This is a genomic window from Nonomuraea sp. NPDC003214, assembly GCF_053590035.1.
This window is the reverse complement of the sequence record NZ_JBSFSX010000004.1, coordinates 506588-620958: the sequence shown is the minus strand read 5'-3', so window position 1 is coordinate 620958 and position 114371 is coordinate 506588. Positions and strand designations below refer to the sequence as shown.

At 74.7% G+C, this 114371-nt stretch carries 93 protein-coding genes and 1 pseudogene (2 of these 94 running past the window's edge); 51 read left to right on the top strand and 43 right to left on the bottom strand.

Annotated elements, in window-relative coordinates; translation table 11 throughout:
- The 7 genes from ACWDXC_RS15140 to ACWDXC_RS15110 form a co-directional block, all read right to left on the bottom strand.
- On the bottom strand, positions 1-163 hold the beginning of the coding sequence (locus ACWDXC_RS15140) for an alpha/beta fold hydrolase (RefSeq protein ID WP_449981792.1). The gene continues 1757 nt to the left of window position 1, outside the view; 163 of the gene's 1920 nt are visible here — the first part of the coding sequence; the start codon lies at positions 161-163; the stop codon falls past the left edge of the window.
- Positions 160-1935, bottom strand: a complete 1776-nt coding sequence (locus tag ACWDXC_RS15135) for an N-acetylglutaminylglutamine amidotransferase (protein WP_449981790.1) — start codon at positions 1933-1935, stop codon at positions 160-162. The genes ACWDXC_RS15140 and ACWDXC_RS15135 overlap by 4 nt, the downstream gene beginning before the upstream one ends.
- Before the next feature lies 1 nt (position 1936).
- Positions 1937-3103, bottom strand: a complete 1167-nt coding sequence (locus tag ACWDXC_RS15130) for a carboxylate-amine ligase (protein ID WP_449981788.1) — start codon at positions 3101-3103, stop codon at positions 1937-1939.
- 26 nt (positions 3104-3129) lie between these two features.
- Positions 3130-4032 (bottom strand): FRG domain-containing protein, encoded by a 903-nt coding sequence (locus ACWDXC_RS15125; protein WP_449981786.1) that lies wholly within the window; start codon positions 4030-4032, stop codon positions 3130-3132.
- A gap of 11 nt (positions 4033-4043) precedes the next feature.
- A complete protein-coding gene (locus ACWDXC_RS15120; RefSeq protein WP_449981784.1) occupies positions 4044-5291 on the bottom strand; it encodes a PP2C family protein-serine/threonine phosphatase in 1248 nt (415 codons plus the stop codon).
- A 74-nt stretch (positions 5292-5365) separates the two neighbouring features.
- Complete coding sequence (secD, locus tag ACWDXC_RS15115; RefSeq protein WP_449981782.1) at positions 5366-7609, bottom strand: protein translocase subunit SecD; 2244 nt, start codon at positions 7607-7609, stop codon at positions 5366-5368.
- A 42-nt stretch (positions 7610-7651) separates the two neighbouring features.
- Positions 7652-8041, bottom strand: coding sequence for a hypothetical protein (locus tag ACWDXC_RS15110; RefSeq protein ID WP_449981780.1), 390 nt, complete (start codon positions 8039-8041; stop codon positions 7652-7654).
- A gap of 117 nt (positions 8042-8158) precedes the next feature.
- Here ACWDXC_RS15110 and ACWDXC_RS15105 point away from each other — a divergent pair, with 117 nt between their 5' ends.
- From ACWDXC_RS15105 to ACWDXC_RS15090, 4 genes are all read left to right on the top strand, one after another.
- On the top strand, positions 8159-8512 hold the full coding sequence (locus ACWDXC_RS15105) for a hypothetical protein (protein WP_219510505.1): 354 nt from the start codon (positions 8159-8161) through the stop codon (positions 8510-8512).
- Between the two features lie 85 nt (positions 8513-8597).
- Positions 8598-8888, top strand: coding sequence for a hypothetical protein (locus ACWDXC_RS15100; RefSeq protein ID WP_219510504.1), 291 nt, complete (start codon positions 8598-8600; stop codon positions 8886-8888).
- Positions 8885-9217, top strand: a complete 333-nt coding sequence (locus ACWDXC_RS15095; RefSeq protein ID WP_219510503.1) for a TraR/DksA family transcriptional regulator — start codon at positions 8885-8887, stop codon at positions 9215-9217. Before ACWDXC_RS15100 ends, ACWDXC_RS15095 begins: the two co-directional genes overlap by 4 nt.
- Positions 9218-9384: 167 nt before the next feature.
- Positions 9385-10443 carry a PP2C family protein-serine/threonine phosphatase gene (locus ACWDXC_RS15090; protein ID WP_308126023.1) on the top strand — a complete coding sequence of 353 codons (1059 nt, stop codon included), beginning with the start codon at positions 9385-9387 and terminating at the stop codon, positions 10441-10443.
- 31 nt (positions 10444-10474) lie between these two features.
- Here ACWDXC_RS15090 and ACWDXC_RS15085 read toward each other — a convergent pair whose 3' ends face one another.
- Together ACWDXC_RS15085 and ACWDXC_RS15080 are read right to left on the bottom strand one after the other, a co-directional pair.
- Positions 10475-13366 carry an endo-1,4-beta-xylanase gene (locus ACWDXC_RS15085; protein WP_449981777.1) on the bottom strand — a complete coding sequence of 964 codons (2892 nt, stop codon included), beginning with the start codon at positions 13364-13366 and terminating at the stop codon, positions 10475-10477.
- Positions 13367-13467: 101 nt separating this feature from the next.
- Complete coding sequence (locus ACWDXC_RS15080) at positions 13468-14961, bottom strand: IclR family transcriptional regulator domain-containing protein (protein WP_449981775.1); 1494 nt, start codon at positions 14959-14961, stop codon at positions 13468-13470.
- A 110-nt stretch (positions 14962-15071) separates the two neighbouring features.
- On the opposite strand from ACWDXC_RS15080, the gene ACWDXC_RS15075 reads away from it, so the two are divergent.
- Genes ACWDXC_RS15075 through pcaDC form a run of 7 tightly spaced genes read left to right on the top strand, consistent with a single transcriptional unit; the run spans position 15072 to position 21181 of the window.
- Complete coding sequence (locus ACWDXC_RS15075; protein ID WP_449981773.1) at positions 15072-15824, top strand: CoA transferase subunit A; 753 nt, start codon at positions 15072-15074, stop codon at positions 15822-15824.
- Complete coding sequence (locus ACWDXC_RS15070; protein ID WP_357589866.1) at positions 15821-16450, top strand: CoA transferase subunit B; 630 nt, start codon at positions 15821-15823, stop codon at positions 16448-16450. The genes ACWDXC_RS15075 and ACWDXC_RS15070 overlap by 4 nt, the downstream gene beginning before the upstream one ends.
- A complete protein-coding gene (locus tag ACWDXC_RS15065; protein WP_449981771.1) occupies positions 16447-17592 on the top strand; it encodes a thiolase family protein in 1146 nt (381 codons plus the stop codon). The genes ACWDXC_RS15070 and ACWDXC_RS15065 overlap by 4 nt, the downstream gene beginning before the upstream one ends.
- 5 nt (positions 17593-17597) lie before the next feature.
- Positions 17598-18341, top strand: a complete 744-nt coding sequence (pcaH, locus tag ACWDXC_RS15060; RefSeq protein ID WP_449981769.1) for a protocatechuate 3,4-dioxygenase subunit beta — start codon at positions 17598-17600, stop codon at positions 18339-18341.
- Positions 18338-18874, top strand: a complete 537-nt coding sequence (gene pcaG / locus ACWDXC_RS15055) for a protocatechuate 3,4-dioxygenase subunit alpha (RefSeq protein WP_449981767.1) — start codon at positions 18338-18340, stop codon at positions 18872-18874. Before pcaH ends, pcaG begins: the two co-directional genes overlap by 4 nt.
- Positions 18861-20057: a 3-carboxy-cis,cis-muconate cycloisomerase gene (gene pcaB / locus ACWDXC_RS15050; protein WP_449981766.1), complete on the top strand. Its 1197-nt coding sequence runs from the start codon at positions 18861-18863 to the stop codon at positions 20055-20057. The genes pcaG and pcaB overlap by 14 nt, the downstream gene beginning before the upstream one ends.
- Positions 20058-20059: 2 nt before the next feature.
- Positions 20060-21181, top strand: coding sequence for a bifunctional 3-oxoadipate enol-lactonase/4-carboxymuconolactone decarboxylase PcaDC (gene pcaDC, locus ACWDXC_RS15045; RefSeq protein ID WP_449981764.1), 1122 nt, complete (start codon positions 20060-20062; stop codon positions 21179-21181).
- Between the two features lie 216 nt (positions 21182-21397).
- Here the strand turns inward: pcaDC and manA are convergent, their stop codons facing one another.
- Together manA and ACWDXC_RS15035 are read right to left on the bottom strand one after the other, a co-directional pair.
- A complete protein-coding gene (gene manA, locus ACWDXC_RS15040) occupies positions 21398-22474 on the bottom strand; it encodes a mannose-6-phosphate isomerase, class I (RefSeq protein ID WP_449981762.1) in 1077 nt (358 codons plus the stop codon).
- 436 nt (positions 22475-22910) lie between these two features.
- A pseudogene (locus ACWDXC_RS15035) lies at positions 22911-24015 on the bottom strand (serine hydrolase domain-containing protein).
- Between the two features lie 279 nt (positions 24016-24294).
- On the opposite strand from ACWDXC_RS15035, the gene ACWDXC_RS15030 reads away from it, so the two are divergent.
- The 3 genes from ACWDXC_RS15030 to ACWDXC_RS15020 all read left to right on the top strand — a co-directional run bounded on the left by ACWDXC_RS15030 (position 24295) and on the right by ACWDXC_RS15020 (position 27543).
- Positions 24295-25221 carry an alpha/beta hydrolase gene (locus tag ACWDXC_RS15030; RefSeq protein WP_449981760.1) on the top strand — a complete coding sequence of 309 codons (927 nt, stop codon included), beginning with the start codon at positions 24295-24297 and terminating at the stop codon, positions 25219-25221.
- 262 nt (positions 25222-25483) lie between these two features.
- Complete coding sequence (locus tag ACWDXC_RS15025) at positions 25484-26626, top strand: acyltransferase family protein (RefSeq protein WP_449981758.1); 1143 nt, start codon at positions 25484-25486, stop codon at positions 26624-26626.
- 407 nt (positions 26627-27033) lie between these two features.
- Positions 27034-27543: a hypothetical protein gene (locus ACWDXC_RS15020; RefSeq protein WP_449981756.1), complete on the top strand. Its 510-nt coding sequence runs from the start codon at positions 27034-27036 to the stop codon at positions 27541-27543.
- A gap of 276 nt (positions 27544-27819) precedes the next feature.
- Here the strand turns inward: ACWDXC_RS15020 and ACWDXC_RS15015 are convergent, their stop codons facing one another.
- A complete protein-coding gene (locus ACWDXC_RS15015) occupies positions 27820-27987 on the bottom strand; it encodes a hypothetical protein (protein ID WP_219507301.1) in 168 nt (55 codons plus the stop codon).
- Between the two features lie 308 nt (positions 27988-28295).
- Between ACWDXC_RS15015 and ACWDXC_RS15010 the strand changes: the two genes are divergently transcribed.
- The gene (locus ACWDXC_RS15010; RefSeq protein WP_449981754.1) at positions 28296-32480 is read left to right on the top strand and encodes an nSTAND1 domain-containing NTPase; all 4185 of its coding nucleotides are present in this window, start codon (positions 28296-28298) and stop codon (positions 32478-32480) included.
- Between the two features lie 5 nt (positions 32481-32485).
- On the opposite strand, the gene ACWDXC_RS15005 is transcribed toward ACWDXC_RS15010, so the two are convergent.
- The gene (locus ACWDXC_RS15005) at positions 32486-34879 is read right to left on the bottom strand and encodes a glycoside hydrolase family 3 N-terminal domain-containing protein (protein ID WP_449981752.1); all 2394 of its coding nucleotides are present in this window, start codon (positions 34877-34879) and stop codon (positions 32486-32488) included.
- 239 nt (positions 34880-35118) lie between these two features.
- Between ACWDXC_RS15005 and ACWDXC_RS15000 the strand changes: the two genes are divergently transcribed.
- From ACWDXC_RS15000 to ACWDXC_RS14990, 3 genes are all read left to right on the top strand, one after another.
- Positions 35119-35487, top strand: a complete 369-nt coding sequence (locus ACWDXC_RS15000) for a peptidase inhibitor family I36 protein (protein ID WP_357589840.1) — start codon at positions 35119-35121, stop codon at positions 35485-35487.
- 249 nt (positions 35488-35736) lie between these two features.
- A complete protein-coding gene (locus ACWDXC_RS14995) occupies positions 35737-36396 on the top strand; it encodes a lytic polysaccharide monooxygenase auxiliary activity family 9 protein (RefSeq protein ID WP_219507306.1) in 660 nt (219 codons plus the stop codon).
- An 86-nt stretch (positions 36397-36482) separates the two neighbouring features.
- On the top strand, positions 36483-37067 hold the full coding sequence (locus ACWDXC_RS14990) for a hypothetical protein (protein ID WP_449981749.1): 585 nt from the start codon (positions 36483-36485) through the stop codon (positions 37065-37067).
- A gap of 13 nt (positions 37068-37080) precedes the next feature.
- On the opposite strand, the gene ACWDXC_RS14985 is transcribed toward ACWDXC_RS14990, so the two are convergent.
- The 7 genes from ACWDXC_RS14985 to ACWDXC_RS14955 form a co-directional block, all read right to left on the bottom strand.
- On the bottom strand, positions 37081-37515 hold the full coding sequence (locus ACWDXC_RS14985; RefSeq protein ID WP_364170867.1) for a DUF2267 domain-containing protein: 435 nt from the start codon (positions 37513-37515) through the stop codon (positions 37081-37083).
- Positions 37516-37588: 73 nt separating this feature from the next.
- The gene (locus tag ACWDXC_RS14980; protein ID WP_449981747.1) at positions 37589-38710 is read right to left on the bottom strand and encodes a glycosyltransferase family 4 protein; all 1122 of its coding nucleotides are present in this window, start codon (positions 38708-38710) and stop codon (positions 37589-37591) included.
- A 44-nt stretch (positions 38711-38754) separates the two neighbouring features.
- Positions 38755-40896, bottom strand: a complete 2142-nt coding sequence (locus tag ACWDXC_RS14975) for an amylo-alpha-1,6-glucosidase (protein WP_449981745.1) — start codon at positions 40894-40896, stop codon at positions 38755-38757.
- 132 nt (positions 40897-41028) lie between these two features.
- Entirely contained in the window at positions 41029-41445 is a 417-nt protein-coding gene (locus ACWDXC_RS14970; RefSeq protein WP_449981743.1) for a VOC family protein, read from the bottom strand.
- Positions 41446-41455: 10 nt separating this feature from the next.
- Positions 41456-41830, bottom strand: coding sequence for a helix-turn-helix transcriptional regulator (locus ACWDXC_RS14965; protein WP_246645267.1), 375 nt, complete (start codon positions 41828-41830; stop codon positions 41456-41458).
- Positions 41831-41895: 65 nt separating this feature from the next.
- Positions 41896-42972 carry an ornithine cyclodeaminase family protein gene (locus ACWDXC_RS14960; RefSeq protein WP_449981741.1) on the bottom strand — a complete coding sequence of 359 codons (1077 nt, stop codon included), beginning with the start codon at positions 42970-42972 and terminating at the stop codon, positions 41896-41898.
- A 13-nt stretch (positions 42973-42985) separates the two neighbouring features.
- Complete coding sequence (locus ACWDXC_RS14955; RefSeq protein ID WP_219507316.1) at positions 42986-43879, bottom strand: LysR family transcriptional regulator; 894 nt, start codon at positions 43877-43879, stop codon at positions 42986-42988.
- A gap of 80 nt (positions 43880-43959) precedes the next feature.
- Between ACWDXC_RS14955 and ACWDXC_RS14950 the strand changes: the two genes are divergently transcribed.
- Genes ACWDXC_RS14950 through ACWDXC_RS14930 form a run of 5 tightly spaced genes read left to right on the top strand, consistent with a single transcriptional unit; the run spans position 43960 to position 47352 of the window.
- Positions 43960-45189 (top strand): MFS transporter, encoded by a 1230-nt coding sequence (locus ACWDXC_RS14950; protein ID WP_449981739.1) that lies wholly within the window; start codon positions 43960-43962, stop codon positions 45187-45189.
- A complete protein-coding gene (locus tag ACWDXC_RS14945) occupies positions 45186-46400 on the top strand; it encodes an MFS transporter (RefSeq protein ID WP_449981737.1) in 1215 nt (404 codons plus the stop codon). Before ACWDXC_RS14950 ends, ACWDXC_RS14945 begins: the two co-directional genes overlap by 4 nt.
- A gap of 26 nt (positions 46401-46426) precedes the next feature.
- On the top strand, positions 46427-46813 hold the full coding sequence (locus ACWDXC_RS14940; protein ID WP_219507318.1) for a VOC family protein: 387 nt from the start codon (positions 46427-46429) through the stop codon (positions 46811-46813).
- A gap of 42 nt (positions 46814-46855) precedes the next feature.
- Positions 46856-47188 carry a cupin domain-containing protein gene (locus ACWDXC_RS14935; RefSeq protein WP_449981734.1) on the top strand — a complete coding sequence of 111 codons (333 nt, stop codon included), beginning with the start codon at positions 46856-46858 and terminating at the stop codon, positions 47186-47188.
- 26 nt (positions 47189-47214) lie between these two features.
- Positions 47215-47352 (top strand): hypothetical protein, encoded by a 138-nt coding sequence (locus tag ACWDXC_RS14930; protein WP_219507320.1) that lies wholly within the window; start codon positions 47215-47217, stop codon positions 47350-47352.
- Between the two features lie 78 nt (positions 47353-47430).
- On the opposite strand, the gene ACWDXC_RS14925 is transcribed toward ACWDXC_RS14930, so the two are convergent.
- Entirely contained in the window at positions 47431-47640 is a 210-nt protein-coding gene (locus ACWDXC_RS14925) for a heavy-metal-associated domain-containing protein (RefSeq protein WP_219507321.1), read from the bottom strand.
- 132 nt (positions 47641-47772) lie between these two features.
- Here ACWDXC_RS14925 and ACWDXC_RS14920 point away from each other — a divergent pair, with 132 nt between their 5' ends.
- Genes ACWDXC_RS14920 through ACWDXC_RS14910 form a run of 3 tightly spaced genes read left to right on the top strand, consistent with a single transcriptional unit; the run spans position 47773 to position 50287 of the window.
- Positions 47773-48966 carry an NAD(P)/FAD-dependent oxidoreductase gene (locus tag ACWDXC_RS14920; protein WP_449981732.1) on the top strand — a complete coding sequence of 398 codons (1194 nt, stop codon included), beginning with the start codon at positions 47773-47775 and terminating at the stop codon, positions 48964-48966.
- Positions 48966-49340 (top strand): BlaI/MecI/CopY family transcriptional regulator, encoded by a 375-nt coding sequence (locus tag ACWDXC_RS14915; RefSeq protein ID WP_449981730.1) that lies wholly within the window; start codon positions 48966-48968, stop codon positions 49338-49340. The genes ACWDXC_RS14920 and ACWDXC_RS14915 overlap by 1 nt, the downstream gene beginning before the upstream one ends.
- Entirely contained in the window at positions 49337-50287 is a 951-nt protein-coding gene (locus ACWDXC_RS14910; RefSeq protein WP_449981728.1) for a M56 family metallopeptidase, read from the top strand. Before ACWDXC_RS14915 ends, ACWDXC_RS14910 begins: the two co-directional genes overlap by 4 nt.
- A gap of 6 nt (positions 50288-50293) precedes the next feature.
- Here ACWDXC_RS14910 and ACWDXC_RS14905 read toward each other — a convergent pair whose 3' ends face one another.
- Together ACWDXC_RS14905 and ACWDXC_RS14900 are read right to left on the bottom strand one after the other, a co-directional pair.
- Positions 50294-50896, bottom strand: coding sequence for a DUF305 domain-containing protein (locus ACWDXC_RS14905; RefSeq protein ID WP_449981726.1), 603 nt, complete (start codon positions 50894-50896; stop codon positions 50294-50296).
- 57 nt (positions 50897-50953) lie between these two features.
- Positions 50954-51286: a hypothetical protein gene (locus ACWDXC_RS14900; protein ID WP_449981724.1), complete on the bottom strand. Its 333-nt coding sequence runs from the start codon at positions 51284-51286 to the stop codon at positions 50954-50956.
- Between the two features lie 168 nt (positions 51287-51454).
- On the opposite strand from ACWDXC_RS14900, the gene ACWDXC_RS14895 reads away from it, so the two are divergent.
- Both ACWDXC_RS14895 and ACWDXC_RS14890 read left to right on the top strand, forming a co-directional pair.
- Positions 51455-52075, top strand: coding sequence for a TetR/AcrR family transcriptional regulator (locus tag ACWDXC_RS14895; protein WP_449981722.1), 621 nt, complete (start codon positions 51455-51457; stop codon positions 52073-52075).
- Between the two features lie 46 nt (positions 52076-52121).
- Entirely contained in the window at positions 52122-53345 is a 1224-nt protein-coding gene (locus tag ACWDXC_RS14890; protein WP_449981720.1) for a cytochrome P450 family protein, read from the top strand.
- 7 nt (positions 53346-53352) lie between these two features.
- Here ACWDXC_RS14890 and ACWDXC_RS14885 read toward each other — a convergent pair whose 3' ends face one another.
- Positions 53353-53730, bottom strand: coding sequence for a nitroreductase family deazaflavin-dependent oxidoreductase (locus tag ACWDXC_RS14885; RefSeq protein WP_449981718.1), 378 nt, complete (start codon positions 53728-53730; stop codon positions 53353-53355).
- 87 nt (positions 53731-53817) lie between these two features.
- Here ACWDXC_RS14885 and ACWDXC_RS14880 point away from each other — a divergent pair, with 87 nt between their 5' ends.
- Entirely contained in the window at positions 53818-54465 is a 648-nt protein-coding gene (locus tag ACWDXC_RS14880; protein ID WP_449981716.1) for a TetR/AcrR family transcriptional regulator, read from the top strand.
- An 18-nt stretch (positions 54466-54483) separates the two neighbouring features.
- On the opposite strand, the gene ACWDXC_RS14875 is transcribed toward ACWDXC_RS14880, so the two are convergent.
- On the bottom strand, positions 54484-55842 hold the full coding sequence (locus ACWDXC_RS14875; RefSeq protein WP_449981714.1) for a CoA transferase: 1359 nt from the start codon (positions 55840-55842) through the stop codon (positions 54484-54486).
- A 79-nt stretch (positions 55843-55921) separates the two neighbouring features.
- Here ACWDXC_RS14875 and ACWDXC_RS14870 point away from each other — a divergent pair, with 79 nt between their 5' ends.
- Complete coding sequence (locus ACWDXC_RS14870; RefSeq protein ID WP_357589621.1) at positions 55922-56512, top strand: TetR/AcrR family transcriptional regulator; 591 nt, start codon at positions 55922-55924, stop codon at positions 56510-56512.
- Positions 56509-57405: an alpha/beta fold hydrolase gene (locus ACWDXC_RS14865; RefSeq protein WP_449981712.1), complete on the top strand. Its 897-nt coding sequence runs from the start codon at positions 56509-56511 to the stop codon at positions 57403-57405. Before ACWDXC_RS14870 ends, ACWDXC_RS14865 begins: the two co-directional genes overlap by 4 nt.
- Here the strand turns inward: ACWDXC_RS14865 and ACWDXC_RS14860 are convergent.
- Complete coding sequence (locus ACWDXC_RS14860; RefSeq protein ID WP_449982043.1) at positions 57402-57956, bottom strand: TetR/AcrR family transcriptional regulator; 555 nt, start codon at positions 57954-57956, stop codon at positions 57402-57404. The two genes, ACWDXC_RS14865 and ACWDXC_RS14860, sit on opposite strands and share 4 nt — an antisense overlap.
- Before the next feature lie 94 nt (positions 57957-58050).
- Here ACWDXC_RS14860 and ACWDXC_RS14855 point away from each other — a divergent pair, with 94 nt between their 5' ends.
- On the top strand, positions 58051-59430 hold the full coding sequence (locus ACWDXC_RS14855) for an MFS transporter (RefSeq protein WP_449981710.1): 1380 nt from the start codon (positions 58051-58053) through the stop codon (positions 59428-59430).
- A gap of 6 nt (positions 59431-59436) precedes the next feature.
- Here ACWDXC_RS14855 and ACWDXC_RS14850 read toward each other — a convergent pair whose 3' ends face one another.
- Positions 59437-60291 carry an SDR family oxidoreductase gene (locus tag ACWDXC_RS14850; RefSeq protein ID WP_449981708.1) on the bottom strand — a complete coding sequence of 285 codons (855 nt, stop codon included), beginning with the start codon at positions 60289-60291 and terminating at the stop codon, positions 59437-59439.
- 168 nt (positions 60292-60459) lie between these two features.
- Here ACWDXC_RS14850 and ACWDXC_RS14845 point away from each other — a divergent pair, with 168 nt between their 5' ends.
- A complete protein-coding gene (locus ACWDXC_RS14845) occupies positions 60460-60798 on the top strand; it encodes a transposase (RefSeq protein ID WP_449981706.1) in 339 nt (112 codons plus the stop codon).
- A gap of 26 nt (positions 60799-60824) precedes the next feature.
- Here the strand turns inward: ACWDXC_RS14845 and ACWDXC_RS14840 are convergent, their stop codons facing one another.
- Positions 60825-62009: an SGNH/GDSL hydrolase family protein gene (locus tag ACWDXC_RS14840; RefSeq protein WP_449981704.1), complete on the bottom strand. Its 1185-nt coding sequence runs from the start codon at positions 62007-62009 to the stop codon at positions 60825-60827.
- A gap of 229 nt (positions 62010-62238) precedes the next feature.
- On the opposite strand from ACWDXC_RS14840, the gene ACWDXC_RS14835 reads away from it, so the two are divergent.
- The 10 genes from ACWDXC_RS14835 (at position 62239) to ACWDXC_RS14790 (ending at position 74146) form a co-directional block, all read left to right on the top strand.
- Positions 62239-64449, top strand: coding sequence for an Ig-like domain-containing protein (locus tag ACWDXC_RS14835; protein WP_449981702.1), 2211 nt, complete (start codon positions 62239-62241; stop codon positions 64447-64449).
- 127 nt (positions 64450-64576) lie between these two features.
- Entirely contained in the window at positions 64577-65698 is a 1122-nt protein-coding gene (locus ACWDXC_RS14830; RefSeq protein ID WP_219507346.1) for a GntR family transcriptional regulator, read from the top strand.
- A 123-nt stretch (positions 65699-65821) separates the two neighbouring features.
- Positions 65822-67117 carry an ABC transporter substrate-binding protein gene (locus tag ACWDXC_RS14825; protein WP_449981700.1) on the top strand — a complete coding sequence of 432 codons (1296 nt, stop codon included), beginning with the start codon at positions 65822-65824 and terminating at the stop codon, positions 67115-67117.
- The gene (locus ACWDXC_RS14820; protein WP_219507349.1) at positions 67114-68046 is read left to right on the top strand and encodes a carbohydrate ABC transporter permease; all 933 of its coding nucleotides are present in this window, start codon (positions 67114-67116) and stop codon (positions 68044-68046) included. Before ACWDXC_RS14825 ends, ACWDXC_RS14820 begins: the two co-directional genes overlap by 4 nt.
- On the top strand, positions 68039-68851 hold the full coding sequence (locus ACWDXC_RS14815; protein ID WP_219507350.1) for a carbohydrate ABC transporter permease: 813 nt from the start codon (positions 68039-68041) through the stop codon (positions 68849-68851). The genes ACWDXC_RS14820 and ACWDXC_RS14815 overlap by 8 nt, the downstream gene beginning before the upstream one ends.
- A 36-nt stretch (positions 68852-68887) precedes the next feature.
- Complete coding sequence (locus ACWDXC_RS14810; RefSeq protein ID WP_449981697.1) at positions 68888-69895, top strand: Gfo/Idh/MocA family protein; 1008 nt, start codon at positions 68888-68890, stop codon at positions 69893-69895.
- Positions 69892-70662 carry a sugar phosphate isomerase/epimerase family protein gene (locus ACWDXC_RS14805; protein ID WP_449981695.1) on the top strand — a complete coding sequence of 257 codons (771 nt, stop codon included), beginning with the start codon at positions 69892-69894 and terminating at the stop codon, positions 70660-70662. Before ACWDXC_RS14810 ends, ACWDXC_RS14805 begins: the two co-directional genes overlap by 4 nt.
- Positions 70659-72125: a beta-N-acetylhexosaminidase gene (locus tag ACWDXC_RS14800; protein ID WP_449981693.1), complete on the top strand. Its 1467-nt coding sequence runs from the start codon at positions 70659-70661 to the stop codon at positions 72123-72125. Before ACWDXC_RS14805 ends, ACWDXC_RS14800 begins: the two co-directional genes overlap by 4 nt.
- Positions 72112-73137 carry an NAD-dependent epimerase/dehydratase family protein gene (locus ACWDXC_RS14795; RefSeq protein WP_449981691.1) on the top strand — a complete coding sequence of 342 codons (1026 nt, stop codon included), beginning with the start codon at positions 72112-72114 and terminating at the stop codon, positions 73135-73137. Before ACWDXC_RS14800 ends, ACWDXC_RS14795 begins: the two co-directional genes overlap by 14 nt.
- 1 nt (position 73138) lies before the next feature.
- Entirely contained in the window at positions 73139-74146 is a 1008-nt protein-coding gene (locus ACWDXC_RS14790; RefSeq protein WP_449981689.1) for a dihydrodipicolinate synthase family protein, read from the top strand.
- A gap of 66 nt (positions 74147-74212) precedes the next feature.
- Here the strand turns inward: ACWDXC_RS14790 and ACWDXC_RS14785 are convergent, their stop codons facing one another.
- The 3 genes from ACWDXC_RS14785 to ACWDXC_RS14775 form a co-directional block, all read right to left on the bottom strand.
- Positions 74213-75358, bottom strand: a complete 1146-nt coding sequence (locus ACWDXC_RS14785; protein WP_449981687.1) for a mandelate racemase/muconate lactonizing enzyme family protein — start codon at positions 75356-75358, stop codon at positions 74213-74215.
- Between the two features lie 156 nt (positions 75359-75514).
- A complete protein-coding gene (locus ACWDXC_RS14780) occupies positions 75515-76681 on the bottom strand; it encodes an FAD-dependent monooxygenase (protein ID WP_449981685.1) in 1167 nt (388 codons plus the stop codon).
- 101 nt (positions 76682-76782) lie between these two features.
- The gene (locus ACWDXC_RS14775) at positions 76783-77838 is read right to left on the bottom strand and encodes a serine hydrolase domain-containing protein (protein WP_449981683.1); all 1056 of its coding nucleotides are present in this window, start codon (positions 77836-77838) and stop codon (positions 76783-76785) included.
- A 257-nt stretch (positions 77839-78095) separates the two neighbouring features.
- On the opposite strand from ACWDXC_RS14775, the gene ACWDXC_RS14770 reads away from it, so the two are divergent.
- The 3 genes from ACWDXC_RS14770 (at position 78096) to ACWDXC_RS14760 (ending at position 79594) form a co-directional block, all read left to right on the top strand.
- Complete coding sequence (locus tag ACWDXC_RS14770) at positions 78096-78296, top strand: hypothetical protein (protein ID WP_449981681.1); 201 nt, start codon at positions 78096-78098, stop codon at positions 78294-78296.
- A gap of 92 nt (positions 78297-78388) precedes the next feature.
- On the top strand, positions 78389-78784 hold the full coding sequence (locus ACWDXC_RS14765) for a DUF4279 domain-containing protein (protein WP_449981679.1): 396 nt from the start codon (positions 78389-78391) through the stop codon (positions 78782-78784).
- Positions 78785-78862: 78 nt separating this feature from the next.
- Positions 78863-79594 (top strand): alpha/beta fold hydrolase, encoded by a 732-nt coding sequence (locus ACWDXC_RS14760; protein WP_449981677.1) that lies wholly within the window; start codon positions 78863-78865, stop codon positions 79592-79594.
- Between the two features lies 1 nt (position 79595).
- On the opposite strand, the gene ACWDXC_RS14755 is transcribed toward ACWDXC_RS14760, so the two are convergent.
- The 3 genes from ACWDXC_RS14755 to ACWDXC_RS14745 are packed head-to-tail and all read right to left on the bottom strand — an operon-like array spanning position 79596 to position 81960.
- Positions 79596-80810 (bottom strand): acyltransferase family protein, encoded by a 1215-nt coding sequence (locus ACWDXC_RS14755; protein ID WP_449981675.1) that lies wholly within the window; start codon positions 80808-80810, stop codon positions 79596-79598.
- Positions 80807-81244 (bottom strand): DUF1707 SHOCT-like domain-containing protein, encoded by a 438-nt coding sequence (locus tag ACWDXC_RS14750; protein WP_364170787.1) that lies wholly within the window; start codon positions 81242-81244, stop codon positions 80807-80809. Before ACWDXC_RS14750 ends, ACWDXC_RS14755 begins: the two co-directional genes overlap by 4 nt.
- A 47-nt stretch (positions 81245-81291) precedes the next feature.
- Positions 81292-81960: a phosphotransferase gene (locus ACWDXC_RS14745; protein ID WP_449981672.1), complete on the bottom strand. Its 669-nt coding sequence runs from the start codon at positions 81958-81960 to the stop codon at positions 81292-81294.
- Between the two features lie 176 nt (positions 81961-82136).
- Here ACWDXC_RS14745 and ACWDXC_RS14740 point away from each other — a divergent pair, with 176 nt between their 5' ends.
- From ACWDXC_RS14740 to ACWDXC_RS14720, 5 genes are read left to right on the top strand one after another with little or no spacing between them, the layout of a single operon-like run.
- Positions 82137-82967 (top strand): ABC transporter ATP-binding protein, encoded by an 831-nt coding sequence (locus ACWDXC_RS14740; RefSeq protein ID WP_308125846.1) that lies wholly within the window; start codon positions 82137-82139, stop codon positions 82965-82967.
- Positions 82957-83754, top strand: a complete 798-nt coding sequence (locus ACWDXC_RS14735; protein WP_219507370.1) for an ABC transporter permease — start codon at positions 82957-82959, stop codon at positions 83752-83754. Before ACWDXC_RS14740 ends, ACWDXC_RS14735 begins: the two co-directional genes overlap by 11 nt.
- A 32-nt stretch (positions 83755-83786) precedes the next feature.
- Positions 83787-88475 (top strand): SDR family NAD(P)-dependent oxidoreductase, encoded by a 4689-nt coding sequence (locus ACWDXC_RS14730; RefSeq protein WP_449981670.1) that lies wholly within the window; start codon positions 83787-83789, stop codon positions 88473-88475.
- Positions 88472-92284 carry an SDR family NAD(P)-dependent oxidoreductase gene (locus tag ACWDXC_RS14725; RefSeq protein WP_449981668.1) on the top strand — a complete coding sequence of 1271 codons (3813 nt, stop codon included), beginning with the start codon at positions 88472-88474 and terminating at the stop codon, positions 92282-92284. Before ACWDXC_RS14730 ends, ACWDXC_RS14725 begins: the two co-directional genes overlap by 4 nt.
- A gap of 7 nt (positions 92285-92291) precedes the next feature.
- The gene (locus ACWDXC_RS14720) at positions 92292-93452 is read left to right on the top strand and encodes an acyl-CoA dehydrogenase family protein (RefSeq protein ID WP_219507376.1); all 1161 of its coding nucleotides are present in this window, start codon (positions 92292-92294) and stop codon (positions 93450-93452) included.
- Here ACWDXC_RS14720 and ACWDXC_RS14715 read toward each other — a convergent pair.
- The 9 genes from ACWDXC_RS14715 to ACWDXC_RS14675 form a co-directional block, all read right to left on the bottom strand.
- Positions 93415-94086 (bottom strand): 4'-phosphopantetheinyl transferase family protein, encoded by a 672-nt coding sequence (locus tag ACWDXC_RS14715; protein ID WP_449981665.1) that lies wholly within the window; start codon positions 94084-94086, stop codon positions 93415-93417. The genes ACWDXC_RS14720 and ACWDXC_RS14715 overlap by 38 nt on opposite strands.
- A 287-nt stretch (positions 94087-94373) precedes the next feature.
- Positions 94374-95168 (bottom strand): thioesterase II family protein, encoded by a 795-nt coding sequence (locus tag ACWDXC_RS14710; protein ID WP_449981663.1) that lies wholly within the window; start codon positions 95166-95168, stop codon positions 94374-94376.
- 10 nt (positions 95169-95178) lie between these two features.
- Entirely contained in the window at positions 95179-96252 is a 1074-nt protein-coding gene (locus ACWDXC_RS14705) for an HAD-IIIC family phosphatase (protein WP_219507379.1), read from the bottom strand.
- The gene (locus ACWDXC_RS14700; protein WP_449981661.1) at positions 96249-97382 is read right to left on the bottom strand and encodes an acyl-CoA dehydrogenase family protein; all 1134 of its coding nucleotides are present in this window, start codon (positions 97380-97382) and stop codon (positions 96249-96251) included. Before ACWDXC_RS14700 ends, ACWDXC_RS14705 begins: the two co-directional genes overlap by 4 nt.
- A complete protein-coding gene (locus ACWDXC_RS14695) occupies positions 97379-97627 on the bottom strand; it encodes an acyl carrier protein (protein ID WP_219507381.1) in 249 nt (82 codons plus the stop codon). Before ACWDXC_RS14695 ends, ACWDXC_RS14700 begins: the two co-directional genes overlap by 4 nt.
- Before the next feature lie 11 nt (positions 97628-97638).
- Positions 97639-98490, bottom strand: coding sequence for a 3-hydroxyacyl-CoA dehydrogenase family protein (locus tag ACWDXC_RS14690; protein WP_219507382.1), 852 nt, complete (start codon positions 98488-98490; stop codon positions 97639-97641).
- 23 nt (positions 98491-98513) lie between these two features.
- Positions 98514-108167, bottom strand: coding sequence for an SDR family oxidoreductase (locus ACWDXC_RS14685; protein WP_449981658.1), 9654 nt, complete (start codon positions 108165-108167; stop codon positions 98514-98516).
- Positions 108164-113017: an SDR family NAD(P)-dependent oxidoreductase gene (locus ACWDXC_RS14680; RefSeq protein WP_449981656.1), complete on the bottom strand. Its 4854-nt coding sequence runs from the start codon at positions 113015-113017 to the stop codon at positions 108164-108166. The genes ACWDXC_RS14685 and ACWDXC_RS14680 overlap by 4 nt, the downstream gene beginning before the upstream one ends.
- A 31-nt stretch (positions 113018-113048) precedes the next feature.
- Positions 113049-114371, bottom strand: the end of a protein-coding gene (locus ACWDXC_RS14675) for an SDR family NAD(P)-dependent oxidoreductase (RefSeq protein ID WP_449981654.1). The gene runs 3984 nt beyond the window's last position; only the last 1323 of its 5307 coding nucleotides appear in the window; its start codon lies beyond the right edge, outside the window — the gene reads right to left on this strand; it ends in the stop codon at positions 113049-113051.

Genomic DNA, 114371 nt, shown 5'->3' with positions numbered 1-114371 from the left:
GCACGTCGACGACGGGGTGGGGGCCGGTGGGGACGGGCCGGGACTCGCCGCGCGCGGGCCGGATCCAGGCGCGCGGCGTGCCGTCGCGGTCGCTGCCGTAGACGACCGCCGAGCGGTCCGGGGCCGGGGCGGGCGCCCAGCAGGACCACGGGAGGTGCGTCACATGCCGTGCGCTTGCAGCCATAGCTCCAGCAGCCCGACCTGCCACAGCGTGTTGACGCCGGTGGCGGCCCGGTCGCGGCCGGGGTCGGCGAGCAGCCCGTCGACGTACTCGCGCCGGAACAGCCCGCGTGAGCGCGCCGCCTGGCTGGTCAGCGCGTCGCGCAGCAGGTCGAGGAGCGGCCCGTCGGGGTGGCGGACGGCGGGCACCGGGAAGTACCCCTTGGGCCGGTCCACGACCTCGGCGGGCAACAGCTTGCGGGCGGCGTCCTTGAGCACGCCCTTGCCGCCGCCGGCGAGTTTGAGCCCGGCGGGGCAGGCGGCGGCGAGTTCGACGAGTTCGTGGTCGAGGAAGGGCGTGCGCGCCTCCAGCCCGTGTGCCATCGTCATGTTGTCGACGCGTTTGACGGGGTCGTCGGCGAGCATCGCGGTGGTCTCCAGGCGCAGCACCGCGTCGAGCGCGGTCGCCGCGCCGGGCCGGTCCAGGTGGCGGCGGACGAACTCGCCGCTGACGTCGCGCTCGACGAGGTGCTCGGGCGCGAGGACGCGCGCCAGCTCGTCGTGCGGCCGGTCCCTGAAGGCGGCCAGGTACGTGTCCGCCGCCTGTTCGCGGGGCACCCCGGCCAGCGGCGGGAACCAGTCGTAGCCGGCGAACACCTCGTCGGCGCCCTGCCCGGACTGCACGACCTTGACGTGCCGGGACACCTCGCCGGACAGCAGGTGGAAGGCGACGCAGTCGTGGCTGACCATGGGCTCGCTCATCGCCGCCACCGCCCGTTCGATCCCGGACAGCAGCGCGGAGCCGGGCACGCGGATGCGGTGGTGGTCGGTGCCGAACCGCTGCGCCACCAGGTCGGAGTAGGCGAACTCGTCGCCGCTCTCGCCTGCGGCGGACTCGAAGCCGATGCTGAACGTGGCCAGCCCGGACTGTCCCTCCTCGGCGAGCAGGGCGACGATGAGGCTGGAGTCCAGCCCGCCGGACAGCAGCACGCCCACGGGCACGTCGGCGACCATCCGCCGCCGCACGGCGGTGCGCAGCGACTCCAGGACGGCCTCGCGCCACTCCCCCGCGTGCGGGGGCCGGTCGGCCGGCGTGTGGTCGGGCTCCCAGTAGCGCCGTTCGGTGACGGTCCCGTCGGCCTCGTAGGTGCGTACGGTGGCCGCCGGGAGTTTGCGGACCCCGGCCAGGATGGTGCGCTCGCCGGGCACCAGCGAGTGGAAGGTCATGTAGTGGTGCAGCGCGGTCCGGTCGATGGCGGTGTCGACGCCGCCGGTGGCGAGCAGGGCGGGCAGCGTGGAGGCGAAGCGCAGGCGGCGGCCGTCGGCGGCGAGGTAGAGCGGTTTGACGCCGAGCCGGTCGCGGGCCAGCGTGAGCCGGCCGCCGGCGCGCTCGGCGACGGCGAAGGCGAACATGCCGGCGAAGCGGTCCACGCACGCGGGCCCCCACCGGTGGTAGGCCTTGACCAGGACCTCGGTGTCGGAGCTGGAGAAGAACCGGTAGCCGGCGCGGCGCAGTTCGTCGCGCAGTTCGCGGTAGTTGTAGAGGCAGCCGTTGAAGACCGCCGCCAGGCCGAGCTCGGCGTCGACCATGGGCTGGGCGGCCTTCTCGGACAGGTCGATGATCTTCAGGCGGCGGTGCCCGAGCGCGATCGGGCCGCGTGACCACAGGCCGGAGCCGTCGGGGCCGCGCTCGTGCATGGCCTCGGTCATGCGGCCGACGGCGCCGAGGTCGGCCTTGTGCCCGTCGAAGCGGATCTCGCCGCTCAGCCCGCACACCTCAGGCCGCCGACGGGTAGCCGCGGCCGGTGGTCCAGCCTCCGGGTCTGGTCTCCTCCAGCAGCAGGTCGACGACGTCGGCGTGGGAGCCGCGGCGGGCGAAGGCGCGCCGCTGGCGCTGGGCCGAGCCGCCCCGGCCGAGGGCGTCGGCGGCCAGGGCGGAGACGAGTTCCCAGTCGCCGGCCTCCTCCAGGTGCGGGCGCAGCGCGGCGACCAGGCGGGTGACCACGTCGGCTGCCGGGGCGGGCACGCCTTCGACGGGGTCGACGAGCTCGCCCTCGAGGCCGGAGCGGGCGGCCTGCCAGCGCGCGGCGCGTACCGGGTCCAGCGGCACCTCGCGGCCGGCGTCGTCGCCGATCTCGGCCAGCTCCCTGGCGACCAGGGCCCGGAACAGGCCGGCGATCAGCACGATGTCGTCGATGCGCGGGCAGGAGTCGCAGATGCGCAGCTCGACGGTGGGCACGTGGGCGGACGGGCGGATGTCGTAGTAGATCATGCCGGCGTCGCTGATCACGCCGGACCGGATCAGCTCGGCGATCATCTCCTCGTACTCGGCGGCCGAGCCGAAGCGGGCCATCGGCCCGGTGGTGGGCCAGCGTTCCCACACGAGCGTGCGGTAGCTGGCGTAGCCGGTGTCGGCGCCGAGCCAGTACGGGGAGCTGGCGCTGAGCGCGAGCAGCGGCGGCAGCCAGGGCGCGAGCCGGTGCGCGACGGCGATCGCGAGGTCGCGGTCGGCGAGCTCGGCGTGCACCTGGGTGCCGCAGATGAGCTGCTCGCGGGTGAGGACCTGGTAGTCGTCGAGCATGCGCTCGTAGCGGGCCTCGGGCGAGATCTTCATCTGGTCCAGGTCGGCCAGCGGCACGCTCCCGGCGGCGACGATGCCGAGGCCGACCTCCTCGGCGGCGGCGATGGCGGTGCGGCGCATCGCGCCGAGGTCGCGGGCCAGGTCCTCCAGGGCGTGGCAGGGCCGGCTGTTGGACTCCACGGTGGAGCGTTGCAGCTCCTCGGTGAAGCGGTCGTCGGGCAGCATGTCGAGCAGGAGCACGGAGCGGGAGACGAGTTGCCGCGTGCGCGTGTCGACGATGTGGAACTCCTCCTCGACCCCGACCGCGATCCGCGACTCCGCCATGGCCACCACTCCCCCACGCTCGACTGTTTGACGGGTCATCTATCCAGAAATCGGGCCTTCGCACGTCAGGCGCCCATCCGGCCCTCTTCCTGCCGGTCGGCGTCCGCGCCGGACATGGAGGCGCCGCCCTGGGTGTCGTCCTCGGCGGTGCCGGGCGTGTAGTAACGGCGCAGCCAGGCGGCGAGCCCGTCCAGGCCGGGCAGCAGCACCCGTTCGGTGACGCCGGCCTGGTCGAGCCGTTCGCGGACCTCCGCCTTGACCGCCGGCGGGAGCGTCCAGGCCCGCCACAGCTCGGGATGGTCCTCCAGCCACTCCTGCACCTGGAACTCGGGCCGGGACGTCACCGACAGCACCGACGACTGGTTGACCACGCGTTCGTCCAGCGACGGCGGCTCGAAGAAGGCGACGAACGGCTCGCCCGACAGCCGGTCGAAGCTCGGCAGGTCGCCCGCGACGGCGGCCAGCATCTCGGTGGTGAACAGCAGCGCGCCCTCCCGGTCGAGCTCGGCGCGCAGCGACTCGGGCAGCAGCCGGTGCGCGCCGTGGCAGTCGACGCCGAGCAGGACGGCGTCGTCCCGCGGCCAGGAGGCGGTGGCGAAGTGCAGCGCGACCAGCGGCGAGAACGTCCAGTCGAGCAGCCGGGTGGGCAGCCCGTGGTGCTGGCCGAGCGCCAGCCAGTCCCACACGGCCGGGCCGGGCCGCCGCCGGTGGGCGTACTTGCGGAAGTTGCGCACCAGGTGCGGTTCCAGCGCGGCGTAGTCGCCGCGCAGCCGCGACAGGCTCGACACGTGCGTGTACGAGGCGCGGGCCAGGCCGCGGAAGACCATGGCGGAGTGCGCGTGCCCGGTGTCACGCGGCCTGCTGGCCTCGGCGATCGCGTCGTCGAGCTCGCGCCAGGACGACACCACATCGGTCTTCATTCCCGCCCCGCTGCCCTCCTCCGCCCCGGCCATGCGGGGCCCGTTCATGCTGGGCCCGTTCACGGCTCGCCCTTGACGGGGCAGGTGCCCACCCGGCCGTGCCACTCGGTGAGCAGCACGGTCGCGTCGTCCTGCAACTGGCCGTCGTGGTGGTCCAGCACGTCCTTGATGAGGCGGCGCAGCGTCTCGGGCACCGGCAGGCGGGCCGCGCAGTGCCGCAGGATGAAGTCCACGAACCGGGCCACGCCGAACTCCTCGCCCTGGTTGCTGCCCGCCTCGACGATGCCGTCGGTGTAGAGGAGCAGCCGGTCGCCGGGTTCGAGCTGTTCGCGGCAGACGGTGACGGGCAGGCCGAGGCCCAGGCCGAGCGGCGGCGTGGGCGGGCACTCCAGCGTCGTCACCCAGCGTCCGCCCCGGATGAGCACGGGCGGGTGGTGGCCGCGGTTGACCCAGGTGAGCATGCCGGTGCGCAGGTCGAAGTCGGCCATGATCGCGGTGACGAACCGGGCGGCCTCCCCGAACTCGCGCAGCAACAGGTTCTCGATGCCCTCGCCGTTGCCGGCCAGGTCGGCGCCGTGGCGGCGCAGGTTGCGGCAGGTGGCCAGCGCCAGGTTCGCGGCCAGCCCGGCGGCCACGTCGTGGCCCATGGCGTCGAAGATGGCCAGGTGCACGACGTCGTCGGCCACGGCGTAGTCGAAGGCGTCGCCGCCGATCTCGTAGGCGGGCTCGAGCACCCCGGCGACCGTCACCTCGGCGTTGGCGAACGTCAGCGGCGGCATCAGGTGCCACAGCATCTCGGCGGCCACGTTCATCGGCCGTGAGCGCACCAGCCTGGGGTAGCAGTCGCTGTAGGAGCGTTTGCTGACCACGAGCAGCGCGACCATCGCCGACAGCGCCCGCACGTCGGCCTCCTCGACGGCCTCCCCGGCGGGCCCGCCACCGCCGCCGAGCAGGACGCGCAGCACGCCCAGCCGCTCGGCGCCGTTCAGCAGCGGCACCCACCAGCAGTCGAGGTCCCCTTCGCCGGGCTTGCGCAGGATGCGGACCTCCTGGAAGGCCCGCCCGCCGTAGGTGGCGTCGATGCGCAGCTCGGCGGGGGGCTTGTCGTCGGGGCCCGGACCGGCCACGCCGCCGTTCTCGGCGAGCAGCCGCAGCGTGTTCTGCTGGAGGTCGGCCAGGTAGATCAGGCACTGCCGGATGCCGGCCCGGCGGGCGTACCGGTCCACCAGGCCGGGCAGGTGCTCCAGCGTCGCCTCCTGCCCGGCCTCCAGCAGACCGGCGAGCATGTCCCCGCAAGGGCTGTTCACAAAATGTCATTATTGACGGCCAAGCCATTTCAGCAGCTCAACGCCGTACAAAACATTTATTGACAGCCCTGGCGTTACAGCACGGCGCCGGTGCCCTCGCGCGTGCGGGCCTTGCGCGGCTTGGCCGGCTCGGGCGGCGGCTTGCGGTCGAACCGGGCCAGCATGATCGACAGCGGGCCGGCCACGAACGACGACGACAGCGTGCCCACGATGACGCCCGTCACCAGCGCGATCGCGAAGTCACGCAGCGAGTCGCCGCCGAACACGGCCAGCGCCACCAGGATGAACAGCGCGCCGATACCGGTGTTGACCGTACGCGGCATCGTCTGCAGGATCGCGCCGTTGACCGCGTCGGCCAGCGGCGCCTTCCGGTTGACCGCCCACAGCTCCCTGACCCGGTCGAAGACCACCACCTTGTCGTTGACCGAGTAGCCGACGACGGTGAGCATCGCGGCCAGGAACACGCCGTCGATCGGCTTGCCCATCCACGCGAACAGGCCGATCACCAGCGACACGTCCACCAGCAGCGCCAGCACCGCGGCGGTGCCGAACGTCCAGCGGAAGCGGAACGCCAGGTAGGCGAGCTGCGCGGCCACGGCCACGGCCAGCGCGATGAGCGCGTTGCGGCGCAGCTCCTCGCCAAGGCTCGGCCCGATGAACTCGTCGCGCCGCTTGGACACCTCGCCCGCCTGGCCCTCCAGCGCGGCCTCGATCTTGGCCACGTCGGCGATGCCCATCTGCCCGGCGCGGACGAGGACGCCGTCGCCGGACGACTGCACCACCGCCTGCGGGAACCCGGCCTTGGCGACGGCCTCGCGGGCGGCGTCGGCGCCGATCGGCTTGGTCGTGGCGAACTCCACGACCCGGCCGCCGGTGAACTCCACGCCGAAGTTCAGCCCGCGGGCGAACAGCCCGGCCAGCGCCACCACGGCGAGGCCGCCGGCGATCGCCAGCCACAGCTTCCTGCCGGCCATGACCTGCGGGTTGCGCTCGGTGAGCCAGGTGCGGACCCGGCCGATGGAGCCCAGGCCCGACACGCGCGGCTTGACCCGGCCGATGACGAGCTGGGTGAGCACCCGGGTGATGAGCATGGCCGACACCAGCGAGGCCAGCACACCGATGCCGAGCGTCACGCCGAACCCCTTGACCGGGCCCGACGCCAGCCAGAACAGCAGCCCGGCGGCGATCAGCGTGGTGATGTTGGAGTCGGCGATCGCGCTCCAGGCGTTCTTGAAGCCCAGGGCCAGCGCCGACTTCAGGCCCCGCTGCGGCGCCTGCCCGTACTCCTCCCTGGCGCGCTCGAACACGAGCACGTTGGCGTCCACCGCCATGCCGATCGCCAGCACGAAACCGGCCAGGCCGGGCAGCGTGAACGTGGCGCCCATCGCCACCAGCGCCGCGTACGAGATCAGGCCGTAACAGGCGAGCGCGATGGCGGCGAGCAGGCCGACGAGCCGGTAGACGATGACGATGAACAGCGTCGTCATGATGAGACCCGCGATCGCGGCCTTGGCGCTGGCCTCGATCGCGTCGGCGCCGAGCGTCGGGCCGACCGTGCGCTGCTCGACGAGCTCCAGCGGCACGGGCAGCGCGCCGCCCTTGATCAGCACCGACAGCTCACGGGCCTCCTCGTGCGTGAACGAGCCGGTGATCTGGGTGGATCCGCCGGGGATGCCGATGTTGCACGGCACCGACGGGTCGAGCTGCGGCGAGGAGATGATCTCCTTGTCGAGCACGATCGCGACCCGGCGCTTCGGGTCGCCCGCCGGGCTGCAGGCCGCCTGCCCGGTCAGTTTCTGCCAGGCGCCGGCGTCACGGAAGTCGACGGTGACGAACCAGCCGGGGCCGAGCTGGGGATCGCTGCGCGCGGCCGCGTCGGTGACGCCGTCGCCGCTGATGGCGACCGGGCCGAGCTTGAGCAGCTGGCCGCCCTCGTCGGGCAGCGCCTCCTTGTCGCCCTGCTCGGCGACGCCCTCCACCGAGTGGAAGGCGAGCTGGGCGGTGCGGCCGATGACGTCGGCCGCCTGCTGCGGGTCGAGCAGGCCGGGCAGCTCGACGATGATCCGCTTCTCGCCGGAGCGGACCAGCGTGGGATCGACGACGCCGAGCGCGTCGGCGCGGCGTCGCAGCACGTCCAGCGCGCGGTCGGTGGCGTCGGCGTCGGCCTTGACGGTGGCCGCGTCCTTCGTCTCGAACACGAGCTGGGTGCCGCCGCGCAGGTCGAGCCCCAGGCGCGGCGCTGAGGTGATGGCCAGGACCATCGAGGTCGCGATGACGGCCAGTGCCGCCAGCGCACGCCACAAGGGCGCACGTGACATGGGAAGCCTCCACAGGCTGAAAAATTTCGGGAAAAGAGCCTTCTACAGCCCTGTGGAGGGAGGGGCCCGCGCCGGTGTGGCGGCCGTCAGGAGCACCACGGGCTCGGCGCCGCCGGCCCGGCGCACCACGTCCGCCCGCGGCCGCCCCGGCGCCTGCGCGTCGGCGGGCAGGACGACCGGGCCCTGACCGCCCGTCGCATCGTAGGAGGCCGTCCAGGAGTAGGCGGTCGGCGGCTGGTAAGGCGAACGACGGGCGCCGTGCTGACCCTCGCTCGGCCCCTCAGCCTGCCCCGGCTCGCCCGCGACGGCCGCCTGACCAGCGGAGACCGCGGCCGGGTCGGCCGCGGCGGCGATCGTGAGCTGGGCGTGGCCGGTCGCCGGCAGGAACCACGACAGCAGCAGGAGCAGCGCAGCGGGCAGTCTGGACCGCACGGCACTCTCCTCTCCTGTGATGGTGGCCCTCACACCGTAGCCTGAACCGGCACCAGGAGAGGGAAGGCGCGGGCCGGGCCGGTGCCCTTCCCAGGAAAGTGGGCTATGGTCGGCCTCATGGCGACCTGGAGCACCACCCGTGTCTCCGCCGCGTTCAAAGCGGCGGTGCACGTCGTGCTGCTCGCCATCCTGGTCGTCGCCGCCACCCCCACGTGGGCCGGCGCCACGCCCTCGCAGCACGACGTCGTCACCGGCGTCATGCCCGCGGGCGCGGAGGTGTCGGAGCTGGCCACGCCGCCGCAGCCGCCCGTCAGGGCCGAGCATCTGCCGCGCCCGTGGCCCGACCGTCACCGCGCCGAGACGCCCGAGACGCCGGCCCTGGTGTGGCCGCAGTCGGGGTCGGCCGCCATCCGAGGTCCCCAGCAGCCCGGCCATCGCGCCGCCGGGTCGCGCAGCCCGCCGCCCGCCTAGAGGTCCTCTCCCTCCCCTCGCCAGGTCCGTGAGCCGGGCGGCGCAGGGGAGCCGTCGGCATATCTCTGGCTAGGAGCGACGCCTCATGGCTTCATTGCAGACACTCATGCAGGACTACACCCAGCACCTGGCTCGCCTCGAAGAGCTCCGCGAACTGCTGGAGCAACGGCTCGCCACCGCCCGCGCCGTCGAAGGGCCGCGTGCCCGGACGGTCGCCGCCCTCGAGGCCGCGATCGAGCGGATGGATCGCGGCCTGTACGGCACCTGCCGGCGGTGCAGCGCCTTCATCCCGTTCGAGGCTCTGCTGCGGTCGCCTCAGGAGCCGTACTGCGCGACCTGCGGCGGCGACCTCCACACACTCAAGGGACACCCATGACAGACAACAGCACGCTCAGTGACGTCCAGGTCCAGGCCATCGCCCAGGACCTGCGCGCGCAGCTGATGTGGCGCACCTCCCGCCTCGACGAACTGCGGGAGCTGGTGGAGAGCACCGGCACCGACGACGGCTCCCGCCAGAGCGTGCTCGCCGACCTGGCCGCCACCGAGCGGACCATCGCCGGCATCCACGCCACGCTGGACCGGCTCGCCGACCGCTCCTACGGCCGGTGCGACGGGTGCGGCACGTCGATCCCGTTCGAGCGGCTGAAGATCCGGCCGCTCACCCGGCACTGCGTGCCGTGCCGCCAGACCCGCGAAACGCGCTGACACGCGCCGGCTGACCCTCCGCCGGCCCCCCGCGTCGCGTACGGGATTCTCCCTGTACGCGGCGCGGCGCGGCATTTCCGGGCACGCGGCACGCCCGGAAATGCTTGAATCTTGTTAACTATTGATGTTTCTATGGCCGATAACCCAACGCGGCGGGTGGGAGGGTTGTGCAGCCTGCTCCGAACGAGACCTCGCAGCGCGTGCTGCGCCGGCTGCCGTTCGCGGTGATGCTGGCCGTCGCCGTGATCGACGTGCTGGCCGGCCCGTCGCTGGGCTTCCTGCCGCTGCTCACCCTGGGGCCGACGTTCGCCTCGGTGTCGGGCAGCGTGCGCCGCACCGCGATGGTGGGCGCCGTCGCGCTCGTCATCTGCGTGCTGCTGTCGCTCTACAACGACCTGCTGTTCAAACGGCAGAACCCGATCACCGTCGCCACCATCGTCGGCGTCACCGCGGCCAGCATGCTCGCCAGCCACCTGCGGCTGCGCCGCGAGCGGGAGCTGGCCAACGTGCGCATGGTGGCCGAGGCCGCGCAGCGGGTGCTGCTGCGGCCGGTGCCGCGCCGCGCCGCCGACCTGCGGGTGGCGCTGTCCTACACCTCGGCGGCGGCCGAGGCGCGCATCGGCGGCGACCTGTACGAGGTGGTGACGACCCCGCACGGCGTGCGGCTGCTCATCGGCGACGTGCAGGGCAAAGGGCTCAGCGCGGTGGAGACGGCCGCCTGGGTGCTGGGCGCCTTCCGCGAGGCCGCCTACGACGAGGCCGAGCTGGCCGGCGTCGGCGAACGGCTGGAGGCGAGCCTGGCCCGCCACCTGAGCGGCGAGATGTTCGTCACCGCGATCCTCGCCGAGGTGCACGAGGCGGAGATCTCGCTGCTCAACTGCGGCCACCCGGCGCCGCTGCTGCTGGGCGGCGGCCGCATCACCGTGGCCGAGCCGCCGCAGGACGGGCTGCCGCTGGGCCTCGGCTCGCTGGCGGCCGACCGGCCCAAGCCGTACCGGGTGCCGTTCGGCGAGGGCGACCAGATCCTGCTGTTCACCGACGGGGTCGTGGAGGCGCGCGACCACGGCGGCGCGTTCTACCCGCTGACCGAGCGGGCCGCCGGGCTGCTGACCGCGCCCGACCCGCAGGCCGCGCTCGACGCGCTGCGCGGCGATCTGATCGAGCACACCGGCGGGCCGCTGCTCGACGACGCCGCGATGCTGCTGATCCGGCGTCACCCCGGCTGAACCGGCCCGGCGCCTTTACAAAGTAGATTCGTTACCGGGTCAGGCGCAGCACCCCCCAGTGGCTGGTGTCCACGTAGCCGCGCCCGGTGGCGTCGTTCCAGGTGGCGGCCCCGGTCCTGACGGCGCCCGTGGCGTCGTTGACCTGGACGTCGAAGCCGAGCAGCGTGCCCTTGCGCAACGTCACCGTGGGCAGCCTGATCGCCGCCTCGACGACGTAGCCGCCGGGCACGGTCCGGGCCGCGCCGGTCAGGTTGTCCTTGACGGCGAAGGCGTCGAACGTGCCACCGACCGTCTGCCTGCCGGTGAAGCTGATCCGATACTGGCCGTCGTCATCGTCGTAACCCTTGGTCTTGTTGTTGCCCGGGTCGACGAAGATCTCGACGGAGTCCTGCGCCCACGGGTCGGGCGGCTGCTCGCTCAGCTCGGCGTCGCTCACCTCGGCGAGCACGTACAGCGTGTCGCCGTGCCACAGCGAGCGCACCAGCGCCTGCGCGCCCGTCGCCCCCTCGGTCCGGGTGGCGGTGCGCACGCGCGGCGCCCGCGCCCAGGCGGCGTCCACGACGCCGTCGACCACGGGCTCGCCGCGCGCCGCCGTCGTGTGCCCGACCGGCGGGGTGAACGTCAGCCTGCCCGTCCACACGGCCTCGCCGGCCTCGACCTCGATGTCGGTGGCGCGTGAGGGCAGCAGCGCCTCGACGCGGTAGCCGTCGCGGGTGGGCCGGGCCGCCGCGCGGAAGCCGCCGCCGTGCCGCCCGTCCCGCCAGACGGTGTACGGGGTGCCGCCCAGCGTGAACGTCACCCGGTCGGAGCGGTCGCGGGAGGCGTCCTCCACCTCGGCGAGCACGTACAGGCCGCGCTCGGACGAGCGGGCCTGCCAGCCGGCCGAGACGTCGCCGACGCGGGCGACGGGCGTGTCGGGCAGCAGGTCCCAGGCGAGCTCCCGCATCCCGTCGACCCGGGGCTCGGCGGCGGGCGCCTCCAGGCTCCGGACGAGCGGGGGGAGCTTCGACGGGTCGGCGATGCCCCAGTAGGCGGGCTTGGCCTGCAGGTCGTCGTCGAAGGGCAGCGGCGCGTTCGGCCGGGTGATGGGGAACGAGCGCAGCCAGCTCACGTCGTCGGACTTGCCCCAGACCGTCACCGAGCCGAGCCGGCCGGCCTGGCGCCGGAACACGTCGAACAGCTCCTTGTAGCGGTGGCCCTGCGCGACCAGCAGCTCGGGCGGGATCGGGTCGTAGGAGGAGACGAAGTCGGTGTAGACGCTCACGTCGAGCTCGGTGACGTGCTGGTCGACGCCCAGGCCGGCGAAGCGCTCGATCGTGTCCTCGACGTGGGAGGCGGGCGGCTGCTCGATGTTGAGGTGGAGCTGGTGGCCGACGCCGTCGATCGGCACCCCTTCGGCGCGCAGCCGCTTGACCAGGTCGTAGAGGGCTTCGCGCTTGCGCGGGAACTCGGTGTTGTAGTCGTTGATGAACAGCTTGGCGTCCGGGTCGGTCTCGCGGGCGACGCGGAAGGCGGTCCTGATGAAGTCCAGCCCGGCGATCTCGGACCAGGGCGAGCGGCGCAGGCCGTCGGGCCGGTTCTCGTCGACGACCTCGTTGACGACGTCCCAGGCGGCGATCCTGCCCTTGTAGCGGCCGACCACGGTGCGCACGTGGGTCTCCAGCCGGGCCAGCAGCGTCGCCTTGTCGGCGCCCTCGAACACCCAGGCGGGCGTCTGGCTGTGCCAGGCCAGCGTGTGGCCCCGCACGGTCATGCCGCGCGCGGCGGCGAAGTCGACGAGGGCGTCGGCCTGGGCGAAGGCGAACTGTCCTTCGGCGGGCTGCAGGGCGTCCCATTTGAGGTCGTTGCCGGGGGTGAGGCCGTTGAAGTGCCTGGTGAGGAGCTTGGCGTGCTCGCCGTAGGTCTCGGCCGGGCCGAAGGCGGTGCCCAGGGTGAAGGGCACGGCGTCCTTCAGGGCGGGGATGCCGGTCTCGATCGGCTTGGGCTCGACGTAGGCCAGCGTGAAGTCGTCCAGGTGGAAGGGGTCGGCGCCGTCGGCGGACTCGACGTACACGCTGAGGAAGTCGGCGTCGTGGGCGAGCGTGTAGGTGCCCTGGAGGCGGGTCCACTTGCCCGCGTCGGCGGGCGCGACGATCCGCTCGTAGCTGACGGCGTCGCCGGCGCGCCGCTCGATCGACAGGCCGAGCTTGCCGGTGCCGCGCACCCATACGGACAGGGCGTACTTGTCGCCCTTGGCCATCCTGCCGTGCACGTCGATGGCGGGGCCGTCCCAGGAGGCGGACCTGCCGGTGACGGCCAGGCCGCGGGTCCCGGCGTGGGCGGCCTCGGCGGTGGCCGTCAGGGTGGCGCCGCCCCGGGAGGCCCAGCCCTGGGTGGTGCCGTCCTCGAAGCCGGTGCTGATCGGCGTGCGGGCCGGGTCGGTCAGCGCGGTGAGCGTGATGTCGTCGAGGTAGAAGGCGGCGCCCGCGTCGGCGCTCTCGGCGTACAGCTGCACGCCGCTGGAGGACGGGGGCAGGGTGTAGGCGCCGGACAGGAGCGTCCAGCCGTCGCCGGTGACGGTGGCCGACGCCACGGTCTCGTACGTGGTCTCGCCGCCCGAGGGCGTGCGCTGGACGGTCAGCGACACGGTGGCGGGGCCGCCGCTCACCAGCCGGGCGTAGGCGGTGACCGTGTGGAGGACGCCTTGCTCGAACGGGTCGGGCAGCGAGGCGCCGTGCCAGTTCTGGGTGCGGCCGGCGACGTGCAGGGCGGCGGTTCCGGTGTGCGCGGCGGCGCCGGTCGCGGTGACGGTGACGCCGTCGCCGCGCGGCTGCCAGCCCTGGGCGGTGCCGTCCTCGAAGCCGTACGCGGTCTCCGCGGCCAGGGCGGGCAGGGGCAGCAGGCCGATCAGCAGGCACAGGAGGGCGGCGATCACGCGGCGCATGGGGGCTCCTCGATCCCGTCCCCCGACGAAAGTTTCGGCAATTGGCCGATAGTGTCAGCCAGACTATAGAGGGACCGGTGCGGCGGTACAACCCCGCCCGTTCAGCGCCAGGACGAGGGCGCCTGCACGTGGGCCAGGTCGGCCTCCATCCTGGCGGCCGCCTCGGTGAGCGCGGGCAGCAGGTCGCGGACCAGGTCGGCGGGGGTGGCGCGGCTGGCGTGGGTGGCGACGTTGACGGCCGCGACGACCCGGCCGTCCCGCCCGCGCACCGGCACCGCGATCGACCGCACGCCCTCCTCCAGCTCCTGGTCGACGAGGGCGTAGCCGTCCTTGGCCGCCCGGCGCACCGCCTCGGCCAGCTCCCCGGGCGAGGCGACGGTGTGCCGGGTCAGCCGGCGGGGCGGCGCGATCGCGGCCAGGCGCTCCTCCGGCAGCCCGGCCAGCAGCACCCGGCCCATCGAGGTCGCGTAGGCGGGGAAGCGGGTGCCGACGGTGATGTCGACGCTCATGATGCTCACCGTGGGCACGCGCGCCACGTACAGGACGTCGTCGCCCGACAGCACCGCGACGGACGCCGACTGGCGCACGCGCGCGACCAGGTCGGCCAGGTGCGGCTGGACGATCTCGCCCAGCGTGCGGCCGGACAGGTGCGCGTAGCCCAGCTCCAGCACCTTCGGCAGCGGCGTGAAGCGGCCCTCGCGCTCGGCCACGTAGCCGAGCCGTTCGAGCGTGAGCAGCGCGCGGCGGGCGGTGGCGCGGGGCAGGCCGGTGATCTTGGCGACGGCGGCCAGGCTCAGCCCGCCGGGCCCCGTCCCGAACGCGGCCAGCACGGCCAGCCCGCGCGCCAGCGACTGCAGGTAGCCGGCGCCCAGCTCGCCCTTGACCGCGCGCGTCGGATCGGCGGCGCCCGGCGGCGGACCGGCGGGCGGCGGACTGGCCGGCCCGGCCGGCTCCGCCAGCGCCGCCTCCATCCGCGCCACCGTCGCCCGCATGCTCGGCAGCGCGTGCTCGGCCAGCCCGGCGGCGGTGTGCCTGCTGGTGTGGCTGACGACGCTGAGCGCGCACGCCACGTCGCCGCCGGGGCCGCCGGGGCCGCGCACGGGCATCGCGACCGCGATCAGCCCCGGCTCGATGAGCTGGTCGTCCACCGTGTACGGCGCGCGGGGGTCGAGGAAGACCAGCCCGGCGGCGCAGCGCCCGGCGGGCAGCAGGTCGCCCACCCGGAAGGCGACCGACATCGTGCGCCGCCGGGTGTGCTGCCCGACGAAGCGCACCCCGTCGCCGTCGCGCACCGACAGCGACACCGACTCCTCCAGCTCGCCGGCCAGCCGCTCGGCGTGCGGGCCGAGCGCGGCGGGCAGGCCGCTCGCCGTCAGGTACGCCTCCCCCAGCTCCATCAGCGGCGGCGCGAGCAGCACGTCGCGCTCCTCCATCCGCACGTAGCCGAGGCGGGCCAGCGTGGACAGCACCCGGTCGACCGTGGAGCGGGCCAGGCCGGTGACGCGCACCAGGTCGGTGGCGCGGGTCCGCCTCGGCTCGGCGGCCAGCACGCGCAGCACGGCGAGCCCGCGTTCCAGGGTTCCAGCCGGTTCCATCCACCACTCCTCGATCGTTGGAGGCACTTTGACAGGAACGCCCCCGGGTGCGCATACTCGTCCACGATAGTGAACTTAAGTTCATCTAGCGAACACCCGAACGGAGTCCCGTGCGGAGAGACAAGGTGATCGCCACGGCCGAGGAGGCGCTGGCCGACGTGCGCGACGGCGCGTCGTTCGCCGTCGGCGGCTTCGGCCTCAGCGGCATCCCCAGCGTGCTGATCCAGGCCCTCTACGACCGCGGCGTGAGCGGCGTCAGCGTCGTGTCCAACAACTGCGGCGTCGACGGCGGCGGGCTCGGCCTGCTGCTCGCGGCCCGCCGCATCGCCCGCGTCACCGCCTCCTACATCGGCGACAACAAGGAGTTCGCCCGCCAGTACCTGGGCGGCGAGCTGGAGGTCGAGCTGACCCCGCAGGGCAGCCTCGCCGAGCGGCTGCGCGCGGGCGGCGCCGGCATCCCCGCCTTCTACACGCCCGCCGGCGTCGGCACCCCCGTCGCCGACGGCGGCCTGCCGCTGCGCCACGCCCCCGACGGGTCGGTGGCCGTCGCCTCGCCGCCCAAGGAGGTCCGCGAGTTCGACGGCGTCCCGTACGTGCTCGAACGCGCGATCACCACCGACTACGCGCTGGTGCGCGCGGCCAAGGGCGACCGGCACGGCAACCTGGTGTTCGCCAAGTCCGCGCGCAACTTCAACCCGCTGGCCGCGATGGCCGGCCGCGTCACGATCGCCGAGGTCGAGGAGCTCACCGAGCTCGACCCCGACGAGGTGCACCTGCCGGGCGTCTTCGTCCAGCGGGTCGTGCCCCTCACCCCCGAACAGGCCGCCGACAAGGGCATCGAGAAGCGGACGGTCACCTCATGAGCTGGAGCCGGGACGAGATGGTCGCCCGCGCGGCGGCCGAGCTGCGCGACGGCGACTACGTCAACCTCGGCATCGGGCTGCCCACCCGCATCCCGTCCTTCCTGCCGCCGGACGTCGACGTGGTCCTGCACTCGGAGAACGGCGTCCTCGGCGTCGGCCCCTACCCCGCGCCCGACGCCGTCGACCCCGACCTGATCAACGCGGGCAAGGAGACGGTCACCGTGCGGCCCGGCGCGTCGTTCTTCGACTCCTCGCTGTCGTTCGGCATGATCCGCGGCGGCCACATCGACGTGGCCGTCCTCGGCGCCATGCAGGTGTCGGCCCGCGGCGACCTGGCCAACTGGATGGTGCCCGGCAGGCTCGTCAAGGGCATGGGCGGGGCGATGGACCTGGTGCACGGCGCCCGCAGGGTCGTCGTCATCATGGACCACACGGCCAAGGACGGCTCGCCGAAGATCGTCACCGAGTGCTCGCTGCCGCTGACCGGCAGCCGCTGCGTGCACCGGATCATCACCGACCTGGGCGTCCTCGACGTCACCGGCGACGGGCTGGCCCTGGTGGAGACCGCGCCGGGCGTGAGCGTGGCCGAACTGCTGGACCGTACGGACGCGGAGGTGAGCGTATGAGGACCGTCTACGTGGTGGACGCCGTCCGCACGCCGTTCGGGCGCTACGGCGGCGCGCTGTCCGGGATCCGCCCCGACGACCTGGCGGCGCACGCCGTCAGGGCGCTGGCCGAGCGGACCGGGCAGGAGAGCGCCGACGAGGTGGTGCTCGGCAACGCCAACGGCGCCGGCGAGGAGAACCGCAACGTCGCCCGGATGGCCGCGCTGCTGGCCGGGCTCCCGGTGACCACGCCCGGCGTGACCGTCAACCGGCTGTGCGGCTCCGGCATGGAGGCCGTCATCCAGGCGTACCGGATGATCGCCCTCGGCGACGCCTCCGCCGTGATCGCGGGCGGCGTCGAGTCGATGACCCGCGCCCCCTGGGTGCTGCCCAAGCCCGAGCGGGCCTTCCCCGCCGGGCCGCAGGAGCTCGTGTCGACCACGCTCGGCTGGCGGCTGGTCAACCCCGCGATGCCCGCCGAGCACACCGTCCCGCTCGGCGAGGGCGCCGAGCTCATCGCCGATCAGCAGGGCATCGGCCGGGCCGAACAGGACGCGTTCGCGCTGGCCAGCCACCGCAAGGCCGCCGCGGCGTCGTTCGAACGGGAGATCGTGCCGATCGCCGGGCTCGACCGCGACGAGGGCATCCGCGACGACACCTCGCCCGAGGCCCTGGCCCGGCTCAAGCCCGCCTTCCGCGCGGGCGGCACCGTCACCGCCGGCAACTCCTCGCCGCTCAGCGACGGCGCGGCGGCCCTGCTGCTCACCGACGAGAACGGGCTGCGCGGCCGCGAACCGCTCGCCCGCATCACCGCCACCGCCGCCAGCGCGCTCGAACCCCGCCTGTTCGGCCTCGGCCCCGTCGAGGCGAGCCGCCGGGCCCTGGCCAAGGCCGGCAAGGACGCCGGCGACCTGGCCACCGCCGAGCTGAACGAGGCGTTCGCCGCCCAGGCGCTCGGCTGCCTCGCGCTCATGCCGGACCTCGACCCGGCGATCGTCAACCCCTCCGGCGGCGCGATCGCCCTCGGCCACCCCCTCGGCGCCTCCGGCGCCCGCGTCACCGGCGCCGTCGCCCACCGGTTGGCCGCCGCCGGATCGGGCACCGGCCTGGCCACCCTCTGCATCGGCGTCGGCCAGGGCCTGGCCGTCGTCCTCGAAAGGTGAGCGACATGACCCAGCCCCTCACGCAGGCCGACATCGACCGCGAGCTGCGCGAGGCCCCCGCCGGGCCCCCCAGCGGCCACCCCGACCGCGACTTCGCCCCCTACCGCAGCAGCGTGCTGCGCCACCCCAAGCAGCCGCTGATCTCCGTCAAGGACCCCGACGCGGCCGAGCTGAGCGGCCCGGTGTTCGGCGCCACCGACGTCACCGCCCTCGACGCCGACCTCACCAGGCAGCACCTCGGCGAGCCGCTCGGCGAGCGCATCACCGTCCAGGGCCGGGTACTCGACCGCGACGGCAGGCCCGTGCGCGGCCAGCTCGTCGAGGTGTGGCAGGCCAACGCCTCCGGCCGCTACCGGCACCAGCGCGACGACCACCCCGCGCCGCTCGACCCGAACTTCACCGGCGTCGGCCGCTGCCTCACCGACGACGAGGGCCGCTACGCGTTCACCACGATCAAGCCCGGCGCGTACCCGTGGCGCAACCACGTCAACGCCTGGCGTCCGGCGCACATCCACTTCTCGCTGTTCGGCGCGGCGTTCACGCAGCGGCTCGTCACGCAGATGTACTTCCCCGGCGACCCGCTCTTCCCGTACGACCCGATCCTCAACTCGGTGACCGACGAGCGCGCCCGGCAGCGGCTCGTCGCCGCCTACGCGCACGAGCTGTCCCAGCCGGAGTGGTCGCTCGGCTACCGGTGGGACATCGTGCTCGACGGGCCCGCCGCGACCTGGATGGAGGAAGGCCGATGAACCCCACCCCCTCGCAGACCGTCGGCCCGTTCTACGGCTACGCGCTGCCCTTCCCCGGCGGCGGCGACCTCGCCGCACCCTCCGACCCGGCCGGGATCACCGTCCACGGGTACGTCCACGACGGCGCCGGGGACCCGGTGCCCGACGCGCTGCTGGAGTTCTGGCAGGCCGACGCCTCCGGCGAGCTGCGCGGCGCGCCCGGCACGCTGCGGCGCGACCCCGTCGACGGGAGCGTCATCGGCAGGCACGGCGTCGACTTCACCGGCTTCGGCCGCGTCGCCACCGACGCCGACGGCCGCTGGACGCTGCGCACGGTCATGCCCGGCAACGGGTACATCAGCGTGTGCGTGTTCGCCCGCGGGCTGCTGCACCACCTGTTCACCAGGATCTATTTCGGGCAGGACCCGTTCCTGGACACGGTGCCCCCGCAGCGGCGCCACACGCTGATGGCGGTCCGGGAGCGGGAGGGCGTCCACCGGTTCGACATCCACCTGCAGGGCGAGAAGGAGACGGTCTTCTTTGACTTCGGCTGACGGCTCCCTGTGGCACGGGGACGGTCCGGGCGCGGATCTCGGGCTGCTGGCGCCGATGCGGGCGGCGGTGGCGGCGACCGGTGACGCGGCGCTGCTGGGAGCCATGCTCGACGCCGAGGCGGCGCTCACCCGGGCGCAGGCCGCGCTCGGGCTGGTCCCGGCCCCGGCCGCCGACGCCGTCACCGCCGCCGCCCGCGCCGCCGCCTTCGACCTGCCCTCGCTCGTCGTACGCGCCCGCTCCGGCGGCAACCCCGTCATCCCGCTCGTCGAGGACCTGCGCCGGGCCGCCCACCCGTACGGCGAACACGTCCACCGGGGCGCCACCAGCCAGGACATCCTCGACACCGCCCTCATGCTGACGGCCTCCCGCGCGCTCGGCCCCGTCCTGGCCGACCTCGGCCGGGTGATCGCCGGGCTGGGCGCGCTCGCGGCGGCCCACCGCGACACGGTCATGGCCGCGCGCACCCTCACCCAGCAGGCGGTGCCCACCACGTTCGGACTCAAGGCGGCCGGCTGGCGCAAGCTCGCCGCCGACGCCCGCCACCGCCTGCGCGCCGCCCGCGAAGCCCTTCCGGCCCAGCTCGGCGGCGCCGCCGGCACCCTGGCCGCCTTCCACCCGCCCGCCCAGGACACCGGCCGGCCGGACGCCGGGTTGCTGCTGGTGGCGCGGTTCGCCCGGGAGGTGGGGCTGGCCGAGCCGCCGCTCCCCTGGCACGTGCTGCGGACCCCGGTCGCCGACCTGGCCGGGGCGCTGGCGTTCACGGCGGGCGCGCTCGGCAAGGTCGCCGCGGACGTGCTGGTGCTGTCACGCACCGAGATCGGCGAGCTGTCGGAAGGCGTCGGCGGCGGCTCGTCGTCCATGCCGCACAAGCACAACCCGGTACGCGCCACCATGATCGCCGCAGCCGCGCGTCAGGCGCCCGCGCTGGCGTCGATCCTGTACGGCTCCCTCGCCGCCGAGGACGAACGCCCCGCCGGGGCCTGGCACGCCGAATGGCAGCCGCTGCGCGAGACGATCCGCCTGGTGGCCGGAGCCGCCCGCGACGCCGCCGAGCTGGTCGCCGACCTGCGCGTGCACCCCGAGCGCATGCGCGCCAACCTGCGCGTGCCCGACGTACACCCCCTGGACCGCGCGCCCGGGTCGGCGGGCGCGCTGGTCGACCGGGCGCTGGAAGAGGAGTGATCTTGCTGCAGTACACGCTCGACGGCCCCGAGGGCGGCGAGCCGCTGGTGCTCGGCCCTTCGCTGGGCACCTCGGCGAAGGTGTGGCAGCCGCAGGTGGCCGCGCTGGCGCGCACGTTCCGCGTGCTCAGGTACGAGCTGCCCGGCCACGGCGGCTCACCCCGCCAGGACGCCCGCACGATGGACGACCTGGCCGCGCTCGTCGTCCGCACGGCCGCCGGCCAGGGGTGGGAGAGCTTCCACTACGCGGGCGTGTCCATCGGCGGGGCGATCGGCGCCACCTTGGCGATCGGCCATCCCGGCAGGGTGCGGTCGCTGGCCCTGGTGTGCTCGTCGGCCCGCTTCGGCGAGCCGCAGGGGTGGCGCGACCGGGCGGCCCTGGTCCGGGAGAAGGGCACCGGGCCGCTGCTGGAGGCCACCGCCCGGCGCTGGTTCGCCGGGCCGCCCGACCAGGGGCTGCTGGACGACCTGGCCGGGGCCGACCCGGAGGCGTACGCGGCCTGCTGCGACGCGCTGGCCGGCTACGACGTGCGCGGCGAGCTCGGGCGGATCGCCGTCCCCACGCTGGTGCTGGCCGGGCGGCAGGACCCGGCGACGCCGCCGGAGCACGCCCGGCTGCTCGCCGACGGCATCGCGGACGCGACGCTCGTGGAGGTTCCCGGCGCGGCCCACCTGGCCACCGCCGACCGGCCCGAGGCCGTCACCGCCGCGCTGCTCGCCCACCTGCCCGCCGTGCGCACCGGGTCCGCCGGGCTCACCGGCTCAACTGGGCCCGGCATGCGGGTGCGGCGTGAAGTGCTCGGCGACGCGCACGTCGACCGGGCGATCGCCCGCACCACCGGCTTCACCCGGGACTTCCAGGACCTGATCACCCGCTACGCGTGGGGCGAGATCTGGACGCGCCCCGGCCTCGACCGCCGCACCCGCAGCTGCATCACCCTCACCGCGCTCGTCGCCCACGGCCACCTGGAGGAGCTGGCCATGCACGTGCGGGCGGCGCTGCGCAACGGGCTGACGCCGGACGAGATCGGCGAGGTGCTGCTGCAGACGGCCATCTACTGCGGCGTCCCGGCGGCCAACGCCGCCTTCGCCGTAGCCCAGCGCGTCCTCACCGAACCCACCTGACCACCCGGCCCCTTGGGGCGGGCTCGCTCCCCTTCCTGCACGACGTCGTCACGCGGCCCGGCCATAGACAGGGTTCCGGTCGAAGCTTCGCCGGTGACGAGCCCTTGCTGACCGCGTCCGCTCGCCTCCGCACGTGGGCGCGCGGGGCGGGACCAGCTCGTTCTCGTCCCGCCCCGCGGCGCTGTCCGGCTGGAGCTGCTGGAGCTGCTGGAGCGGTCAGAGGGCGGGCTCGGCGCAGAAGGCGAGACCGTTGGCGTGCGCCACCACGTCGCCGTCGGCGGCCGGGAGGAACACCGACTCGCCCGCGACCAGCCGCCGCCCGCCGACCGTCACGGACCCGTCCGTGCACAGCACGATGCGCGGCGAGCCGCCCGCGAGCCGCCACTCGCCGCCGGTGAGCTGCCGCAGCCGGAACTCCTCCGCCGACGTGGCGTAGACGCCGTCAGCGCCCGCCTCCAGAGGGTGCGGCACCCGCGCCGGATCGGTGATGTGCAGCAGCTCCGGCACGTTGAGCGGCTTGGACGTCAGCCCGGCGCGCATGACGTTGTCGGAGCTGCCCATGATCTCCACCCCGAAGCCCCTGAGGTAGCAGTGCAGCACGCCCGCCTCCAGGAAGAGCGCCTGCCCGGGCTCCAGCTCGTGCCGCTGGAGCAGCAGCGGCGCCAGACAGGCAGGGTCGCCCGGGTACTGCCGGGCCAGCCGCGCCACCAGCGCGTAGTCCGGCTGATGCACCGCCGAGGCGGACCACCCGGCCTGCTCGGCCACGTCACCCGCGGCCAGCAGCGCGGCCAGCGCCTCCAGCGGCGACCCTGCTGACAGCAGCGCCACCACGTCCTTCAGCCCGCGCACGCCCAGCCGGTCGATGAGCATGGCCGACTGCTCGCTGTCGCGGAACCCGGCCAGCGCGGTGAACGGCGTCAGCGCCCGGATCAGCTCCGGCTTGGGCCACGGGTCGCCGTAGACGCCGCGGCCGTGCCCGTCGGCCGCCTGCGCCGCCGACGGGTGCACCTGCAGCGACAGCGGCGCCTCGACGGCGATGAGCTTCATCAGGTACGGCAGCCGCTCCCCGAACCGGCCGAGCGCCGCCTCGCCGAGCATCCCGGCGGGGTCGGCGGCGACCGCGTCGGCCAGGCTGCGCCCCTCCTCGGCCAGCACCGACGAGCCCGACGGGTGGGCGCCGAGCCACATCTCCGCCTCGGGACCGGGAGAAGGCACGGGCCTGCCGGTGAGCCCGGCCAGGTCCGTACGGGATCCCCAGGGATAGTCCTTGACGGGGTTGGTCAGCAAATACACGCGAACTCCTCGGGCGGTGCCGGCTCGTGCTTCACGCGCGCGCACCCGTCTCGCCCGGGTGCGCGCGAGGTCAACAGGGACCGTACCGCGCCCCACCCCACCCCGCCCACCGCGGGGGCGCCCACGTGCACGTTTCCGCCCCGTACGCGTTCCGCCCGGCGCAGGTTCCGCCCCGTACGCGTTCCGCCTCGCGCGCGTTCCGCCCCGCACGCCGTCGGTCACGCACCACGGGGTCACTCGCGGCCCCAAGTCATACCGCCCGGGGTCGCGTACCCCCGGCGACGCGCGCACGCTCCGCTGGGTCGCCCATCACGGGGTCACACGCCCACGGGCCACACCGCCCGGGGTCGCGCCCCCGGGCGACGTACACGCGCGTACGACGCCCGGCCGCCGGGTGGCTCAGCGCGCGGGCCGCACACGCCGCCCCGTCGCAGGGTCAGGAGGTCGTCTTGGTGACGATCTCGCTGATGCGCTCGTAGGCGGCGAAGTCGGCGGTCAGGCGGTTCTTGGTCAGGGCGATGACGGTGCCGGTGGCGGTGTCGGCGTAGGCGGCGCTGCCGCCCGCTCCGGCCATGCCGAACCAGGTCGGCGTCTGCTCGGCGGTGGACGCCGGGTGGCCGATGGCGTAGCCGAGCCCCCAGGCCGACGGGTTGCCGAACACCGCGTCGGGGCCACTGGCCGTCACCGTGGTGACCTCGCGCAGCCGTTCGGGGCTGATCAGCCGGACGCCGTCGACCTCGCCGAGCAGCGCCGCGTAGAGGCGGGCGATCGCTCGGGCGGTCGTCTTGCCTCCGGCCGGGATGTCGGCGGTGAGGTAGTCCTCCCGGCTGCCGAGCGCGGCGGTCGGGAACAGCGACATCGGCCCCGCCTTGAACATCGGCAGATCGTCAGGCATGTCACCGAAGGCCGACATGTCCATGGGCGCGCCCTCCAGCACGGCCAGCCTGCCGTGCTCGGCGCGCGGCATGCCGAAGTAGAGCTCGTCGCCCACGCCGAGCGGCCCCGCGACCTCCTCCAGCAGCACCTGGGAGATCGGCTTGCCGGTGGCCCGGCGGACGATCTCGCCCACGAGGTAGCCGAACGTGTAGGCGTGGTAGCCGACCTGGGTGCCGGGCTCCCACCACAACTCGGCGTCCTCCAGCGCAGCGACCATCTTGTCCCAGTCGCACATGTCCTCGGGCGTGCTGTCGAGCGGCACGCCGGGCAGCCCCGCCGAGTGGGTCAGCACGTGGCGCACGGTCGCCCTCCTTGCCGTGGGCGCCGAACTCGGGCCACAGCTCCACGACGGGCGTGTCGTACGTGAACAGGCCCCGCTCGGCGAGCACGTGGGCCACGGCGGCGGTGGCGCCCTTGCCGATGGAGAAGTTGTAGAACGGCGTAGCGGACGTGACCGCCCTGCCGGTGGCCGGGTCGGCCAGCCCGGCGACGGCGTCGGCGACCAGCTCGCCGTCGCGGTAGACGGCGACCTGGACACCCTGCTCGGCGCCCGACTCGACGAGGTCGTCGACGGCCACCTGGACCTGCTTCTGCAGCTCACTCATAATCGGCTTCCTCCCTTTGCCAGGACCACGGACGTTACCGGAGCCCCCCGACAATCCCGCCCGGGGGCGGGCGCCTCACCCGATGCCCGCTCAGCGGTCGCCCGGCCCGAGTCCCAGAGGCGGCACGGCCTCCGCCGGCTGGGCCCCCGTCAGGGCCGAATCCCCTGGCCGGGCCGGTGTATCGGACCACGGTCTTACTACCTGGGGCTGCCGGGGGCTCCCCGGAATGGACCCACGGTCCGATGTGGAGGGAGGCCGATCTGCGGCAACGTCGTGGGCGTGATCGACGTCAACAGGATCCGCCGCCCTCTGCTCACCGCGCTGGTCGGCGCCGCCATAGCCGTGCCGGTGCCGGGCGCCGCCCGGCCGTCCGCGGTGCCCGCGCCCGTCCCGGCCGCGCTGCCGCCGCTCACCGCGACCGCGGCGGGTCTGGCGGGCCGCTACGCCGCCGGCCGGCGGGAGGTGCTGGCGGCCGAGCGCACCGCCGCCGCCCACGGCGACCGGCGCCGGGCCGCGGCGCTGCGGGTCATGGCGGATCCTGGGCGGCGGTTCCTGGCCTTCGACGGGCGCGACGGCGGCCGGGTCGTCGAGGTGTTCGGCGATCTGGCCGCCGCCCGGCGGATCGCCGTGGTGGTGCCCGGCGCCGACACCAGCCTCGACAAGTACGGGCTGCTGCGCGGCGGCGCGACGCGGCTGGCGGAGGCGCTCGGCGACGGCGCGGCCGTGGTCACCTGGCTCGGCTACGCGACGCCCCGGACCGTCAGCCTCGACACCTTGACCACCGCCTTGGCCGACGAAGCCGCACCGGCGTTGCGGACGTTCGTACGGGAACTGGCGGGGGTCAAGCCCGGCGCGACGATCTCGCTGCTGTGCCACTCGTACGGCGCCGTGGTGTGCGGGCGGGCGGCGCCCGGGCTGGAGGTCGCCCACCTCGTCCTCTACGGCAGCCCTGGCGCGGGAGCCGACGACGTCGCGGATCTGCGCACCCGGGCCACCGTGTGGGCCGGCCGGGGCGGCGGCGACTGGATCGGCCGCGTTCCGCACCTGCCCGTCCCGTTCGGCTTCGGCCCCGACCCGGTCACGCCCGGGTTCGGCGCCCGCGTGTTCGCGGCGGGCGACGGGGGGCACAGCGACTACCTCAAGGCGGAGTCCGTGTCGCTGGCGAACATCGCCCGCATCGTCTCCGGTGAGGCTCCCCGTGCCTGACCGCCCAGGGCCGCTGCCTCGGAGCACCCGGTCCCCGGCACCAGCGGGCGTCTCCGTCTCCACCCCGCAGTCTCCGCCCCCATCGGAGAGTGCGCCTGTTGCCGGCCGGCGGTCCGGGCGGCAGGGTGGGACGCCGACCTCCGGAGGCCGTCGCCTTGGCGGGCCGGTCGTGGTGGCCCGGCGGCGGGCGTTTGGGCCTGTCCCCCGGGTCGCCGAAGACGCCGCGACCGGCCGCCGTGAGAGCCGTGGCGGGGGTGGCGGTGTGCTTCCGGCGCGGGGGGTCGTGCGGCGGATCGCCGACGCCACCCCGGCGGATCGTGACCGGGGGGTCGACGCGTTGCGGGCGCTGGCGATCCTGGGGGTGGTGCTCGGGCACTGGCTGGTGACCGCCGTGGTGGCCGACAGCGGGACGCTGCGGGTGACGAGCCCGCTCAAGCAGCTGCCGGAGCTCACCCCACTCACCTGGCTGCTGCAGACGCTGGCGGTGTTCTTCCTGGTGGCGGGCCGCGTGAGCACCCAGGGCTACGTGCGGGCGCGCGCTGCGGGCGGCACGTACACGCAGTGGCTGGGGCCGCGGCTGGCCCGGCTGTCGCGGCCGGTCGTCGTGGTGGCGGCGGTGTGGGCGGTGGCGGCCGTCGCGATGCTCGCCGCCGGGGCCGACCAGGACACCGTGTGGGCGCTGGTCAAGCTGGTGTGGTCGCCGCTGTGGTTCCTGCTGGTGCTCGCGCTGCTGACGGCGCTGACGCCGCTCGCCGCCCGGCTCAGCCCGTGGTGGCCGCTCGCCGCCGTAGCGCTGGGCGACCTCGTCCGCAAGGGGCTGGACGATCCCGCGCCCGGGTGGGTCGAAGGGGTGAACGTGATCTGCGGGTGGCTGGTCCCGTACTGCCTGGGAGCGGCCTGGGCACAGGGGCGGCCACGCGGGCGGGCGGCCAGGTGGGGGCTGCTGGCGGGCGGGGCGGTGGTGGCCGCGGGGCTGGTCGCGTGGGGTGGGTATCCGGCGGCGATGGTGGGGGTGCCGGGGGCGGCGGTGTCCAACCTGGACCCGCCTTCGCTGGCGGCGGTCGCGTTCGGGCTGGCGCAGTGCGGGGCGGCGATGCTGCTGGCCGGGCCGTTACGGCGGACGCTGCGAAGACCGCGCCTCTGGGCGGGGGTGGCGCTGGTGAACCTGGGCGCGATGACGATCTTCCTGTGGCATCAGACGGCGATGATCGCGGTCACCGCCGTCGCGCTGACGTCCGGAACGGCGGTGGCCGGACTGCACACCGTGCCGGACGGGTTCGGGTGGGTGGCGTGGCGGGTCGCGTGGCTGCCGGCCTTCGCGGCGGCACTGGCGGTGTGCGTGCTGGCCTTTCACGCGTACGAGCGCCGCCGCCCGCCCCGCCGACGCCATACCCGCCCAGACTGAGACCGCACCCTCTCGAGGTGAGGCCCCGCCGGGGTTTGGTTCCTCCGGGGTACGGGCCCATCGGGGTACGGGCCCATCGGGGGGTAAGGCCCGCCCGGGATAGCTCCCCGCCCGGGGTAACGCCCCTCTCTGCGCTGGCCCCTCCGGGGGCGAAGCCCCGTTCGGGGGTAAGACCGGTCGCGTGAAGCCCCTTCCGGCGCTCAGCCCCCTCCCGGGGGGTCAGGCCCGGGGGTAAGACCCCGTCGCCGTGAGGCCCCTTCCCGCACTCAGACCCCCTCCCGGAGGTGAGACTCCTCCCGGGGGTGAGGTTCGCCTGGGTTGTGCGTTTGATTACAAGGTCATACGGAGGATGGCGGTCTGGTCGTCGGGCGGGGAGACTGCGGGGTGTGTCGCGCCGATGGGTTTCCGTGCTGTTGCTGCTCCTGGTGACGGCGGCTTGCGGGCAGGGGGCGGCGTTGAGCGGCCCCACGATGGACCGGGTGCTCAGGCAGGGGGTGGCGCCGGATCTCATCTACCTGGTGGAGCTGCCCGGGTACGAGCTGGCCGAGCAGTCGATCGGCGTGGTCAACGAGGAGGGGTTCGGCGCGTTCTACACCTCGGCCGAGGGCGGGCAGGTTGAGTTGCGCGTCGATCGAGGCCCGTACCGGTGTGTGGGCACGTGCGAGCGGGACGGCGACGGCTGGTACGCGGTGCACGGGGGCAAGCATGAGTACGTGGCCGTGGGGGAACGTCATCACCTTCGGCTGATCGGCGACGTGGAGCGGGTCGACCGTGCGGTGCTGCGTGAGGCCGCCGAGGGCGCCCGTCCGGTCGTCACCGAGGGCACGCCGTCACCGCCGCCGGCCCCGGTGGAGCGTGGTGACCTGCCGAGCCACGGTGACATGGCGCCGCTGAACCCGACCGGCCCCGGCGGCTGATCCCCAGCCCCCGCGCCCGCCCCCGCGCCCGCGCGGTGCCCCCGCTCCCAGCGATGTGCGGCCGTGCCCGCGAACACGTAGGGCCGAAGCTGCGGGGTGGGGTCAGTTCGGCCGTTCCATCTCACGGGGTGTGATCGGTGCATTACGATTTTCCTGCCTTGTGGTGATCAAGGTTGCGGAGATCTCGGTGCCGGCGGTGTCGCCCGGGTCGTCGGCGAAGGGTGGTCTGACACTGGACGTCAGCTTCACGGGTCGCTGTCGCGTGGCCCTGGCGTGTCATCGCCTGCCCCACACCGCGCGGATCACCTCGGCGATCGCTCGCAGGATGCGGGCGCGGTCGGCCGAGGCGCATCCCCGGGTGGCCACCCAGACCATGAGGACGGCGGCCGTGGCCACGCACGCCAGGCTGACGATCGGCACCAGCACCCATTCCGCAGGGTTCATCGAGGTGTCCCTCCCGCGCTCGGCAGCCGGAGGATCGGCTGCGGTGGGTGCCAGTTCATCGTGGGGGCGGCATCCGGCCAACGGTTCCCGGACGGGCCGGATGAGGTGCCTTCCGGCCCAGGTCAGAGCCACTTCCGGCACCCATCCGGCCGGACGGTCCGGACGCGCCGGATGGGTCAGATGGGCCAGATGGGCGGGGCCGGCCAGACCGAGCGGACGGGCCGGAGGGACTAAACCGGCAGGATCGGCCGGACCCACCGGACCGGTAGGACGGGCCGGAGGGGCGGTCGTCGTGGGGGGTTGCGTGTATGGCGGGTGATGGGGAGCTGCCTGCCGCGCGGGCGGTGTTGCGGGAGGCGTTGAAGGCGCTGGAGGAGGCGGCACGGGAGCGCGCCCCGGGGCTGCGGCGTCGGGACGTGATCGACCGGGCCAACGAGCTGCTCACCGCGCAGCGGGCGGCGGCGAGGCTGACCCCGCAGACGGTCAGCGACTGGCTCACCCGGGGCAGCGCCGCCCAGGATTTCGTGCCGTTGTGGACGCTGGTCCGCGTGCTGCTGGAGCACGCCGGCAGCCCGCCCGCCTACGAGCTGAGGCACGCCTGGTGGCGCAGCCAGCACGAGCTGTGGAAGAAGCGCTGGGAGCAGGCCCGCGCCGCCGGCGTGCAGGAGCGACCGGGGCTTCGCCCGGCGGCGGGGGAAACGTGCCCGTACCCGGGGCTGCGCGCGTTCACCGGGGACGAGGCCGAGTGGTTCTTCGGGCGGGAGGCGCTGGTCAGCAGGGTCATGGACCGGCTCGAACGGTGTCTTGCCGACCGCAGCCCGCTGGCCGTCGTGGCGCCCTCGGGCGCGGGCAAGTCGTCGCTGCTGCACGCCGGGGTGCTTCCGGCGCTGGCCAGGGGGCAACTGCCCGGCTCCCGGCACTGGCCGCGACTGGTGCTCACCCCCACGGCCGATCCGTTCGGGGAGCTCGTGGCGAAGCTCGCGGCACTGACGGGGGCCGAGGAGGCGCGGGTCGCGACGGCGCTGGAGGGCTCCGCCGGGCCGGCGGCTCTGATACGCGAGCGGCTCAAGCTCCCGCCCGGCGGCAGGATCGTCCTGGTCGTCGACCAGCTGGAGGAGCTGTTCACGCTGTGCCCGGACGAGTCTGTGCGGCGCCGGTTCGTGGCCGCTCTCGCCCGCCTGACCGCGACGGCGGCGCCCAGCACGGAGCAGCCCCGCGCCGAGCAGCCCCGCGCCGAGGAGTCCGGCGTCGAGCAGCCTGGTGCCGGGCAGTCCGGCGCGGAGCAGCCCCGCGCCGAACAGCCCCGCGCCGAGCAGCCCGTCGCGTTGGGCCTGTACGGGCTGCGCGCGGACTTCTACGGCTCGTGCGCCGGTTTCTCCCATCTTCGTGACGTGCTGGCGAACCATCAGGTGTTCATCGGCGCGATGACCGGCGACGAGGTGCGCCGGGCCGTGACGGAGCCGGCCAGGCGGAGCGGCCTGTCGCTCGCGCCCGGCGTGGTCGACGTCATCCTGCGCGACCTGCGCGGCGCGGCGGGCCCGTACGAGGGCGCGTACAGGGCGGAGCGGTTGCCGCTGCTCGCGCACGCGTTGTGGGTGACGTGGCTGAACCGTAAGGGCGATGCCCTGACCCTGGAGGGCTACCACGCGTCCGGCGGCATCGACGGCGCAGTCGCGGCCAGCGCGGAGGAGCAGTTCGGGAAGCTGTCACCGGCCGCCCGGGAGGCGGCGCGGACGCTCTTCCTGGCCCTGGTCAGGGTCGGCGAGAACGGCGAGGTCACCAGCCGCCGCCGGACCCAGGAGGACCTGATGCTGGCCGCCGCCGACCCGGCGGGCGCGCAGGAAGCGGCCGAGCGGTTCACCCGCGCCCGGCTGCTCAGCCAGGGGGTGGAGCGGACGGGCGGCTCGGTCACGGTCGAGATCACCCATGAGGCGCTGCTGTGGGCTTGGCCGAAGCTGCGTGACGACTGGATCGGCCGGGGCGAGAAGGGGACGAACGCCCTGATCCGCCAGGAGGTGGAGGATGCGGCCGTCGCCTGGGAACGCGGCCGGCGCAAGGACGTCACCGCCCTGTACCGGGGCAGCAGGCTGGAGCTGGCCCGCGGCTGGGCGGCGGCGGCGAGCCGCGCGGAGGTCACGCCCCTCGTCAGGCAGTTCGTCGACGCCTCCGAACGGCACGAGCGGCGCAGCCGCCGGTTCCGGCGCGCGGCGGTGGCCACGGTGTGCGTGCTCGCGCTGATCGCCTCGGGGCTGGCCGTGTTCGCCCTCGACAAGCAGAGCGCCGCCGTCGCCGAACGCGACAACGCGATCTTCGAACGGGTCGCGGCGGAGGCCGACCGTCAGCGTGAGACCAACGGTGAGCTGGCCGCGCAGCTCGACCTGACCGCGTATCGGATGCGGCCGACGCCCGCCCTGCGCACCCGGCTGATGACGGAGGCGGGGTCCGTGCTCTCCACCGCGCTGCCGGGCCACTACCCCCATTCGCCCGTGGTCGCCTTCGGCCGGGACGGCACCCTGGCGACCGGCTCCAGGCGGCTGCGGCTCTGGAACGTCTCCGACCCGGCCCGCCCGGCTCCGCTGACCGAGGAGCTCAGCGCCGGTGAGCGGGTCTTCGTGCAGCAGCTCGCCTACAGCCCGGAAGGCGATCTGCTGGCGCGCGGCGGCTCGGACGGCACCATCCGGTTCCTGGACGTCTCCGATCCCCGGCGCCCGGTGGCGCTGTCGAACCCGGTGACCGTGTCGGAGGGCATGGTGGTGAGCCTGAGGTTCGGTCCCGACGGCCGGACCCTGGCTCTCGGCACCAGGGCGGACACCCCCGGCACCACGGCCAGCACCGTGCAGCTGTGGGACGTCGCGGATCCCCGGCGGCCCCGGCGGCTGAGCACGGTTCTGTCCCGGGAGCGCGAGGGCGTCACGTCCGTCGCGTTCAGCCCGGACGGGGCCACGCTCGTCGTCACCGGCGGCACCGGCCCGGGCGATCGGCGCAGGCTGCTGACCCGGCTGTGGGACGTGTCCGACCCGGCCCGGCCCGCCCCGCTGGGCGGCGAGCTGGGCGGGCACGCAGGCGTCGTGCACCAGGTCGCGTTCGCCCCTGACGGGCACGTGATGGCCACCGCCGGAGGCGACAACCGCGTGCTGCTCTGGGACCTCGCGGACCGGAAACGGCCGAAGGTGAGCAACACCCTGTTCCTGTCCACCACGGTGAGCGCGGTCGCCTTCAGCCCCGACGGGCGCGTGCTGGCCTCCGGCGACAACTCGGGCAGCATCTACCTCTGGAACACCGGCGCCCCGGCGCATGCCAGGACGCTCGGCCCGCCGCTGCGCGGGCACACCAGCGTCGTCAGCAGCCTGGCGTTCGACGCCACGGGAAGCAGGCTGGCCAGCGCCAGCGGCGACAGCACCGTACGGCTCTGGCGCCTGCCCCCGGCCCTGGCCGTCACGGGCGGCGGCCTGAGCGTCAACGCGCTGGCGACCACGGGCGACGGCCGCCTGCTCGCGGTGGCCTCCGGGTTCCACGTCACGCTCTGGGACGTCTCCGACCCGGCGCGCCTGACCCCGGTCGGCGCGCTTCCGCAGTCCCTGTTCGTCGTGGAGGCGCTGGCGATCAGGCAAGGGCCGGGCACGTCCGGGCAGACGATCCTGGCCACGGGCAACCGCGGCGGCTCCGTACGGCTGTGGGACGTCTCCGCGCCGGCCCGTCCGGTGGATCTCGGTGAGGCGCCCGGCAGGCAGCTCACCATGATCTCCGCGCTGGCCTTCGACGCCACCGGGCACACCCTGGCCGCCGCCTCGATGGATCTCCAGGGCGGCTACTCCGGCACGCTGCGCGCCTGGGACGTGAGCGACCCGGCCCGCCCCACCGCGCTCGGGGGCGAGCTGCGCGCGCAGCCGCTGCCGATCAAGAGCATGACGGCCGCGCCCCGGGGGCCGTACGTCTACAGCAGCGAGGTGTTCGGCACCGTCCACGTCTGGCGGACGGGCGACGGAGCCGTTCCCGCGCTGGCCGGTCAGGTGGCCACGAACCAGACACTCATCTCCCTGGACGTCAGCGCCCGCTCGCTGCTGGCCGTCGGCGGCGGGGACAACCTGGTCCGGCTGTGGGACCTGTCGCGGCCGGGCTCCCCGAAGTCCGTCGGGGAGCCGCTGCCCGCCGGTGGCGTGGTCTCCAGCGTGAGCTTCGCCCCGGACGGCAGGCTGCTCGCCAGCGGCGCGGTCGGCCAGATCCGGCTCTGGGACACCTCCGCCCCCGCCGCCGCCTCCGCCCACGGGCTCCCGGTCACCGGCCACAACGGCGCGGTCAACGCCGTCCTGTTCAGCCCGCGCGGCGACGTGCTCGTCAGCGGCGGCCAGGACGGCACCGTACGGCTCTGGCAGGCCGACCCGGAGCGCGCGTTCGCGCTCCTGTGCGGGTCGACGGGTCACGCGATGACGCCGGAGCTGTGGAGGAAGTACGTGTCACCGGTCCTGGACTACGACCCGCCCTGCGGCGGGTAGCCGGGTCAGGAGGCGCAGGTGTAGGCGGAGGGCAGGGCGGCGTCGGCGGAGGGGCGGGTGGCCTGGAAGCCGAACGACGTGGTCGCGCCCGGGCCCAGTGTGGCGTTGTGCGCGGCGTTGCGCAGGGTGACCGTCTGCCCGCTGGTGGCGGGGACGGCGTTCCAGTGGCCGGTGATGCGGTGGCCGGGCGGCAGGGTGAGGGTGACGCTCCAGCCGTTGAGCGGGGCGATGCCGGTGTTGGTGACGTTCGCCTGGACGACGTAGCCGGTGTCCCACTGGCTCTGCACGGCCGGGGTGACCGAGCAGCCGCCGCCTCCCGAGGGTTCGGTGGTGACGGTGACCGTGGCGGAGCGTGGTGACCGGTTGCCGGCGGCGTCGCGGGCGTAGACGGCGAAGGTGTGGGCGGTGGCGGGGGCGAGTCCGGTGAGGGTGGCCGTGGCGGCGGCGGTGGTGGCCACGGCCGACTCGGCGGTGCCCTGGACGCGCACCACGTCGTACGCGGTCACCGCCACGTCGTCGGTGGAGGCGGCCCAGGTCAGGGTCGCCGAGGAGGAGGTGACGGCGGAGGCGGCCGGGGCGCCGGGAGCGGTGGGCGGGTCGGTGTCCTCGCCGGCCGGCTCGTAGGTGAGGCCGAACCCGTACGGGAACAGCGGCGTCTTGCCGTCGCCGGCGTTGATGGGCTGCTGGGAGGAGCTGCTCATCCACGTGAACGGCAGTTTGCCGGTGGGCTGGACGGCGCCGAACAGCACGTCGGCCACGCCGTTCCCCTCGGTGCCGGGGAGCCAGGCGGCGACCAGGCCGTCCCAGCCGGACAGGTGCGCGGCGACGTCGAGCGGGCGGCCGGAGACGAGCACGACGACGACCGGGACGCCGGCGGCGCGCAGGGTGGCGATCGTGTTGAGGTCCTCGGAGTCCAGGCCGAGGCCGCCGGGCCGGTCGCCGTCGCCCTCGGCGTACGGGGGCTCGCCGACGACGGCGACGGCGACGTCGTAGGAGCCGTCGACGCCGCGGCCGTCGCGGCTGTAGGCGACGGTGGCGCCGGTGTCCCTGATGCCGTCCAGGATCGTGGTGCCGGGGGTGATGTCGCCGGGCGAGCCCTGCCAGGAGATGGTCCAGCCGCCGCTCTGGTAGCCGATGTCGTCGGCGCTCTTGCCGGCGACGAAGATCCGGCCGTCGCGGGGCAGCGGCAGCACGCCGCCGCTGTTCTTGAGCACGACCTGGGACTTGGCGACGGCCTCGCGGGCCAGGGCGCGGTGGGCGGCGCTGCCGACGGTGGCGGTGTAGGACCGGTCGGTGAGGGGCTTCTCGAACAGGCCCTGCTCGAACTTCTTGGTCAGGACGCGGCGTACGGCGTCGTCGATCCGCGTCTGCGGGACCCGTCCGGCCTGGGTCTCGGCGCGCAGCAGGTCGATGAAGCGCCGCCAGTCGGTGGGGACCATCACCATGTCGATCCCGGCGTTGATCGCGGTGCGCACGTCCTGGGCGGACAGGCCGGGGGCGCCGTCGATCTGGTCGACGCCGTTCCAGTCGGACACGACGAATCCGGAGAAGCCGAGCTCGCCCTTGAGCACGGTGGTGATCAGGTACTGGTGGCCGTGCACCTTGACGCCGTTCCAGCTGCTGAAGGAGATCATGACGGAGCCGACGCCGCGGGCGATCGCGGCCTCGAAGGGCGGCAGGTGCACGGCCCGCAGCTCGCTCTCGCTCAGCCGGGTGTCGCCCTGGTCGTCGCCGCCCGCGGTGCCGCCGTCGCCGAGGTAGTGCTTGGCGGTGGCGAGCACGGAGGCGGGGCCGTCCTGCAGGCCGGTGACGAGCGTGGCCATCGCGGCGGGCAGTTCGGGCGTCTCGCCGAAGGACTCGTACGTCCTGCCCCACCGGTCATCGCGGGCGACGCAGAGGCAGGGGGCGAAGTTCCAGTCGACACCGGTGCCGGTGACCTCCTCGGCGACGGCCCGGCCGATGCGTTCGACGAGGGCGGGGTCGCGGGTGGCGCCGAGTCCGGCGTTGTGCGGGAAGATCGTGGCGCCGTGGACGTTGTTGTGCCCGTGCACGGCGTCGACCCCGTACAGGATGGGGATGCCGAGCGGGGTGGCGAGTGCGGCGTTCTGGAACCTGTCGTACATGTCGGCCCAGGAGGCGGCGGTGTTGGGCGAGGGCGCGGAGCCGCCGCCGGACAGGACGGAGCCGAGCCGGTAGGCGGTGATGTCGGCGGCGCTGACGGAGCCGCGTTCGGCCTGGGTCATCTGGCCGAGCTTCTCGTCGAGCGACATGCGGGACATGAGGTCGGCGACCCGGGTGGCGACGGGCAGCGCGGGGTCCTTGTAGGGGGGATCGGCGGCGGTGGGGACCGCCATGCCGGCGGCGACGAGCAGGGTCACGACGGCCCGGTGGATGCGCACGGCCTCCGCCTCCTCAGTGTTGGGAGCGCTCCCACGGTAGGCCGTCCCCACCGGCTGCCGCCATCACCGGAGCACCCGCATGGCCTCCCACCAGGGCGGTTTCGGTGAAATTTTCACGCGGCGGAATTAGCGGACGATCACCCCTTCCCGCGCAAGATCGGGCGAGGTATGTTCGAGCCGTTCCGAAGAAAAGTTTCACCCATGGAGGAATGGTGGGCAAGAAGCTTCAATTGCTGGCTGTGCCGATCGCGGCTTTCGCGATGGCCTCCCTGATGAGCGCTCCCGCCCAGGCTGCCGAAGGGTACGACCGGTGCCAGGTGGGGAACTACTGCATGTTCTCCGGCCTCGACGGCACCGGTGACATCATCCAGATCACCAGCGACACGCCCGACCTGGCCGTCCTGGGCATGGCCGACCGCGCCAAGTCCGACTGGAACCGGACGAGCACCAGGGTCCACCTCTACTCCGAGGCGAACTGGGGCGGCTGCACCGCCACCACCAGCGCCGGCGGCAAGGGCAACTTCTACATCGACTACCGCGACTTCTTCGACGGCGTCCGCTTCGGCGGCCCGAACGGCCCGTCCTGCTACGTCCCGCCCGAGTCCTGATCCGACCCTCTCCGGAGCCCCCCGCCCGCCCGGGCGGGGGGCTCCGCCGTCTCCGGGCCGCCGGACGGTGAAACTTTCAACCGGATCACCGTACGCCTTTGCGCTGCTCGCCTCGCTGATCACGGCCGCCCGACAGGTGGCTTACAGGGTCAGTCAGTTGTTGACAGCACCCCGGTCAGATAGCGTCCCCCTCAACCCACGCGGGAGCGCTCCCCCGGAACCCCTGACCGGAACACGGAGACCGCCACCATGCCCCACGGCAAGACTCACTGGGCCCTGCGCGCCGCAGTCGTGCTGCTGTCCGTAGCCCTGCTCAACGTCGTCCCCCTCGCCGGCGGCGCCTCGGCACACGGATCGGTCGTCGATCCCGCCTCGCGCAACTACGGCTGCTGGCAGCGCTGGGGCTCCGACTTCCAGAACCCGGCCATGCAGCAGCAGGACCCGATGTGCTGGCAGGCCTGGCAGGACAACCCCAACGCCATGTGGAACTGGAACGGGCTCTACCGCAACAACGTCGGCGGCAACCACCAGGCCGCCGTCCCCAACGGCCAGCTGTGCAGCGGCGGCCTCACCGAGGGCGCCCGCTACCGCTCCCTCGACACGCCCGGCCCGTGGAAGACGACGAGCCTCGGCGGCACCTTCACCATCAACCTGTACGACCAGGCCAGCCACGGCGCCGACTACATCCGCGTCTACCTCACCCGCCAGGGCTACGACGCCACGACCACGCCCCTCGGCTGGAACCACCTGGAGCTCATCCGTGAGACGCCCCGCTACGCGCCCAGCCAGAACTACGTCATCAGCAACCTGAGCGCCTCCGGCCGCACCGGCCGCCACGTGATCTACACGGTGTGGAAGGCCTCGCACATGGACCAGACGTACTACATCTGCAGCGACGTCACCTTCTGACGGCGCCGACGTCTGGTGTCGGCCGGGCGTCCCGGGCCAGCGCGTCATACGCGGCGAAACCGGGACGCCCGTCTTACTGTGGGTACATGACTGATCACCCGCCGCAGGAGCCGGTCGACATGGCGGCGTGCGTCATCGGCGAGTGCGCGCGCTTCGGCGCCCGGCTGCGCACGCTGACCGGGCAGCTCGAGTTCGCGCCCGCGCCCGCCACCGACCGCGAGGAGCTGCAGCAGGCCGTGGCCTACATCCACGCCGCGCTCGCCGATCTGCTGGCCGCGCTGCAGCCGATCCATCACGAGGACCTGCGGCGCATCCTCAGCGACCGGGAGATGGGGCTGGTCCGCTGCCTCGACGGCTGCACCCCGCCCCGGGACGCGACGGGCGCCGAGGTGGGGGCCTGCGGCGGGTGCGGCGGCGGCGCGTGCCGCAGTTGCGGGCACCCGGTGCCGCCCGACGGCCCGGCCCTGTGCTGGCGCTGCGTCGCCTCACCCGAACAGCCGGACCCGCTGCGGCCCGGCGCCGTGAGGACGGACCCCGTACGGACCGGCTCCGTACAGACTGAAGGCGCCCCACCCGGGAACACGCCTGGGACCGCACCCGAAACCGCACGGCCTGAGGCCGCGCGGTTGCACATCCCGGCCGGCGACCTGCCGTGGGTGGCGACGGCCTGAGAGCCGCGCCGCGTCAGCCGCCGTGATGGGTGGCGCCGTGATGGATGGCGCCCTGGCTGCCCGAGGTGACGAGGTCGCGCAGGTCCTCGGGGAGGCTGTCGCGCACCTTGTTCATGATGCCGCCCTGCGTCGCCTGGCCGGTCACCTCCAGCACCACCCGCGCGAGGTAGAGGGCGCGGGGCTCGTCGACGCCCGCCCTGGCGGCGACGCGCTGGACGAATTCGTGGCGGCCGAAGTGCTCGCCGGTGCCGAGGCCGCCGTAGACCTCGGTGCGCCGCAGGTTCTCGCCGATCTCATGGGGCAGCTGGGCGGCGAGCTTGTCCGCCAGGCCCTCCGGGACGCGTTCGCCCAGGGTCTCCAGCGTCGCCCGGCTGGCGCGTTCGGCCTTGTCGCGCCCGCCGAGGTGGGCGCGGGCCTGTACCTGTCCGATGAACTCGTCGTGTCTCATGGCTCCTCCTCACCCTCCTGGGTCGGCTACCCCTCGACCGAAAACGACAAACCACTACAAATCGGGCGCGATGCTAGCCCGAGGTCAGGTTCTTGTACGGGTCGGGCCGCCCGCCGGTGGCCGAGCGCAGGAGCTGCCGGTAGACGCGCTCGTACCCGTCGACCATCACGCCGACGCCGAACGCCCGCTCCACGTGCCGGCGGCAGTCGCCCGGGTCGAGCGAACCCGCCGCCTCGATGGCGGCGGGCAGCTCCTCCGGCGAGCCGAGCACGAAGCCGGTGACGCGGTCGACGACGAGCTCCGGCACCGAGCCCCGGGCCAGCGCCACCACCGGCGTGCCGCACGCCATCGCCTCGATCACCACCATGCCGAACGGCTCCTCCCACTGGATGGGGAAGACCAGGCAGCGGGCGGCGGCCAGCAGCTCACGCTTGTGCGCGGCGCCCGCCTCGCCGACGTAGACGGCGTCCGGGCCGAGCCTGGGTCGCACGTGCTCGTCGAAGTAGGCCCGCTCGACCTCCTCGGTGAGCTTGCCGGCCAGCACGATGCGCCGCCCGGCCGCGCGGGCGGCGTCGATCGCCAGGTGCGCGCCCTTGTCGTCGCCGAAGCGGCCGAGCCACAGCACCCACTCCTGCTTCCTCTCGCGGTACGGGAACGAGCCCGTGTCCAGGGCGTTGTGCACGGTCCCGGCCCAGTTCAGGTCAGGCGCGAGCGCCCGCTGGGCGTGGGAGATCGCCACGAGCGGGCTGCCGAGCGCCCGGTAGTACTCGCCGTACTCGCCGTCGGAGCGGGTGTGGCAGGTGACCACGGTGGGAATGGCGCGGGCGGCGGCCGTCAGCGGCCCGGTGAGCGAGTGGTCGTGCACCACGTCGGCCTCGAGCGCCGACAGCATCCGCTGGGCGCAGGCCGCGTGCAGCACCTCCGGCAGCACGGTGCCGATCCGCGCCGACGGCGGCTCCCGGTAGGTGCGCAGGAAGCGCGCGGGCACGCCGCCGCGGCCGGCGGCGATCAGCGTCACGTCGTGGCCGCGCCCGGCCAGGCCGGTGATCAGGTCGGCCAGCATCGCCTCGATGCCGCCGTACGCCTTCGGGGGCACCTCCTGCCACGGCGGCGCGACCATCACGATGCGCAAACCCGCCGCCGTACCCGCGCGCCACCGCACCCGCTGTGGCGCGAGATCGATCAATGAGCCCATGCCGAGCCCCCTCCCCGCAAGGCTGCGCTGAGTGCTACCCCAGGTCAGCGCCTGCACACGGTGCTGATGGGTGGACGCGGCTCGCCGATCAGCTCGATGCCGTCCGGCAGGCCGGTGACGGTGGCGGACCGGCCGCCGTCCGCGGTCTCGATGTCCAGGCGCGCCCCCGCGATGGGCAGCCCGGAGATGCGCACGTCGCCCAGGCCCTCGGGGAAGGCCGGCGCGATCCAGATCTTGCCGGCCGGGATCCACGGGTCCAGCCGCAGCAGGCAGCGCACCAGGTGGATGGGGGCGGCCGCCGCCCACGCCTGCGGCGAGCAGGAGGTCGGGAACGGCACCGGCTGGGCGAACTCCGCCCGGTCGAAGCCGCAGAACAGCTCCGGCAGCCGGCCGCCGAGCTCCTGCGCGGCGTCGAGCAGCCCGGCGGCCAGCCGCTGGGCCTCCTCGGTGAAGCCGTAGCTCATCAGCCCGGCGGCGACGATCGCGCTGTCGTGCGGCCACACCGAGCCGTTGTGGTAGCTCATCGGGTTGTAGGCGCCCATCGAGGAGGCCAGCGTGCGCACGCCGTAGCCGGTGAACATCTCCGGCGACATCAGGTGCGCGGCCACCGACGCGGCCCGGTCCTGGTCGACGATGCCGGTCCACAGGCAGTGGCCCATGTTGGAGCCGAGCCCGTCGATGGGCTGCCCGGAGCCGTCGAGCCCCATCGCGTAGTAGCCGCGGCCGGGCAGCCAGAAGCGCTCGTTGAACCGGGCGCGGATCTCGTCGGCCCGCTCCAGGCAGCGCCGCTCGGTCTCGGCGTCACCGAAGGCGTTGGCGAAGTGGGCGCGGGCGACGTGCGCGGCGTACACGTACCCCTGCACCTCGGCCAGCGCGATCGGCGGGCGGGCGACGGTCCCGTCGGCGAAGGTGATGCCGTCGAAGGAGTCCTTCCAGCCCTGGTTGATCAGCCCGTGGTCGGTCTTGCGCTGGTACCAGAGCAGGCCGTCGGGGCCGCCGTAGCGCTCGATCCAGCCGAGCGCGGCGTCGGCGTGCGGCAGCAGCTCCTCGACGGCGTCGGGGTGCAGGCCCCAGCGGCGCAGCTCGCCCAGCAGCATGACGAACAGCGGGGTGGCGTCGACGGACCCGTAGTACGCCTGGCCGCCGTCCGCGGGGGCGCCGCCGCCCACGCCGTAGCGCAGCTCGTGCATGATCTTGCCGGGCTCCTCCTCGGTCAGCGGGTCGACCTTGGCGCCCTGCAGGCGGGCGAGCCTGCGCAGCGTGCCGAGCGCGAGGGACTGGTCGAGCGGCAGCGACATCCACGAGGTCAGCAGCGAGTCGCGGCCGAACAGCGTCATGTACCAGGGCGCGCCCGCGGCGATCGCCGGCGGGTCCTCGGGATGGTCCGGGTCGAACAGCCGCAGGCTGCCGAGATCCTGGCGGGAGCGGCGCAGCACCTCGTTCAGGCCCTTGTTCGCGGTGCGCAGGGCCGGGCCGCGGCGGGTCCAGTCGGCCAGCCGCCTGGCCGGGCCGGCGTGCTCGATCGCGTGGCTGGCGGGGAACCAGGCCGACGTCTCCACCCCTTCGATGATCGGGTTGACGAGGATCGTGGCCCGCCACTCCCCGCGCGCCGGGACGACCACGCGGAAGGCCAGCAGCCCCGGCGCCGCCGTCACCCCCACGTCCGCGGGCTCCACCACGACCCTGGCGCCGCGCGCCCGGCTCGCCGAGAAGATGTGCAGCCCCGCCCCCTGCGGCGTCATCTCCACGTCGGTGGCGTGGCGCACCCGTTCGGCCTTCACCTCGAACAGGTCGGCCACGTCGGAGCCCAGGTTGACGGAGACGGCGCAGCCGATCGGCTCGTCCGACAGGTTGCGCAGCGTCAGGTCCTCGCGCAGGCCGCCGCCGACGTAGCGGTCGCGCACCACCAGCAGCGTGCTCTCCACCCGCCCCGGGCGCGGTCCGGCCTTGCCGAGGAACGTGGCGTGGTACGGCTCCGACGGGATCACCTGCAGCGCCTCGACGGGCACGTCGTCCACCCGCAGCTCCAGCCACGACAGCAGCCGCGTGTCGGCGTGGTAGACGCCCTGCGCCTGGCCCGGCAGGATGTCGCCGCCCCGGGAGCACACGCAGAACGACGGCCCCTCGACCAGCGTCACCGTGTCGCCCAGCGCCCCCGGCTGCCCCTCAAAGGTCCACGCGTTCACCCTCGTGCCCCCTCCGCTCCTGCGCAGGCACGTTACCCACGCTCGGACGGGCCACGCGGCGCAGGCGGAACCATTGCCATGACCGGCGCAAATACCGGCAATACGGCAGGCGCTACGGCGGGGCGCCCGGGGTCAGCGGGCGAGCGGCTGGTTGACGCGCACCAGGTTGCCCGCCGGGTCGCGGAAGGCGCAGTCGCGGACCCCGTACGGCTGGTCGACCGGCTCCTGCAGCACCTCGCCGCCCGCCGCCCGGACCCGCTCGAACATGGCGTCGCAGTCGTCGGTCTCGAAGATCGCGGCACGCAGCAGGCCCTTGGCCAGCAGGGCGGCGATGGCCTCCCGGTCGGCGGGCGAGGCGCCGGGGTCGGTGACGGCCGGTTCGAGCACGATGTCGACGTCCGGCTGCGACGCCGCGCCCACGGTCACCCAGCGCATCCCCTCGAACTCCACGTCGGCGCGGACCTCCAGGCCGAGGGCGTCGCGGTAGAACGCCAGCGCCTTGTCGTGGTCGTCGACGGCGATGAAGCACTGCGAAAGCCTGATGTCCATGCCTGCCACACTACGGGCGGGAGGTGCGCTTCGAATCGGCGTTTCGGATCGGGCGGGTGTAGATCTTCGCCACGCAGGCCGGGATGGCGGCGCCCTCGTCGTGGGCGCGGGCGCGGTAGGCGCTCGGCGTCTCGCCGACCAGCTCGGTGAACCGCGAGCTGAACGAGCCCAGCGACGTACAGCCGACGGCGAAGCAGACCTCCGTCACCGTCAGGTCGCCCCGCCGCAGCAGCGCCTTGGCCCGCTCGATCCGGCGCGTCATCAGATAGCTGTAGGGCGTCTCGCCGAAGGCCGCGCGGAAGCTGCGCGAGAAGTGGCCGGGCGACATGAGGGCCACGCGGGCCAGCGCCTGCACGTCGAGCGGCTCGGCGTAGTCGCGGTCCATCGCGTCGCGGGCCCGGCGCAGCCGGACCAGGTCCTCCAGCGTCACCCCACCAGCATCCCACAAGGTCAGCCGGTGGGGGTGTCCAGGAGGTCCACCTCCAGGCCGATCCCGCGGCGTCCGGCCTCCTGGTAGGCGAGCCAGGACAGGGCCAGGTCCTGCCACGGCAGGCCCACAGGGGCGTAGACGGTGCGCGCTTCCGGGCCGGTGCGGCCGGGGTGCTCGCCGCGCAGGATCTCGCCGAGGGTGGCATCGGCGGCCTCCGCCGGGAGACCGGCCGCGGCCAGGGCGCCCATGGCGGCGGCCAGCTCCCGGTCGTCCACGGCCACCAGCGCGGCCTCCAGCACGTCGGCGGCCAGCTCGCACTTGCCGGGCTCGTCGGCGCCCAGGCTGGTGAGGTGCTGCCCCGGCCGCGTGTCGGCCAGCCGGAGCAGCGGGGCCCGCGACCAGGTCGCGAGCAGCACGATCCCCGCCCGCTCGGCCACCTCCCCCGCCGACCCGGCCACCTCGACCGCCAACCCGCCGGGGTGAGCGGCTCCGGCCCCGGGACGGGCGGGGCCGCCGCCGTGGCCGGTGGCAGTGGAGTGGGCGGATTCGACGCCGTGGCGGGTGGCGGCGGAGTGGGCGGGGGCGCCGGCATGGCGGGCGGCGAAGGCGTGGGCGCGGGGTTCGTCGGTGTCGTGGACGAGGAGCTTGGTCACGCGGCGGAGCCGGCGCAGGCCGGTGACCATGAGGTCGGCCTGGGCGCCCGCGCCGATCACGCCGACGACCGCCTCTCCCCCGGGATCGGCGGCCAGGGTGTGGGTGCCGAGCGCGGCGGCCAGCCCGGTGCGCCAGGCGGTGACCGTCGCCGAGTCCAGCAGCGCCAGCAGCTCGCCGTCGTGGCCGCTGTGCAGGCAGATGACCCCGCGCAGCGCGGGCGTGGCGGCGGGGAACTTGGCGTTGACCTTCACCGTGTAGGCGTCGATCCCCGGCAGCAGCCCGGGGACGAGCGCGGTGGCGGTGCCGGGGAACGGCAGGTCGGTGCGGATCCGCTGCCCGGGGACGGCCGCGTCGCCGCGGGTGAAGCCGTCGCGCAGGGCTTCGAGGCAGGCCGCGGGGTCGAGCAGGGCGGTCAGGTCGCGGCGGGTGAGGATCCGGGTCATGCGGTCGATGATCTCAGCCCGCCCCGGTCTCCTCCCGCTCGGGCCGGGTCTCGCGGACGAGGTCGAGGAAGGCCGCGGCGGCGGGTGACGGCCGGGTGTCCCAGATCAGGTGCTCGACCCGCGTGGGCGCGTCGCGCAGCCGGATGACGCCCAGATCGGCGAACCGGGGCGCGTAGGCGGCGGGCAGCATGCCGACCCCGAGGCCCTGCCGTACGAGGTCGGCCATGAAGTCGCCGGACGAGACCTCGAACGGCACCTCACGCCGTACGCCGGCGGCGGCGAAGGCGTCGTCGGACTGCTGGCGGCCGGCGTGGCCGGCGCGGAAGTCGATGAACGGCTCGCCCGCCAGGGCGCGCAGGTCGGCCTCGCCGCCGGCCAGGGGGTGGCCGGGGGCGACGACGGCGACGAGCTCGCCGCCGCCGAGCGGGCGGCTGCGCACGCCCTTGGGCTCGGTGGTGGGCGGCAGGCCGAGGAAGGCGACGTCGACGCCGCCGCGGCGGACGCGTTCGATGAGGTCCTCGCTGCCGGCGGAGATGAGCGTGATGTGCACGCGGGGGTGGCGGCGGCGGTAGTCGCGCAGGGCGACGGGCAGGTCGACGGCGGCGACGGTGGGGATGGCGCCGACGGCGAGCCGCCCGCGGATCTCGCCGCCGGCGGCGGCGACCTCGGCCCGCGCGCGGTCGGCGGCCTCCAGGCACTGGCGGGCCTCGGGCAGGAACGCCTCCCCGGCGGCCGTCAGCCGGACGCGGCGGCTGGTCCGCTCGAACAGCCGGGCGCCGAGCTCGCGTTCGAGGGCGGCGATCTGGTGGCTGAGCGCCGACTGCACGACGCGGCAGCGCTCGGCGGCGCGGGTGAAGTTGTTCGTCTCGGCGACGGCGACGACGTATCTCAGCTGCTGCAGTTCCACCGATCCATGATGCATCACGATCGATCGCCATGAAAACTATGTGTTGGACTCATTGATCGGTGCTCCCCCACCCTTGAGGCATGACGGAAACCGCGCGGCACGCGCCCCCGGCCGAGGCTCCCGCCCGGCTGGGCCGCGGGCTGCTGCTGCTGATGTCGGCCGCCACCGGGCTGTCGGTCGCCGGCAACTACTTCGCCCAGCCGCTGCTCGACGTGATCGGGCGGGAGCTGGGGCTGGACGCCACGACGGCGGCGCTGGTCGTGACGGCCGCGCAGGGCGGCTACGCGCTGGGGCTGATCCTGCTGGTGCCGCTGGGCGACCTGGTGGAGCGCCGCCGGCTGGCGGTGGTGCTGTTCGCGGCCACGGCGGTGTTCCTGGTGGTGTCGGCGCTCGCGACGAGCGCCCCGGTGCTGCTGGCGGGCACCGCGCTGACGGCGCTCGCGTCCGTGGCCGCGCAGGTCGTGGTCCCGTACGCGGCCACGCTGGCGGCGCCGGCCGAGCGGGGCCGGGTCGTGGGCACGGTGATGGCGGGGCTGCTGCTCGGCGGCCTGCTGGCCCGTGCGGTCTCCGGCACGCTGTCCGAGCTGGGCGGCTGGCGGACGATCTACTGGGTGAACGCCGTGCTGGTGGCGGTCGTGGCCGTGCTGCTGTGGCGTTTCCTGCCGCGCTTGCACACCCCGATCGGGCTGTCGTACCCGGCGCTGCTGCGCTCGACGGTCGCGCTGTTCCGCGACGAGCCGGCGCTGCGCCTGCGGGCGGCGATGGGCGCGCTGTCGTTCGCCGCGTTCAGCGCGCTGTGGACGACGGTCACGTTCCTGCTGTCCGGCCCGCCGTACGGCTGGAGCGAGGCGGGGATCGGCCTGTTCGGGCTGGCCGGGGTCGCCGGGGTGATCGTCACGCCGATCGCCGGCCGGCTGGCCGACCGGGGGTGGGTGCAGCGGGTCAGCGGGATCGGCGCGGCGGTGCTGGCGCTGTCGTGGGCGCTGATCGGCCGCGGCCCGGTCTCGGCGGGGTGGCTGGTCGCCGGGGTGCTCCTGCTGACGATGGCCCAGCAGGCGGTGCTGAACGCCGGCCAGCACGTCGTCTACGCGCTCCGCCCCGAAAGCCGCAACCGGCTCAACTCCGCCTTCATGACCGCGTTCTTCCTCGGCGGCGCGGCCGGGTCGGCGCTCGGCTCCGCGGCCTGGACCGCGGCCGGCTGGACCGGCGTGAGCCTGCTGGGCGGCGCCCTGTCGGCCGCGACCTTCGCGGTGTGGGCGCTGGAACGCCTTTCCGCACGACGTTGGATCGATGACAAGGAAGAATCATGACTGTTGCGCAAACGCCATCCCCTTCGGCCCTGCGAGGCTGGCTGGGGGTGGCCGCGATCACCGCGAGCCTGTTCGTCTTCCTCACCACGGAGCTGATGCCCGTCGGGCTGCTCACCCCGGTGAGCGCGAGCCTGGCCATCTCCGTGGGCGTCGCGGGGCTGATGGTGACGTTGTACGGCGTCTCGGCCGGGCTGGGCGTGCCGTTCATCGTGGCGTGGACCAGGCGGGTCAACCGGCGGGTGCTGCTGTCGGTGCTGCTGGTGATCCTGGTGGCGGGCAACCTGGTCACGTCGATCTCGCCGAACTACCCGCTGGTGCTGGTGACGCGGCTGGTCATGGGCTTCGCCAGCGGCGTGTTCTGGGCCATCGGCGTGAGCATGGCGATGCGGCTGGTCCCGGAGCGGCAGGCGAGCCGGGCGGCGGCGGTCGTCATGTCCGGCATCTCGATCGCCGCGGTCGTCGGCATCCCGCTGGGGACGGTGCTGGAGAGCCTCACGGACTGGCGGACCACGTTCCTCATCTGGGCGGGGCTGAGCGCGCTGGTGCTCGTCGCGGTCGTCACCCTGATCCCGTCGCTGCCGTCGGCGAACGCCGTCTCGGTGCGGGAGGTCTTCGGGCTGCCGCTCAGGAACGTGCCGCTGCGGCTGGTGCTGGTGACCGTGATGCTGTTCGTGCTCGGCCACTTCGGCGCGTACACGTTCGTGCGTCCCTACCTGGAGGAGGCGGCGTCGGCGACGCCGTTCTTCGTCACCGCGGTGCTCATGGTCTACGGCGCGGGCGGCGCGGCGGGCAACTTCATCGCCGGCTACACGGTGACCAGGAGCCTGCGCGGCAGCTTCGTCGCGGGCTGCGCGGGGCTCGTGGGGTCGCTGCTCCTGCTGCTCGCGATCGGGGACGGGCCGGTCGGCGCGGTCGTCGCGCTGGTCCTGTGGGGCGTCTCGTTCGGCGTGGTGCAGCTGTGCCAGGTCAACATGACGCAGGCCGCCGCGCCGGACACCTTCGAGGCGGCGATGTCGCTCAACACGATGTCGTACAACACCTCCATCGCGCTCGGCGCGCTGTTCGGCGGGCTGTTCGCCGACCGGCTGGGCGTCGCCAGTGTGGTGTGGTTCGGGGTCGCGTTGACAGCGGCCTCGCTGCTCCTCACACTCGGCACCGGCCGCGGGAAGGCGCCCGCCGCCCGCGAGGACGTGCTGACCGCCGGCGAGTGATCCGCCTGAGAGAACGGGAGAACGAGATGCGCGTGAAGGACTTCGACCACCTGGTGCTCAACGTCGCCGACGTCGAGCGGTCCCTGGAGTTCTACGCGGGGACGCTCGGCCTGGCGCAGGTGCGGGTCGAGGAGTGGCGGGCGGGCAGGGCGCCGTTCCCGTCGGTGCGGGTCAGCGAGTCCACCATCATCGACCTGGTGGCCAAGCCGCGCGGCGAGTCCAACGTGGACCACCTCTGCCTCGTGGTGGAGCCGCTGGACTGGCAGGAGGTGATCGACTCCGGTGTCTTCACCGTGCTGGAGGGGCCGGTCCCCCGGTTCGGCGCGCGCGGCACCGCGCAGTCGGTGTACGTGCTCGACCCCGACGGCAACACCGTCGAGCTGCGCTGGTACCCGCAGGACGCCGAGCGCTGAGCCGCGCCGGGCGGCGGCGGGGCGGGTTGCGATAATGGCGGCATGCAGAAGATCTCGCTCGTCGCCCTGGCCCGTCAGCAAGCCGACCGGGCGGCCGGCACCACCGCCGGTCACGCGGCCGGCACGGTCTACGGCGGGCACGAGAAGGTGCTGCGCCAGACGGTCATCGCCCTGCGGCAGGGCGCGCGGCTCGCGGAGCACGAGAATCCCGGCGAGGCGACGGTGCACGTGCTGCACGGCCGGGTCCGCATGTCGGCCGGGGCACAGGCGTGGGAGGGGCGCACGGGCGACCTGCTCATCGTGCCGGACGCCCGCCACGACCTGGAGGCGCTGGAGGACTCCGCGGTCCTGCTGACCGTCGCCAAGCTGCCCTGACCCGGCCGGGGGACGGCCAGCACCAGGTGGCGATCACCGTCCTGCACGTCAACCCCGCCGTCGGCTACGTCTACAACGTCGGCCCGTGGGTCTCCCCCGGAGCCGTCTCGTCCGCCACCATCCCGCCCGGCACGATCATCTCCCTCCGCGTCCAGACGCGCTGACGCCCCAGAGGCCGGCGCCCGGGAAAGGGGCGCGGGCGGCCACACCCAACCGGTGGCCGCCCGCGCTCGCCCCGCAGGTCAGACGGCGGTGAGCTCGTAGCCCGCCCCCTCGACGGCGTCGCGCACCAGGGCCTCGTCCACGGGCCCGTCGCCCGTCACGGTCACCCGGCCGGTCGCCAGCTCGATGTCCACGGCGGTGACGCCGGAGATCTTGCCCAGTTCGGTCTTCACCGTGCCCGCGCAGCCGCCGCACGTCATCCCGCTCACGGTGTAGATGCTGCTGCTCATGCCGACTCCCCTTCGGTCCCGGATACCCCCATCGGGTATCGCCGGGTTGAACCTACGGCACGATGCGCGTCGGCGCAACCCCAACCCCGCAGGGGTATGGCTCATACCCCCTCCCGGTATATAGTCCCCGGCATGACAACGTTGAACACCATCACGGTCGTGGGCGCGTCGCTGGCCGGGCTCCGTGCCGTGCAGACCCTTCGCAGCGCCGGCTTCGCGGGCGAGATCGTCGTCGTCGGCGCGGAGCGCCACCTGCCCTACAACCGGCCGCCGCTGTCCAAGAGCATGCTCAGGGGCGACGACGAGATCACCCTGCCCGGCGCCGAGGAGCTGGGCGAGCGCTGGCTGCGGGGCCGCAACGCGGTGCGGCTGGACACGGCCGGCCGGCTCGTCACCCTGGACGACGGCACGCAGGTCCGCTACGACGGGCTCGTCATCGCCACCGGCGCCCGGCCGCGCCCGCTGCCCGGCGCCCTCGCTGGCGTCCACACGCTGCGCACCGTCGAGGACGCCCTCGCCCTGCGCGCCGAGCTCGCCGCCGGGCACCGCCACGTCGTGGTCGTCGGAGGCGGCTTCATCGGCGGCGAGGTCGCCTCCACCGCCCGCTCGCTCGGCCTGGCGGTCACCCTCGTCGACGCGGCGCCGTACCCGATGAGCGGCGTGCTGGGCGACCTGGCCTCGCGCTGGCTGGCCGGCCACCACCGGAGCAACGGCGTGGACCTCGTCCCCGGCCGCCGCGTGACGGGCCTGGAGGGGACCGGCCGGGTGAGCGGGGTGCGGCTGGACGACGGGCGCACGCTCCCGGCCGACCTGGTGATCGCGGCGACGGGCGTGGTCCCCGACACCGGCTGGCTGCGCGGCAGCGGGCTGACGCTCGACGACGGGGTGGTGTGCGACGCGGCGCTGTTCGCGACCGGCGCCGACGGCGTGGTGGCGGCGGGCGACGTCGCCCGCTGGCCGCACGCCCGGTACGGGGGCGCGTCCGTCCGCGTCGAGCACTGGGCGAACGCCAACGAGCAGGGCGCCGCCGCCGCGCTGAACCTGCTCGCCGGCAGGGAGGACGCCACCCCCTACGCCGGGCTGCCCGCGTTCGCGACGCACGTGCACGGCGTCCGCGTCCAGACGGCCGGGCTGCCGCACCTGGCGGACGAGGCGCGCGTGGCCGCCGGCGACCCGGAGGATGGCCGGTTCGCCGTCGCGTTCGCCAGGGCCGGGACGCTGGTCGGCGTGGTCGGGGTCGACGCGCCGAGGGACTTCGTCCGGGTCAAGCGGGCCGTCGCGGCCGGCGACCCGCTGGAGTCGGTGCTCGCCGCTAGCATGGGGTGATGGCGCGGGGTCTGGGAGAGCTCGAATCCACGATCATGGATCATCTGTGGGCCACCAACGAGCCCGCCACGGTCCGCGACGTGCTCGCCCACCTGCGCCAGGAGCGCGCCATCGCCTACACGACGGTGATGACCGTGATGGACAAGCTCCACACCAAGGGGCTGCTGCGCCGCGAGCCGGTCGGCCGGGCCTACGTCTACGAGGTGGTCTCCTCCAAGGAGGCCTACACCGCCGAGGTCATGCGCGCGTCGCTGGCCGGGAGCGGCAACCGGGCGGCCACGCTGGTGCACTTCCTCGAACGGCTCACGCCCGAGGAGGCCAAGGCCCTGGAGGCGGCCCTGCAGGTATACCCCCCGGGGGGACGCGACACGTGATCGTCGCGGTGATCCTCGCGCTCCACTGCGTCGCCGGGGCGCTGGCGCTGCCCCGGCTGCTGCGGCGGGCGGGCTGGGCCGACCGGGCGCCCCGGCGGGCGATCGCGATGTGGCTGGCCGCCTGCGGGTCGGTGCCCGTCTCCGCGCTGCTCGCGGTGTTCGCGGCCGCCGTGCCGGGGCCGGTGGTGGGTCACGGGCTCGCCGGGTGGCTGGAGATCTGCGCGGCGATGTTCGCCGGTGACGCACGCCCGGACCTCGCGCGGATCCTGGCCGCGCTCGCCGTCGCCACGTCCGTGGTGGTGTGGGGCGCGTGCGCGGGCGGGGCCGTCCTGGCAGGCGCGTGCCGGGAGCGGGCGCGGCACGCCGAGGCGCTGTCGCTGCTCGGGCGGCACGACGCCCGGCTCGGCGCGCTCGTCGTCGACCACGACGAGCGCCTGGCCTACTGCGTGCCAGGCCGCGGGGGGCAGGCGGTCATCACCACCGGCGCGCTGCGGTCGCTGGCTCCCGAGCAGGTCGCCGCCGTGCTCGCGCACGAGCGGGCGCACCTGCGCGGCCGCCACCATCTGCTGCTGGCCGCCGCCGAGACGTTCGCGCGGGCCTGCCCCCGGGTGCCGCTGTTCGCCGAGGCGCGGGCGGAGGTCGCGCGGCTGGTCGAGCTGCTGGCCGACGACGTGGCCGCCCGCCGCCATCCGCGCGCCCACCTGGCCGCGGCCCTGGTCCGCCTCGCCACCGGGCGGGCGCCCGCCGCCGCCCTGGGGGCGGGCGGCGAGACGGCCCTGCTGCGGATCCGCCGCATGCTGAGCCCGCAGCCCCCGCTCGGCCGCCGTGAGCGGCTCGCCGGGGGGCTGACGGTCACGCTGCTGCTCGCCGGGCCCGCGACATTGGCCGCGGCGCCCGGGCTGAGCGCCTTGCTGGTGCACCACTGTCACGCGGTGCTGCCCTTCTAGCCCGGCTCAGAGCCGGTCGAGGATCTTCCGGAGCTCGGCCACCTCCGCCCGCTGGGCGGTCTCGATCTCCTTGGCGAGCTCCTTGGCGGCCGGGTCGGCGCCGCCGGCCTGCTCGGTGCGGGCCATCTCGATCGCGCCCTCGTGGTGGGCGATCATCTGCTCGGCGAAGAGCCTGTCGAATTCCGCGCCCTTGGCGGACTTCAGCTTGGCCAGGTCCGCCTCGGACATCATGCCGGGCATGTCATGACCCATGCCTCCCTCGGGGGCGGGCCTGCCCCACGTGGTCAGCCAGCCCTGCATGGTCGCGATCTCGGGGTCCTGCGCCGCCTTGATCCGGGCCGCCAGCTCCTTGATCTCCGGGTCGCCCGCGCGGTCCGGGGCGAGCTCGGCCATCTCGACCGCCTGCTCGTGGTGCGGGATCATCATCTGCGCGAACATGACGTCGGCGTCGTTGAACCCGGCCTGCGACGGCGTCGCCGCCGTAGCAGTGGTGGCGGTGGTGGCGCTCGCGGCCGGGGCGGCGTCGTTCGAGGCCGTGGCGCCGCACGCGGTCAGGAGCGCGAGCGCGCCCGCGGTGACGGTGATCGTGATCGTACGGTTGATGCGCATGGTTGTCGTTCTCTCGGTTCGTGGGTACGGGCATCCGTCGCGGAGGCGGACGCCGGCCTATATGCGCAGCACCGAGAGCCGTGCCAGGCGCACGGAGACGGGGTCGGGCGGTGGCCTGGCGACCCGCCGCGCCGAGGGGGCCCGCCCGGGGGTCGCGCTCCCCCGCCGTCGCACGATCCACGCCGCCGCCGTGGCGACGATCAGGAACGAGGTCAGCACCGCCAGGCACACGGCGGCCGGGTCGAGATCGGGCAGCTCCTGCCCCTGGGCGAACCCGGGCTCGTGCGCGTGATGCCCGCCGCCGTGGTGACCCCTGTGGTGGCCGAGCGTGTGCATGCCGTAGACGCCGAGGGCGACGGCGACCAGCAGGACGGCACGCGCGACACGCATCGCGAGACGCCGCTGCCGAACTCCCACCGCTCCTCCTGTGACGACCAGAAAGGGAGGCTACTACGCGTCGTAGTAAGAAGCTCATAAATCCATGGATGACATGCAGACCGTCTACTAAGGCAGCTAGTAGCTTCCCATCGGACTGAACAATCGTTTAGTATCCTGTTCATGCGTTCAGACAGTGACCTGACCGGGCGGGCCCGGATCCGGGACGCGGCCCTGGAGTTGTTCGGCGCCGAAGGGGTCAACCGGGTGAGCGTGCGCGCCATCGCCGCCCGCGCGGGCGTGTCCGCCGCGCTGGTCCTGCACCACTTCGGCTCCAAGGAAGGGCTGCGCAAGGCGTGCGACGCGTACGTGGTCGAGATGGTGCGCGGCGGCCCCGGCGCGGACCTCGACGACGTCAGCGGCCTGGCGGCGATGCTGGAGGCGAGCTCGGCGATGCGGCTCTACCTGGGGCGCGCGTTCCTCGACGGCAGCCCGGCGGCGGCGGCACTGTTCGACGACATCGTCGCGGCGGCCGAACGCTGGCTGGAGGAGGGCGTCCGCACCGGCCGGGTGCGTCCCGGCGACGACCCGCGCGCCCGCGCCGCCGTCTACGTGACGTGGCTGCTGGCGCCGCTGACGTTCGGCGAGCACCTCGCGCGGGCGCTGCCGGGCGGCGGGTCCGAGACGGACCGGACGCTGCGCGCCTCCCGCGCCGGGATCGAGATCTTCACCCGCGGCCTGTTCACCGACGACCGCGTCCTCGACGCCTGGGACGCGGTCCGCGAGGTGCGGCGATCCCCCTGACGGCGCCTCCCCGTCCCCTTCCCCTCGACCTTCTGGAGTCATGAGCATGAGCACCACCGAGCCGCAGATCCTCGGCCTGATGACCGCGGCCGACCGCGACGCCTTCCTGACCGGGCTGGCCGGCAACGGACCGGTCAGCCGGGGCCGCTACCTGGACGGCACCCTGATCTGGCTGGTCACCGGCTACGACGAGTGCGTGACCGCGCTGACCGACCCGCGCTTCAGCAGCGACATCTCCCGGCAGTCCAAGCTGGACGTGGCCGCGGCCGCCGGGCTGCCCGACGACGTGGCCCCCTACCTGCTGCGCACCCTCGGCGCCTACGACCCGCCGGACCACACGCGGCTGCGGCGGCTGGTGTCGCGCGGGTTCACCGCCCGGCGCGTGGAGCGGCTGCGCCCGCGCATCCAGGAGATCACCGACGCGCTGCTCGACGGGCTGCCGGCGGAGTTCGACCTGATCGAGCGGTTCGCGTACCCGCTGCCCATCCAGGTCATCTGCGAGCTGCTCGGCGTGCCCTCGGCCGACCGCGACACCTGGCGGGCGTGGGCCGGCGACCTGACCGCGCCCGACCCCGCCCGCATCGCCGCCGGGGCGCGGGGCCTGGTCGCGTACATGAGCGAGCTGGTCGCGGCCAAGCGCGCCGCCGGCACGGACGGCGCCGACGGCGCGGAGGACCTGCTGTCGGCGCTGGTCCGCGTCCAGGAGGACGACGGCGACCGGCTGGCCGACGAGGAGCTGGTGGCGCTGGGGGTCAGCATGCTGATCGCCGGGCACGAGACCACGGTCTCGCTCATCAGCCAGAGCGTGCGGCTGCTGCTGACCCGCCCGGAGCTGCTCACGCGCCTGCGCGACGACCTGGACGCGGTCCCGGCGGCCGTGGAGGAGTTCCTGCGCGTCACCGGACCGGCCGAGATCGCGGTGATGCGCTACATGCTGGAGCCGGTGGAGCTCGGCGGCACGCGCATCCCGGCGGGCGAGGCGGTGCAGGTGGTGTACGCGGCGGCGAACCGGGACCCGCGCCGCTTCGACCGGCCGGAGCTGCTCGACGTGGGCCGCGAGGACAACGCCCACCTGGGGTTCGGCCACGGCATCCACTACTGCCTGGGCGCGGCGCTGGCCAGGGCCGAGACCCAGATCGCGCTGCGCACGCTGATCGGCCGTTTTCCCGGCCTGGAGCTGGCCGTGCCGGCGGCCGAGATCGGCTGGCGGCCGGGCATGCAGCGGGCCCTGACCGCGCTGCCGGTGCGCACGGACGGCGGCGCATCCTGAGGGCTCCTCAGCCCAGCGGGGTCGTGTCCATGCGGAGGAACTCGGTGATGCGCAGCAGCCTCGGCGGGCGCCTGACCCCGGCGGGGAGCGCCCGGAACGCCTCCTCCCGCCCGACGACGCGGGGGGCGGTGAGCGCCACCTCCTTGCCGCCGACCCGCAGCCGCGCCTCCCCGGCGGCCAGGATGTTGCGCACCCAGTCGGCGCCCGACCCGTACACCAGGACGAACAGGTAGCCGCCGTCGACCGGGTGCGCGTCGAGCGGCGTGCGGTAGGTGGCGCCGGAGACGCGGCCGACGTGCGTCAGGACCGGCCACGCCCCCCGGGCGACCGCCCGGGGGTTGAACACGCGCTTGTTCAGGCGCCCCCACCACAGCGGCATCGGCATCGGGATCTCCTCACCTCGGGCTTACGCCTGTAAGGCTGACTTACACTCGTAAGGCTGTCAACCCCTGTCGCCGTCCCGGGAGCCGTCGTGTCACCACCTCGCCAGCCGCTCAGCAGGGAGCTCGTGCTGGAGGCCGCGATCCGGGTCGCCGACCGCGGCGGCGCCGAGGCGATCACGATGCGGCGGGTGGCGCAGGAGCTGGGCGTGGAGGCGATGTCGCTCTACCACCACGTGCCGAACAAGGACGCGATCCTCGACGGCGTGGTCGACGCGGTGTTCGCGGCGATCGAGCTGCCCCGGCCCGGGGACGGCGACTGGCGCGCGGCGATCCGGGCCCGCGCCCGCTCCGCCCGCGCGGTGCTCTCGCGGCACAGCTGGGCCCTCGGCCTGATCGACTCCCGCCGCCGGCCGGGCCCGGCGACGCTGCGCCACCACGACGCCGTCCTCGGCGTGCTGCGGGAGGCGGGGTTCTCGCTGCCGATGGCCGCCCACGCCGTCTCGCTCGTCGACAGCTACGTGGGCGGGTTCGTGCTGCAGGAGGCGAACCTGCCGCTGTCCACGCCCGCCGAGGTGGAGGACGTGGCCGGCGACATCCTGGAGCACCTCCCGGACGGCCTGCCGTACCTGCGGGAGATGATCACCGACCACGCGCTGCGGCCGGGCTACGACTACACGGAGGAGTTCGGCTACGGCCTCGACCTCATCCTGGACGCGCTCGAGGCCCGGCGGGGATAGCGCCCGGATGCGGCGCGGCTAGGCGGGCGCCCAGGCGGGTGCGTCGCCGCCCCACAGGGACGGCGGGGTGCGCCAGGTGCGGGGCGCGCCCTCGTAGTGGACCGGCGGCAGCGCGTGGCGGAGCAGCCCGTACGGGGAGCCGGTCTCGGCCAGCCAGGGGCCCGCGTCGTAGCCGTCGCCCTCGGCCGGGACGGGACTGAGGTCGTTCATGAGCCAGGACGCGGTGCCCGCGAGGGAGAGCCGGACCGAGCGCCCGAGCCCGGTGCGCTGCCGGTCGGTCAGCGCGCGCAGGACGGCGGCGGCCAGCAGGTAGCCGGTGCCGTGGTCCAGCGCCTGGGCGGGGAGCGCGCCGGGGCTGCCGTCGGGGCCCGCCTCGATCACGGCGATGCCGCTCGCCGCCTGCACCAGGCTGTCGAAGCCGCGCCGGGCGGCCCACGGCCCCGACCAGCCCCAGGCGCACAGCCGGGCGACGATCAGGCCGGGACGCCGCGCGAGCACGTCGCCGAGGCCGAGCGCCTCCAGCGTGCCGGGGCGGTAGCCGTGGACGACGACGTCGGCGGCGGCGACGAGCTCGGCGAAGGCGGCCCGGCCGTCGGCGGCGGTCAGGTCCAGCAGCGCCGAGCGCTTGCCCATCCCGGTGTCGGCGTGGCTGTCGGCGCTCTCCGGCAGGTTCGGCGGGTCGACGCGCAGCACGTCGGCGCCCAGCAGGGCGAGGGTGCGCGTGGCGACGGGGCCGGCGATGACCCGGGTCAGGTCCAGGACGCGCACCCCGGCGGCGGGCAGCGGCGCCGGTGGCAGCGGGTCCGGGCGGCTCCCGTCCAGGGGGGCGGTCTCGGCGAGCGGGTGGACGTCGCCGCCGGGCGGGACGACGGCGACGGCCAGGCCGCCGGCCGCGTAGACGGTCTCCTGGATCCACCGGGCGGGGCGGGCGGCCAGCTGGGCGGCCAGGGTCTCGGCCAGCTCCTGGTCGTCCCCCGTGTCGGCCACGCCGAGGGCGTCGAGCAGCCGGGCGCGGTGGTGCGGGTAGTTGGCGTGGGTGCGGACCCAGCCGTCGGCCGCGCGCCAGAAGCGCGACAGCGGCGCGAACGCCCGCGGGGACTTGCCGCCGACGCGCAGGTGCCGCTCGCTGACGAAGGCCGTGGCCACCGCCGCCTCCCGGACCCGCACCGGGGGCAGTGGCGTCGCGTTGCGCCGCGCCAGCAGCTCGGCCGCCGCCAGCGAGCACACGCCCACGCTCGCCCGGGCCAGCTCCCGCACCGGCAGCCGGGCGGCCAGGACGTCGCCCGCCCCCTCGTACGCGACCATCGCCGCCAGTTCGGGCGGCCCGCCGAGCGCGGCCCAGGCGTGAGCGGTCGCCGCGTCCTGTTCGTACGTCATCGAACCAGTTTGCCATCCTGGAACGGCAAGGAATAACCTAGGCGTATTAGGTTTTACATCAGTAACTCTAGGAGTGCGGATGGCGCGGGCGGGGTTGACGGCGGACCGGGTGACGGCCGCGGGCGCCGAGCTGGCGGACGAGGTCGGGCTGGAGCACGTGACCATGTCGGCGGTGGCGCGGCGGCTCGGCGTCAAGGACGCGAGCCTGTACGTGCACGTACGCGGGCTGGAGGACCTGCGCGGCCGGATCGCGCTGCTGGCGGCGGACGAGAAGACGATCCGCATCGCCGAGGCGACCGCCGGGCGGGCCGGGAAGGACGCGCTGGTGGCGTTCGCGGACGCGTGGCGGTCCTACGCCCACGACCACCCGGGCCGCTACACCGCGACGCAGGTCCCGGCGCGGATCGATCCCGAGCTGGCGGCCCGGGCCCCCGGGCCGCGGCGCGCGATCGAGCTGACCTACAGCATGCTGCGCGCCTACGCGCTGGCCGAGCCCGACCTGACCGACGCGGTCCGGCTGGTGCGCAGCACGCTGCACGGCTTCGTGAGCCTGGAGGCGGCCGGCGGGTTCGCGCACGCGCGGCCCGCCGCGGACTCCTGGGTCCGCTGCCTCGACGCCCTGCACGCACTCCTGGAGCGCTGGCCCGCACGTGAAGGAGATCCGTCATGACCGCCCCCGCCCCCGGCCCCGCCCCCGCCACCGGCCGCCTGCGCGTGGCAGGCGCGACCCTGCACTACGAGGTGCGCGGGCAGGGCCCGCTCCTGCTGCTGATCCCCGGCGGCGCGGGCGACGCCGCCTCCTACGACGGCGTCGCCGGCGTGCTGGCCGCCGACTGGACGGTGGCCTCGTACGACGCGCGCGGCATGTCGCGCAGCCCGCTCGACGACCCCGGCGCCGAGCAGGATGTCGCCTCGCACGCCGACGACGCGTACCGGCTGATCGAGCTGCTGTCGCCCGGCGCGCCCGCCCGCGTGGCCGGGTGCAGCTCGGGGGCGATCGTCGCGCTGCACCTGCTCGCCACCCGCCCGGACCGGGTCGAGCGCGTGGTGGCGCACGAGCCGCCCGTGGTGGAGGTGCTGCCCGACGCCGCCGAGCACCGCGCGATGCTCGCCCGTGTCCAGGACACCTTCCACCGCGAGGGCCTGATGTCGGCGGTCGCCGAGTTCGCGGCGGCCCTGCGGCGGCCGGGCGGCGCCGGGCCCGCCGAACCCGCCGGGCCCGCCGAACCCGCCGGGCCCGCCGAATCCGCCGGGCCGGTCGAGCTGCCGCCCGGCGCGGCGGCCCGGGCCGAGCGGACGATGGCCAACCTGCCCTACTTCCTCGGCCGGATCATGCCCGCCTTCATGGCCTACGCCCCCGACGTGGACCGGCTGGCGGCCCTGGCCGACCGGCTGGTGCTCGCGGCAGGCGAGGAATCGCGCGGCGAGCTGCCCTACCGCCCCGCCGCCTGCCTGGCCGGGCGGTTCGGCACCGAGCTGGTGCACTTCCCCGGCGGGCACACCGGGCTCAGCACCCACCCCGCCGCGTTCGCCGAGCTGCTCCGCGAGACGCTGGCCGGTTAGGCGCGCCGGTCGAGCACCGCCTCGGCCATCGCCCGGGCTGCGCGGGCGGGGTGGGCGCCGGGGCGGGTGACGGCGTGCGCGAGCACCCCGTCGATCAGCACGAGGATCTGGTCGGCGCCGAAGCCGGGCTCGGGGTGCCCGTGGCGGCGCAGCTCGTCCTCGAACAGCCCCCGCAGCCTCTCCTTGTACGCGCGGACCTCGGCGTGGGCGGGGTGGTCCCGGTCGGTGAGGGCCAGGTCGGCCGCCGTGTAGCGGCAGCCGCGAAACGTCGGCCGCGTGGTGATCTCGTCCAGGGCGTCGAAGACGGCCAGCACCCGGTCCCGGGGGTCGTCGCCGGCGCCGTCCATCACCTGCCGGTAGCGGGCGTCGAGCCCGGCGGTCGCGAGCGTCTCGGCGATCAACCCGTCCTTGCCGCCGAAGTGCTGGTAGAGCGAGCGGCGGGCGACGTCGGCCCGCTTGAGGATCGCGTCCACGCCCACGTGGACGCCCTGCTCGTAGGTGAGGTCGCTGGCGGCTTCGAGGAGCCTCTCGCGCGGGCCCGGTCTGCTCATCACGCATCCGATCGAAGAACGGCGGATTGACACTTAGACCAACCATTCTATCTAATGGCGGCGTATACCGACCGTTCTATCTATTGGAGCTGCCATGCCCCGCGCGGGCACCCTTCCCACCGTGCTGACCGGCGTGTTCGTCACGATCCTCGACTTCTTCATCGTCAACGTCGCCATCCCCGCCATCCAGCGTGATCTGCACGCCGGAGCCGCCGAGGTCGAGTGGATCGTCGCCGGCTACGGCCTGGCCTACGGGTCCGGCCTGATCCTCGGCGGACGGCTCGGCGACCTGTTCGGCCGCCGCCGCGTGTTCGCCATCGGGCTGGCCCTGTTCACGCTCGCCTCGCTGGCGTGCGGCCTGGCCCCCGACGCCGCCACGCTCATCGCCGCCCGCGTCGCCCAGGGGCTGGCCGCGGCGGCGCTCACCCCGCAGGTGCTCGCCATCCTGCGCACCGCCTACAGCGGCGCCGCCCAGGCCAGGGCCCTCAACGCCTACGCGCTGACCATGGGGCTGGCCGCGGTGTTCGGGCAGCTCATCGGCGGCGTGCTGATCCAGGCCGACCTGTTCGGGCTCGGCTGGCGGGCCTGCTTCCTGATCAACGTGCCGATCGGCCTGGCGGCGCTCGCGCTGACCCGTGCCGTGGTGCCCGAGAGCCGCGCCGGCACGGCCGCGCGGCTCGACCTGGGCGGGGCCGCGCTGGTCACCGGCGCGCTGGTGGCGACCCTGCTGCCGCTGATCGAGGGCCGCGAGCAGGGCTGGCCGCTGTGGACGTGGCTGTCGCCGCTCGTCGCGCTCGCGCTCTTCACCGCCTACGGCCGGCGCCGGCACGCCTCGCCGCTGATCGACCTGGCCCTGTTCCGCGAGCGGGCGTTCACCGCCGGCCTGCTGACCCAGCTCGCCTTCACCATGGGCATGGCCGCGTACTTCCTGATCTTCGCCCTGTACGTGCAGGGCGCGGCCGGGCTGGACGCGCTGGAGGCGGGGCTGGTCTTCACGCCGATCGGGCTCGGCTACCTGGCGGCCTCGCGGCTCGCGCCCAGGTTCGTCGCGCGGCTCGGCCGTCAGGCGATCGCGGTGGGCGGGCTGACCAGGGCGGTCGCCCTCACCGTGCTGCTCGCCGCCGTGGCGGCGCAGGCGCCGCTCGGGTGGCTGGTGCCGATCCTGGCCGTGGACGGGTTCGGCATGGGGCTGGCGCTCGCGCCGATCATGGGCACGGTGCTGGCCGGGGTCGCGCCCCGCCACGCCGGGTCCGCGGCCGGGGTGCTGACGACGGTCCAGCAGGTCGGGGCCGCGCTCGGCGTCGGGATCGTCGGGATCGTCTTCTACGGCGGCCTGGCGGGCGGGGTGAGCCAGGCGTTCCAGCACGGGCTGATCTACGTGATCGCCGTGGCGCTGGCCGTGGCCGGGCTCGTCCAGCTCCTCCCCCGCCCGCAGCTCGCCCGTCCTCCCGTGGCGCAGCAGGCGGCCCGCTGACCGGCGCTACGCGGCCGGGGCGAAGTCGGCCCGGTGGTCGGCGGCCCACTCGGCGAGCGTGCGCGCCGGCCGCCCGAGCACCCGCTCGACGTCGGGCAGCACCGCGGGCGGCTCCTCGGCGTACTCGGCCTGGTAGCCGAGCAGATACTCGGCGATCTCGGCCGGGATGCCCGCGGTGATGCAGGCGGCGCGCGCCTGCCCGTACGTGAGCGGCTCGAAGCGCAGGCTCCGGCCGAGGCCGTCTCCGATGGCGGCGGCCTGCTCGCGGTGGCTGAGCGCCTGCGGGCCGCTCAGCGAGTACGCGCGACCGGCATGCCCGTCCTCCAGCAGGGCGGCGACGGCGACCTCGGCGATGTCGGCCTCGTGGATCGGCACGCCCAGCGCGTCGGGGAAGGCGCTGCGCACCACGCCCTCGGCCCGGATCGACGGCGCCCACAGGTCCAGCTTGTTGGCGGCGAACTCGCCCGGCCGCACGTGCGTCCATTCCAGGCCGGACGCCTCGACGGCCTCCTCCACCTCGAGCAGCATCTCGTAGCTGCCGGGCCGCCGGACCGTGACCGCCACTCCGGTCATCGTCACCACGCGGGTCACCCCGGCCTCGGCCGCCCGCCGGGCGAACGTGCGGGCCTGCTCGGCCGCGGTCTCGGGGGCGAGCATGCCGGCCAGGTAGTAGACCCGGTCCACGCCGTCGAGCGCCGCCGCCGCGCCGGCGAGGTCCCCGGCCACCAGCTCCACGCCGTCGGGCAGCCCGGCGCCCGCCGGGTTGCGCGTCAGGGCCCGGACGCGCTGCCCGGCCCGCAGCAGGCGGTCGACCACGATGCGCCCGACCGTGCCCGTCGCGCCGGTCACGAGGATCGTCATAGCTGTGCTCCGTTCGTCGATGGCGCCGAGAGTCCCTTCGGCGGACGGCCGGGGGCCGCCGATCGAGCGCCGAGGCTAGCCGCGCCGATCGCCGTCGCGCACCTCGGCTCACGTCTCATTTGGCAGCTCAGCGCGCGTGCGCGCGGATCATGGAGGAGGATCTGCGTCATGGAGGCACTCGCCCGGCGTCTGGTCCCTGATGAGCTGTGGGAGGCGGCCCGCCCGCTGCTGCCGGAGCCGCCGCCCCGCCGCCAGGGCGGCGGCCGGGCCGCCGCCGACGCGCGCACGGTCATGACGGCGGTCGTGTACGTGGTCACGAGCGGCTGCGCGTGGCAGCACCTGCCGGCGGCGTTCGGCGTCACCGTGCCCACGGCGCATCGCTGGTTCACCCGCTGGACCAGGGCCGGCCTGTGGCAGCGGCTGTGCGAGGCCACGGCGGGCGATCCCGCGCTGGCCGACTGGACGCGGGCGATCCGTTACTGCGCGTCATCACGTGTTTACGACTGAAAAATCACCAAAAGAGACGTGGCCCGTCACCGCTCCGCCGTGAGCACATCCAGCGGGAAGGCGGCGGCGAGCGCCCGGTAGCCGGCCGGGTTGAGGTGCAGGTGGTCGCCCTCGTCGTAGGCCGGGCGCAGCCGCCGGGGGTCCGCCGGGTCGCGGGCCGCCCGGTCGAAGTCCACCACCGCGTCGAACGCGCCGCCGCCGCGGATCCAGGCGTTGACCTCCTGCCGGGCGGCCTCGCGGTGGCCGTCCGGATCGTCGTACGGGACGTGGCCGCCGAACGGCGTGAGCGTGGCGCCGTACACGAGCATGCCGCGCGCCTGGGCGCGCACGACGATCTGGTGGTAGGCGGCGATCAATTCGCCGGCGACGTCCTTCTGCGCGTCCGGGGCGGGCGGGGCGGTGCCGAGGTCGTTGACGCCTTCGAAGACGAGCAGCCGGTCGACGCCGCTCTGCGCGAGCACGTCGCGGTCGAGGCGGGACAGCGCGGCGGGGCCGAGGCCGTCGGCGAGCACCCGGTTGCCGCCCGCCGCCTGGTTGACGACGGCGGCGTCCGCGCCGGGCGGCAGCCGGTCGAGGAGCCGGTCGGGCCAGCGGTCGTCGCCGTTGGTGGTGGAGCCCCGGCCGTCGGTGAGCGAGTCGCCGAGCAGGGCGAGCGCCGGGGCCGTGGACCACGTCTCGACGCCGCTGAGCAGGTACCAGTGGTCGACGGGCGTGGCGCCGGTCAGGTCGGCGGCGCCGGCCTGGTCGCCGGGGGCGAGGTGGGAGGTCGTGCGGGAGCCGGGGTGGGAGGTGAGGCCCGCCGCCGGGTGGCCGCCGGCGAGGTGGAGGGTGACGGTGAGCACGGCGCGCGGCGGCACGTCCAGGTCGAGCGGGTCGGAGACGACGTGCGCGCCGGGCGGCACGACGGCCGGGGTCCGGCCGTGGAAGGTCACCGGCCGGGACGTGCCCGGCCGGACGGCGCGCTCCCCCGACCGGCCGTCGCGGGGCAGCGCCAGCAGGACGTGGGTGAGCCGCAGCGGGGCGCCGCCGAACGCGTTGGACAGCCGCAGCCGGATCCTCGGCCCGCCGGCGGAGACGCGCACGGTCTGCCGCAGCGTGCTGCCCGCGAGGGTGAGGCCGTCGCGCGTGTAGGGGGCGGGCGGCAGGTCGCCCGGTTCGGTGAGCTGGGGGGCCGAGGCCCAGGTGGTCACCCAGCGGGGCTCGTCCGGCAAGCCGGCACCTCGAAACCTTTCGGGGGATGGGTCGCCAGCAGCATACAAGCCGCATGTCAGGCGATCGAAACATTTCTGCCGGTGACCGCTTTTACGTCGTCGCCGTACGGGAGGGAATTCACGCCATTTTTATTCTGGAAACCTCCCGTTATTGTTGCGCCATTCCTGGGCGCTCTGCCCGGACATTCCTTCCTCCGACCGTGATTCATTCCTATGGAGGTGGCCCCTCATGCCTTTACGGTTCTCGCGGATCGCCGGCGGGCTCCTGCTCGCCCTGACCGGGGTCGCGGCCCTGCCCCCGCCCGCCGCCGGCGCCGTCGAACCCCCCTCGGTGGTGATCGACTCCGCCGAGACGGCTCCCGGCGTCGTCCGCCTGGCCGGGCGATTCACCGGCGCGTACGACGTGACCCTCGTCGTCGGCGGCGAGCGGATCGAACGGGCCCGCGCCAGCGACCCCGACGCCGACGACACCGGCACCTGGTCCTACGACCTGGACACCCGCGACCTGCACGGGGACGTCGAGGTCTACGCCAGGGCGAGCGACGCCCGCACCCGCTACGGCGTGTGGTCGCAGCCGACGACGCTGCGACTGGACGACCCGGCGGCCCGCGCGCCCGAGGTGGCGATCACCGCGCCCGCCGACGGCGCCCGGCTCTCCAGGCCCACCCCGATCCGCGTGGAGGTGCGGGACCACGACGTGCGCACGGTGCGCGTGCGGGTCAACGGCGGGCCGTGGACGCGCGCCACCGGCGCGGCCGGGCGCTACACGGCGCTGCTGACCCCTTCCCACCACGGTGACGTGGCGGCGAGCCTGGAGGCCGAGGCGGTGGACGCGCGCGGCCACGTGTCCCGGTCCGCGACCAGGTACGTGCTGCTGGGCGCGGCCGAGAAGGAACGGCCGGTGCCGCACCGGCAGGACCGGGCGATGTGGATCTGGGAGAAGGCCTCCTACAACCTGGTGCTCAACCCGGGCTCGCGCCGCCTGCTGGAGACGGTCCTCGACCCCGGCTCGACGATCTACCTGGGCGTGGACGTCCACGCCGGGCGCGACGTGATCGAGGACGCCCGGCCCCGGCTGCGCGACTTCGTGGCCTGGGCGCACCGCCGCGGCATGCGGGTGCACGCCACCGTCGCCGGCGGCACCCGGCCGCCGTACCTGGGGGCGCTGCCGCGCTACCGCGACCGCGCGGTGCGGGAGATGGAGCGGGTGCTGAACTACAACCTGTCCTCCGCGCCCGAGCAGCGCTTCGACGGGATCAACGTGGACATCGAGCCGTACATCCTGCCGTGGTTCACCAGCGCCAAGCCGGAGCCGCAGATCCAGTGGCTGGACACGCTGCGGGCGATGATCGCCCGCCGGGACGCCTCCGGCCAGCCGCTGCTGTTCGGGCCGGCGGTGCCCCGCTGGCTGGACGTGTCGGCGTGCTGCACGGCCGTCCCGTACGGCGGCGTCACCCGGCCGCTGTCGGAGCACGTGCAGGACCTGTCCGACTACATCGCGATCATGGACTACCGCGACACGGCCGACGGGAGCGCGGGCATCATCGCGCAGGCCGCCGGCGAACTGGCCTACGCCGAGCGCATCGGCAAGCCGCTGTCGGTCGTGGTCGGGGTCGAGACGCTCGACATCGCCACCAGCGGCGACCCTTCCAGCATCACCTTCCGAGAGGAGGGCAGGGACGCCCTGGAGGCCGAGCTGGCCAAGGTGTACGCGGCGTTCTCGGCGAGCCCGGCCTTCGCCGGGGTCGCGGTGCACCACTACGACTCCTACCGCGAGCTGCCCACGGTCTGGGGGCCGTCGGCCCGGTGGCCGGACCCGCCGGCCGACGCGGGCCCGCCGACCGGCGTTGCCTCCCCGCCGACGGCCACGGCGTTCGAGCACGCCACGGTCGACCTGACCTACGGCCGGGCCGGCGACGACACGGAGGTGGCCTTCTACGAGGTGCACCGGTCGGCGCGGGCGGGCTTCACGCCGGGGGCGGACACGCTCGCCGGGCGGGCGCGCGGCCTGGCGCACACCGACACGGGGCTGCTGCCGGGCACCACCTACCACTACCGGGTCGTCCCGGTGGACGTGGCCGGGAACCGCGGCCCCGCTTCCGCCCCGGTGACGGTGACGACGGGCGGCACCGGCCTGCGCCCGGCGGTGGTGGAGTCGATGGCGGTCACGCTGGAGAACGGCGTGGCGCGGGTGCGGCTGCGCGTGGTGGACCAGGAGACCGGGGAGCCGGTGGCCGCCACCGTGCGGGGCCGGTTCACCTTCTCCGCCGGCCGGTACGTGACGGTGACCGCCGACGCCGGCGGATGGGCCACGGCCACGTCGGAGACGCTGAAGCAGGCGACGGGCGAGACCGGCTTCGCCGTGCACCGCCTGACGGCCCCGGACCGCTACTGGGCCGGCGCCTACGACCGCGACCGGGACGCCACCGCGTCCTGGTGACCCCTGCGCGCGCGCCCGCAATAAAGGAATGAATTCATACTATTTATCGAATAGATAAAGCATGAATTCAGGATTGACTTATGGACGGAATATGGCGAAGAATCCGGTCATGGAGCCATCCGATGGAATGAATTCCCTCCCCAGGGGTCGGCGCTTCCGCACCCTGGCCGCCCGCCTGCGGCAGGAGATCGCCCAGGGCCGCTGGCCGGTCGGCGCGAGGCTCCCGACGGAGGCCGAGCTCGCCCGGACCTACGCGGTCGGCGTCAACACCGTGCGCCGCGCCGTGGACCTCCTGGTCGAGGAGGGACTCGTCCGCCGGCGGCAGGGGTCGGGCACGTTCGTGGCGAACTCCGTCACGGCCACCCCGGGCGCCGGGCCGCGGCTCATCGGTGCGCTCGTCCCGTCCACCACCTACTACTTCCCCCGGATCGTCGAGGGCATCGAGCGGGCCGCCACCGCGGCCGGCGTCCGGCTCGTGCTCGCGTGCTCCAACTACGACCCCGCCACCGAGTCGGCCCAGCTCCAGCAGCTCGTGGACGTCGGCGTCGCCGGCCTGCTGCTGGTGCCCAACCTGCACCTGGCCGCCGACCCCGCCGCGCACCTGGCCAGGCTGCGCACGCTGCCGGTGCCGTACGTGCTGGTCGAGCGCCGGCCGGCCGACCCCAGGCCGGCCGACCCGACCTCCTACGTCTGCACCGACGTGCCCGGCGGCGGCTACGCGGCCGTGCAGCACCTGAGCGGGCTCGGCCGCAGCCGGATCGGCTACCTCGGCCGCGTCGGCACCGCGACCTCCGAGCAGGTGTTCGCCGGATTCCGCAGCGCCGTCGCCGACCTCGGCCTGCCGGAGATCCCGGCGGCCACGGCCCGGCAGGCCGTCTGGACCGGCCCCGACCTGCTCGCCTACGCCAACGCCCTGGTCGCCGAGAAGGTGCGCGCCGTCGTGTGCCTGGGCGACCGCGAGGCCACCGCCCTGCTGCCCTACCTGCGCCGGGTCGGGCTCACCGTCCCCGACGACATCGCCGTGGTCGCCTACGACGACGAGGTCGCCGACCTGTCGGAGGTGCCGCTGACGGCCGTGTCGCCGCCCAAGGCCGAGGTCGGCCGCATGGCGACCGAGCTGCTGCTGCGCCGCATCGAGCTCGGCCCGGCCGCCCCGGTCTGCCGCGTGGTGCTGCAGCCCCGCCTGGCCGTGCGCGCCTCCTGCGGCGCCGCCTCCGGCAGCCTCGTCGAAGTACGCGTACCCACCTAGAACGCACGCCCCCAGAACGCGCACGATCCGGCAACCGCGCACGCCCCCGAGAGGCGCGCGCGGTCCCAGGCACGCGCTCGTCCCCTTCACCCCCCTGATCCCCCCTTCGCCCGTGGAGGACCCATGAAAGTTCGCATGCTCGCCGCCGGCACGCTGGCCGTGCTCGTCCTGGCCGGGACGGCGTCGTGCGGAGGCGGCCCGGCCGGGGAGCCGGGCGCCGTCACCCTGCGCCTCGGCTTCTACGCCGGCGCCGGCGACCCCGCCGACACGCTCATGCGGGAACTGGTCAAGGAGTTCACCGCCGCCAACCCGTCGATCAAGGTGCAGCTGGAGGTCGCACCGTACGTCAAGTTCTTCGAGCGGCTGCGCACGCAGATCGCCGGCGGCCAGGCGCCGCAGGTGTGGCTGTCGGACGGCGTGCTCGTGCAGGAGTTCGCCGCCCGCGGCGCGCTGGCCGACCTCACCGACCGCGTCAGGACCGTCGACGCCGCCGCCTACTCCGGCCTGGAGCTGAACCGCGACGGGAAGGGCCGCGTCCACGGCTTCCCCCAGGGCGCCCAGACGCCCGTGCTGTTCTACAACAAGAAGCTGTTCGCCGAGGCCGGCGTGGCCGAGCCGACCGCCGACTGGACCTACGACGACCTGGCCGCCGCCGCCAGGAAGCTCACCAAGGACACCAACGGCGACGGCAAGCCCGACACCTACGGCTTCCGCGCCTACTCCCCCGGCTTCACCGAGAGCTGGTGGCCCATCGTCAAGGCGTTCGGCGGCGACGTCGTCACCGACGGCAACCGCAAGGTCGCCATCGACACCCCCGAGTCCAGGGCCGCGCTCGACTGGATGCTGGCCGCGATGGGCAAGGACGGGTTCGCCCCCGACTACGTCACCACCGAGTCCTTCGGCAAGGGCGCCGTGCACACCCTGTTCGCCACCGGCCGCGTGGCCATGTCGTACGGCATCTACGCCCGGACCCTGCCCGCCATGAGCGCGAAAGTCGACTTCGGCGTCGCCCCGCTGCCCAAGGGGCCCGGCGGCCGGGGGAACGTCGCCATCGTCAACTCGTGGGTGGTCAGCAAGGCCGCCACGCCCGAGCAGGCCGACGCCGCCTGGAAGTGGATCACGTACTTCTCCGGCGAGAAGCCGCAGAGCCGCTGGGCCGAGCTCGGCGAGGCCATCCCGATCAACAAGAAGGCCGCCGCCACGGCACTGCCCGCCGACCGCGGCCCGGTGTTCCTGGAGGCCCTGGACGCCTCCGACACGCTCGGCACCAACGCCGTCTGGTCGGAGTACACCGAGGCCCTGGCCAAGCGCGTCAACGAGGCGCTGTCCGGCGCCACCCCGGTGGCCGAGGCGCTGGCGACCGGGCAGAAGGAGGCCCAGCAGGTCATCGACCGCTTCTACGCGGGGCAGACGCAGTGACGGTCCTCACCCGCAAGGCGCGGCCGGTCGCCGCCGGGCCTCCCGCGACGGCGCGCACGCGCAGGGCCAGGGAACGCGCCTGGGCCCTGGCCTTCGCCTCCCCCTACCTGCTCCACCTGGTGGCGCTGACCGCCTGGCCGGTGCTGGCCTCGCTGTTCTTCAGCATGACCGACTACGACCTGATGTCCCCGCCCACGTTCGTCGGGTTCGGCAACTTCTCCCGGCTGCTCGGCGACGAGGTGTTCTGGCGCACGCTCGGCAACACCGCCTACTTCGCGGTGCTGTTCGTGCCCACCCAGACGGCGCTGGCGCTGCTGCTGGCGATGGCGCTCAACCAGCGGCTGCGCGGCATGGCGCTGTTCCGGGCCGCCTACTTCGTGCCGGTGGTCTCCTCGTGGGTGGTGGTCGCCTACGTCGCCGACTCGGTGTTCAACCCGCAGACCGGCATCGCCAACCAGGTGCTCGCCCTGGTGGGGCTGCCTGCCGAGAACTGGCTGCAGGACCCGGCCCTGGTCATCCCCACCCTGGCCGCCGTCGCGGTGTGGAAGGGCGTCGGCTACATGATGGTGCTGTTCCTGGCCGGGCTGCAGGCCATCCCCGAGGAGCGGTACGAGGCGGCCAAGATCGACGGCGCCTCGGCGTGGAACCGCTTCCGCTACATCACGCTGCCCGGGATCTCCGGCACGACGTTCCTGGTGCTGGTGCTCACCTCCATCGAGACGCTGCAGTCGTTCGAGCAGGTGTACGTGATGACCGACGGCGGCCCGCACGGCGCCAGCGAGCTGACCGTCCTCTACCTGTACCGGCAGGGCTTCCAGTTCTTCCAGATGGGCTACGCCTCGGCCGTGGCGTGGGTGCTGTTCGTGCTGGTGCTCGTGCTCACCCTGGTGCAGTTCCGGCTCCAGCGCAGGTGGGTGCACTATGCGTAAGACGCTGTCGTACCTGCTGGTCCTGTCGGGGGCGGCGGTCATGCTGGTGCCGTTCCTGGCGGCGCTGGGCAACTCGCTCAAGAGCTTCGCCCAGTACATCCAGGTGCCGCCGGTGTGGGTCCCCGACCCCGTCCAGTGGAGCAACTACGCCGAGGTGTGGGAACGCGCCCCGTTCGGGATCTACCTGGCCAACAGCCTCGTGATCGCCGTGCTGGCGGTGATCGGCAACGTCGTCACCAGCGCGACCGTCGGCCACGCCCTGGCCAGGATGCGCCTGCCCGGCAAGCAGGCCCTGCTCACGATGGCGCTCGGCACGATGATGCTGCCCACCGTCATCACGATCGTGCCGAACTTCCTGCTGTTCAGGTCGCTGGGCTGGCTGGACACGCTGCTGCCGCTCATCGTGCCGTACTGGCTGGCCACGCCCATCGGGATCTTCCTGATGCGGCAGACGTTCCTGGCCATCCCCAGGGACTTCGAGGAGGCCGCCGGCCTGGACGGCGCCAACCCGTGGCAGGTGTTCTGGCGGGTGCACCTCCCGCTGGCCAAGCCCGCCCTGGCCACGCTGGCCGTGTTCACGTTCACCACCTCGTGGAAGGCCGTGCTGGAGCCGGTCATCTACCTCACCTCGCCGGAGAACTACACGCTGCCCGTCGGCGTGCTGAGCCTCAAGGGGCAGTGGGTGGGCAACGACCAGCTCGTCACGGCCGCGGCCATGATGAGCCTCCTGCCGATGCTCGTGGTGTTCGTGCTGGCCCAGCGCTACTTCGTCCGCGGAACCATGTCCGCGGGACTCAAGGGCTGAGCCCCTCTCAGCCCCGTCCACCTCAGAAAGGACATCGTGACCATTACATCCGGGCTGCGCCTGGGCGTCATCGGCGCGGGCACCATCGCCGAGTTCCACCTGGCGGCCGCCCGCCGGAGCGCCGGGCGGGTGAACGTCGTCGCGGTGTGCGACGTGCGCGCCGAGGCGGCGGAGAAGCTGGCCGCCGAGGCCGGCGCCCGCGTCCACACCGACCATCGGGCGATGCTCGACGCGGGCGGCCTCGACGCGGTCGTCGTCACGGTCCCGCACGCCCTGCACGCCCCCATCACGCTCGACGCCGCCGCGGCCGGGTTGCACGTGCTCGTGGAGAAGCCCATCGCCACCACGCGCGAGGACGCCCTCGCCATGATCGAGGCGTGCCGCGCCGCCGGCGTCGTGCTCGCCGCCGGCCACGTGCTGCGCTTCGTGCCCACGCTACGCGCCGCGGCGGCCTACCTGTCCTCCGGCGAGCTGGGCGGCGTCGTGGTGGCCTCCGAGCGGCGCACCGCCGACTACGCCGACCCGGCCCGGCCGCGCTGGTTCCTCGACGCCGGCATGGCGGGCGGGGGGATCGTGCTCAACGTCGGCACCCACAGCATCGACAAGCTCCAGATGCTCGTCGGCTCCCCGATCACCGAAGTGACCGCGCACGTGGCCGTGCCCGGCGGCAAAGCCGTGGAGACCGAGGCGGTCGCGCTGGCCCGGCACGCGGACGGCACCCGCTCGACGATCAACGTCACCGGCACCGGCCTGCCGTTCACCGACGAGACCGAGATCGTCTGCGGCGAGGGGGCGGTGCGGATCAGCCGCGGCGACGGCGTGTGGTCCTTCCGCGCCGGCGCCGCCACCCAGGTGGCCGCCCCCGAGCCCGGCGAGATGGCCGCGGCCTTCGCCGCCCAGCTCGACGACTTCGCCCGCGCCTGCGCCGGGCGCACCGCGCCCCAGGTCACCCCCGAGTACGCGCTGTCCGTCCTGGACGTCGCCCTGGCCGTCTACGAGTCGGCCCGTCTCGGCTCCACCGTCACCGTGAAAGGACACCCGTGAACCCGCTCGCCTTCAGCACGCTCGGCACCCCCGGCGCCCCCGTCGACGAGGTCGTCCGGATCGCCGCCGAACACGGCTGCGCCGGCGTCGAGCTGCGGTGCGCCGACGGCGACCTCATCGCGCCTGACAGCACGGCCGCCGAGCTGCGCGCGGTCGAGCGCGCCTTCGCCGAGGCCGGCGTCGAGATCGTCGCCGTCTGCTCCTACACCCGCGTGGCCCGCCCCGACGGCGACCCCGTCGCCGAGGTGCTGCGCCACGTCGAGATCGCCGAGGCGCTCGGCGCCCGCTACGTCCGCGTCTTCGGCGGCGTCGAAGGCCAGGCCGACCCCGCCCCGGCCGCCACCGAGCGGCTGGCCGAGGTCGCCGCCCGGCTGCCGGGCAACGGCGTGGACGTCCTGCTGGAGACCCACGACGTGTTCCTCACCGGCCAGGCCGTGGCGGCGGTGCTGTCGGGGGTCGGCTCCGAGCGTGTCGGCGCCCTGTGGGACGTCGTGAACCCGTGGCGGGCCGGCGAGCCGCCCGCGCGCACCGCCGACCTGCTCGCGCCGCACCTGCGGCATGTGCAGATCAAGGACGCCGCCTCGCCCGCCGACCTGGCGCCGGTGCTGCCCGGCCAGGGCGCCGTCGGCGTGCCCGCCGTGCTGGCCGAGCTGGACCGCATCGGCTACGCCGGCTACCTGGCCCTGGAGTGGGAGCGCGTCTGGTACCCCGACGCGCCGCCCGTCGGTGCGGCCCTGACCGCCTTCCGGGAGGTGCTCGGCCGATGATCCCCCAGGTCACCTCGTGGCGGCCGGGCGAAGGGCTGTTCCCGCTCGGCGCCGGCGCGCGGGTGCGCGGGCCGCAGGCCGGGCTCGCCCGCGACCTGCTCGGCCTGCCCCCGGACGGCGACGGCCCGGCCGAGATCACGCTGCGGCTCGTGGACGACGCCGCCCTGGGCCCGGAGGGCTACGTCCTCACCGTCACGTCCGAGCGCGCCGACGTGGCCGCCGCCGCCGAGGCCGGGCTGCGGTGGGGCGTGCAGACCATGCGCCAGCTCCGCACCCCCGCCGGCCTGCCGTGCGGCGCCGTGCGCGATGTCCCCCGGCACGCCTGGCGCGGCGTCATGATCGACGTCGCCCGCTGGTGGCGGCCCCTGTCCTTCCTGTATGCGTACGTGGATCTGCTGGCGTTGCACAAGTTCAACGTCCTGCACCTGCACCTCACCGACGACCAGGGCTGGCGCTTCGAGGTCCGCGCCCATCCCCGCCTCACGGAGGCCGGCGCGTACCGGAGGCGGTCCCCGGCCGGGCACGCCCGCGACGGCGTGTCCGACGACACCCCGCACGGCGGCTTCTACACCCAGCGCGAGCTGCGGGAGCTGGTCGCGTACGCGGCGGCGCGCGGCGTCACCGTGGTCCCCGAGATCGAGTTCCCCGGCCACTCCCAGGCCGCCGTCGCCGCCTGCCCGTGGCTCGGCCACCCCGGTGACGAGCCCGTCGAGGTGCGCACCACCTGGGGCATCTCGCCGCACGTGCTGAACGTCGGCGACCGTGCCGTCGCGTTCGCCCGCGACGTGCTCGACGAGCTGTGCGAGGTGTTCCCGTCCCCGTACGTGCACATCGGCGGGGACGAGGTCCGCGGCGAGGAGTGGGCGCGCAGCCCCGAGGCCGCGCGGCGCGTGGCGGACGAGGGGCTGCCGGGCCCCGCTGCCCTGCTCGGCTGGTGGGGCCGCCTGCTGGCCGGTCACCTGCGCGGGCTCGGCCGCCGCGCGGTCGCCTGGGACGACATGCTCGACCACGACCCGCCCGAGGACATGGTGATCATGGCGTGGCGGGGCGTGGACCGGGTGGAGGCCGCGCTGCGCGCCGGGCACGACGTGGTCGCCGCCCCGCACACGCACACCTACCTCGACTACGCCGAGTCCGACGGGCCGGGCGAGCCCGTCAGCATCTCCGGGCCGCTGCCGCTGGAGACCGTCTACGGGTTCGACGCCGGTGACGCCGTCCTCGGCCTGCAGGCCCAGCTGTGGGGCGAGTACCTGCCCACGCGCGAGCGGTTCGACTACAACGCCTTCCCCCGGCTGTGCGCGGTCGCGGAGGCCGCCTGGTCACGGGGCCGGGACCTGGGCGGCTTCACCCGCCGTCTGTCGGCCCACCTGCCGCTGCTCGACGAGCTCGGCGTGCGTTACCGGCGGCCCGGCCACGCCGGGGCCTCCGGCCTCGCGGAAGGGGCGCGGCATGTTCGGGTCTGAGAAGGAGCTCGAGGAGCGGCTGGCCACCCCGTCGGCCGCGCTGGTCGCCGACGCCGCCCGGCTCGACGGCGACCTCGTCCTCCTCGGCGCCGGCGGCAAGATGGGCCCCAGCCTGGCGCGGCTGGCCCGCCGCGCCCTGGACGCCGCCGGGCGCTCCGGGACCCGCGTGCACGCGGTCTCGCGCTGGTCGGACGAGGCGGCGGCGCGGGCGCTGCGCGAGGACGGGGTGGACGTCGTCCGCCACGACCTCATGGGCGGCGACGACCTGGCCGGGCTGCCCGACGCCGGCGGCGTGGTGTTCCTGGCCGGGGCCAAGTTCGGCACCTCGGCCGAGCCGTACCGGGCGTGGGCGGTCAACGCCGCGCTGCCGGCCGCGGTCGGGCGCCGCTACCGCGACGCCGCCATCGCCGCGTTCTCCACCGGCAACGTGTACCCGCTCGTGGACGTGACCCGGGGCGGCAGCGCCGAGGAGGACGAGCCCGGCCCGGTCGGCGAGTACGCCATGAGCTGCCTGGGCCGCGAACGCGTCTTCGAGCACGCCGCCGCCGTCCTCGGCGCGCGGGTGGCGATCCTGCGCCTGTCCTACGCCGTGGACCTGCGGTACGGCGTGCTGGCCGACCTCGCCTCGGCCGTGCGGGACGGCCGGCCCGTGGACGTCACGACCGGCCACGTCAACGTCGTCTGGCAGGGCTACGCCAACGAGGTCGCGCTGCGGTCGCTGCTGCACGCGCGCGCCCCGGAGCCGTTCGTGCTCAACCTGACCGGGCCGGAGACCGCCTCCGTGCGGCGCGCCGCCACCCGGCTGGCCGCACTCCTCGGCACCGGGCCCCGCTTCGCCGGGGAGGAGTCCGGCACGGCGCTGCTCAGCGACGCCTCCCGCTGCCACGGCCTGTTCGGCTACCCGGACGTCCCCCTGGACACCCTCGTCGCCTGGCAGGCCGCCTGGCTGACGCGCGGCCTGCCGCTGGCGGGCAAGCCGACCAAGTTCTCCGTACGCGACGGGAGGTTCTGACGTGTCGATCGACCTGCTCAGGGAGGGGAGCGTCATCCCCGCCCACCCGCTGGCGCTCACCGCCGCCCGCACCCTGGACGAGCGCCGCCAGCGCGCGCTCACCCGCTACTACCTGGCCGCCGGGGCCGGCGGGGTGGCCGTCGGCGTGCACACCACGCAGTTCGCCATCCGCGAGGCCGGGCTGCTCCGGCCGGTCCTGGAGCTCGCCGCGGAGGTGGTGGCCAAGGAGGCCCGACGGCCGTTCGTGCTGGTCGCCGGGGCCTGCGGCGGCACCGCCCAGGCCGTCGCCGAGGCGGAGCTGGCCGCCTCGCTCGGCTACCACGCGGTGCTGCTGTCACCCTCCGTGCCCGGCGCGAGCGAGCCGGAGCTGCTGGAGCGGGCCAGGGCGGTCGGCGAGGTGCTCCCCGTCATCGGCTTCTACCTGCAGGAGGCGGTCGGGGGGCAGCGGCTGAGCCCGGCCTTCTGGCGGGGACTGAGCCGGCAGGAGTCCGTCGTGGCGATCAGGACGGCGCCGTTCGACCGCTACCGCACGGTGGACGTGGCCAGGGCGGTCGCCGAGTCCGGCCGCGGCGGCGACGTCGCCCTCTACACGGGCAACGACGACAACATCCTGGGCGACCTGCTCACCTCCTTCGCCGGCCACCACGTCGCGGGCGGGCTGCTCGGCCAGTGGGCGGTGTGGACCCGGGCGGCCGTGCTCATGTTCGAGGAGGTGCGGCGGGCGCGGGCCGGGGACGACGCGGCCCTGCGCTCGCTGCTGGCCCGCGCCGCCGACCTCACCGACGCGAACGGCGCCGTGTTCGACGTGGCGGGCGGCTTCCGCGGCTGCGTCGCCGGCGTGCACGAGGTGCTGCGCGGGCAGGGGCTGCTGGCCGGGACGTGGTGCCTGGACCCGGAGGAGACCCTGTCGCCGGGGCAGGCGGAGGAGATCGCCCGGGTGCGGGCGGCGTACCCGTGGCTGGTGGACGACGACTTCGTGGCCGCCCACCTGGACGACTGGCTCCGCTGACCCGGCGCGCGGGCCGGAAGGGCCGGGGCGGGAGGACCGCCCCGGCCCTTCCGGCCGTCCGAGGGGTCAGGCGGTCCAGTGGGCGGTGGCCAGCGAGCGGACGGCCTGCTCGTCCACCTCGACCCCGAGCCCCGGACCGGACGGCACCAGCGCGGCGCCGTCCACGACCTCCACCGTGCTCCCCCCGACGTACGCCGACCGGACGAACTGCCGGCCGTTCAGGTCCACCGGCGTGTCCACGCCGAACGCCGCGAACAGGTGCAGCGACGCGGCGAACCCGAGGTCGGTGTCGGTCAGCCCCGACCCCATGATGCGGAGCCCGGCGTCCTCGGCGAGCTGGCACAGGCGGCGCGACAGCGTGAGGCCGCCCGACCGCTGCACCTTGGCGATGGCGATGTCCACCGCGTCGAGCTTCACGAACGTGGCCAGGTCCGACGGGTGCCGCAGGCTCTCGTCCAGGGCCACCGGCAGCGGGCTGTGGTCGCGCAGCCGCCGCAGGCCGGTGAGGTCGTTGGCGGGCAGCGGCTGCTCGAACGCCGACACGTCCAGGTCGGCCAGCCGGCGGGCCATCCGCAGCGCGCCGTCGACGGTGTAGGCCTGGTTGGCGTCCACCCAGACGGGCGCGTCCGGCGCGGCCCGCCGGACCGCCGCCACGACGGCGAAGTCCGTCGCCTCGTCGTGCAGCCCCACCTTGACCTTGTACGCCCCGTAGCCGTGCTCGCGGCCCTCCTCGACCGCCCGCCGCACCTCGTCGGCGGTCTGACCGGCGACGATCCAGCCCAGTGTGATCCGGTCGAGCCTGCGCTGCCCCCACAGCACGCCGACGGGCACGCCGAGCGCCCGCCCGATCAGGTCGTGCAGCGCCAGGTCGAGCGCCGACTTGGCGATCGGGGAGCCGATCGTCAGCCCCCGGTTGATCACCTTCTCGAAGGCCGCGCCGGCCCCGTCGAAGTCCCAGGCGGGCCGGCCGATCAGGGCCGGGGCGAGGTAGTGGTGGATCGTCGTCGAGATCGACTCGGTGGTCTCGTACGTCCACGCGGGCGTCGGCGTCGCCTCACCCCAGCCGGTGAGCCCACCGGCGGTCACCTTCACCAGCACACGGACGGCGGGCCGGTCGGGGCTGGTGACGCTCCCGCCCGAGATGCTGAACGACCGGATCGCCGGCAATTCCACGACGAAGGTCTCCACCCGCTCGACGACCAGCGAATCCATCGACGACTCCCACAGCATGAATTGATGCCTTTTCTTTTATCGCGAAATGCCAAAATAGCATGAAGGCAGAAAAGGCATAATTCACGGAATGAATTCATGGGTCCGGAACAACGGCGCCCCGGGCGAATGTCCGGCCATTGCCGATCCGCGGCCGGTTCAGGCCGGGCGGGGCGGGTGCCAGTCGAGGGTCCGGGCGGTCGCGTTCAGGTAGGTGTCGGCCGGGACGAGGGAGGCGAGCGTGTCGCGCACGGCCGCGCCCACGGGGTTGCGGAGCTGGATGATGCGCCCGACCTGGGCCGACGTCCGCACCACCTGCTGCGCCCTGGGCCGCCTCGCCCGGTCGTAGCGCACGAGCGCCTCCTCGACGCCGCTCCGGGAGCTCGCGAACGCCGTCAGGGTGACCGCGTCCTCCAGCGCCTGGGCGGCGCCCTGGCCGAGGTCGGGGGTCAGCGCGTGCGCCGCGTCGCCCAGCAGGGCCACCCGGCCCGAGACGTAGGTCTCCAGGGGGGTGACGAGGGAGTGGATGTCGTGCCTGATCAGGGCGTCGGGCGAGGTGGCGGCGAGGAGCTGGGGGATGGGCCGGTGCCAGCTCGCGAACCGGGCCCCGAGCTGGGCCAGGGTGTCGGCCGCCCCGGCGCCCTCGGGGCAGGACTGGGTGGCGTACCAGTAGACGCGCCCGTCGGCCAGGGGGATCACGCCGAAGCGCCGTCCGCGTCCCCAGCTCTCGGTGATGGACCTGGACATCCCGGCGGGAGTGCGATCGGCGGCGACGATGCCGCGCCAGGTGATGTAGCCGGCGTAGACGGGGCCGGGATGGGCGGGGAACAGGATCCGGCGCAGCTTGCTGCGGATGCCGTCCGCCCCCACGATCAGGTCGGCGGTCAGCTCCCCCGGGCCGTCTGGCCCGTCGAAGGCCACCGTGCCCGGTCCCGGCAGGCCGGTGAGCGTGTGGCCGAGCCGGATGTCGGCGTCCTGGAGTGCGCCGATCAGCAGGTCGTGGAGGTCGGCCCGGTGCAGCGCGAAGGCCGGCACGCCCATGCGGCGTTCCAGGTCCTGGACCCTTCCGCGCATGATCCAGCGCCCTGACGGCCTGCGCAGCCCGGCCGAGCCCTGCGCCATTCCCCTGGCGCGGAGCTCGGCGCCCAGTCCGAGCGCGTCCAGCGCGCGCACGGCGTTGGGCGCCAGGGTGATGCCGGAGCCCAGCGGCCGGAACGCGGGCGCGCGTTCCAGCAGCGTCACCTGCCAGCCGTTACGGCGAAGGCCGATCGCGGTCGCCAGACCGCCGATGCCGCCGCCGACGACGAGCGCGGACGAGGAAGTCACCGTCTTACCCCCAGCGTGATCAACATACCATCCCGTATGGTACGAAAGGTGATCTTAGCAAGGGCTCCGCACGGGGGCGCGGCGGGGGCGGACTCCCGGATTCACCGAAGTCGGCACAGGGCGGCGTCGAGGGTGGCGAACAGGTGCCGGTCGTTCTTCGGGGTGCCCGTGGCGTAGACGGTGGCGGCCCGGCCCTCGCGGGTGCGCCCGCTGAGCACGCGCGTGCCCGGCAGCCCGCCGTCGTGCATCCAGACCCGCCCGCAGCTCAACGGATAGGTGTAGACGCCGAGCCCGTACCGGCTGCCCTTGGGGTCGGAGGCGGGGACGGTCCCGGCGAGCATGGTGCGCAGGGTGCGCTCGGGGATGCTCTGCCAGAAGCGGTTGAGGTCGTCCGGCGTGGAGACCAGGCCGCCGCCGGCGCCGAAGGCGTGGGCGGGAAGCCGCGTCGTGTCCGTCTCGCCGTCCTCCGGCGCGGCGGGGTTGAGCCCGTACGTGTGGGCGTGCCGGCCACGGATGCCCAGTTCGCCCGGCTTGGGCCAGTACGTGCCGGGCAGGCCCTTGAGCACGCCCTGCTCGGACACGCGCCGGAAGTCCTTGCCGGTCACCTTCTCGATGATCATGCCGATGACCAGGTAGTTGGTGTTGGAGTAGGACCACTGCGCGCCCGGCTTGCCCAGGGGGCGGGTCAGGGCGAGGGCCAGGTGCTCGGCGGGGGACGCCGGCTTGGTCCAGTCGACCAGGTCGAAGTACTCGGGCAGGCCGCTGGTGTGCTGGAGCAGCTGGCGCACGGTGACGCGGGCGCCGCGCAGCGAACCGGGCAGGTAGTGCTCCGCCTGCTCGTCCAGGCTCACCTTGCCCGCCGCGACCAGGCGCATCACCGTCGCCGCGATCACCGGCTTGGTCACGCTGGCGGCGCGGAAGCGGCCGTCGCCGCCGACCATCGGCCTGCCCGTGCCCCGCTCGGCGGTGCCGGAGGTCCACGTGGCCGTCCGGCCGTCGCGCTCCCGCACCGAGACCACCGCACCGGCCAGCCCGTCCTGCCGGGTCAACCGGTCGGCCTGCTGCTGCACGCTCAGGCGGGGGGCGGCCGCGGCGGGTGCGGCGACGGCTCCCAGCAGCGTGACAGCGGCGGCGGCGACGGCGAGGTGCTTGTGCATCAGAGGACATCTCCTGCGTTAGGTGGTGATGTCCTCATTTTTAGGCGTTCCGGATTCAAGATCAGTCATGCGGGCGCGTCTGTTCCGGTAGGGCGGGCCCTACCGGAACAGGGGCGGCCAGCCGTTTCCACCGCTCTGCTACCTTCTACGGCCGTGCGCCGACTGGGCTGGGCCATCGTGTCGTGTGCCGTACTGCTGATCACCGGATCCGTCACGGCGCGGGTCCTGTCCGGGCGGCGGGCGCCCCCGGTCACCTGGTGGTCGCCCAGGGGAACGTCGTCCTGCTCTACGACGTGGCCGCGCGCCGCTGGCGGACCGTCCGCCTGGAGGACGGGGCCGCCGGCCGGTGCGGCGACGCGGCAGCCGGGTGGACCGGCACGTCGCTCCTGCTGTGGGGGTGCGAGGCCGATCATGACATGCTGTCGGGCGGCACCCTCGGCCGGCGGATCACGCCCTGAACCGGGCACGTCCGGGCGGCCGGGGACACGTTCGGGAACGGAGGGCCGTGCAGGTCGAGCAGTACGTGTATTTCGCACTGAAGAGTGAACGCATGCCCGCGGCGGAGATGGCGGCCCGCCTCGCCCTCGAACCGGACAGGATCACGGTCATGGGCAGCAAGCTGTCCGACCCGCCCCACCCGGCCGTGCACGTGTGGCGGGTCGACGGCCCGCCCCGGTCGAGCCTGCCGCTGGACGACATGATCCTGACCCTGGTGGAGCGCCTGTACCCGTACGCGGAGGCGATCGGCGACCTGGCCGGCGAGCTGGACCGGCGCGAGCCGGGGAACTCGGCGACCCTCCAGGCGGTCCGCTTCTTCACCGGCGAGGCCCCCGCCGCCGGCACGCCGGACCGGCCGCTGGGATGGCATCTGGACCGGCACGTCCTGGACTTCCTGCGCGCCACCCGCGCCGAGCTCGACGTCGACGAGTACGGCCACGACCTGTGACCGGCACCGCCCCGAGGCGCCCCCGGCCCGGCGCGATAGGTTGGCGGTCCGCCGCAGGTGCTACGGGGAGCTGTTCGGATGCATGTCGAGACGTACGGTCCGGCCGGCGCGCCGCCGGTGCTCCTGCTGCACGGGGGCGGGGTCGCCGGCTGGATGTGGGAGCCGGTCCGCGAGCGGCTGTCGCGCGATCACCGGCTGATCGTCCCGGACCTGCCCGGCCATGACCGCAGCGCCGGCGAGCCGTACCACTCCCACGGCCGCACGGTCGAGGCGCTGATCCGGGTCCTCGGCGAGCAGGGCGGGCGCGTCCGCGTGGCGGGGTTCTCGCTGGGCGCTCAGCTCGCCGTCCTGCTCGCCGCCGAGGCGCCGGAGCTGGTGGAGCGGGTCATGGTGGTGAGCGCGCAGGCCCGGCCCAGCGCGGCGCCCGGCCTCACGCTCGGCCTGCTCGGCGCGACGGCGGGGCTGGCCGGCCGGGAGTGGTTCGCCAGGGCGCAGGCCGAGGCGCTGTTCGTGCCGGACGAGCTGCTCGGCGACTACGTCCGCACGTCCGCGGCCGTGTCGAAGCAGACCCTGCTGGCGGCCGTGGGCGAGAACATCCGCTTCACCGTCCCGCCGGGGTGGGCGCGCTTCCCCCGGGCGGCGCTGGTCCTCGTGGGCGGGCGGGAGCGGCGGGTCATGCTGGCGTCGGCCCGGCTGCTGCACGAGGCGCTGCCGGGCAGCGGGCTGGAGATCGTCGAAGGGGCCGGGCACGGCATCCCGCTCCAGCGCCCGGCCTGGTTCGCCGAGCGGGTGCGCGCCTGGCTGGCCTGAGTCACGCGCGCTCGGCCGCCGCGGCCTTCTCCCTGGTACGCATGCCGAACAGGAACCGCGTCACCCGGGTCCGCCGCACCAGCAGGTCGTAGGCGAGCAGCGTCAGGGCCGACGACACGACCGCGATGATCACGTACTTGACCGCGATGGGCGCCTCCATCCGCACCACCCAGAACGCGACCGCGACCACCACCGGCTGGTGCAGCACGTACAGGGGCAGCACCGCCTCGGCCAGGTAGCGCCGCACGCCCGGCGCGACGGCAGCCCGGCCCGCGCCGGGAACGGCGGCGGCGGGGGCGGCGGGGCGGTCGAGGGCGCCGAGGATGGTGAGCAGCCAGCACCAGCCGGCGGCCCCGTAGAGGGCGCGGCCGGCGAGGGCGAGAGGCGTGGCGGCGGTGAAGGCGTCGTCGCCCGCGCCCAGCAGCACCGGCACCCCGGCCGCGAACAGCACGAACCCGCAGGCGGCGACCAGGCGCAGGTCGCGGCGGAGCGCCCGGCGGAAGCGGTGGTCGGCGGCGAACGCGAACCCGTAGGCGAAGAAGACCAGGTACGCCCACCGGCTCCAGCCCGCGTACTCCTCCTCCAGGCCGAGGAGCGCGCTGATCAGGGCGAGGGGCAGCGCGGCGAGCAGCACGGCGCCGCGCCGGTCGGCGAGGGCGGCGATCCGCTCCCCCGGCCGCCAGGCGGGCCCCCACCGGGCGACGGCGGCCAGCAGCAGCGAGAACGTCAGCAGCAGCACCAGGAACCACAGGTGCCCGGTCTCGAAATGCTCGCCCTGGAGCACGAACGGGAACTGGGCCGGGTCCAGCTCGATCCGGAAGAACCGGGGCAGGAACTCCAGGTAGGACTCGTGGTAGGCGGGGTCGGCGCGCAGGCGCAGCCACTGCGGCACCGGGACGACGGCCACGGTGGCGAACACGAGGGGCACGCCGATCCGGCGTAACCGTTCGGCGGCGTAGCGGGCGGGGCCGCGGCGGCTCAGCGAGTGGCGGGCGGCGAGCCCGGCGACGTAGAAGAGCAGCGGCATCGCCCACAGCACGCCGAGCACGGAGACGACCAGGGTGAGGCCGGTGGTCTCGGCGTTCTTGACGTAGAAGTCGTCGCGGGCGTCGAAGACGAGCGCGGAGTGGAACAGCACCAGCCCGGCGACGACGAGGACCCGCAGCAGGTCGACCTCGCCGCGCCGCTCACCCCCGGGAGGGGGCGGTGCGCTCACGCCCCGCCCCCTGAGAGCCCGCCCGGGGGCGTGCCGCGCCGGCGCGCGGCGTTGACGGCGGTGACGACGGCGAGCACGAGGGCGGGGCCGAGCAGGTCCTTGGGCCAGAACTCGGCGGGGCACGCCTCGGCGACGCTGACCACGCCCCAGGCCACGACGTTGACGGCGAGGATCGCGCCCCACACGGCCCAGAGCGTCCTCAGCCACCGGGGCGTCCCGGCGGGGCGGGCGGGCGGCGGGGCCGGGCGGGGTTCGGCGGGCAGGTCGGCGAGGAGCACGGCCAGCTCGCCGCGGGTGGTGGCGCCGAGCGCCCGGCCGACGCGGTCGTCGAACTCGGGAAGGTCGAGGCAGCCTTCCTCGACCGCCGTGCGCAGGCGGCGGGCGGCGGCCTCGCGGTCGGCGTCCGAGGCCCGCACGTCGCGGTGCTCTGCCATGTCGACCTCCGTGGGGGGCTGATGCGGACGTGGGCGGAGGGTGCGGGTCACGGGGCTCCGGCGTCGGCCAGGAAGCGGGCGATGGCGTCCTGCTCGCCGGCGGGCAGGTCGCGTTCGGCCAGGCGGCGGGCGGCCTCGGAGCCGAGGTGCGGCCGGGCGGCGTCGGGGTCGACGCCGTCGAGGAAGGCGGCGAGCAGCCCGGCCCGCGCGCCCGCGAGCTCCGGCGTGTCGACGGGAGCGGTGGCGAGGATGAGCCAGGTGCAGGCGGCGTCGACGCCGGGCGCGCCCCGGGCGGCGTTGGCCCAGTCGACGACCCGGGGGCCGTCGGCGGTGACGAGCACGTTGCCGGGGTGCAGGTCGAGGTGGAGCAGCCGGTTGCCGGGGCGGCCGGAGGCGGCGCGCAGCCAGCCGGGCGCCCGCACGGCCGAGAGCTGCCGCAGCAGCCCGGCGAGCAGCGCGCCGTGCTCGGCGGCGCGGCCGGGGTCGCGGGCCGTCTCCTCGAGCAGGCTCGGCCCGTCGACGTGCTCCATGAGGATGTCGCCCCCGTCGGCGTCGTAGACCTCGGGGGCGGGGAAGCCGTGCCGCCTGGCGTGGCGCATGACGGCGGCCTCGCGTTCGAGGCTGCGGCCGTCGCGCGAGCGGCGGACGACGCGGCCGGGGCCGGCGTCGAAAATCTCGCAGTCGTATCCGGCGGCGATCAACGAACCAACCTGCATATAAGTCAGATTAGCCGGTAAAGCCAATAAATCTGTACCTCAGCGCGGTGACCGGTTTTTCCGGCAACTAGCTGCCACCGGGCGGCCCGATATTTGTCGCTACCGTGAGACGAACATGGATTCAACCCCCACTCACCTGCTTATTCCATTGAATATGGGGAGGTGACACGTTGCTGGTGGCAACCGGCCTCGTCAAACGGTATGGCGAAATCCAGGCACTCGACGGATTCACGCTGAGCGTGGCCGCCGGAGAGATCGTCGGGCTTCTGGGACACAACGGCGCGGGCAAGACGACCTTCGTCGAGATCGTGTCGCACCTGATCCGCCAGGACGGCGGCACGGTGACCATCGACGGCAAGCCGCCCTCCGCCGTACGCGGCCAGGTCGGCGTGGCGCCCCAGCATCTCGCGCTCTATCCGTCGGCGACCGTCCGCGAGCACCTGGAACTGTACGGCAGGCTGTCCGGCCTGCGCCGGGCCGCGCTGAGCTCGGCCATCGACGACCTGGCGGTGATGCTGCGGCTCACCGACCTGATGGACCGCCGGGCCGGCAAGCTCTCGGGCGGCCAGCAGCGGCGCACGCAGGCCGCGACCGCGCTCGTGCACCGGCCCGCCCTGCTGCTCCTGGACGAGCCCACCGCGGGCGCCGACCTGGAGACCCGGCAGGCGATGCTCGACGTCGTCAAGCAGCGCGCCGGCGAGGGCGCGGCCGTCGTCTACACCACCCACTACCTGCCGGAGCTGACCGAGCTGCAGGCCACGATCGCGGTGGCGCGCGACGGCCGGGTCATCGCCCGCGGCACCTACGAGGAGCTGGCCAGGGACCTGCCGGGCGAGGTGCGGGTGACGCTGGAGGACGAGGAGGAGATCAGGATCTCCACCTCCGACCCGGCGGCGACGCTCATCGACCTGCTGCACCGCACCGACCGGCCGATCAGCTCGGTCGACGTGCGCAACGCCTCCCTGGACGACCTCTACCGATCCCTGGCGGTCCACGATGCTCCTTGACGTCTCACGTCCCGGCCCGGGCCGGCTCGGCTCCCTGCTCGGGTCCGCGCACCGCATCGGCGCCCTGGCCAGGCACAACATGACGCTGCGGCTGCGCGACCCGGGCCAGATGATCAGCTACGTGGCCATGCCGATGGTCCTCATGCTGGTGCTCAAGCCCCTGTACGTGCGGGCGCTGGACGGCGGCGCCACCCAGGTGGCCACCGGCCTCATGGTCATGTTCTCCGTCTTCGCGATCTCGCTGGCGGGCAACGCCATCCTGTCCGAGCGCACCTGGCGCACCTGGGACCGGCTGCGGGTGACCCGCGCCCCGGCCGCCGAGCTGCTCGTCGGCAAGACGCTGCCGCTGTTCGTGGTGATGGTCGCACAGCAGGCGATCCTGCTCGTCTACGGCTGCCTGGCGATCGGGCTGCCGGTGCCGTCGATGCCGCACCTGGTGTTCCTGGCGATCCTGATCTGGGCGTTCGCGCTGCTGGCGATCGGGGCGGCGCTGGCCACGCTGGTGCGCAGCCACGGCGAGCTCAGCGTCATCTCCGACGTGGGCGCGCTCACGCTCAGCTCGCTGGGCGGGGCGCTGGTCCCGCTGAGCCTCATGCCCGAATGGGCGCAGCTGGCCGCGCACGCGTCGCCCGGCTACTGGGCGCTGGTGATGATGCAGTCCGCGGTCGCCGGGGACGTGGCGGGGACGCTGCGCCCGGCGGGCGTCGTGCTGGCGATCGGCCTGCTGTCGGGCGTGTTCGCCGCCCGCAGGCTCGCCCGCGGCTGGGGCCGTGGCGGGCTGTTGTGAGTACCGCAACTCCAGTGAATAGAGGCAGGTTGATGGATCACGGACATTCACCGGGCGACATCGCGATCATCGGCATGGCCGGGCGCTTCCCCGGTGCGACCGACATCGGGACGTTCTGGCGCAACATCAGCACCGGCGTGGAGTCGTTCACGCGCTTCTCCGACGAGGACCTGATCAGCGCGGGCGTCGACCCGGCCACGTTCCAGCAGCCGAACTACGTCAGGTCGCGGCCGATCCTGGACGACATCCGCGGCTTCGACGCGGGGTTCTTCGGCTACAACCCGCGCGAGGCCACGCTCGCCGACCCGCAGCAGCGCATCTTCCTGGAGTGCGTGTGGGAGGCGCTGGAGACGGCCGGGTACGCCGCCCCCGAGAACCGCGGCAGCGTCGGCGTGTTCGCCGGCATGAACATCAGCGGCTACCTGCTGACCCGGCTCAGGGCGTTCGAGATGGGCATCGACACCTCCGCCCTGATGATCGGCAACGACAAGGACTCGCTGGCCACGAACGTCTCCTTCCGCCTCGACCTGAACGGGCCCAGCATCGCGGTGCAGACGTTCTGCTCCACGTCGCTGGTCGCGGTGCACCTGGCGAGCGAGAGCCTGCGCCGGGGCGAGTGCGACATGGCGCTGGCCGGCGGCGTGTCGGTGCGCATCCCGGACCGGATCGGCTACCTGTGGGAGGAGGGCGGCCAGGAGTCGCCCGACGGGCACGTGCGCACGTTCGACGCCGAGGGCCGGGGCAGCATGTTCGGCGACGGCGCCGCGGTCGTGACGCTCAAGCGCCTCTCCGACGCGGTCGCCGACCGCGACACGGTCTTCGCCGTGCTGCGCGCCTCGGCGATCAACAACGACGGCGCGATGAAGTTCAGCTACCTGGCGCCCAGCATCGACGGCCAGCGTCGCTGCGTGTCGTCGGCGCTGGCGCGCGCGGGCGTCGACCCGGCCGACATCTCCTACGTGGAGGCGCACGGCACCGCGACCGAGGTCGGCGACCCGATGGAGGTGGCGGCGCTGACCCGGGCGTTCGGCGAGACCGAGCGCAAGCAGTACTGCGTGCTCGGCTCGATCAAGCCGAACGTCGGCCACCTGGACCGGGCCTCCGGCGTGACCGGGCTCATCAAGGTCGTCCAGTCGCTGCGCAACGAGCTGATCCCCGGCACGCTGCACTACCGCTCCCCCAACCCCGAGATCGACTTCGCCGCCAGCCCGTTCCGCGTCACCGCCGAGCCGACGCCGTGGCCGCGCAGCGACGAGCGGCCGCGCATCGCGGGCATCAGCTCGCTGGGCATGGGCGGCACGAACGCGCACGCGATCGTCACCGAGGCGCCGCTGCCCGCCGAGCGGCCGGCCCGCCCGCACCGCTGGCAGATCCTGCCGGTGTCGGCCCGCTCGGCCGCCGCCGCCGAACGCTCCTGCGCCCGCCTGGCCGAGCACCTGACCGCCACGGCCGACGACCTGGCCGACGTGGCGTTCACGCTCCAGGCCGGCCGCAAGGTGTTCAACCACCGCAAGGTCGTGGTCGCCGACTCGGCCGGGCAGGCGGCGGAGCTGCTGGCCGACCCGGCCGGGCCGCTGGGCCGTACGGACGCGACGGTCGGCCGCAAGGTCGGCTTCCTCATCGCCGGCGTCGGCGAGCAGTACCCGGGCATGGTGGCCTCCCTCTACGCCGAGGACGCGGGCTTCCGCGCGGACGTGGACGAGTGCCTGGCCGTGCTCGGGCTCACCGGCCCCGAGCAGCTCTCGGACGTGTTCGCGCCCGCCGGGCCCGCCGCGGAGCAGGAGAGCGACCTGGCCCGGCTGCTGGGCCGGGCCACGGGCGGCGCGCCGCGCTCCACGACGGACGCGCACCTGGTTCAGCCCGCCGTGTTCGTCGCCGAGTACGCGCTGGCGCGCCGGCTCATGCGGTGGGGGCTGACCCCCGAGATCATGATCGGCTACAGCCTGGGCGAGTACGTCGCCGCCTGCCTGGCGGGCGTGCTGTCGCTGCCCGACGCGCTGCGGCTGGTCGCCTACCGGGCCAAGCTCATCACCTCCCAGCCCGAGGGCGCGATGCTGGCCGTCTCGGCGAACGAGCGGCGCCTGGCCGCGCTGCTCGGCGACGACGGCATGCGCGAGCTGGACGTGGCCGTGCGGGCGGGCTCCCAGCTCGTGCTGGCCGGGCCGGTGGACGCGGTCGAGGCGGCCGCGGCCCGCCTGCTGGAGGCCAAGATCGGCCACCGGCGGCTGGAGACCACGCACGCCTTCCACTCGCGGATGCTCGCGCCGGTCGCCGCCGAGCTGACCGCGTGGATCGCCGACAACATCACGCTGCGCCCGCCCGCGCTGCCGTACCTGAGCAACGTGACGGGGGCGCTCGCGACCGGGCAGGACGTGACCGACCCCGGCTACTGGGCGCGTCACATGTGCGAGACCGTCGAGTTCGGGGCGGGCCTGGACCACGTGCTGGGCATCCCGGAGCTGGCGCTGGCCGAGATCGGGCCCGGCCAGTCGCTGGGCGCGCTGACGCGCGGCCACCCGGCCTGCGAGCGCGGCCGCTGGCCGCTCATCGTCACCACGCTGCCCGCCGCCGGCGACACGCAGGACGCGGGCGCGGCGCTGGCCACGGCGGTGGCCAAGCTGTGGCTGACCGGCGTGCCGGTCGACTGGGCGGCGCTGCACGAGGGCTGGACGCCCGGCCGTGTCCCGCTGCCGTCCTACCCGTTCGAGCACCAGGACTACTGGCTGGAGATCGACGAGTCGGCGCTGGGCGGCGGCGGTGGCGCGGCGGCGTTCGACGAGAGCGACCCGAAGAGCATCGCCAAGGCCTACCCCCGGCTGCCGGACACGCGGTGGATCCACGCGCCCGTCTGGCGCGAGACCACGACCCGCCCGCCGGTGGCCGAGGAGGCGTCCCGCTGGCTCGTCTACACCGACGACGGCGCCGCGGACGCGCTGGCCGCGCCGCTGCTGGCGCACCTGGCGGCGACCGGCCGCGAGGCGGTGCTGGTGCGGCCGGGCGAGGAGTTCTCCAGCGGCCCGGACGGGCTGCGGGTGCGGCCCGGCTCGCCCGAGGACGCCGTCTCGGCGCTGCGCGAGCTGACCGGCCGCGACTGGACGCCCGAACGGGTCGTGCACCTGTGGAACGCCGGCGGCGAGCGGCCCATCGGCGAGAGCCTGCGGCGCGGCCTGCACACGCTGGTCGCCTTCGCCCGCGCCTCCGGCGACCTGGGGCTGCCCGGCTGGAGCCTGGACATCGTCACCACCGGCGCGCACCGCGTGCACCCGGGCGACCGCGTCGACGCCGCGAGCGGCACCCTGCTCGGCCCGACCCGGCTGATCCCCGTCGAGTACCCCAAGGCCCGCACCCGGCTGATCGACCTCGACCCCGGCTCGGTCACGGCCGCGCTGCTCGCCGAGCTGCGCGCCGACCCGGCCGACCAGGTGGTCGCGCTGCGCGGCGGCCGCCGCTGGATCCCCGACTACGAGGTGCTCGACGCCGCCGTCATCGACGCGGCCGAGCCCGCGGCGCGCGTCCGCGAGGGCGGCGTGTACCTGGTCACCGGCGGGCTCGGCGGCATCGGCCTGGCGATGGCCGAGAGGCTGGCCGAGCAGTACCGGGCGCGGCTGGTGCTGCTCGGCCGCACCCCCGTGCCGCCCCGCGAGGAGTGGGAGTCGATCCTGGCCGCCGGGAACGCCGCGGGCGAGGTCCGCAGGCGGCTGGAGGGCCTGCGCCGCCTGGAGGCGGCCGGCTCGGCCGTGCTCACCGTCGCGGGCGACGTCTCCCGCGTGGAGGACGTACGCCGCGCCGTCGACGCGGCGGTGGAGCGGTTCGGCGAGCTCAACGGCGTCCTGCACTGCGCGGGCGTGCCGGCGGTCGGCCTCATGCAGTTCAAGACCGTCGCCGACATGGACCGGGTGCTGGCGCCGAAGGTGGCAGGCACGCTGGCGCTGGCCGAGGTGCTGCGCGAGCGGCCGGTGGACTTCCTGGCGCTGTTCTCGTCCACGACGTCGGCGACCGGCGGCGGCGCGGGCCAGGTGGACTACTGCGCGGCGAACGCGTTCCTGGACTCCTTCGCGCTCAGCGACCCGCTGCCCGGCGTGACCGTCACCTCCATCGACTGGTGCGAGTGGACGTGGAACGGCTGGACCGACGGGCTCGACAACTACGACGAGGGCTCCCGGCAGTACTTCGAGTGGTACCGGGAGAACTTCGGCCTCACCTTCGACCAGGGCTGGCAGACGCTGCTGCGGGCGCTGGCCAGCGGCGAGCGGCACGTGGTCGCGTCCACGCAGGACTTCGCGCCGATGGTGGCGATGAGCCGCCGCTCGTCGATCGAGAGCCACCAGGCGACGGTGAAGAAGATCCGCGACGCCTTCGGCCGGCACCCGAGGCCCGACCTGTCGACCGCCTACGTCGAGCCGCAGTCGCCCGCCGAGGAGGCCATCGCCCAGGTGTGGATCGAGGCGCTGGGCCTGGAGCAGGTCGGCGTGCACGACAACTTCTTCGAGCTCGGCGGCAACTCGCTGCTCGGCATGGAGATCATCGCCGAGGTGCGCAAGGCGCTGGAGCTGTCCTACCTGCCGCCGCACATCCTCTACCAGGCCCCGACGATCAGTTCGCTGGCCGAGGCGGCCAGGGCGGGCGAGGAGGCGGGCGAGCAGCCGGCCGAGGCCCGCGAGCAGCAGCGGTCCAGGATCGCGCAGCGGCGCAACATGCTCAGGAGCGGAAGGACATCATGACCGGAACCGACTACGACTCCGCGGTCGCGCTGATCGGCATGTCCGGGCGCTTCCCGGGCGCCTCGGGCGTCGCCGAGCTGTGGGACAACCTGCTGGCGGGCGTCAAGGGCCTGCGGACGATCACCGACGAGGAGCTGCGCGAGGCCGGGGTGGACCCGGGCACGCTGGCCGACCCGCGCTACGTGCGCGTCGGCGGCCCGCTGGACGGGCTCGACCGGTTCGACGCCGGGGTGTTCGGCATCAACCCGCGCGAGGCCGAGACGATGGACCCGCAGCACCGGCTGTTCCTGGAGTGCTCGTGGGAGGCGCTGGAGGGCGCCGGCTACTGCCCGACGGACGTGCCCGGCCAGGTCGCCGTGTTCGGCGGCTGCGGCTTCCCCGACTACGTCGTGCAGAACATCCAGCACCTCACCTCGCAGCCGGGCGGCGCGCTGCTCATGGCCGTCGGCAACGAGCGCGACTCGCTGGCCTCGCTGGTCTCCTACAAGCTGGGGCTGCGCGGGCCGTCGGTGTCGGTGCAGACGTTCTGCTCGACGTCGCTGGTGGCCGTGCACCTGGCGTGCCAGAGCCTGCTCACCTACGAGTGCGACGTGGCCGTGGCGGGCGGCGCGTTCACGCCGCTCCCCCAGCCCGCCGGCTACCTGTACGAGCAGGGCGGCATCATGTCGCCCGACGGGCGGGTGCGCAGCTTCGACGCCGAGGCGGGCGGCACGGTCATGGGCAGCGGCGCGGGCGCGGTGGCGCTCAAGCGCATGTCCGACGCGCTGGCCGACGGCGACGTGATCCACGCGGTGATCCTCGGGTCGGCCTCCAACAACGACGGCCGGCTGCGCGCCGGCTACACGGCGCCGGGCGTGGACGGCCAGGCCGAGGTGATCGAGTCGGCGCTCGGCGTGGCCGGGGTCAAGCCGGAGACCGTCGGCTACGTCGAGTGCCACGCGACCGGCACCATGCTGGGCGACTCGATCGAGCTGGCGGCGATGAGCCGGGTGTTCACGCAGGCCGGGCAGACGCCGACGGTGCTGGGGTCGGTCAAGCCGAGCCTCGGCCACCTCGACCGCGCCTCCGGCGTCACCGGGCTGATGCGGGCCGCGCTCGTCCTCAAGCACGAGCTGCTGCCGGGCACGCCCGGCTACGAGACGCCGAACCCGGCACTGGCGTCGGCGCGCGACCGCTTCACCGTGCTGACCGAGAACCGGCCCTGGCCGGAGGGCCCGCACCCGCGCCGGGCCGGGGTGAGCTCGTTCGGGCTCGGCGGCACCAACGCGCACGTGGTGATGGAGCAGGCGCCGCCCCGGCCGGAGCGGCCCGCCAGGCCCGGCCCGCACCTGCTGGTGTTCTCCGCCGCCGACGACCAGGCGCTGACGGACCTGACCGAGCGGCTGCGCCGGCACCTGACCGGCGACCGCTCCGACCTGGCGGACGTGGCGTTCACGCTGCAGGTGTCGCGGGGCGCGTTCGCGCTGCGCCGCGCCGTCGTCTGCCGCGACCGCGACGACGCGCTCGCCGCGCTGGCCGACCCGTCCCGCTGGATCGACGGCAAGACCCAGCGGCGCAACCCCAAGGTACGGCTGGCCGCGCCGGAGGACGGGACCCCGGACTCCTGGTGGGCGGAGCTGCGCGCGGCGGCGTCCTCGGTGCTCGGCCAGCCCGCCCCGGCGGGGACGGCGGGACGGGACGAGGCGCTGAGCGCGCTGGCCGGCGGGCTGACGGGGATCGGCGTCCAGGTCGTCGACGGCGACGCGCAGGCCGTGGAGCTGACGGTGGCCCCCGAGGAGGGCGTGGACGCCGCCTCGTGGCTGCTGTCGGCGCTGGCGCGGCTCTGGCTGGCCGGCAGCGTCGTCGACTGGGCCAAGCTGCACGGCGGCGAGGGGCGGCGCGTCGAGCTGCCGACCTACCCGTTCCAGCGGCGCAGGTTCTGGGTCAAGCCGCCCACCGGGCAGCAGCGCCAGCCGGCGGGCGAGGGCAAGACGTTCGACCGGTCGCGGTGGACCCACCTGCCGTCGTGGAAGCAGCGCCCGCTGCCCGCCGAAGGGCTCGACGAGCGGCTGCGCGAGGCCGGGCCGTGGCTGGTGCTCACCGCCGACAGGCGCGGCGAGGCCCTGGTCGAGCGGCTGACGCGGGCCGGGGCCGAGGTGACCGCCGTGCGCGACGGCGACCGGTTCGAGCAGCACGACGACGGCAGCTTCACCATCCGCTCCGGCAAGGCCGGCGACCTCGCCGAACTGCTGTACTCGCTGGTCGTCAGCCCGCGCGCGATCGTGCACGGCTTCAGCCTGGCCGCCGCCGAGCGCGGACCCGGCGCCGACCCGGTGGCGCACTTCGCCGCCGAACAGGACCGCGGCTTCTACTCGGCGCTGGAGCTGGCCCGCGAGCTCGTCGACAACACCGGGTCCGCGCCCCGGGCGGAGCTGGTCCTGCTCACCTCCCACGCGGTGAACGTCGCCGGGGCCGAGCTGCGCCACCCCGAGCACGCCACGCTGGCGGCGCTCGCCCCCAGCCTCCAGCAGGAGAACCCGCGCCTGCGCTGCCGCCACGTCGACCTCGACGACCTGGGCGACCTGGGCGACCTGGCCGGCGGGGTGGAGGCCGCGCTGGCCGCGGCCGTCTGCGAGCACGAGGGCCCGATGGCCGTGCGCGCGGGCGAGACGTGGCTGCGCCACTACGAGCCGTTCCCGATCGCCGAGCCGGACCCGGCGCGGCGGCCGTTCCGCGACGGCGACACCGTCCTGATCACCGGCGGCCTCGGCGACGTCGGGCTCGTCCTGTCCCGCCACCTGGCCGACGCGTACGGCTGCCGGCTGGTGCTAACCGGCCGCTCCCCGCTGCCGCCCCGGCAGGAGTGGGACGCCTACCTGGCCGACGTGCCGCCCGGCGGCGAGCGGACCGCCCGCCACATCCGCAACATCCGCGACCTGGAGAGCCGGGGCGCGACAGTGCTGGCGCTGTCGGCCGACGTGGCCGACGAGGAGCGCATGCGCGCCGTCGTGGCCGAGGCGGTCGAGCGGTTCGGCGGCATCGACGTCGTCGTGCACGGCGCCGGCGTGCAGGACGGCGCCTACTTCAACTTCGCCCACCTGATGGACCGCCAGCAGTGCGACGCCCACCTGGCGGCCAAGGTGACCGGGTTCCACGTGCTGCAGAAGGTGCTCGGCGACCACTGCCCGGACCGGCGCATCACGCTGTCGTCCATCGCGGCCGTGCTCGGCGGCATGACGCTCGGCCCGTACGCCGCCGCCAACGCCGCGCTCGACGCGTACGTGCGGGTGGCCCGCACCAGCGGCGGCGGGCGGTGGGTCACGGTCGACTGGGACACCTGGAACATCGACCCCGACCGGGTCGCCGGCCACAGCGGCGCCGTCGTCGACTACGCGATGACGCCCGCCGAGGGCGTGGACGTGTTCGAGCGGGCGCTGTCGGCCGCCGGGCACGCCGGCCACTTCGTCATCTCGACGGGCTCCCTGGACGCCCGTATCGCCCAGTGGGTCACCGGCGACATCCACGAGGCCGGCGACGACGATGACGACCAGGAGCGGCACCCGCGCCCCGAGCTGAACAACGCCTACGTGGAGCCGCGCGAGGGCACCGAGGCCACGCTGGCCGCGATCTGGTCCCGCGTGCTCGGCATCGACCCGATCGGCGCCCTGGACAACTTCTTCGAGCTCGGCGGGCATTCGCTGCTGGCCATCGAGCTCACCACCCGCGTCCGCAAGGCGCTGAACGCGTCGGTGCCGGTCACCGGCCTGCTGGAGTGCCCGACGGTGCGCCAGCTCGCCGAGCTGCTCGACGCCCGCGACGAACAGGAGTGAGCGACCCATGAAGCAGCCCGCGTACCTGAGGACCGTGCAGGGGTTCGCCCGCCGCGAGCTGGCGGGCAAGGACGCGTACCTGGACTCGCTGGCCGAGGCGCCGCTGCCGCTGTACGAGCGGTTCGGCGCCACCGGCCTGGCCAACTGGTGGCTGCCCAAGGAGGCGGGCGGGCCCGGCCTCGGGCTGGAGGAGAGCGTGCGCATCACCGCCGAGCTCGCCTACGCCGACGCCGGGGTGGCCTTCACCCTGTTCATCCCGATCCTGACCACGAGCATGGTGACGTGGTACGGCGGCGAGGAGCTCGCCAAACGCCACCTCGGCGACCTCGTGGCGACCAACGGCTTCGCCGCCACCCTCGGCAGCGAGCACGCCGCGGGCAGCGAGCTGGCCAGGATCACCACGACCGCGCGCACCGAGGGCGGCGACGTCGTCCTCGACGGGACCAAGGCGTTCTCCACCAACACCGACTTCGCCCGCTTCCTCGTCGTCGTGGCGCGCGCCCAGGACGACCCGGCCGGCTACCTGGCCGTGCTGGTGCCGCGCGACACGCCCGGCATCACCGTCGACAAGCGCTGGGACGTGATCGGGCTGCGCTCGTCGGCGACCTACCAGGTGTCGCTGTCGGGCGTCCGCGTCCCGGCCGCGAACGTGCTGCGCGGCAACGGGCTGCGGCTGCTGGAGGTGGGGCTGAACGCCAGCCGCATCCTCATCGCGGCCACCGCCCTCGGCATCGCCCGGCGGGTGCGTGACGTGTGCATGGAGTACGGCGCCGCCAAGACCGTCAAGGGGGCGCCGCTGACCGGCAACGCCGTGTTCGCGAGCCGGCTCGGGCAGATGGAGATGCAGATCGAGGTCATGGCCAACCAGTGCCTGGCGGCGGCGCGCGCCTACGACGCCATCGCCGCCCGGCCGGACGCGGGCGAGGAGTTCCTGCGGCTCGGCACGCTCAAGCAGGCGCTGACGGCGAAGATGTTCTGCGGGCAGACGGGGTGGCAGATCGCCTCGACCGCGTCGGAGATGTTCGGCGGGCTCGGCTACACGCACGAGTCCGTCATCGGCAAGCTGCTGCGGGACATGCGGTACGTGTCGATCGTCGAGGGCGGCGACGACGTGCTGCGCGAGCTGGTGTTCAGCCGGTACGTGGTGCCGGTGTCCAAGCGGTCGTGACCACCACGGCGGCACGATAGCCCGGGGCCACGTCCAGCGGGTGGGCGTGGCACTCGGGGAAGCGCGAGGAGCGTGACAGCACGGTGGCGTGCGTCGCGCTCCTTTCGCGTACGACGACGTCGCTCAGGGCGGCCAGGCCGGCGCCGGACGCCTTCACGTACGCCTCCTTGACGGTCCACAGGCGGAAGAACGCGTCCGGGCCCTCGGCGCGCACGCGGTCGGCCTCCTCGGGCTGGTAGAAGCGCCGGGCGAGGGCCAGGTGGTCGGCGTCGGCGCGGACGCGCTCCACGTCGACGCCCACGCGGCCGCCCGGCGGGGCGACGGCGACGAGCGCCCAGCCGCCGGAGTGCGACAGGTTGAAGTCCGGCCCGCCGCCGTCCGCCAGGCACGGCCGCCCGGCCTCGTCCCGGCCGAACCCGAGCCCCGCCGGGTCGGCGCCGCGTGCCCGCCCCAGGATGGCGCGCAGCGCCGCGTGCGCCACCACGTAACGGCGGCGCTCCCCGCCGTCCGCGAACGCCAGCGCGCGCTCGCGCTCCTCCTGGGACAGCAGCCGCCACCCCCGGGCCGCGTCCGGCCGGTCCAGATCGACCCGCCACACCCGCACCCCGCCGCCGGGAACCCCCACCGGCGACACCCGCGCCTCCACCCCTCCCGCAGCGGAAAGCGTGCGGGCGGAAAGGGTGCGGGCGGAAAGGGTGCGGCCCACTCCGCCGGGAACCCCCACCGGCGACACCCGCGTCTCCACGCCGGCGTCCCCGGCGTCCCCGGAAAGAGCGGGCCCGGAAAGGGCGGGCCCGGAAAGGGCGGGCCCCCGCACGGCGGCGCGCGACCTCGGGAGGGTGCGCGGCGTGCGGGGGCCGGAGGGTTCGGCGGACGCAGTGGGGGGTGGGGCCGGCGGGTCCCCCCAGACCCGCCGGCTGGTCACACCCACGGGCGCAGCGCCTGGGCGACGAGGCGGTGCGTGCGCGCCGCCTGCTCGAAGACGGCGAAGTGGCCGCCGTCGAACGGGTGCAGCGCGAACGGGGCGGCCGTCTGGTCGCGCCAGCGCGCCACCTTCTCCGGCGCGACCCGGGGGTCCGACGCGCTGGGCAGCGCCGAGATCGGCACGTCCAGCGGCGGCTCCTCCTCGTACACGTACGTCTCCTTGACGGTGAAGTCCGCCTGGACGGCCGGCAGGATCATCGCCAGCGCCTCCGGGTCGGACAGCAGCCACTCGGGCGTCCCGCCGAGCCGGCGCAGCAGGGCGACGACCTCGGGCCCGCTCATCCCGCGCACCGGCGGGCCGGGCTCGTAGGTGACGTGCGGGGCGTCGGCGCCGGAGACGAACAGGTGCACCGGCTCCGGCCCGCCGCGCCGCCGGACCTCCCGGACGAGCTCGAAGGCCACCAGCCCGCCGAGGCTGTGCCCGTACAGGGCGTAGCGGCGGCCGGCGGCCGACAGCTCGACGTCGGCGAGCACCACGTCGGCCAGGTCGGAGACGAGCTCCGGCATGCTCAGGTACGGCGGCTCCTTGTGCCGCCCCTCCCGGCCTGGCGGCTGCACCGGCTGGACGGCGACGCCCGGGAGCTTGCGCTGCCACAGCCGGAACGCCGAGGCGGCGCCGCCGGCGTGGGGCAGGCAGTAGAGCGGCAGCGCCCCCGGCTCGGCCCCGGTGAGCGTCCGGAACGGCAGCCAGCGGACGAGCACGTCGTCGCTGGTCAGATCATGGACGGTCATGGTCGGTCCCTCATTCGGCGATCTCCAGCTTCACGTAGGCGGGAGGCGGCTGCACGGCGTCCAGGTCGGCCTCCAGCACCACCTGCGCGCCGTCGCGGCTCACCTCCCTGAACCCGGCGAAGGCGTACGTGATCTGCATCATGCGGTTGCGGCCGGTCTCCACGAAGTCGGCGCGGACGGCGACGCCCGCCTCGGCCGCCAGCCGCAGGATGTGGTTGAGCAGCACCATCCCCACGCCGCGTGACATGACCCGGCACGACATGAGCATCATGCACAGCCGCCAGCTCTTCTCCTCCTTCTCCACCAGGGCCAGCCCGATCTTTCCGTAGCTGCCGAACCTGTCGGTGAGCGAGGCGACGAGGAGCAGGTGGTCGGGTGACTCGCGCAGCGCGTCGAGCTCGTCGTAGGAGTAGGTGCGGCCGGTGGAGTTGAGCTGGTTGGTGCGGACGGTCAGCTCCTCGGCCCGCTGCAGGTCCTCCCGGCGAGCGGGCGCGATGGTGAACGTCATGCCGAGCCCGGCGAGGAACTCCTCGCTGGTGCCGACGAACTCCTGCTCCAGCTCGTCCCTGGCGATCTGGCCCTGGTACATGGCGCGCCGCTGGGCCGACTCGTCGGTGACGAACCGGGGCCGGAACTCGGGCCTGGCCAGCGCCTCCTCCAGGTCCAGGATGTCGACGCAGGTGACGTCGGGCACCTCGTGGGCGACCTCGGCGCGTTCGAACTCCTGGTCGTCGACGAAGGCGAACGCGTCCAGGCCGAGGTTGAGCGCCTTGGCGATGACCTTGATGGACTCCGACTTGGCGTTCCAGTTGATCTGCGGGTGCAGGAACATGTCCTCCAGCCCGAGCTCGCGCAGCTTGGCCATGGCCGTGTCGTGGTCGTTCTTGCTGGCGACGGAGTGCAGCACGCCCTTGCGGTCGAGCTCGTGGATGCGCTCGACCACGGCGGGGCGCACGGTGACGTCGCCGTCCTCCAGCAGGACGCCGTTCCACAGCGTGTTGTCGAGGTCCCACACGATGCACTTGATGCGGCCGCGGGCGGGCTTGGCGGGCAGCGCGCCTGGCCGCTCGGTGGTCACGGTCATCTGGTCGTCTCCCGTTCTGCCTGGCCGGCGATGGTGATCCGCTGGACCTCGTTGCTGCCTTCGATGATCTCCATGACCTTGGCGTCACGGTAGAAGCGCGCCACCGGGGAGCCGGGTGCGCAGCCGCTGGCGCCGTGGATCTGGACGGCCTCGGAGGCGTGCCTGGCCGCGGCGGTGGAGGCGAAGTACTTCGCCACCCAGGTGGCCATGATCGTGGCGGACTCGCCGGCGTCCTTGAGCCGGCCGGCCTCGGCGACGAGCAGCCGGGCCGCCCGCGCGTCGGTGACCATGTCGGAGAGCTTGGCCTGGATGAGCGGCAGCTCGGCCAGGGGCCGGCCGCCGACCTCGCGGCGGGCGGCGTAGTCGGCCGACGCCTCCAGGCACGCCTGGACGATGCCGAGCGACCCGGCGGCGACGCTGTAGCGGCCCAGGTCGAGGGTGCCGGTGAGGACCATGCCGGCGGTGAACCCGCTCGGGCCGAGCAGCGCGTCGGGGCCGAGGGCGACGTCGGCGAACGTGATCGTCGCCAGCATGGAGGCGCGGGTGCCGAGCATGTCGTCGATCGGCGTGACCGTCACGCCCGGCGTGTCCCTCGGCACCAGGAAGGCGCCGATGCTGGTGGCGGTGCGGGCGAAGACGAGGAACACGTCGGCCCGCTGGCCGCCGGTCGTCCACGTCTTCACCCCGTCGATCACCCAGCCGTCGCCCGTCTGGGTGGCGGTGGTGGTGATGCCGGCGGCGTCGCTGCCGGCGCCGGGCTCCGACAGGCAGAACGCGCCGAGCGCGTCCCCGGCGGCGAGCGGCGCCGACCAGCGCTCGCGCTGCGCGTCGGTGCCCCAGCGGCGCAGCGTCCACGACACCATCGTGTGCACGGTCAGCAGGCTGCGCAGCGACGAGCAGCCCCGGCCCACCTCCTCGTGCACCTCGCCGAGCGTGACCATGTCCATCGACAGCGGGTCCCACAGCCCGGCTTCGGCGGCCCGTCGCAGCAGGTCCTCGGGGACGCGCCCGCTGCTGTCGTAGGCGTCGGCGTACGGCACGACGTGGGTGTCCACGAACGCGCGGGCCGAGCTGCGGCCGGTGACGGGGGCGGCGCCCGCCGGAGCGGGCGCCGTGCTGGTGAGGGTCACGCGACGGCCAGGTCGGAGGTGAGCCGCGCCACCAGCGCGGACATGGCGTCGGCGGTGCGGAAGTTGTCGATGCGCAGCTCCTCGTTGGGGATGGTGACGCCGAACGTCTTCTCGACGAACATGACGAGCTCCATGGCGAACAGGGAGTTGACGAAGCCGAGCGCGAAGATGTCCTGCGACTCGTCGATCTCCGCCTGCGGGTACCGGCCGCGGATGAAGTCGAGGATCTGGGTCTTGCTGGACATGGGTGACTCCTTCAGCTCTGGGTGGTGTAGGTGTAGAAGCCGCGGCCTGACTTGCGTCCGTGCAGGCCGGCGTCGGTCATCTGCTTGAGCAGCGGGCAGGGGCGGTACTTGCTGTCGGCGTAGTGCTCGTAGAGCACCTCGACGCTGTAGAGGATGGTGTCGACGCCGATCAGGTCGGCGGTCTCCAGCGGGCCCATCGGGTGGCCGAAGCAGCCGCGGAACACCTCGTCCACCGACTCGGCGTCGGCGACGCCCTCGTGCACCAGGTAGGCGGCCTCGTTGACGGTCAGCATGAGCACCCGGTTGGAGATGAAGCCGCACGAGTCCTTGACGTCGACGGCCTTCTTGCCCATCGCCGTCAGCAGGTCCCTGGTGCGCTGGATCGTCTCGGGCGAGGTGTGGAAGCCGGGGATCAGCTCCACGACGGGCTTGGCGGGCACCGGGTTCATGAAGTGCACGCCGATGACCTTGTCGGGGCGGCCGGTGACGGCCGCCATCTTGGTGATGGGGATGGCCGAGGTGTTGACGACGAAGACGGTGTCGGGCCCGCACTCGGCGTCGAGCGTCTCGTACACCTCCCGCTTGACGTCCCAGTTCTCCGTCACGTTCTCGATGACGAGGCTCGCCTTGGCCGCGCCGGCGGCGCCGACGGCGGTGGTGATCCTCGACAGGATCTCGTCGGGGTCCAGGGCGGGGCCGCCCATGAGGCGGCTCATCCGGGCGTTGCGGCCGATGGTGGCCAGCGCGTCCGCGAGGATGCGCTCGTCCTTGTCGACCAGGACGACCTCGTGGCCGGTCTGGGCGAGGTTCTGGGCCACGCCGACGCCCATCACGCCGGCGCCGATCACGCCGATCACGGTCATGTCCGCTCCTTCAGGTTGGGGTGTCACCGGCCGCGTCTGCGGGCGGCGGAGGCTTCGAGCCCGGATCTGCGCAGCTGCGCGCGGACCTGGCTGCCGCCTGGGTCGGCGGCCGCGGGCGCCGTGCCGGAGGCCAGGGCCTCGGCGGTGCCGGCGAGCGCGGCCACGGTGGGCGACTCGTAGAGGATGTGCGGCGGCAGCTCGGCCAGCTCGAACGCGCGGCGGACCGCCGCCACGATCGAGACGCCGAGCAGGGAGTTGCCGCCGAGTTCGAAGAAGTTGTCGTGCACGCCGACGCGTTCCAGCCGCAGCGACTCCGCCCAGATCGCGGCGATGGTCTCCTCGGCGTGGCCGGACGGCTCCTGGTAGGGGGTGAGCAGTTCGGGGCGGGGGTGCCGTTCGCCGCCGGTCCCGCCCAGGCCGGGCGAGGTCACCGCCTCCAGGGTGAAGCGGGCGCTGCCGGCGACGAGGGTGGGGAAGTCCTGGGTGGAGACGACGACGCGCGGCTCGCCGGTGGCCAGGGCGCGCCGCAGGGAGCGCCAGCCGTCGTCGAAGCCGATGCCGATCCTGGCCCGGTTGTCGCGGAAGAAGTCGCGCAGCGCCTCCTCGTAGCCGTCGAGCCCGGCCTCCCAGGCGTTCCACGTCCATTCGCCCCAGCCGATGGCGACGACGCGGCGGCCGGTGGCGGCCAGCCGGCAGGCGTAGGCGTCCAGGTAGGCGTTGGCGGCGCAGTAGTCGACCTGGCCGGGGCCGCCGCCGGTGGCGGAGGTGATGGAGGAGAACAGGGCGAGGAAGTCGAGCGGGATCTCGCCGGGTTCGCCGATGCGCAGCGCCTCGGCGACGGCGTGGACGCCGCCGACCTTGGGGGCGAGCACGTCGTCGAGCTCCTCGGGCCGCTTGAACTGCATGAGCCCCATCGCGGGGACCCCGGCGGCGTGCAGGACGCCGTGCAGCGCGCCGAACCGGTCGAGGGCGGCGTCGACGGCGCGGCGCACGTCGGCGGCGGAGGCGGCGTCGCCGGTGACGAGCTCGACCTCGGCGCCCGCCTCGATGAGGGCGGTGACCTCGGCGACGCGCCGCCTGGTGGTCTCCCCGGCGTGCCGCTCGCCCGAGAGGACGGCGGGCCATTCGGCGCGGGGCGGCAGGCCGGTCCTGGCGAGCAGGACGAGCTTGGCGGCGCGTTCGCGGGCCAGGTGACCGGCCAGGCCGAGGGCGATGCCGCCCAGACCGCCGGTGATCAGGTAGACGCCGCCGTCGCGCAGCGGGTCGGGGGCGTCGGGCACGGGCATCGGGTCGTAGCCGGGCAGCCAGCGGCGGCCCCGGCGCAGCGCCACGGTGCGGTCGCCGTGCGGGCGGGCCAGCTCGGCGGTGAGCGCGTCCAGGTCGGTCGCGGCCGGGTCGCCGGGCAGGTCGACGAGGCGGGTGGTCACGCCGGGGTACTCCAGCGGGATCACCAGGCAGGGTCCGGCCAGGGTGGCGCCGGACGGGTCGGCGACCTCCTCGCCGAGCACCTGCTGGGTGCCGGAGACGGCCACGTCGAGCGACCAGCCGCCGATGCCGGACTCGCCGGCGGCGCGGGCGAGCGCGACGAGCGTGTGCAGGCCGCGCGTGACGGTGAGCTCGTGCGGGCCCGGCTCCAGCGACCACAGGTGGACGACGCGCTCCAGCGGCCGGCCGGCGGCGCGCAGGTCGCGCAGCAGGGCGAGGAGGTCGTCGACGCTGCCGGGCCGGACCGTGTGGCCGTCCGGGGTCGCGGTGTAGGCGTCGCCGGGGCGGACCAGGGTGACGGTGGCGCCGGTGGCGGCCAGCCTGCGGGCGGCCTCGTCGGCCAGGCCGTCGCGGGTGAACACCAGCCAGGAGCCCGGCTGAGCGGCGGCGGGCGCGGGGGCGGCGGTCTGCCGCCACACGGGCAGGTAGAGCCACCGGTCCTCGGGCAGCTTGGGCAGCCCGGCGACGGCCTCGAACAGGTCCTCCGGCTCGGCGGCGACGGCCTTGGCGCGGGCGGGCGGGTCGATCCAGTGGCGCTGCCGCTGGAACGGGTAGGTGGGCAGCGGGATCCGGCCCGGCGTCCCGGCCGCGCCGCCGTCGCCGCCGTCGCGGCCGTGGTAGGCGTCCCAGTCGAGGGTGACGCCGCACAGCCACAGCCTGGCCAGGCAGCCGGCCAGCGTCTCGTCGCCGGGGGTGCCGTCGCTCGCGGCGGGCATGGTGTGGGTGATCAGCGGCCACCGCTCGGGCGGGCAGCCGGTCGCGCGGACCAGCGCGCCGAGCGACTGGCCCGGCCCGATCTCCACGACGGCCAGCTCCGGGTCGGCGAGCAGCCGTTCCGCGCCGTCGGCGAACCGCACCGTCGCGCACATGTGCCGCGCCCAGTAGCCGGGGTCGCACACCAGCGCGGCGTCCGCGACGTCGCCGGTCACGTTCGACACGTACGGCAGCGCGGGCGGGTTGAGCGTGACGTTGGCCTTGACCCACTGGGTGAGGTCGTGGGCAGCCGGTTCGAGCATGCGGGAGTGGAAGGCGTGGCTGGTCTCCAGGGGGCGGCACGGGATCTCGGCGGCGCGCAGCTCGGCGGCCAGGGCGGCGACGGGCTCGGCGGGGCCGGCGACGACGGTGACCTGGGGGCCGTTGACGGCGGCGACGTCCAGGCCGCGCTCCTCCAGCCGGAAGCGGCGGGCCAGCGCGGCGGCGGGCATCGAGACGGCGAGCATCGACCCGCCGGGCAGCTCGGCGATGAGCTTCGCCCGGTGGGCGACGAGCGCGACGGCGTCCTGGAGGGAGAGCACGCCCGACAGGCAGGCGGCGACGTACTCGCCGAGGCTGTAGCCGAGCATGATCTCCGGCTGGACGCCCCACGCCATGAGGGTGCGCGCCAGCGCGTACTCCACGGCGAACAGGGCGGGCTGGGCGAGCTCGGTGCGCGCCAGCGTCGCCGCCCGCGCCCCGTCCGGCCCGCCGCCGGAGGCGGTCTCCCGGCCGAGGAGGGCGGCCAGGCCGGGGGCGGCGGCGCGGTCGCCGGTGAGCAGGTCCGCGACGCCGGTCACGTCCATGACGCCGGCCAGCGCCGCCAGGCAGTCGTCGAGCGCCTGGCGGAAGGCGGGCTCGTGGCGGTGCAGGTCGGCGGCCAGGCCCGGGTACTGCTCGCCGACGCCCGCCAGCAGGAAGGCGACCCGGCGGCCCTGCGCGGTGTCGGTGCGGGAGAGCAGGCCCGCGCCGCCGTCCAGCGCGGCCGCCGCGCCCGCCGCGTCCACGGCCACCAGCGCGCGCCGGTGCTCGAACGTCTTCCGCCCGGCCTGCAGCGTGTACGCGGCGTCGGCCAGCCGGACGCCCGGCTCTGCCGCCAGGTGCCGGCCCAGCCTGCGGCACGCCTCGTCGGCCGCCGCGGCGGCGCGGGCCGACACCGGCAGCACCTGGTAGCGGCGGCCCTGCGACTCGGCGTCGCGGGAGACGGCCGGGGGCTCCTCGATCACCATGTGGACGTTGGTGCCGCCCATGCCGAGCGAGTTCAGCCCGGCGATGCGCGGGCGGCCGTCACGGGTCCGCCACGGCGACAGCTCGGTGTTGACGTAGAACGGGCCCGACTCGAAGTCGATCTCCGGGTTGGGGCTGGTGTAGTGCAGGCTGGCCGGGATCACGCCGTCGCGGATCGCGAACGCGGTCTTGATCAGCCCGCTCGCCCCGGCCGCCCGGTCCAGGTGGCCGACGTTCGTCTTGACCGACCCGATCGCGCAGTAGCGGCGCTCGCGGGTCGGGCCGAAGGCGCGGGCGAGCGCGGCCACCTCGATCGGGTCGCCCAGCTCGGTGGCGGTGCCGTGCGCCTCCACGTAGCTGATGTCCTCGCCGGTGACGCCGGCGTCGGCCATCGCGTCGGCGATCACCCGCGACTGGCCGACGACGCTGGGCGCGGTGTAGCCGACCTTGAGCGCGCCGTCGTTGTTCATCGCCGTGCCGCGGATCACCGCCCAGACGTGGTCGCCGTCGCGCAGCGCGTCCGGCAGCCGCTTGAGCAGGACGGCGGCGGCGCCGTCGCCGAACATGCTGCCCTTGGCCCGCGCGTCGAACGTGCGCACGTGCCCGTCGGGCGACTCCTGCCCGCCCGGCCCGTACAGGTGCCCGACGCGGTCCGGCACCCGGATGGAGACGCCGCCCGCCAGCGCGAGCTCGCACTCGCCGTTGCGCAGCGACTGCACCGCCAGGTGCGCGGCGACCAGCGACGTGGAGCAGAACGTCTGCACGGCGACGCTCGGCCCGTGCAGGTCGAGCAGGTACGACACGGTCGTGGGCAGCGCGTCCTTGTCGTTGCCCATGATCACTTCGAAGTCGCTGAAGCCCGCCTTGCCGCCCGCGCCGAGCAGGTGGTCGGTCATCCTCAGCAGGTAGGTGCTGATGTTGGCGCCGCCGAACACGCCGACCCGGCCCCGCCGCTCCGGCGCGGCGTAACCGGCCTGCTCCAGCGCCTCCCAGCACACCTCCAGGAACGCCCGCTGCTGCGGGTCGGTGATGGCGGCCATGCGCGGGCTCATGCCGAAGAACGCCGCGTCGAAGCCGCCGACGTCGTCCAGCACCGGCCGGGCCGGCACGTACGCCGGGTCGCGCACCTGCTCGGGGTCGGCCCCGGCGGCCAGCAGCTCGTCCTCGGAGAAGAACGTGATCGACTCGACGCCCGCGCGCAGGTTCCGCCAGAACGCGTCCACGTCCGGCGCGCCGGGGAAACGGCCCGCCATCCCGACGATCGCGATCCGCCGGTCCTCGTCCTCGGTGACGCGCTCCACCCGCGCGGCCCGTACGGGCTCGGCCTGCGGCGCGGCGGTGGAACGGCGCTCGTCGAGCACGGCGGCCAGCGTGGCGACCGTGGGCGCCTCGAACAGGGTCACCGTCGGCACCGCGATCCCGTGCCGCTTCTTCACCAGCGCCAGCATCTGCAGCGCCACCAGGGAGTTGCCGCCGAGGTCGAAGAAGTTGTCCCGGGTGCCGACGGGCTCCACGCCCAGCACCTCCGACCAGAGCGCCGCCAGGTCCCGCTCGGCCTGCGTGATCGGGGCCGTGTACGGCTGGGGCAGCTCGGGGCGGGGGAAGCGGTCGCCGCTCCCGGCCGCCTCCGGGCCCGGCGCGCTCATGGCGCGCGGGAGCCGGTCGTCGAGACCGCCCGCGGCGACCACGACGTGCGGGGCGGCGCCGGCCCGGACCCGGTCGAAGGCCGCCAGGGCCTCCTCCGCCGTCATCGAGTGCGCCGCCATCGCCGCGCCCAGGCCGCCCTCGATGCGGTCGAGCGTCACCGCCCAGGTGTCCCAGCTCGCGGCCGTCCACCGGGTGGCGCCGCCGTGGTGGCGGTGGGCGATCGCCGTCAGCGCCGCGTTCGCGGCGGCGTAGCTGCCGAACGTGATGCCGCCCAGCAGCGACGACGTGGAGGCGAACAGCACGCAGAAGTCCGGCGTCAGCTCCGTGCCCGCCAGCGCCTCGGCCAGCGCCAGCGCGCCGCCGACCTTGGCGTCGAAGTGCCGGGCCACCGCGTCCGCGTCCAGCTCGCGCAGCGGGCGGAACGTGTCGGGCGTGGTCACGGCGGCGGCGTGCACGACGCCGTCCAGCCGGTCCAGCCCGGCCAGCAGCGCGCGCACGGCGGCCGGGTCGGTGACGTCCACGCGGGGAGTGCTCACCTCGACGCCCAGCTCCCGCAGCGCGTCGACCGCGTGCCGCCGCGGGTGGGCCGGGTCGTCCGGCACGCCGCCCCGGCTGGCCAGGACCAGCCGGCCCGCCCCGGCGCGGGCCAGGTGGCCGGCCAGCAGCAGGCCCACGTCCCCGAGCCCGCCCGTCACCAGGTACGTCCCGCCCCGCCGCACCGGGGCGGCGTCGTGGGGGGTGGCGTCGTCGGGGGTGTAGGCGCGGGTCAGGCGGGTGCCGTGGCGGTAGGCGACGAAGACGTCGCCGGACGGAGTGCGGAGCTCCGCCGCCAGCGCCTCGGCCACCTCGGCGGCGTCCGCGTCCCCGGTCACGTCCACGGTGGCGCAGTCGAGGTTCAGGTACTCCTGGTTGGCGACCATCGGCAGCGTCGCGGCGGCGGCCATCCCCGGGTCGGGGCGCTCCCCCGCCGCCACGGCCTGCCCGCCGCGCGTCACGACGATCACCCGCGCGGCCGTCTCGGCGGTCGCCTCCCCCCAGGCCGCCAGCATCGCCGCCACGGGCAACACCGCGCCCCGCCCATCCCCCCCGATGACAGCGGCCCCCTCGGAGGGAGCACGCCCGTCGGGAGCGGCGGCCCCCTCGGGGAGCGCACGCCCGTCGGGGGTTGCGGGCTCGTCGGTGGTGGAGGGGCCTGTGGGGGTGGTGTGGTGGGCGTTGCCGCCGTCGGGGCCGGTGCCGTCGCGGCCGTCGCCGCCGTCCGGGCCGACCTCGCCGTCCTGTCCGTCACGGTCGTCGCCGCCGTCCGGGCCGGCGCCGCCTTCGGGGCCCGGGGTTCCGGCCGGGACGGTGTGGGGTGCGGCCCCGTTCGGGAGGTTGGGTCCGTTCGTCAGGACCGCTTCGCCGTACGAGACGGTCCCGCCGTACAGGGCGGTCTGGCCGTACGGGACGGTCCCGCCGTACGGGTTGGCGGGGCCGGTCGGTGGGGTCAGGAGGCGGAGGTCGAGGATCGTGAGGCCGTCCGTCGTGAGGCGGGAGGCGAGGGCGGCGGGGTCGGCGGGGTCGAACGTGCAGCCGTCCGGGGTCTCGGTGAAGGCGTCGCCCGGGACTGCGGTGACGACGTCGGCGCCGGTGGCGCGCAGGGTCCGGGCCAGGGTGTCGCCGGCGCCGCCGGAGCCGCCGGGGCCGCCGGTGAGGAGGACGTAGCGGGTGGCCTGGAGCTCGGACGACGCGGGCGGGGCGGGGGTCCAGCGGGGGGACAGCAGGGACACGTGCCCGGCCCGGGGCGCGGCGTCCGCCGGGAGCTCGGCGGCGGGCGAGACGGCGGCGGCGGGGAGGGTGGGGGTGGCGGGCGGGTTCACCCAGAAGCGCTCGCGCTGGAACGGGTAGGTGGGCAGCCCGACCTTGGCGACGGGCCGGTCCTGCCGGTAGCCGGCCCAGTCGACGGGGACGCCCGCGAGCCAGAGCCGCCCGGCGGCCTCGGCGAGCACGGCGCCGGCGGGGCGCGGGTCTGCGGCGCCGGGCAGGGTGGCGACGACGAGCGGCCAGCGGTCCGGCGGGCAGTCGGCGTGGCCGCGCGCCATGGCGCCCAGCGACTGGCCAGGCCCGATCTCCAGGAGCGCGGGTTCGCCGTCGTGCCGCAGGAGGGTGCGCAGCATGTCGTGGAAGCGGACGGGCTCGCACATGTGGCGGGCCCAGTAGGCGGGGTCGGTGACCTGTCCGGCCGTGGCGATCTCGCCGGTGACGTTGGACACGTACGGGATCTGGGGCGGGTGGAGGGTGACGTGGGCGGCGATCCACGCGGTGAGGCGGTCCCGGAGGGGCTCCATCATCGCGGAGTGGAAGGCGTGGGTGGTGGCGAGCGGCCGGCACGGCACCGCGTCGGCCTCCAGGAGCGCGCGGGCGGCGGCGACGGCCTGCGGTTCGCCGGACAGGACGGTGAGCTCGGGACCGTTGACGGCGCCGACGCCGACGCCGGTGATGCCGGCGCGGCGGATGCGGTCCAGGACGTCGGCCGCGGCCAGCGGCACGGCGGCCATGGCGCCTTCGGGGAGCTCGCCGATGAGGCGGGCGCGGTGGGTGACGAGGGCGACGGCGTCGTCGAGGGTGAGCACGCCGGCCAGGCAGGCGGCGACGTACTCGCCGAGGCTGTAGCCGGCCAGGATCGCCGGCTCGACGCCCCACGACCGGACGAGCGTGGCGAGCGCGTACTCGACGGCGAACAGGGCGGGCTGGAGCGTCTCGGTGGGGGTGGCGGCGGGCTCGGCGGTGCGGCCGAGCAGGGCGCCGAGCCCGCCGCCGGGGCCGGGGCCTGGACGGGGGGCGAGCAGGTCGGTGAGCGGGTCGGCGCCGTCCATGAGGCGGCGCAGCCGGGTGCGGCACTCGTCGAGCGCCTCGCGGAAGACGGGCTCGGTCGCGTACAGGTCGGCGGCCATGCCCGGGTACTGCTCCCCGGCGCCCGCGATGAGGAAGGCGGCGGGCCGGTCGGCGCGGGTCTCGGCGCGGCCGAGCGCGGCGCCGCCCGCCAGCGCCTCGGCGGCCTCGGCCGGGGAGGCGGCGACGAGCATCCTGCGGTGGCCGAACTGCTGCCGCCCGGCCTGGAGGGTGTGGGCCACGTCGGCGAGCCGGAGCTCCTGGCCGTCGGCCGCGAGGTGGGCGGCGAGCCGGGCGGTCATCTCGTCGGCCGCGGCGGCGGTGCGGGCGGACCAGATCAGCGGTTCGGGGCGCGGCTCCTCCTCGGTCCTGGGGACGAGCGGCGCCTCCTCCAGCACCACGTGGGCGTTGGTCCCGCCGATGCCGAACGCGCTCACCCCGGCGCGGCGGATGCGGCCCGCCTCGCGCGGCCAGCCGCGCAGCCGGGTGACGACGTCGAGGCGGGCCTCGCCGGTGCCGAGCTGCGGGTTCGGCTCCGACAGGTGGAGCGTGGGCGGGATCTCGTCGTGCCGCAGGGCGAGCGCCGCCTTGATCAGGTTGGTGACGCCGGCGGCCCGGTCGAGGTGGCCGACGTTCGGCTTGACGGAGCCGATCAGCAGCGACCGGCCGCCGTACACCTGCTGGAGGGCGGCCAGCTCGGCGGCGTCGCCGAGGGCGGTGCCGGTGCCGTGCGCCTCGATGTAGTCGATGTCGCCGGGTTCGAGGTCGGCGGCGGCCAGCGCCTCGGCCATGACGGCGGCCTGTCCCTGGACGCCGGGGGCGGTGAAGCCGACCTTGCGCCCGCCGTCGTTGTTGACGGCCCAGCCCCGGATGACGGCGTAGATCTGGTCGCCGTCGGCGAGCGCGTCCTCCAGCCGCCGCAGGGCGACGACGCCGACGCCGCTGCCGAGCGGGCTGCCGAGTCCGCGCGCGTCGAAGGCGCGGCACAGGCCGTCGGGCGGCGCGATGCCGCCCTGCTGGTAGAGGTAGCCGACGCGGTGGGGCACGTTGACGGCGACGCCGCCGGCGAGCGCCAGGTCGCTCTCGAACCCGGCCAGGCTGGAGGCGGCGGCGCACACGGCGACGAGCGAGGTGGAGCAGTAGCTCTGCACGCCGTAGCTGGGGCCGGTCAGGCCGAGCGTGTGCGCGACGCGGGTGGTGAGGGAGTCCTTGTCGTTGGCCAGGCCGACGGCCAGGTCGCCCATGACGGCGGTGATGCCGCTGGGCAGCAGGTTGTTCTGCATGTAGGAGCTGTGGGCGCAGCCGCCGAACACGCCGATGGCGCCGTCGAACCGCGTGGGGTCGCAGCCGGCGTCCTCCAGCGCGGCCCAGCTGTGCTCCAGGAACAGCCGGTGCTGCGGGTCGAGGATCTGCGCCTCCTTGGGGCTGATGCCGAAGAACGCCGCGTCGAACTCCTCGACGCCGTCGATGACGGGCGCCGCCTTGACGTACGCGGGGTCGGCCAGGAGGTCGGCGGGGACGCCGGCGGCGCGCAGCTCGTCGTCGGTGAAGCGGGTGATGCCCGAGTCCCCCGCGCGGATGGCGGACCAGAGTTCGGCGACGCCGGGAGCGCCGGGGAACCGGCCGGACATGCCGACGATCGCGATGTCGGTGCCGGCTCCTTCGATGTCGTCGATCACGTCTTGGGTCCTCATTTCCGGTTGCTGGAACGGGCCCGGCGCCGCCGCTGCCCCCGTGCGGAACTGGTGGAGAGCGCCTCCTGGGCGCCCTGGTCGCCGCCGCCGTCCAGTGCGGCCGTGAACGCGGCCACGGTGGGGTGCTCGAACAGCACCGCGGGCGCGATGGGGCGGCCGAGGTCCTTCTCGATAGCGAGCACCATGGCCATGCCGGTCAGGGAGTTGCCGCCGAGGTCGAAGAACGGGTCGTGCACGCCGACGCCGTCGATGCCGAGGTAGGCGCCCCACAGGTCGGCCATCCTGGCCTCGGCCTCGGTCCTGGGCGGCGCGTAGTCGGTGCGGAGCCGGGGGCGGGGGAAGCGCTCGCCCTGGGGGGCGGCCGTGGCGAGCAGGCCGTCCAGGTCGAGCATGCTCGTCCATGACGCGAGCACGTCGCGCAGCGGCTGCCTGACGGCCATGACGCTGCCGTGGCCGCCGGCCACGATCCGGTCGAGGAGCGCGCATCCGGCGTCGTCGGCGAACCCGTAGCGGGCTCGGTAGTCGGCGACGCGTTCGGCCAGGCCGCCGCTGCCCTTGAGGTTCTCCGACTGCCACACGTCGTGCTGCCAGGGCCCCCAGGCTACGGAGACGACGCGGGTGGCGGGCGCGGCGGCGGCCAGGGCCTGGCCGTAGGCGTCGAGCACGGTGTTGGCGGCGCAGTAGTCGCCCTCGCCGATGCCGCCGAACGCGGTGACGGCCGAGGAGTAGAGGACGAGCAGCTCGGGCCGTTCCTCCTCGGGGGTGCCGGGGCCGGTCAGCTCGGCGAGCGGGCCCATCGCGTACACCTTGGGGGCGAGCACGCGGGCCGCCTCGGCGGTGGTGCGGCGTTGCAGCAGCCCGCCGGCGGGCAGGCCGGCGGCGTGGATGACGCCGTGCAGGCGGCCGAACCGTTCGCGCGCCCGCCGCAGGGCGGCGCGCAGCTCGTCCGGCACGCCCGCGTCGGCGGTGAGGAGCAGCACCTCGGCGCCCGCCGCCGTCAGGGCGGCGACGTCGGCGTCGCCGTCGGGGAGCGGGGTGCGGGCGAGCAGCGCCAGGCGGCGGACGCCGGCGCGTACGAGGTGCCGGGCCAGGGCCAGGCCGAGGCCGCGGGTGCCGCCGGTGATGAGGTAGGCGCCGTCCGCCCGCCACACCGGCGTCCCCTCCGCGCCGGGCCGGTCGGGGATCGGGGCCCAGCCGCGTGTCCAGCGGCGGCCCCGGCGCCAGCCGGTGAGCGGGTCGGCCGACTCGGGCGTGTCGCCCGCGCCGGGCTCGGTGAGCAGCTCGGCGGCGAGCTGCCGCGCGGTCCCCGCGGGCGGCTGCGGCTCGCCGGGGTCGAGGTCGACGCCGCTCCACGTGAGGTTCGGGTACTCGTGGCGGACGGCCCGGCCGAGCCCGTGGGCGAGCGCCTGGTGGGGGGCGGTGGCGTCGCCGCCGAGGATGTCGGCCGCGCCCCGGGTGACGGTGAGGAGGCGGGCGGGCCGCTCCCCCAGTGCCTGTACGGCCAGCATCAGGCTGTCGAAGCCGTGCCCGACGGCGGCGCGCAGGTCGTCGTCGCCCGTGGCGGCGGGGGTGGCGAGGCTCCACAGGTGCGCCACGTGCACGGGCCCGTCGCCGTGCCCCGCGAAGACCTCCGCGTACTGGGCGGGGTCCGACGGGTCGATGGTGAGGCGGCGGCCGTCGCGGTGCGGCCCGGTCCCGGGGACGACCTCGACGACGCGGACGCCGGACGCGGCGGCCAGGTCGGCGAGCGCGCCGCCGACGCCGCCGGGGTCGGCGAACACCACCAGCGGGCCGGGCAGCGCGAGCCCGGCGGGCGGGGCGGCGGCGGCCGGGTCGCGCCGCCACAGCGGGGCGAAGAGGTGGTCGGCCGGTCCGACGGCCGGGGCGGGCTCGGCGGCGACGGGCTGCGCCGTCGTCTCCGGCCAGAACCGGGTGCGCTGGAAGGGGTACGTGGGCAGGTCGGCGACGTGCCCGCCGCCCGGCCTTGCCGCGTCCCAGTTCACCGGGGCGCCCAGCTCCCACAGGGTGGCGCAGGTGGTGACGAGGTCGCCGTGGGGCTCGGGGCTCGCGTTCCAGTGGGGGGCGAGCGTGCCGAGGACGGCGGTCCGGCCGCCCGTCAGGTTCTGCCGTACGAGGCCGCCGAGCGTCTGTCCCGCGCCGAGCTCGACGAACGCCGACACGTCCTCCTCCAGGCAGTGCCGTACGCCGTCGGCGAAGCGGACGGTGCTGACGAGCTGGTCGGCCCAGTACGAGGTGCTCGTGGCCTCCTCGGCGGTCAGCGGGCGGCCGGTGAGGTTGGAGACGATCGTGATGTCCGGCGGGCGGCGCGTCACCGTGTCGAGCACCGCGGCGAGCTTCTCGCGGGCCGGCTGCAGCAGCGTGGAGTGGAACGCGTGCGCCGACCGGAGCGGGCGGCAGGCCAGGCCGGTCGCGGCCAGCGCGGCCGTCGCGGCCTCGATCTCGGCCGGCAGGCCGCTCAGCACCGTCATGGCGGGGCCGTTGCGGGCGGCGACGTCCACCTCCGCGCCCGTCCCGGCCAGCACCTCCAGGACGCGGTCCTGCGGGGCCGCCACCGCCACCATGCGGCCGGCGGGCACCGCGCTGATCAGGTGGGCGCGCTCCACGACCACGTGCAGGGCGTCCTCCAGGGTGAACACCCCGGCCAGGCAGGCGGCCACGTACTCGCCGAGGCTGTAGCCGACCAGCAGGTCCGGGGTGACGCCCCAGTGGCGCAGGAGCCTGGCGAGCGCGTACTCGACGGTGAACAGGAACGGGTGCGCGATCGCCGCCTGGTCGAGCGGGTCGTGGGCGTCGCGCGTCTCCCCCGACCGGCCGAGCAGGGCGGCCAGGTCGCCGTTCTCGGGGGCCGCGGTCGCGCCCTCCGGGAAGAACTGGGGGCGCAGGTCCACGCCGGAGCGGCGGCGTACGAGGTCGACGCACTGGTCCACGGCCTCGGCGTACACGGGCTCGGCGGCGTACAGGTCCCTGCCGAGGCCCGCGTACTGGTCGCCGACGCCCGGCAGCAGGAACGCCAGGCGGGGGCGGCGCTTGACCCGGTGGCCGTCGCCCGGCGCCCGCAGCCGCGCCACGGCGTCGGCGGCGTCGTCGCAGACGAGGGCGCGGCGGTGGTCCAGCTCCGCGCGGCCGGTCTGGAGCGTGTGCGCCACGTCCGCCAGCCCGGCCCCGGGGCGCGCCTCCAGCCAGGTGGCCAGCCGTTCGGCCTGCTCCCGCAAGGCCGGCCCGCTCGCAGCCGACAGCGGCAGCACGTACGGCGCCCCACCCCGCCCGCCCACGGCGGCCTCCCCCTCGCCGAGGTGGCCCCCTTCGAGGTGAGTGGCCCCTCCAAGGGGGGTGCTCGCTCCGGTGGGGGCGGGGGTTGCGGGGTGGGTGGGTCCTGCGGTGGTGGCCGCTGCTCCGGCGTACGCGAGGGTGGTCGCTTCTGGCTGCAGGGAAGGGTGCGGAGGGGCGGCCTGGAGGATCAGGTGGGCGTTGGTGCCGGAGAGGCCGAAGGAGCTGACACCCGCGAGGCGGGGGGCGTCGTCGCGGCGGGGCAGCGGCACGGGTGCGGTGACCGGCTGGACGGTGCCGTCGGCGGGGATGGCGGCGGCCGGGGTGGTGAGGTTGAGGCTGGGCGGGATGAGCTCGTTCTCCAGGATGAGCACCGTCTTGATGAGCCCGGCGACGCCGGCGGCGGCCTGGGTGTGGCCGATGTTGGTCTTGACGGCGCCGACGCGGAGGGGCCGGTCGGCGCTACGGCCGCCGAAGACGTCGTGGAGGGCGGACAGCTCGATGGCGTCGCCGAGGTGGGTGCCGGAGCCGTGCGCCTCGACGTAGTCGATCTCGCCGGGGGTGACGCGGGCGGCGGCGAGGGCGCGGGTGATCACGTCGGCCTGGGCCTTGCGGCTGGGCGCGGTGAGCCCGTTGCTGCGCCCGTCCTGGTTGACGGCGGAGCCGCGCAGGACGGCGCGGATGCGGCGGCCGTTGGCGAGGGCCTTGGAGAGGGGTTCGAGGACGACGAGGCCGCCGCCTTCGCCCATGACGTAGCCGTCGGCGGACTCGTCGAAGGTCTTGCACCGGCCGTCGGCGCACATCATGAGCCCGGCGCACGCCTGGATGTAGAGGGTGGGGTGCAGGGAGAGGGAGGCTCCGGCGGCGAGGGCCAGGTCGCACTCGCCGCGCCGCAGGGCCTGGGCGGCGAGGTGGACGGCGATGAGCGAGGAGGAGCAGGCGGTGTCGACGGTGAGGGTGGGCCCGATCAGGTCGAGCTGGTAGGCGATGCGCCCGGCGGCGACGCTGGGGATGGCGCCCTGGCCGAGGTACGGGTCGGACAGGGCGTCGCGGCCCTGGCGTTCCATCTGGAGCCGCCCGTACTGGAGGGTGTCCATGAAGCCGACCATGACGCCGGTGCGGCTGCCGCGCATGCGGGTGGGTGACAGCCCGGCGCTCTCCAGTCCTTCCCAGGCGAGTTCGAGGAGGATGCGCTGCTGGGGGTCCATGCGGAGGGCTTCGCGGGGTGACAGGCCGAAGAACTCGGCGTCCCAGCCGGCGACGTCGTCGAGGAAGGTGCCGTAGCGGGTGTAGATGCCGCCGGGGGCGCGCGGGTCGGGGTCGTAGTAGTCGTCGATGTCCCAGCGGGCGGACGGCACCTCGCGGACCGCGTGCCGGCCGTCGCGCAGCAGGTCCCAGTAGCCGTCGACGGTGCCGGCGCCGCCGGGGTAGCGGCAGGCCATGCCGATGACGGCGATGGGCTCGTCGTGGCGCTCCTCCACCTCGGCGAGCCTGCGGCGGGTCTGGGCCAGTTCGACGGTTGCGCGTTTGAGGTAGGCGCGGAGCTTGTCCTCGGTCCCCATCGGTCGAGCCTTTCCGGTCGCGGTCATGTCGTCACAGTTCGTTGTCGATGAGGGCGAAGATCTCCTCGTCGGAAGCGGAGTCGATCTTGTCCATCACGCCGCCCGCGTCCGCGGGGGCGGCGCCGAGCTTGGTGAGCGCGCCCTGCAGGATCGGTACGAGCCGGCCTCGGATGGCGTCTCCTTCGCCGTTGGCGTTGAGCAGCAGGTCGTCGATCTGCTCCAGCGCCTTGCGCAGGGTGTCCTCGGGTGAGGGCGGCGCGGGGGCGAGGACGCCGGCCAGGTAGGCGGCCAGCGCGTTGACGGTGGGGTGGTCGAAGACGAGCGTGGGCGGCAGGCGCAGGCCGGTGTCGGCGTTGAGCCGGTTGCGCAGTTCGACGGCGGTGAGGGAGTCGAAGCCGAGCTGGTTGAAGGGCCGGTCGAGTTCGACGCTGTCGGGGCTGCCGTGCGCGAGGACGGCGGCGACCTGGGCGCGTACGGTGTCGACGAGCAGGCGGTGGGCGTCCTGGCGGGGCAGGGTGGCGAGGCGGGCGGCGAGGGCGCCGGGTCCGGCTCCGGCGGGGGCGCCAGCGGCGCGGCGGGGGGCGCGGACGAGGCCGTGGAGCATGGGCGGCAGGTCGCCGGTCTCGGCTCTGGCGCGCAGCCCGGCGGTGTCCCAGCGGGCGGCGACGACGAGCGGGTCGGGGCTGGTGAGCGCGGTGTCGAACAGGTCGAGGCCCTGGTCGACGGTGAGGGGGGCGATGCCGGCTCGGGCGAGCCTGGCGACGTCCGTCTGGGTGAGGGCGCCGGTCATGCCGGATTCGGTGTCCCACAGGCCCCAGGCGATGGACACGCCGGTGAGGCCGTGTTCGCGCCGGTGGGCGGCGAGGGCGTCGAGGAAGGCGTTCGCCGCGGCGTAGTTGCCCTGGCCGGGGTTGCCGAGGACGCCCGCGAGGGAGGAGAACAGGACGAAGAACGCCAGGTCGCGGTCCTGGGTGAGCTCGTGCAGGTGCCAGGCGGCGTCGGCCTTGGGGCGCAGCACGGTGTCGATCCGGCCGGGGGTCAGGCTCTCGACGAGGCCGTCGTCGAGGACTCCGGCGGTGTGGACGACCCCGGCCAGCGGGACGTCCGCGAGCAGGGCGGCCAGGGATTCGCGGTCGGCGACGTCGCAGGCGGCGACGGTGACGCGGGCGCCCAGCCCCTCCAGCTCCGCCACCAGCTCACCGGCACCCGGTGCGGCCTCGCCGCGCCGCGACACCAGCAGCAGGTCCCGTACGCCGTGGCCGGTCACGAGGCGGCGGGCCACGAGGGCGCCCAGGCCGCCGGTGCCGCCGGTCACCAGCACGGTTCCGGAAATTTCGGGTAAGGGGTGGGGGTC

What these genes read in the sequence shown, in the direction of transcription:
- ACWDXC_RS14735 (WP_219507370.1), top strand. Translation starts at nt 82,957, where the DNA reads ATGCTCCTTGACGTCTCACGTCCCGGCCCGGGCCGGCTCGGCTCCCTG.
- ACWDXC_RS14965 (WP_246645267.1), bottom strand. Translation starts at nt 41,830, where the DNA reads ATGGACCGCGACTACGCCGAGCCGCTCGACGTGCAGGCGCTGGCCCGC.
- ACWDXC_RS14850 (WP_449981708.1), bottom strand. Translation starts at nt 60,291, where the DNA reads ATGACGATCCTCGTGACCGGCGCGACGGGCACGGTCGGGCGCATCGTG.
- ACWDXC_RS14730 (WP_449981670.1), top strand. Translation starts at nt 83,787, where the DNA reads ATGGATCACGGACATTCACCGGGCGACATCGCGATCATCGGCATGGCC.
- ACWDXC_RS15015 (WP_219507301.1), bottom strand. Translation starts at nt 27,987, where the DNA reads ATGAACCCTGCGGAATGGGTGCTGGTGCCGATCGTCAGCCTGGCGTGC.
- ACWDXC_RS14760 (WP_449981677.1), top strand. Translation starts at nt 78,863, where the DNA reads ATGCATGTCGAGACGTACGGTCCGGCCGGCGCGCCGCCGGTGCTCCTG.
- ACWDXC_RS14895 (WP_449981722.1), top strand. Translation starts at nt 51,455, where the DNA reads ATGCGTTCAGACAGTGACCTGACCGGGCGGGCCCGGATCCGGGACGCG.
- ACWDXC_RS14775 (WP_449981683.1), bottom strand. Translation starts at nt 77,838, where the DNA reads ATGCACAAGCACCTCGCCGTCGCCGCCGCCGCTGTCACGCTGCTGGGA.
- ACWDXC_RS14845 (WP_449981706.1), top strand. Translation starts at nt 60,460, where the DNA reads ATGGAGGCACTCGCCCGGCGTCTGGTCCCTGATGAGCTGTGGGAGGCG.
- ACWDXC_RS14800 (WP_449981693.1), top strand. Translation starts at nt 70,659, where the DNA reads ATGATCCCCCAGGTCACCTCGTGGCGGCCGGGCGAAGGGCTGTTCCCG.
- ACWDXC_RS14685 (WP_449981658.1), bottom strand. Translation starts at nt 108,167, where the DNA reads ATGAGGACCCAAGACGTGATCGACGACATCGAAGGAGCCGGCACCGAC.
- ACWDXC_RS15100 (WP_219510504.1), top strand. Translation starts at nt 8,598, where the DNA reads ATGGCTTCATTGCAGACACTCATGCAGGACTACACCCAGCACCTGGCT.
- ACWDXC_RS14725 (WP_449981668.1), top strand. Translation starts at nt 88,472, where the DNA reads ATGACCGGAACCGACTACGACTCCGCGGTCGCGCTGATCGGCATGTCC.
- ACWDXC_RS15010 (WP_449981754.1), top strand. Translation starts at nt 28,296, where the DNA reads ATGGCGGGTGATGGGGAGCTGCCTGCCGCGCGGGCGGTGTTGCGGGAG.
- pcaH (WP_449981769.1), top strand. Translation starts at nt 17,598, where the DNA reads ATGACCCAGCCCCTCACGCAGGCCGACATCGACCGCGAGCTGCGCGAG.
- ACWDXC_RS14830 (WP_219507346.1), top strand. Translation starts at nt 64,577, where the DNA reads ATGAATTCCCTCCCCAGGGGTCGGCGCTTCCGCACCCTGGCCGCCCGC.
- pcaG (WP_449981767.1), top strand. Translation starts at nt 18,338, where the DNA reads ATGAACCCCACCCCCTCGCAGACCGTCGGCCCGTTCTACGGCTACGCG.
- ACWDXC_RS15105 (WP_219510505.1), top strand. Translation starts at nt 8,159, where the DNA reads ATGGCGACCTGGAGCACCACCCGTGTCTCCGCCGCGTTCAAAGCGGCG.
- ACWDXC_RS14985 (WP_364170867.1), bottom strand. Translation starts at nt 37,515, where the DNA reads ATGAGACACGACGAGTTCATCGGACAGGTACAGGCCCGCGCCCACCTC.
- secD (WP_449981782.1), bottom strand. Translation starts at nt 7,609, where the DNA reads ATGTCACGTGCGCCCTTGTGGCGTGCGCTGGCGGCACTGGCCGTCATC.
- ACWDXC_RS14945 (WP_449981737.1), top strand. Translation starts at nt 45,186, where the DNA reads ATGACTGTTGCGCAAACGCCATCCCCTTCGGCCCTGCGAGGCTGGCTG.
- ACWDXC_RS14825 (WP_449981700.1), top strand. Translation starts at nt 65,822, where the DNA reads ATGAAAGTTCGCATGCTCGCCGCCGGCACGCTGGCCGTGCTCGTCCTG.
- ACWDXC_RS14710 (WP_449981663.1), bottom strand. Translation starts at nt 95,168, where the DNA reads ATGACCGTCCATGATCTGACCAGCGACGACGTGCTCGTCCGCTGGCTG.
- ACWDXC_RS15065 (WP_449981771.1), top strand. Translation starts at nt 16,447, where the DNA reads ATGAGGACCGTCTACGTGGTGGACGCCGTCCGCACGCCGTTCGGGCGC.
- ACWDXC_RS15080 (WP_449981775.1), bottom strand. Translation starts at nt 14,961, where the DNA reads ATGGAACCGGCTGGAACCCTGGAACGCGGGCTCGCCGTGCTGCGCGTG.
- ACWDXC_RS14795 (WP_449981691.1), top strand. Translation starts at nt 72,112, where the DNA reads ATGTTCGGGTCTGAGAAGGAGCTCGAGGAGCGGCTGGCCACCCCGTCG.
- ACWDXC_RS14875 (WP_449981714.1), bottom strand. Translation starts at nt 55,842, where the DNA reads ATGACGTACGAACAGGACGCGGCGACCGCTCACGCCTGGGCCGCGCTC.
- ACWDXC_RS14890 (WP_449981720.1), top strand. Translation starts at nt 52,122, where the DNA reads ATGAGCACCACCGAGCCGCAGATCCTCGGCCTGATGACCGCGGCCGAC.
- ACWDXC_RS14940 (WP_219507318.1), top strand. Translation starts at nt 46,427, where the DNA reads ATGCGCGTGAAGGACTTCGACCACCTGGTGCTCAACGTCGCCGACGTC.
- ACWDXC_RS14980 (WP_449981747.1), bottom strand. Translation starts at nt 38,710, where the DNA reads ATGGGCTCATTGATCGATCTCGCGCCACAGCGGGTGCGGTGGCGCGCG.
- ACWDXC_RS14990 (WP_449981749.1), top strand. Translation starts at nt 36,483, where the DNA reads ATGACTGATCACCCGCCGCAGGAGCCGGTCGACATGGCGGCGTGCGTC.
- ACWDXC_RS14905 (WP_449981726.1), bottom strand. Translation starts at nt 50,896, where the DNA reads ATGCGCATCAACCGTACGATCACGATCACCGTCACCGCGGGCGCGCTC.
- ACWDXC_RS14720 (WP_219507376.1), top strand. Translation starts at nt 92,292, where the DNA reads ATGAAGCAGCCCGCGTACCTGAGGACCGTGCAGGGGTTCGCCCGCCGC.
- ACWDXC_RS14885 (WP_449981718.1), bottom strand. Translation starts at nt 53,730, where the DNA reads ATGCCGATGCCGCTGTGGTGGGGGCGCCTGAACAAGCGCGTGTTCAAC.
- ACWDXC_RS15085 (WP_449981777.1), bottom strand. Translation starts at nt 13,366, where the DNA reads ATGCGCCGCGTGATCGCCGCCCTCCTGTGCCTGCTGATCGGCCTGCTG.
- ACWDXC_RS14960 (WP_449981741.1), bottom strand. Translation starts at nt 42,972, where the DNA reads ATGACCCGGATCCTCACCCGCCGCGACCTGACCGCCCTGCTCGACCCC.
- ACWDXC_RS14835 (WP_449981702.1), top strand. Translation starts at nt 62,239, where the DNA reads ATGCCTTTACGGTTCTCGCGGATCGCCGGCGGGCTCCTGCTCGCCCTG.
- ACWDXC_RS14765 (WP_449981679.1), top strand. Translation starts at nt 78,389, where the DNA reads ATGCCCGCGGCGGAGATGGCGGCCCGCCTCGCCCTCGAACCGGACAGG.
- ACWDXC_RS14915 (WP_449981730.1), top strand. Translation starts at nt 48,966, where the DNA reads ATGGCGCGGGGTCTGGGAGAGCTCGAATCCACGATCATGGATCATCTG.
- ACWDXC_RS14815 (WP_219507350.1), top strand. Translation starts at nt 68,039, where the DNA reads ATGCGTAAGACGCTGTCGTACCTGCTGGTCCTGTCGGGGGCGGCGGTC.
- ACWDXC_RS15130 (WP_449981788.1), bottom strand. Translation starts at nt 3,103, where the DNA reads ATGACCCGTCAAACAGTCGAGCGTGGGGGAGTGGTGGCCATGGCGGAG.
- ACWDXC_RS14925 (WP_219507321.1), bottom strand. Translation starts at nt 47,640, where the DNA reads ATGAGCAGCAGCATCTACACCGTGAGCGGGATGACGTGCGGCGGCTGC.
- ACWDXC_RS14865 (WP_449981712.1), top strand. Translation starts at nt 56,509, where the DNA reads ATGACCGCCCCCGCCCCCGGCCCCGCCCCCGCCACCGGCCGCCTGCGC.
- ACWDXC_RS14745 (WP_449981672.1), bottom strand. Translation starts at nt 81,960, where the DNA reads ATGCAGGTTGGTTCGTTGATCGCCGCCGGATACGACTGCGAGATTTTC.
- ACWDXC_RS14750 (WP_364170787.1), bottom strand. Translation starts at nt 81,244, where the DNA reads ATGGCAGAGCACCGCGACGTGCGGGCCTCGGACGCCGACCGCGAGGCC.
- ACWDXC_RS15125 (WP_449981786.1), bottom strand. Translation starts at nt 4,032, where the DNA reads ATGAACGGGCCCCGCATGGCCGGGGCGGAGGAGGGCAGCGGGGCGGGA.
- ACWDXC_RS14855 (WP_449981710.1), top strand. Translation starts at nt 58,051, where the DNA reads ATGCCCCGCGCGGGCACCCTTCCCACCGTGCTGACCGGCGTGTTCGTC.
- ACWDXC_RS14695 (WP_219507381.1), bottom strand. Translation starts at nt 97,627, where the DNA reads ATGTCCAGCAAGACCCAGATCCTCGACTTCATCCGCGGCCGGTACCCG.
- ACWDXC_RS14870 (WP_357589621.1), top strand. Translation starts at nt 55,922, where the DNA reads ATGGCGCGGGCGGGGTTGACGGCGGACCGGGTGACGGCCGCGGGCGCC.
- ACWDXC_RS14950 (WP_449981739.1), top strand. Translation starts at nt 43,960, where the DNA reads ATGACGGAAACCGCGCGGCACGCGCCCCCGGCCGAGGCTCCCGCCCGG.
- ACWDXC_RS14860 (WP_449982043.1), bottom strand. Translation starts at nt 57,956, where the DNA reads ATGAGCAGACCGGGCCCGCGCGAGAGGCTCCTCGAAGCCGCCAGCGAC.
- ACWDXC_RS14690 (WP_219507382.1), bottom strand. Translation starts at nt 98,490, where the DNA reads ATGACCGTGATCGGCGTGATCGGCGCCGGCGTGATGGGCGTCGGCGTG.
- ACWDXC_RS14900 (WP_449981724.1), bottom strand. Translation starts at nt 51,286, where the DNA reads ATGCGTGTCGCGCGTGCCGTCCTGCTGGTCGCCGTCGCCCTCGGCGTC.
- ACWDXC_RS14680 (WP_449981656.1), bottom strand. Translation starts at nt 113,017, where the DNA reads ATGGGGACCGAGGACAAGCTCCGCGCCTACCTCAAACGCGCAACCGTC.
- ACWDXC_RS14705 (WP_219507379.1), bottom strand. Translation starts at nt 96,252, where the DNA reads ATGACCGTGACCACCGAGCGGCCAGGCGCGCTGCCCGCCAAGCCCGCC.
- ACWDXC_RS15095 (WP_219510503.1), top strand. Translation starts at nt 8,885, where the DNA reads ATGACAGACAACAGCACGCTCAGTGACGTCCAGGTCCAGGCCATCGCC.
- ACWDXC_RS15070 (WP_357589866.1), top strand. Translation starts at nt 15,821, where the DNA reads ATGAGCTGGAGCCGGGACGAGATGGTCGCCCGCGCGGCGGCCGAGCTG.
- ACWDXC_RS14995 (WP_219507306.1), top strand. Translation starts at nt 35,737, where the DNA reads ATGCCCCACGGCAAGACTCACTGGGCCCTGCGCGCCGCAGTCGTGCTG.
- ACWDXC_RS14970 (WP_449981743.1), bottom strand. Translation starts at nt 41,445, where the DNA reads ATGGACATCAGGCTTTCGCAGTGCTTCATCGCCGTCGACGACCACGAC.
- ACWDXC_RS14785 (WP_449981687.1), bottom strand. Translation starts at nt 75,358, where the DNA reads ATGGATTCGCTGGTCGTCGAGCGGGTGGAGACCTTCGTCGTGGAATTG.
- ACWDXC_RS14935 (WP_449981734.1), top strand. Translation starts at nt 46,856, where the DNA reads ATGCAGAAGATCTCGCTCGTCGCCCTGGCCCGTCAGCAAGCCGACCGG.
- ACWDXC_RS14920 (WP_449981732.1), top strand. Translation starts at nt 47,773, where the DNA reads ATGACAACGTTGAACACCATCACGGTCGTGGGCGCGTCGCTGGCCGGG.